This is a genomic window from Pseudooceanicola batsensis HTCC2597, assembly GCF_000152725.1.
Classification (GTDB): Bacteria; Pseudomonadota; Alphaproteobacteria; order Rhodobacterales; family Rhodobacteraceae; genus Pseudooceanicola; species Pseudooceanicola batsensis.
Genome location: NZ_CH724131.1, coordinates 786,729 through 902,071, shown reverse-complemented (window position 1 = coordinate 902,071; position 115,343 = coordinate 786,729). Strand labels below are relative to the sequence as shown.

Annotated in this window: 75 protein-coding genes and 5 tRNA genes (1 of these 80 only partly in view); 50 read left to right on the top strand and 30 right to left on the bottom strand. The window is 66.9% G+C overall.

The annotated features are described in order from the left end of the window. On the bottom strand, window positions 1–397 hold the 5' portion of the coding sequence (locus tag OB2597_RS08335; RefSeq protein WP_009805101.1) for an HAD-IIB family hydrolase. It extends 386 nt beyond the left edge of the window; only the first 397 of its 783 coding nucleotides appear in the window; it begins with the start codon at window positions 395–397; the stop codon falls past the left edge of the window. 46 nt (window positions 398–443) lie between these two features. Here OB2597_RS08335 and OB2597_RS08330 point away from each other — a divergent pair. Further along, window positions 444–519: transfer RNA gene (locus OB2597_RS08330), tRNA-Val, on the top strand. A gap of 20 nt (window positions 520–539) precedes the next feature. Here the strand turns inward: OB2597_RS08330 and OB2597_RS08325 are convergent. After that, window positions 540–1,772 carry a lytic murein transglycosylase gene (locus OB2597_RS08325; protein WP_009805100.1) on the bottom strand — a complete coding sequence of 411 codons (1,233 nt, stop codon included), beginning with the start codon at window positions 1,770–1,772 and terminating at the stop codon, window positions 540–542. Between the two features lie 150 nt (window positions 1,773–1,922). Between OB2597_RS08325 and OB2597_RS08320 the strand changes: the two genes are divergently transcribed. Together OB2597_RS08320 and OB2597_RS08315 are read left to right on the top strand one after the other, a co-directional pair. Further along, window positions 1,923–1,999 (top strand) — tRNA-Asp (locus tag OB2597_RS08320). 117 nt (window positions 2,000–2,116) lie between these two features. Further along, window positions 2,117–2,193: transfer RNA gene (locus tag OB2597_RS08315), tRNA-Asp, on the top strand. Window positions 2,194–2,222: 29 nt separating this feature from the next. Here OB2597_RS08315 and OB2597_RS08310 read toward each other — a convergent pair. Beyond that, complete coding sequence (locus OB2597_RS08310; protein WP_009805099.1) at window positions 2,223–2,978, bottom strand: hypothetical protein; 756 nt, start codon at window positions 2,976–2,978, stop codon at window positions 2,223–2,225. 97 nt (window positions 2,979–3,075) lie between these two features. Here OB2597_RS08310 and OB2597_RS08305 point away from each other — a divergent pair, with 97 nt between their 5' ends. Next, window positions 3,076–3,954 carry a glycosyltransferase family 2 protein gene (locus tag OB2597_RS08305; RefSeq protein WP_009805098.1) on the top strand — a complete coding sequence of 293 codons (879 nt, stop codon included), beginning with the start codon at window positions 3,076–3,078 and terminating at the stop codon, window positions 3,952–3,954. Between the two features lie 3 nt (window positions 3,955–3,957). Here the strand turns inward: OB2597_RS08305 and OB2597_RS08300 are convergent, their stop codons facing one another. The 3 genes from OB2597_RS08300 to OB2597_RS08290 all read right to left on the bottom strand — a co-directional run bounded on the left by OB2597_RS08300 (window position 3,958) and on the right by OB2597_RS08290 (window position 7,509). Beyond that, entirely contained in the window at window positions 3,958–4,812 is an 855-nt protein-coding gene (locus OB2597_RS08300; protein ID WP_009805097.1) for an alpha/beta fold hydrolase, read from the bottom strand. Continuing rightward, window positions 4,809–6,179 (bottom strand): M20/M25/M40 family metallo-hydrolase, encoded by a 1,371-nt coding sequence (locus tag OB2597_RS08295; RefSeq protein WP_009805096.1) that lies wholly within the window; start codon window positions 6,177–6,179, stop codon window positions 4,809–4,811. The genes OB2597_RS08300 and OB2597_RS08295 overlap by 4 nt, the downstream gene beginning before the upstream one ends. Before the next feature lie 610 nt (window positions 6,180–6,789). Continuing rightward, a complete protein-coding gene (locus tag OB2597_RS08290; RefSeq protein ID WP_009805095.1) occupies window positions 6,790–7,509 on the bottom strand; it encodes an endonuclease/exonuclease/phosphatase family protein in 720 nt (239 codons plus the stop codon). Between the two features lie 38 nt (window positions 7,510–7,547). Between OB2597_RS08290 and OB2597_RS08285 the strand changes: the two genes are divergently transcribed. Both OB2597_RS08285 and OB2597_RS08280 read left to right on the top strand, forming a co-directional pair. Next, window positions 7,548–8,183 (top strand): hypothetical protein, encoded by a 636-nt coding sequence (locus tag OB2597_RS08285; RefSeq protein ID WP_009805094.1) that lies wholly within the window; start codon window positions 7,548–7,550, stop codon window positions 8,181–8,183. 39 nt (window positions 8,184–8,222) lie between these two features. Next, complete coding sequence (locus tag OB2597_RS08280) at window positions 8,223–9,146, top strand: DMT family transporter (RefSeq protein ID WP_050759269.1); 924 nt, start codon at window positions 8,223–8,225, stop codon at window positions 9,144–9,146. A gap of 45 nt (window positions 9,147–9,191) precedes the next feature. On the opposite strand, the gene OB2597_RS08275 is transcribed toward OB2597_RS08280, so the two are convergent. The 3 genes from OB2597_RS08275 to OB2597_RS08265 are packed head-to-tail and all read right to left on the bottom strand — an operon-like array spanning window position 9,192 to window position 12,020. Further along, window positions 9,192–10,598 carry a protein adenylyltransferase SelO gene (locus OB2597_RS08275; RefSeq protein ID WP_009805092.1) on the bottom strand — a complete coding sequence of 469 codons (1,407 nt, stop codon included), beginning with the start codon at window positions 10,596–10,598 and terminating at the stop codon, window positions 9,192–9,194. Between the two features lie 40 nt (window positions 10,599–10,638). Further along, the gene (locus OB2597_RS08270) at window positions 10,639–11,085 is read right to left on the bottom strand and encodes a GNAT family N-acetyltransferase (protein ID WP_009805091.1); all 447 of its coding nucleotides are present in this window, start codon (window positions 11,083–11,085) and stop codon (window positions 10,639–10,641) included. Next, the gene (locus OB2597_RS08265; protein ID WP_009805090.1) at window positions 11,082–12,020 is read right to left on the bottom strand and encodes a nucleoside hydrolase; all 939 of its coding nucleotides are present in this window, start codon (window positions 12,018–12,020) and stop codon (window positions 11,082–11,084) included. The genes OB2597_RS08270 and OB2597_RS08265 overlap by 4 nt, the downstream gene beginning before the upstream one ends. Window positions 12,021–12,065: 45 nt before the next feature. On the opposite strand from OB2597_RS08265, the gene OB2597_RS08260 reads away from it, so the two are divergent. Then, the gene (locus tag OB2597_RS08260; protein WP_148234698.1) at window positions 12,066–13,007 is read left to right on the top strand and encodes a hypothetical protein; all 942 of its coding nucleotides are present in this window, start codon (window positions 12,066–12,068) and stop codon (window positions 13,005–13,007) included. Between the two features lie 32 nt (window positions 13,008–13,039). Here the strand turns inward: OB2597_RS08260 and OB2597_RS08255 are convergent, their stop codons facing one another. Both OB2597_RS08255 and mazG read right to left on the bottom strand, forming a co-directional pair. Next, window positions 13,040–14,050: a Fe(3+) ABC transporter substrate-binding protein gene (locus tag OB2597_RS08255; protein ID WP_009805088.1), complete on the bottom strand. Its 1,011-nt coding sequence runs from the start codon at window positions 14,048–14,050 to the stop codon at window positions 13,040–13,042. Between the two features lie 72 nt (window positions 14,051–14,122). After that, window positions 14,123–14,953, bottom strand: coding sequence for a nucleoside triphosphate pyrophosphohydrolase (mazG, locus tag OB2597_RS08250; protein ID WP_009805087.1), 831 nt, complete (start codon window positions 14,951–14,953; stop codon window positions 14,123–14,125). A 126-nt stretch (window positions 14,954–15,079) separates the two neighbouring features. On the opposite strand from mazG, the gene speB reads away from it, so the two are divergent. From speB to OB2597_RS08195, 11 genes are all read left to right on the top strand, one after another. Next, window positions 15,080–16,042: an agmatinase gene (speB, locus tag OB2597_RS08245; protein ID WP_009805086.1), complete on the top strand. Its 963-nt coding sequence runs from the start codon at window positions 15,080–15,082 to the stop codon at window positions 16,040–16,042. 219 nt (window positions 16,043–16,261) lie between these two features. Beyond that, window positions 16,262–16,552: a preprotein translocase subunit YajC gene (yajC, locus tag OB2597_RS08240; protein WP_009805085.1), complete on the top strand. Its 291-nt coding sequence runs from the start codon at window positions 16,262–16,264 to the stop codon at window positions 16,550–16,552. 24 nt (window positions 16,553–16,576) lie between these two features. Next, the gene (secD, locus tag OB2597_RS08235; RefSeq protein ID WP_009805084.1) at window positions 16,577–18,208 is read left to right on the top strand and encodes a protein translocase subunit SecD; all 1,632 of its coding nucleotides are present in this window, start codon (window positions 16,577–16,579) and stop codon (window positions 18,206–18,208) included. A 1-nt stretch (window position 18,209) separates the two neighbouring features. Further along, complete coding sequence (gene secF / locus OB2597_RS08230; RefSeq protein ID WP_009805083.1) at window positions 18,210–19,178, top strand: protein translocase subunit SecF; 969 nt, start codon at window positions 18,210–18,212, stop codon at window positions 19,176–19,178. Then, window positions 19,171–19,923, top strand: a complete 753-nt coding sequence (locus OB2597_RS08225; protein ID WP_009805082.1) for a sulfite exporter TauE/SafE family protein — start codon at window positions 19,171–19,173, stop codon at window positions 19,921–19,923. Before secF ends, OB2597_RS08225 begins: the two co-directional genes overlap by 8 nt. Before the next feature lie 11 nt (window positions 19,924–19,934). After that, window positions 19,935–20,288 carry an Mth938-like domain-containing protein gene (locus OB2597_RS08220; protein WP_009805081.1) on the top strand — a complete coding sequence of 118 codons (354 nt, stop codon included), beginning with the start codon at window positions 19,935–19,937 and terminating at the stop codon, window positions 20,286–20,288. 230 nt (window positions 20,289–20,518) lie between these two features. Then, window positions 20,519–21,136, top strand: coding sequence for a heme ABC exporter ATP-binding protein CcmA (gene ccmA, locus OB2597_RS08215; protein ID WP_009805080.1), 618 nt, complete (start codon window positions 20,519–20,521; stop codon window positions 21,134–21,136). Next, entirely contained in the window at window positions 21,133–21,789 is a 657-nt protein-coding gene (gene ccmB / locus OB2597_RS08210) for a heme exporter protein CcmB (RefSeq protein ID WP_009805079.1), read from the top strand. Before ccmA ends, ccmB begins: the two co-directional genes overlap by 4 nt. 40 nt (window positions 21,790–21,829) lie before the next feature. After that, on the top strand, window positions 21,830–22,561 hold the full coding sequence (locus OB2597_RS08205; RefSeq protein WP_009805078.1) for a heme ABC transporter permease: 732 nt from the start codon (window positions 21,830–21,832) through the stop codon (window positions 22,559–22,561). Next, complete coding sequence (ccmD, locus tag OB2597_RS08200; protein ID WP_040609216.1) at window positions 22,558–22,713, top strand: heme exporter protein CcmD; 156 nt, start codon at window positions 22,558–22,560, stop codon at window positions 22,711–22,713. The genes OB2597_RS08205 and ccmD overlap by 4 nt, the downstream gene beginning before the upstream one ends. Continuing rightward, a complete protein-coding gene (locus OB2597_RS08195; RefSeq protein WP_148234697.1) occupies window positions 22,706–23,245 on the top strand; it encodes a DsbE family thiol:disulfide interchange protein in 540 nt (179 codons plus the stop codon). Before ccmD ends, OB2597_RS08195 begins: the two co-directional genes overlap by 8 nt. Before the next feature lie 337 nt (window positions 23,246–23,582). On the opposite strand, the gene acnA is transcribed toward OB2597_RS08195, so the two are convergent. After that, window positions 23,583–26,360, bottom strand: a complete 2,778-nt coding sequence (gene acnA, locus OB2597_RS08190) for an aconitate hydratase AcnA (protein WP_009805075.1) — start codon at window positions 26,358–26,360, stop codon at window positions 23,583–23,585. A 214-nt stretch (window positions 26,361–26,574) separates the two neighbouring features. On the opposite strand from acnA, the gene OB2597_RS08185 reads away from it, so the two are divergent. Continuing rightward, window positions 26,575–27,288 carry a DUF1223 domain-containing protein gene (locus tag OB2597_RS08185; protein ID WP_040609215.1) on the top strand — a complete coding sequence of 238 codons (714 nt, stop codon included), beginning with the start codon at window positions 26,575–26,577 and terminating at the stop codon, window positions 27,286–27,288. Here OB2597_RS08185 and OB2597_RS08180 read toward each other — a convergent pair. The 3 genes from OB2597_RS08180 to purB all read right to left on the bottom strand — a co-directional run bounded on the left by OB2597_RS08180 (window position 27,285) and on the right by purB (window position 30,556). After that, window positions 27,285–28,199, bottom strand: coding sequence for a lysophospholipid acyltransferase family protein (locus tag OB2597_RS08180; RefSeq protein ID WP_009805073.1), 915 nt, complete (start codon window positions 28,197–28,199; stop codon window positions 27,285–27,287). The two genes, OB2597_RS08185 and OB2597_RS08180, sit on opposite strands and share 4 nt — an antisense overlap. Before the next feature lie 9 nt (window positions 28,200–28,208). Beyond that, window positions 28,209–29,108, bottom strand: a complete 900-nt coding sequence (locus OB2597_RS08175) for a DMT family transporter (RefSeq protein WP_009805072.1) — start codon at window positions 29,106–29,108, stop codon at window positions 28,209–28,211. Window positions 29,109–29,248: 140 nt separating this feature from the next. Then, window positions 29,249–30,556, bottom strand: coding sequence for an adenylosuccinate lyase (gene purB, locus OB2597_RS08170; RefSeq protein WP_009805071.1), 1,308 nt, complete (start codon window positions 30,554–30,556; stop codon window positions 29,249–29,251). Window positions 30,557–30,652: 96 nt separating this feature from the next. Here purB and OB2597_RS08165 point away from each other — a divergent pair, with 96 nt between their 5' ends. Both OB2597_RS08165 and OB2597_RS08160 read left to right on the top strand, forming a co-directional pair. Then, window positions 30,653–31,069, top strand: coding sequence for a DUF6314 family protein (locus OB2597_RS08165; RefSeq protein ID WP_009805070.1), 417 nt, complete (start codon window positions 30,653–30,655; stop codon window positions 31,067–31,069). Between the two features lie 136 nt (window positions 31,070–31,205). After that, complete coding sequence (locus tag OB2597_RS08160) at window positions 31,206–31,811, top strand: biotin transporter BioY (protein WP_009805069.1); 606 nt, start codon at window positions 31,206–31,208, stop codon at window positions 31,809–31,811. Window positions 31,812–32,037: 226 nt separating this feature from the next. Here OB2597_RS08160 and OB2597_RS08155 read toward each other — a convergent pair whose 3' ends face one another. Genes OB2597_RS08155 through OB2597_RS22255 form a run of 4 tightly spaced genes read right to left on the bottom strand, consistent with a single transcriptional unit; the run spans window position 32,038 to window position 36,073 of the window. Continuing rightward, window positions 32,038–33,360, bottom strand: coding sequence for an HlyC/CorC family transporter (locus OB2597_RS08155; RefSeq protein ID WP_009805068.1), 1,323 nt, complete (start codon window positions 33,358–33,360; stop codon window positions 32,038–32,040). A 49-nt stretch (window positions 33,361–33,409) separates the two neighbouring features. Beyond that, window positions 33,410–34,357: a site-specific tyrosine recombinase XerD gene (locus OB2597_RS08150; protein WP_009805067.1), complete on the bottom strand. Its 948-nt coding sequence runs from the start codon at window positions 34,355–34,357 to the stop codon at window positions 33,410–33,412. Beyond that, complete coding sequence (locus tag OB2597_RS08145; RefSeq protein ID WP_009805066.1) at window positions 34,354–35,934, bottom strand: hypothetical protein; 1,581 nt, start codon at window positions 35,932–35,934, stop codon at window positions 34,354–34,356. Before OB2597_RS08145 ends, OB2597_RS08150 begins: the two co-directional genes overlap by 4 nt. Continuing rightward, window positions 35,924–36,073: a hypothetical protein gene (locus tag OB2597_RS22255; protein WP_009805065.1), complete on the bottom strand. Its 150-nt coding sequence runs from the start codon at window positions 36,071–36,073 to the stop codon at window positions 35,924–35,926. The genes OB2597_RS08145 and OB2597_RS22255 overlap by 11 nt, the downstream gene beginning before the upstream one ends. A gap of 143 nt (window positions 36,074–36,216) precedes the next feature. Here OB2597_RS22255 and OB2597_RS08140 point away from each other — a divergent pair, with 143 nt between their 5' ends. The 13 genes from OB2597_RS08140 (at window position 36,217) to OB2597_RS08080 (ending at window position 51,395) form a co-directional block, all read left to right on the top strand. After that, window positions 36,217–36,762, top strand: coding sequence for a shikimate kinase (locus OB2597_RS08140; RefSeq protein ID WP_009805064.1), 546 nt, complete (start codon window positions 36,217–36,219; stop codon window positions 36,760–36,762). Continuing rightward, window positions 36,759–37,874, top strand: a complete 1,116-nt coding sequence (aroB, locus tag OB2597_RS08135; protein WP_009805063.1) for a 3-dehydroquinate synthase — start codon at window positions 36,759–36,761, stop codon at window positions 37,872–37,874. The genes OB2597_RS08140 and aroB overlap by 4 nt, the downstream gene beginning before the upstream one ends. Window positions 37,875–38,327: 453 nt before the next feature. Then, window positions 38,328–38,747 (top strand): universal stress protein, encoded by a 420-nt coding sequence (locus tag OB2597_RS08130; RefSeq protein ID WP_009805062.1) that lies wholly within the window; start codon window positions 38,328–38,330, stop codon window positions 38,745–38,747. A gap of 39 nt (window positions 38,748–38,786) precedes the next feature. After that, window positions 38,787–40,436, top strand: a complete 1,650-nt coding sequence (locus OB2597_RS08125; RefSeq protein WP_009805061.1) for a BCCT family transporter — start codon at window positions 38,787–38,789, stop codon at window positions 40,434–40,436. 126 nt (window positions 40,437–40,562) lie between these two features. Further along, window positions 40,563–41,981, top strand: a complete 1,419-nt coding sequence (locus OB2597_RS08120) for a cryptochrome/photolyase family protein (RefSeq protein ID WP_009805060.1) — start codon at window positions 40,563–40,565, stop codon at window positions 41,979–41,981. Window positions 41,982–42,080: 99 nt separating this feature from the next. Then, window positions 42,081–43,289: an SAM-dependent methyltransferase gene (locus tag OB2597_RS08115; RefSeq protein ID WP_009805059.1), complete on the top strand. Its 1,209-nt coding sequence runs from the start codon at window positions 42,081–42,083 to the stop codon at window positions 43,287–43,289. Between the two features lie 46 nt (window positions 43,290–43,335). Beyond that, window positions 43,336–43,794 carry a TrgA family protein gene (locus OB2597_RS08110; protein WP_009805058.1) on the top strand — a complete coding sequence of 153 codons (459 nt, stop codon included), beginning with the start codon at window positions 43,336–43,338 and terminating at the stop codon, window positions 43,792–43,794. Beyond that, window positions 43,779–44,906 carry an NUDIX domain-containing protein gene (locus OB2597_RS08105; protein ID WP_009805057.1) on the top strand — a complete coding sequence of 376 codons (1,128 nt, stop codon included), beginning with the start codon at window positions 43,779–43,781 and terminating at the stop codon, window positions 44,904–44,906. The genes OB2597_RS08110 and OB2597_RS08105 overlap by 16 nt, the downstream gene beginning before the upstream one ends. 54 nt (window positions 44,907–44,960) lie before the next feature. Then, window positions 44,961–45,992: a cysteine synthase A gene (locus OB2597_RS08100; RefSeq protein WP_009805056.1), complete on the top strand. Its 1,032-nt coding sequence runs from the start codon at window positions 44,961–44,963 to the stop codon at window positions 45,990–45,992. Then, the gene (locus tag OB2597_RS08095) at window positions 45,989–48,424 is read left to right on the top strand and encodes a DUF3772 domain-containing protein (protein ID WP_009805055.1); all 2,436 of its coding nucleotides are present in this window, start codon (window positions 45,989–45,991) and stop codon (window positions 48,422–48,424) included. The genes OB2597_RS08100 and OB2597_RS08095 overlap by 4 nt, the downstream gene beginning before the upstream one ends. A 213-nt stretch (window positions 48,425–48,637) precedes the next feature. After that, window positions 48,638–49,288 carry a DUF1236 domain-containing protein gene (locus OB2597_RS08090; RefSeq protein ID WP_009805054.1) on the top strand — a complete coding sequence of 217 codons (651 nt, stop codon included), beginning with the start codon at window positions 48,638–48,640 and terminating at the stop codon, window positions 49,286–49,288. Window positions 49,289–49,564: 276 nt separating this feature from the next. After that, window positions 49,565–49,654 (top strand) — tRNA-Ser (locus OB2597_RS08085). Between the two features lie 298 nt (window positions 49,655–49,952). After that, entirely contained in the window at window positions 49,953–51,395 is a 1,443-nt protein-coding gene (locus tag OB2597_RS08080) for an oligosaccharide flippase family protein (RefSeq protein ID WP_009805053.1), read from the top strand. 18 nt (window positions 51,396–51,413) lie between these two features. Here the strand turns inward: OB2597_RS08080 and OB2597_RS08075 are convergent, their stop codons facing one another. The 4 genes from OB2597_RS08075 to OB2597_RS08060 are packed head-to-tail and all read right to left on the bottom strand — an operon-like array spanning window position 51,414 to window position 55,585. Next, on the bottom strand, window positions 51,414–52,199 hold the full coding sequence (locus tag OB2597_RS08075) for a glycosyltransferase family 2 protein (protein WP_009805052.1): 786 nt from the start codon (window positions 52,197–52,199) through the stop codon (window positions 51,414–51,416). Continuing rightward, window positions 52,200–53,279 (bottom strand): glycosyltransferase, encoded by a 1,080-nt coding sequence (locus OB2597_RS08070; RefSeq protein ID WP_202944577.1) that lies wholly within the window; start codon window positions 53,277–53,279, stop codon window positions 52,200–52,202. A gap of 17 nt (window positions 53,280–53,296) precedes the next feature. Then, window positions 53,297–54,325 carry a glycosyltransferase family 2 protein gene (locus OB2597_RS08065; protein WP_009805050.1) on the bottom strand — a complete coding sequence of 343 codons (1,029 nt, stop codon included), beginning with the start codon at window positions 54,323–54,325 and terminating at the stop codon, window positions 53,297–53,299. 3 nt (window positions 54,326–54,328) lie between these two features. Then, window positions 54,329–55,585, bottom strand: coding sequence for a glycosyltransferase (locus OB2597_RS08060; protein WP_009805049.1), 1,257 nt, complete (start codon window positions 55,583–55,585; stop codon window positions 54,329–54,331). 38 nt (window positions 55,586–55,623) lie between these two features. On the opposite strand from OB2597_RS08060, the gene OB2597_RS20910 reads away from it, so the two are divergent. The 3 genes from OB2597_RS20910 to OB2597_RS20905 are packed head-to-tail and all read left to right on the top strand — an operon-like array spanning window position 55,624 to window position 58,504. Next, on the top strand, window positions 55,624–56,625 hold the full coding sequence (locus tag OB2597_RS20910; RefSeq protein ID WP_009805048.1) for a glycosyltransferase family 2 protein: 1,002 nt from the start codon (window positions 55,624–55,626) through the stop codon (window positions 56,623–56,625). After that, window positions 56,622–57,491, top strand: a complete 870-nt coding sequence (locus tag OB2597_RS08050) for a glycosyltransferase family 2 protein (protein ID WP_009805047.1) — start codon at window positions 56,622–56,624, stop codon at window positions 57,489–57,491. Before OB2597_RS20910 ends, OB2597_RS08050 begins: the two co-directional genes overlap by 4 nt. Further along, window positions 57,491–58,504 (top strand): glycosyltransferase, encoded by a 1,014-nt coding sequence (locus tag OB2597_RS20905; protein WP_050759223.1) that lies wholly within the window; start codon window positions 57,491–57,493, stop codon window positions 58,502–58,504. The genes OB2597_RS08050 and OB2597_RS20905 overlap by 1 nt, the downstream gene beginning before the upstream one ends. Here the strand turns inward: OB2597_RS20905 and OB2597_RS08040 are convergent. Then, window positions 58,446–59,945: an NAD(P)/FAD-dependent oxidoreductase gene (locus tag OB2597_RS08040; RefSeq protein ID WP_040609213.1), complete on the bottom strand. Its 1,500-nt coding sequence runs from the start codon at window positions 59,943–59,945 to the stop codon at window positions 58,446–58,448. The genes OB2597_RS20905 and OB2597_RS08040 overlap by 59 nt on opposite strands. Window positions 59,946–60,231: 286 nt before the next feature. Between OB2597_RS08040 and OB2597_RS08035 the strand changes: the two genes are divergently transcribed. From OB2597_RS08035 to OB2597_RS08015, 5 genes are all read left to right on the top strand, one after another. Continuing rightward, window positions 60,232–61,674, top strand: a complete 1,443-nt coding sequence (locus tag OB2597_RS08035) for a hypothetical protein (protein WP_009805044.1) — start codon at window positions 60,232–60,234, stop codon at window positions 61,672–61,674. Window positions 61,675–62,343: 669 nt separating this feature from the next. Beyond that, the gene (locus OB2597_RS08030; RefSeq protein WP_009805043.1) at window positions 62,344–63,951 is read left to right on the top strand and encodes an ABC transporter substrate-binding protein; all 1,608 of its coding nucleotides are present in this window, start codon (window positions 62,344–62,346) and stop codon (window positions 63,949–63,951) included. A gap of 137 nt (window positions 63,952–64,088) precedes the next feature. Continuing rightward, entirely contained in the window at window positions 64,089–65,045 is a 957-nt protein-coding gene (locus OB2597_RS08025; RefSeq protein WP_040609212.1) for an ABC transporter permease, read from the top strand. Window positions 65,046–65,057: 12 nt separating this feature from the next. Continuing rightward, a complete protein-coding gene (locus OB2597_RS08020; RefSeq protein ID WP_009805041.1) occupies window positions 65,058–66,122 on the top strand; it encodes an ABC transporter permease in 1,065 nt (354 codons plus the stop codon). Between the two features lie 2 nt (window positions 66,123–66,124). Then, window positions 66,125–67,801, top strand: a complete 1,677-nt coding sequence (locus OB2597_RS08015; protein ID WP_009805040.1) for an ABC transporter ATP-binding protein — start codon at window positions 66,125–66,127, stop codon at window positions 67,799–67,801. Window positions 67,802–67,892: 91 nt separating this feature from the next. Here the strand turns inward: OB2597_RS08015 and OB2597_RS22640 are convergent, their stop codons facing one another. Further along, entirely contained in the window at window positions 67,893–68,015 is a 123-nt protein-coding gene (locus tag OB2597_RS22640; protein ID WP_009805039.1) for a hypothetical protein, read from the bottom strand. A 509-nt stretch (window positions 68,016–68,524) separates the two neighbouring features. On the opposite strand from OB2597_RS22640, the gene OB2597_RS21635 reads away from it, so the two are divergent. Beyond that, the gene (locus tag OB2597_RS21635) at window positions 68,525–97,231 is read left to right on the top strand and encodes a tandem-95 repeat protein (protein ID WP_009805038.1); all 28,707 of its coding nucleotides are present in this window, start codon (window positions 68,525–68,527) and stop codon (window positions 97,229–97,231) included. A 19-nt stretch (window positions 97,232–97,250) separates the two neighbouring features. Here OB2597_RS21635 and OB2597_RS08005 read toward each other — a convergent pair whose 3' ends face one another. Beyond that, window positions 97,251–97,964, bottom strand: coding sequence for a DUF6445 family protein (locus OB2597_RS08005; protein ID WP_009805037.1), 714 nt, complete (start codon window positions 97,962–97,964; stop codon window positions 97,251–97,253). An 80-nt stretch (window positions 97,965–98,044) separates the two neighbouring features. Here OB2597_RS08005 and OB2597_RS08000 point away from each other — a divergent pair, with 80 nt between their 5' ends. Further along, on the top strand, window positions 98,045–99,577 hold the full coding sequence (locus tag OB2597_RS08000) for a tryptophan halogenase family protein (protein ID WP_238529708.1): 1,533 nt from the start codon (window positions 98,045–98,047) through the stop codon (window positions 99,575–99,577). 1 nt (window position 99,578) lies between these two features. Here OB2597_RS08000 and OB2597_RS07995 read toward each other — a convergent pair whose 3' ends face one another. After that, window positions 99,579–100,238: a toxin-activating lysine-acyltransferase gene (locus tag OB2597_RS07995; protein ID WP_009805035.1), complete on the bottom strand. Its 660-nt coding sequence runs from the start codon at window positions 100,236–100,238 to the stop codon at window positions 99,579–99,581. Between the two features lie 401 nt (window positions 100,239–100,639). On the opposite strand from OB2597_RS07995, the gene OB2597_RS07990 reads away from it, so the two are divergent. After that, window positions 100,640–101,650: a LacI family DNA-binding transcriptional regulator gene (locus OB2597_RS07990; RefSeq protein WP_040609204.1), complete on the top strand. Its 1,011-nt coding sequence runs from the start codon at window positions 100,640–100,642 to the stop codon at window positions 101,648–101,650. 52 nt (window positions 101,651–101,702) lie between these two features. On the opposite strand, the gene OB2597_RS07985 is transcribed toward OB2597_RS07990, so the two are convergent. The 3 genes from OB2597_RS07985 to OB2597_RS07975 form a co-directional block, all read right to left on the bottom strand. Next, window positions 101,703–102,563 (bottom strand): MaoC/PaaZ C-terminal domain-containing protein, encoded by an 861-nt coding sequence (locus OB2597_RS07985; protein WP_009805033.1) that lies wholly within the window; start codon window positions 102,561–102,563, stop codon window positions 101,703–101,705. A gap of 230 nt (window positions 102,564–102,793) precedes the next feature. Further along, complete coding sequence (locus OB2597_RS07980) at window positions 102,794–103,255, bottom strand: disulfide bond formation protein B (RefSeq protein WP_009805032.1); 462 nt, start codon at window positions 103,253–103,255, stop codon at window positions 102,794–102,796. After that, window positions 103,252–103,827, bottom strand: coding sequence for a YqaA family protein (locus tag OB2597_RS07975; RefSeq protein ID WP_009805031.1), 576 nt, complete (start codon window positions 103,825–103,827; stop codon window positions 103,252–103,254). The genes OB2597_RS07980 and OB2597_RS07975 overlap by 4 nt, the downstream gene beginning before the upstream one ends. A gap of 131 nt (window positions 103,828–103,958) precedes the next feature. Here OB2597_RS07975 and OB2597_RS07970 point away from each other — a divergent pair. From OB2597_RS07970 to OB2597_RS22490, 5 genes are all read left to right on the top strand, one after another. After that, window positions 103,959–104,044 (top strand) — tRNA-Leu (locus OB2597_RS07970). Between the two features lie 412 nt (window positions 104,045–104,456). After that, window positions 104,457–105,293 (top strand): non-homologous end joining protein Ku, encoded by an 837-nt coding sequence (ku, locus tag OB2597_RS07965; protein WP_009805030.1) that lies wholly within the window; start codon window positions 104,457–104,459, stop codon window positions 105,291–105,293. Then, complete coding sequence (gene ligD / locus OB2597_RS07960) at window positions 105,290–107,728, top strand: DNA ligase D (protein ID WP_009805029.1); 2,439 nt, start codon at window positions 105,290–105,292, stop codon at window positions 107,726–107,728. The genes ku and ligD overlap by 4 nt, the downstream gene beginning before the upstream one ends. Window positions 107,729–107,768: 40 nt before the next feature. Next, window positions 107,769–108,695 (top strand): CAP domain-containing protein, encoded by a 927-nt coding sequence (locus tag OB2597_RS20900; protein WP_050759222.1) that lies wholly within the window; start codon window positions 107,769–107,771, stop codon window positions 108,693–108,695. Between the two features lie 746 nt (window positions 108,696–109,441). Beyond that, a partial coding sequence (locus tag OB2597_RS22490; RefSeq protein WP_084658657.1) for an Ig-like domain-containing protein occupies window positions 109,442–115,343 on the top strand: 5,902 nt, incomplete at its 3' end.

Sequence of the window (115,343 nt, the reverse complement as noted above, 5' to 3'; positions counted from 1 at the left end):
TGCGGGCGAGGGTGGCGGAGGCGGCGGGGAGGCCGGTGATCTCGGCGACCTGGACGTCGGTCATGTCGCCGAAGCCGCGGAAGCGCGCCCGAAGGTTGGGCGGCAGGCCCTCCAGCGCCTCGCGCAGGCGGGCATAGTCGTCGCCGGCGGCATCGGCATCGGCGTGGGGCTCGAGTATGCCCGCACCGTTCTCGATGATGGCCGGGCAGTGCTGCAGGCGCATCTCGGCGCGCAGCGGCGCGATTTCGGCGGCGGTCTTGGACGAGGCGAGAACCACCGGGATCCCCTGCGCGCGCAGGCGCGACAGGGCGGGCAGGGCGGCGGCCCAGCCATAATCGTGGTGGTCCAGCAGCGTGCCGTCGAGATCGCTGAAGACGATATACGCGGGGTCGGTCATATGCCTCTTGCGGGGGGACCCGTGCGTTTGCTAAGGCGACCCGCACGGGTGATTAGCTCAGTTGGTAGAGCGCTTCGTTTACACCGAAGATGTCGGGAGTTCGAGTCTCTCATCACCCACCATCCCTTGCATCGCGGTGTGATCATTTCAAGGCGGCGGCCATCGACGGGGTCGGGAAGCAGGTGGCGCGACGGCCGGTGTTCTCCTGCCAGCGGCCGATGGCGCGGCGGGTGCGGAAACCGGGCAGGCCGTCGATGCCGCCGGTATCGAGGCCCATCCGTTCCAGGGCGCGCTGGATGGTGGCGATGTCGGAACGGGTCATCCGGCCGACGGCGCCCCAGGGGGCGTCGAAGTCGCCCGAGCCGAAGGCGATGCGGTCGCCGACATGGCCCACGAAGAGCGCGTAGAGGTCGCTCATGTTGTAGTCCTTCAGCACGTAGAAATTCGGCGTCACGAGGAAGGCCGGGCCGTGGCGGCCGGCGGGCATCAGCAGATAGCCCTCGCCGGCCCGTTCGTGCCCGGGAAAGGGGCGGCCCGAGACGCGGCGGATGCCGAGGGCCTCCCATTCTGCGATCGGGCGGCCCCGGTCGGGGCCTTCCCGCGCGCAGGAGACGGAGGCGGGGACCGTGACCTCGAATCCCCAGTCCCGGCCGGAGACCCAGCCGTGCCGCGCGAGGTAGTTCGCGATCGAGGCGATGGTGTCCGCCTCGGACCGCCAGATGTCGGCATGGCCGTCGCCGTTTCCGTCCGCGGCGTATTTCATGAAACTGCTGGGCATGAACTGCGGCTGGCCGAGCGCGCCGGCCGCGCTGGTCTTCATCGCGGCGCTCGGGGCGTGGCCGGCCTGGGCGATCTGCAGGGCGGCGATGAGTTCATCGGTGAAATAGGCGGCGCGCCTTCCCATGAAGCCGAGGGTGCCGAGCGTCCGAAAGGCGTCATGCGGGATCGCCGCGCGGCCATACCCGCTCTCGCGGCCCCAGATCGCCAGGATGATGCGGCCGGGCACGCCGGTGGCGCGTTCGGCGCGGGTCAGGGCGGCGGCGTGCCGGCGGGCCATCTGCCGGCCGACCGAGGTCGCGCCATCGAGAGCGCCGCGGCGGAAATACCGGGCGGGCGCGCCGAATTCCGACTGGCGCTGAAGCGTCGGCACGTCCGCGTCGCTGCCCGGCGGGCGCAGGTCGGGCAGGGACCAGTCCAGCCGGGTGGAGGCGAAGGCGCGGTCGAACGTGGCGCGGCTGACCGCACGGGCGCGGGCGCGCGGCCAGACGGTGGTTTCCAGCCAGGCGCGGAACTGCGTCTCCACCTCGGCGCGGGATTGCGAGAGCGCCCCGGCGGGGGTCAGCATCAACACGAAAAGCAGCAGGCGCAGGAGCATCGGGCCTCCGGTCGGGCAGGGTCGGGCACAGGATAGCGCGGGGGATGCGGGGATGGCCACAGGGCGCCCCGGCGGGATCGGCGGTTGCGGCGGGTTTTCCCGCTTGACGCGGTCGCGTCCTGATCCTAAGAGGTCCGCCACGGCAGCCGCGCGGTTGTAGCTCAGTTGGTTAGAGTGCCGGCCTGTCACGCCGGAGGTCGCGGGTTCGAGCCCCGTCAACCGCGCCACTGCCCTGAACAGGCGTCCCTTCGGGGGCGCCTTTGTTTTTGCGCGGCCAGCGGGCGCCGGAGGGACGATTTCCCACTTGACGGCCCGGAGGGCATGGCCTATCCCGCCCCTCACGCGCGGTTGTAGCTCAGTTGGTTAGAGTGCCGGCCTGTCACGCCGGAGGTCGCGGGTTCGAGCCCCGTCAACCGCGCCATTCACCCCCTCGCAGATCACCTTGTCGCGTCAGTAGACGTAGCCCAGCCGCGCCTCCAGGGCGTCGTCGAGCTGGGCGCGCAGGAATTCGAGATCGCGGTCCGACATCGCCCCGGGCGTCTCGGGGCGCGGCGTCGGGCCGGTCGAGGGATTGAAGCGGTTGCCGAGGCGGGCGCGGACCTCTTTCAGCTTCCCCTGTCTTTTCAGTTCGAACCTGTCCGCCAGCCAGTTCAGCGCGGCCTCGGGGTCGGCCAGCACCGCCTCCATCCGCATGATGGCCACGTCTCCGCCGCGCTCCAGCATGGAGAGGTGCGACTCGAGCTTGGCGCGGCGCAGCGCGAAGAGGTTGGAAAAGGGGCGGCCGGTCAGCGGGTGCCGGTCGAACTGCAACTCGGCGCCGACGGCGTCGAGCTCGGGGTGGATCGTCTCGAAATCGCTGATCCGGTCGACCCTGGCCCGCCAGGTCGCGCGGATGAAATCGGAAAAGCTCAGGTGCTGCATCAGGGGATGCGCATGCCAGGGCCGCTTGTGCATCGACAGCGCCCAGTCGCGGGCGTCGCGGATGCAGACCACGGTCAGCAGGTTGTCGGGCACCGCCAGCATCCGGGGAAATCCGTGCTTCCACCCGAGCGCCTCGGTCCGGAAGATGTCGATGTTGGAGTCGATCAGCTTGCGCAGGATGTTCGTCCCCGAGCCGCGTTCGCCGATCACCTGGTACATGGCGGGCGGGACAGCGCGGACCCGAAGGGCATGGCGTCCGGTTTCGGCAAAACTGTCGGGGAGCATGGCGTCCTCGGTTGCGGTCCGTCCCGTTTTACGATTCTCCTGTGGCGGGAAACAAGCGGACATTCCCCCAAGGGGCGACCGAGACAGAGGCTTATCCATGCAATCCACCGCCTGCGCGATCACCATGGTGCGCGACGATCTCTTCTTCCTGCGGATCTGGCTGGACTACTACGGGCGGATGCTGGGGCCCGCGAACTGCTATGTCGTCAATCACGGCCGGGGCGAGGGTGTCGCGACCATGGCGCGCAAGGCCAATGTCATCGGGATCCCGGGCGAGCATCACCGGAACTTCGATGCCAAGCGCTGGCGGCTGCTGAACGGGCTGGTCGCGGGGCTGCGGTCCTATTACGACCACGTGATCGTCGGCGACGTGGACGAGATCGTCGCGGTCGATCCGCAGACCGGCAAGAACCTTCTGCAATTCCTGTCCGGGCGCCGGGCGAACCGGGTGTTCACGCCCCTCGGCCTCGAGGTGATCCACCGGATCGACCGCGAGGCGGACCCGGTGAGCGACCGCGTGCTGGGGCCGCGTCGGCATGTCCGGCTGGCGCCGCATTATTCGAAACCCTGTGTCGTCTCGACCGCGACCAAGATCGCGCGGGGCGGGCATTACACCCAGTACGACACGCTCAACGCGCCGGACAATCTCTACCTCTTCCACCTGAAATTCTGCGACTTCCCCGCCTATGCCGAGGCGATGGACCGGCGCAACGCGGTGACCGAGGCGGTCGGCGTCGAGAGCGTCTCGGAGGCGGCGATCGGACGGCACTGGTTTGCCGAGGCGCGGGGGGACGACCGGGCGCTCTTCGAGGCCTTCGCCGATCTGCCCATGGCCGAAGGGTTCGACATGAAACCCTATCGCCGGGAGATGGCCGAGAGCTTCGGACCCCGCGGCGATACGGGCTTCTACGAATTCGACCGGGTGGAGCGCGACCTGCAGTTCGTCCTGCCCGAGCGGTTCACGGGGCTCTTCTGACGCTCAGGCGGCGTGATCGGCGATGAAGCCTTGCAGCGCATCCGCGGTCGCGTCGGGCGCGGTGTCGGGAAAGAAATGCCCGCCGGGGATCGGCGTGGCGCGGGGCGTGCCCTCGCAGCGGTCGGCCCATGTCGCGGGCACGTCGTACTGTCGCCCCATGACCCCGTCGGCGCCCCACAGGACATGGGTCGGGCAGAGGATGCGGCGGTCGAGGTCGGCGGCGTCGAGATCGACATCCAGGGTGGCGCCGGCGCGATAGTCGTTGCACATGCCGCGGATCGTGTCAGGATCGCGCCAGGCCGTGCGGTAGAGCTCAAGCTGACCGGCATCGAAATCGCCCGCATCCGCCGCGCCCCAACCCATCAGGCAGCCGTCGAAAAAGGCGTCCGGGTCGGCGCCGATCATACGTTCCGGCATCGGTTCGGGCTGGGCGAGGAAGAACCAGTGGTAATAGGCCAGCGCCGTCTCGCGCCGCAGCCGGGTCAGCAGCAGGTGCGTCGGGATGATGTCGAGAAGCTGGAGTGTGGCGATCCGGTCCCCGTGGTCCAGCGCCATGCGATGCGCGGTGCGGCCGCCCCGGTCATGACCGAGGTGGGTCATGAGCGCGGCCATGTCGTTGCCCATCTCGCGGAACGTGTAGTCTGCCACCCCGTCCGGTTTCGAACTCTCGCCGTAGCCGCGCAGGTCGGCGGCGACGACCCGGTGCTCGCGGGCCAGCGCCGCACCGATCCGGGACCAGAGCGCGCGGGTCTGCGGGAAGCCGTGCAACAGCAGCACCGGCGCGCCGTCTCCGCCGGCGGACCAGGCGATCCGCTGACCGTTGACCGGGGCGGTGCCGCTGTCGAAGCCCGGGATCATGTCAGGGCGTCGAGGATGCGCGCCCAGCTCCGGATGCCGTGGTGGAAGGACGAGAGGTCGTATTTCTCGTTCGGGGAATGGATCTGGTCATCGTCCTTGCCGAAGCCGATCAGCATCGCGTCGGTATCCAGAATGGTCTTGAAATAGCCCGCGATCGGGATCGACCCGCCGCAGCCGATATAGGCGGCCGGGTTGGGCCATTCGTCGGACAGGGCCTTGCGCGCGGCCTCGAAGGCGGGATTGTCGATCTCCATCTGGCCGGCGGGGCTGGCGCCGTGGCCGTGGAACTCGACCTCGCAATCCTCGGGAAGCTGGGAACTGACATAGTCGCGGAAGCTTTCGCGGATGGCGTGCGGGTCCTGTTGCCCGACGAGGCGGAAGCTGATCTTGGCGCTGGCCTTCGAGGGCAGGACCGTCTTGAACCCGTCGCCGGTATAGCCGCCCTGGATGCCGTTGACCTCGCAGGTGGGGCGGGACCAGATCATCTCGAGCGGGGTGCGGTCCTGTTCCCCGGCCGGAACGGAGAGCCCGACATCGCCCAGGAAGGCGGCATGGTCGAAGTTCAGCCCCTGCCACTGCGCGCGCATCTCGTCCGAGAGCTCGGGCACGCCGTCGTAAAAGCCCGGCACGGTGATGCGGCCGGTCTCGTCATGCAGGCCGGCGATGATGTTCGACAGCACCCGGATCGGGTTCATCGCGGGGCCGCCGTACATGCCGGAATGCAGGTCCTTGGTGGCGGCGGTGATCGTCACCTCCTCGCCCAGCAGGCCGCGCAGCATGGTGACGATGGCGGGGGTCTTCGCGTCGAAGAGGCCGGTGTCGCAGATCAGCGCGATGTCGGTCTTCAGTTCGTCGGCGTTCTCTTTCATGAAGGGGATCAGCGAGGGCGAGCCGCTTTCCTCCTCGCCCTCGAGGAAGAATGTGATCCTGCAGGGCAGCTGGCCGTTCTCGGCGATCCAGGCACGGCAGGCCTCGATGAAGGTCATGAGCTGACCCTTGTCGTCGCAGGCGCCGCGGCCGCGGATGACCTTGCCCTCGGGCGTGTCCTCGACCTGCGGGTCGAAGGGGTCGCGGTCCCATAGCTCGAGCGGATCCACCGGCTGCACGTCGTAGTGACCGTAGAAGAGCAGATGCGGGCCGCCGTCGCCGATGTGACCGACCACCATGGGATGGCCTGTAGTGGGGCGCTTTTCGGCGGTGGCGCCAAGAGAGGCCAGATCCTCGACGAGCCAATCGGCGGCGCGGTCGCAATCGGCCTTGTAGGCCGGATCGGTCGAGATCGAGGGGATTCGCAGCAGGTCGCGCAGGCGGTCGGTCGCGGCGTCGAGATCGGTGTCGATGCGGGAGAGGACGGCGTCGAGTGTCATGGATGGCTCCTGTTCTTTCGGTGGAGCCTATCAGCGGGCGGGTCGGTGTCCAGTGCGCGCGTCGGCCGGGGCGAGGAGCGGACGGGCGCCATGGTCCTGTCGCACCGGAGGTGTGCGATCAACGGGAAAGAGGGGGCGCTGCCCCCTGTCGCACCGGAGGTGCGCGATCAAGGGGAAAGAGGGGGCGCTGCTCCCTGTCGCACCGGAGGTGCGCGATCAAGGGGAAAGAGGGGGCGCTGCCCCCTCTTGAGCCTGCGGCTCAATTCACCCCCGGGATATTTTCCGGACCAAAGAAGGGGGGGGCGGCCGGGATGGGGCCCTGCCGTCGCGTGCTGGGCCGTCTGTGTTCTTCATATTGTGGGCTGTCGGGAGCCGGGCGGTTTCGGCGCAGGGGGGGCGGTCCTCGCAGAATGAGCGTTTCTCTTTTTTTTGGAGAACGGTCTGAACCTGTCGCATGGACCGGCGGGCGGAGCCGGTTCGGGCGGTGGGCGTCGGGTCTCCGGGATCGTGGTCGGCGGCGAGGGTGGGGTGGCCGAAGGTTTCTCGAGCCAAGGCGAGGACCGGGCGGCGATGCGTGCGCGGGGGCGCTCGGCCGGCGTCGTGCCTCGGGTCAGCACTCCTGTCCGCCGGTGAGGGTGAGCAAGAGGGGCAGGTGATCGGAGGCGATGCGGGCCGGTTGGGCGAGGTGGACCCGGGGCGGGTGCAGGGCCCGGAGGTCGCGTGAGAGGGCGAAGCGGTCGAGCGCCCCGACCGGGCGCAGGGCCGGGTAGCTGGGCGGGCTGTCGAGGAAGTCGAGCCCGTCGAGCACGTGGTCGAGCACGGCGATCCTGCCCCATTCGTTGATGTCGCCGGCCAGCAGCGTGGGCATCCGGGGGCGCCGTTCGAGATGGGTGGCGACGGCGTGGAGCTGCCCGAGCCGGTCACGGCGGCGCAGGCCGAGGTGGACGCCGATGATCCGGAGGGGGCCGATCGCGGTGGCCAGTTCGGCCTCGATCGCGCCGCGGGGCTCGAGGCCGGGCAGGTGGACCCGGTCGATCCTGTCGGCCTCGATGCCGGGGCGGACGAGCATCGCATTGCCGTGCCAGCCGACCGAGGAGCCGCCCGGGCCGAGCCGGCCGAAGGGCAGCACCGTCCATCCCGCCGCCTCGGCCATTTCGCGCGGGAGAGCGGCGGGCCGGGGCGGGAGGCGCTTGTCGACCTCCTGCAGCACCGCGATCTCGGCCCCGGTGTCGCGCAGCACCTCGAGACTGCGGCCCGGGTCGCGGCGAAAGTCCATGCCGACGCATTTCTGCAGGTTCCAGGTTGCGATGGTGAGCGAAGGCGTTTTCATTGGGCAAGGATTCAGTCCCGCGAGAGGAATGTCACCCCGTGTTCCGCGACCAGAGCCTTTTGACGCGCCTGATCTGGCTGGCGCTGATCTTTGCGGCGGCAGAGGCGCTGATCACCTGGCGTCTGTCGCTGGCCTTCATCGCGCTCGCCACGCTGGCGCTGTCGCTGGTGCCGGTGCTGATCGCCAGATGGGCCGAGATCCGGGTGCCGCCGAGCTTCATGCTCGCCGTGGTGGCCTTTGTCGGGGGCACGATCTTTCTGGGCGAGGTCTTCGATTTCTACTACCGGTTCTGGTGGTGGGACATTGCCATGCACGGCGGATCGGCCATCGGCTTCGGACTGATCGGTTTCGTCCTCGTCTTCATGATGTTCCAGGGCGACCGGTTCGCGGCGCCGCCCTCGGCCATCGCCTTTTTCGCCTATTGCTTCGCCCTGGCCATCGGGGCGATGTGGGAGGTGTTCGAATTCGCCATGGACCAGTCCTTCGGATTCAACATGCAGAAATCGGGCCTGAGGGACACGATGAGCGACCTGATCGTGGACATGGCGGGCGCGCTGGTCGGCGCGGGGGTGGGCTATGCCTACCTGCGGGGCCGTGCGCTCGGCGGGCTGACGGGGATGATCGACGAATTCGTTGCGCGCAATCCCCGGTTCTTCCGAAAGCGGCGCAAATAGCGATTGACGCCGGCGTATGGCGGGCATGGGATGCGCGCCATGAGAAAAGACCATCTCGATCCGGCGGGATTCGCCGCGCTTGTGCTGTTCACCACCGTCCTCGCGGGCAATCAGATCGTCATGAAGCTGACCAACGCCGGCCTGTCGCCGATCTTCCAGGCGGGTCTCCGGTCGCTCCTGGCCTGCCTCGTGGTCCTGGCCTGGGTGCGGGTGCGGGGACTCGGCCTCGGGCCGTTCAGGCGGAATTTCTGGCCGGGGCTCGCGCTGGGGCTGTTCTTCTCGATCGAATTCGCCGCGCTCTACACTGCGCTGGACATGACGAGCGTCTCGCGGGCCTCGATCATCTTCTACACGATGCCCATGCACCTGAGCCTGGCGGCGCATTTCCTGATCCCAGGGGAACGGCTGACGCCGCAGAAGGTGGCCGGTCTCGTCTGTGCCTTCGCGGGGGTCGTGATCGTGCTGGCGGACCGCTCAGGCGGCGAGGCGAGCCTGCTGGGAGACGTGCTTGCGCTGGTCGGGGCCCTGGGCTGGGCGGCCATCGCGCTGACGGTGCGGATCACCCGGATATCCGAGGCGCCGCCCGAGGCGCAGCAGATATGGCAGCTGTCGGTCTCGGCGGTGGTCTTTCTGGCCATTGCGCCGCTGTTCGGCCCGGTGCTGCGGGATCCCGGACCGGAGCACATCTGGCTGATGGCCTACCAGGTGCTGCTGGTGGCGAGCCTGGGGTTTCTCGCCTGGTTCTATCTGCTCAAGCGCTACCCGGCCGCGACCGTGGCGAGCTTTTCCTTCCTGACGCCGGTCCTGGCGGTGTTCATGGGCTGGGCGCTGCTGGACGAGACGCTGCGCTGGTCCGTGCTGCTGTCGCTGACCCTGGTCTCGGTCGGGATCGTGCTGATCAACCGCAAGCCGCGCGCCCGGGGGAACGGGCGGGCGCGCGCGGCGGCGACGCCGCCGACGTGAGGCCATTTCGCCCGGTCGCTCCGGATCGGTGCTGGATGAGAAACGTCAGGTGCCACAGAAGGTTGCGGTGACAACCTGATCCTGCGTGGGAGGTTTGGTGAAGGAGGTGTCCGCGGGCGCCTGGTAGGGCGTGGCCAGGGTGGACATCAACCGTTCGAACGGGTCCAGGTCGCCCGCAACCGCGGATTGTATCATCTCTTCTACCAGGTGGTTGCGGGGGATGACCGCCGGATTGCTGCGCGCCATGAGATCCGGCGCACCGGGTTCGTCGGCAAGCCGGTCGTGCCAGCGTGCGGTCCAGTCGAGGAAGGCCGCGCGGTCGGCGATCTGGTCGCGGGCGTCATCCGTGAGCAGGGCGCGGAAGGTATTCGTGAAATCCGAGCCGCCCGCCTGCATCAGCGACAGCAGTTCCTCGATCAGGGCGTGGTCCTCGGCTCGCGGCCGGGCGATGCCGATCTTGGCGGCGAATGCCCGGAGCCGGTCGGCCTCGATCAGGTCGGGCATGGCGTGGACGGCGTCGGTGAAGGGGGCGATGGCGGCATCGGGATCGGGCATGAGCGGCAGCAGCGCGGAGGCGAGTTTGGCCATGTTCCAGGGCAGGACTTTGGACTGATTGTCAAAGGCATAGCGGCCGTATTGATCAATCGAGCTGAAGACGGTTTGCGGATGATAGCCATCCATGAAGGCGCAGGGGCCGTAGTCGATCGTCTCGCCGCTGATGCTGGTGTTGTCGGTGTTCATCACGCCGTGGATGAAGCCGATGCCCAGCCACTGCGCGACCAGCGACGATTGCCGCCGGATCACCCCGTTCAGGAAGGCCAGCGGGTCGGACGCGGCCGGGTCGTGGCGTTCGACGGCATAGTCGAACAGCGCCTGGAGCGACTCGGTGTCGCCGCGCGCCGCGAAATACTCGAAATGGCCGACCCGCAGATGGCTTGTCGCGACGCGTGTCAGGATCGCGCCGGGCAGGCGGGTCTCTCTCTGGATCGTCTCGCCGGTGGAGACGGCGGCCAGCGCGCGTGTGGTGGGGATGCCGAGCGCATGCATCGCCTCGCTCACCACGTATTCGCGCAGGACGGGCCCCAGCCAGGCGCGGCCGTCGCCGGCGCGGGAATAGGGCGTGAGGCCCGAGCCCTTGAGCTGGATGTCGCGGCGCGTGCCGGCGCGGTCGACCACCTCGCCCAGCAGCAGTGCGCGCCCGTCGCCGAGCGACGGCGAAAAGCCGCCGAACTGGTGTCCGGCATAGGCCTGGGCGAGCGGCTCGGCCCCCCGGGGCAGCGCGTTTCCGGCGAAGGCGGCAGGGTCGGGCGTGCCCGCGATGCCCAGCTCATCCGCGAGGGCGGCGTTCCAGGCGAGCAGCGCGGGCGCCTTGACCGGTGTCGGATCGACACGCGAGTAGAGCGCCGCGGGCAGTCGGACATAGCTGTTGTCGAAGGGGATATGCAGGGTCATGGACCACAGATAGGGCCCCCGGGGCCGGTGATCCAGTGGCTCAGAACAGCCGCGTCATCAGCGTGTACCGATCGCGCGGGGCGAAGCCCTGCCGGCGATAGAGCGACATGACCTTTTCGTCGGTGCGGTCGACCTCGAGATGGAGCGCGCGCAGCCCGCTGTCGGCCAGGGTCTTGGGCAGCGTCTCCATGACCTCGGTGGCAATGCCGCGGCCCCGGACGCCGGGACGGATGTAGATCTCGTCGAGGAACCCGTCCATGCCGCCGAACTCGACCGACCAGCCGAAGGAGATGATGACATAGCCGATCGGGGCCCGCGTCGGGCCGATGATCCAGACGGCACCGTAGGGCGAGCCTTCGAGCAGGGGCGTCAGGGCGCGTTCCCGGTGGTCCTCGGACAGGTCGAGCCCGTACTCGGCGTGAAAGGCGCCGACCAGCGGCATCAGTTTCGACAGATCGTCGACAGAGGCGAGATGCAGGGCGGTCACAGGCGGGCCAGCCGTTCGGTCAGCAGATCGAAATAGCCCTGCGCGTCGAGGCCGCCCATGAAGAGCGCGTTCTTCGGCCGGTCGGTCACGCCCCACCAGTCGGCCACGGTCATGCCCATCGTCAGCTCGGACTGCGTCTCGATCTCGACATTGACGTGGCGGCCGGAGAAGAGCTCGGGCCGGATCAGATAGGCGGTGACGCAGGGATCGTGGAGCGGCGCGCCGTCCGAGCCGTATTTCTCCTTGTCGAAACGTTCGAAGAAGTCGGTCATCTCGGCCACGGCGATCCCGACCCGGCTGCCGATGGCGCGGAAGGAGTCGTTCCTGTCGGGTGTGACCAGCGCCTTGTGCGTCACGTCGAGCGGCATGACCACGAGGGGCACACCGGCCGCGAAGACCTCGCTCGCGGCGGCGGGGTCCACGTAGATGTTGAATTCGGCGGTCGGGGTGATGTTGCCCACCTCGAAATAGGCCCCGCCCATCAGGACGATTTCCTGCACCCTTTCAACGATGTCGGGCGCGCGCCGGAAGGCGGTGGCGATATTCGTCAGCGGCCCCAGCGGGCACAGCGTCACGGTGCCGGCCGGCTCGGTGCGCAGCGTGTCGATGATGAAGTCGACCGCGTGCCCGTCCTGCAGCGGCATGGTCGGGTCGGGCAGTTCCGGGCCGTTCAGCCCGGTCTGGCCGTGCACATGCTCGGCCGTGACGAGCGCGCGGTCCAGCGGGCGGTCGCAGCCGGCGAAGACCTTCGTCTCGGGCTTGCGGGCCAGTTCGCAGATGATCCGGGCATTCTTCGCCGTCAGCTCCAGGGGCACGTTGCCGGCGACGGCGGTGATGCCCAGGATCTCGATCTCGGCGGGGCTGGCGAGGGCCAGCAGGATGGCCACGGCATCGTCCTGGCCGGGGTCGGTGTCGATGATGATGCGGCGCGGCATGGCTCCCCCTGTTCGCTGGCCGGAATGTGGCGCGGGGCGCGGCCAATGTCCATGGGCCGGGACGGATTGCGCCGCGACGGGAACCGGACCATGGTGCGGGTCATGGCCGAGGCGGGCATCTACATACATGCGGGGGCGCACCGGACGGGGACATCCTCGTTCCAGCTGTTCCTGTCGGCGAATGCCGCGCGGATCCGGGCCATGGGCCACGACCTGGCCTATCCGGCGCGCGACGGCATTCCGGGCGGGCGGCTGCGGCTGCGCCTTCCGGGGTTGGGGACGGGCGGTCGGCGGCGGGACGAGCTGCGCGCCTTCCTGACCGAAGAGATGGCGGTGCATTCGACGGCGCCCGACCGGCCGCTGATCCTGAGCGAAGAGAACATCCCCGGCCGCATGATGCATTTCTACGGCGGAGCGTTCTATCCGGCGATCCGGCGGCGGCTCCGGCTGCTGCGTTCGGTGCTGCCGGGGCCGGTCCGGCGGCTGGTCTACGTGATCCGGCCCTACGACGCCCTTTTCGTCTCGGCCTTCCGCAAGCGGTCCGAGGACAATCCGGTCGATCCCTTCGACACGATCAAGCCGGCGCTGCTGGGGATGGAGGAGGGCTGGCCGCACGTCGTCTCGGCGCTGCGGGACGTTCTGGCGCCGGAGGAGCTGGTGGTGCGGAGCTATGACCGGCGGGGCGACGATGCCGACCTGCTGCGCCGCCTCGTGCCGGACCTGCCGGAAGGGGGATGGCAGATGCCGGAGCGGCGTCTGAACGTCTCGGCGACCGATGCGGCGCTTTTTGCCCTGCAAGGGGTCTATGCGGCCGGCGGCACGCTGGACCGCGCGGGCTGGCAGGCGGTCGTGTCGGATCATTCCGGGGACCGCGCGGATCGCGGCTATGCGCGGTTCACGAAAGAGGAACGGGCGCTGCTGCGCGCCCGTTACGATGACCATCTGGCCGAACTGGGATCCATGGACGGGATCGTCCTGGAGACCTGACCGCGCGTCCCGCGACGGTCAGGCCGGCTGCCTCAGCCGTCGAAATCGACCGACTGGATCAGTTCCAGAGCCTTCGGGCGCAGCGCCGCAAGCTCCATCAGGTTGACGTTGTCGGGGGTGAAGCTGCCCCATCCCTGCACCAGCTCGGTCGGTGCCGAGTTCGGCGCGATGGGATATTCGTAATTCGCCTCGGCATAGATCTCCTGCGCCTTGGGCGACGTCAGGAATTCCATCATGCGGATGGCGTTTTCCTTGTTCGGCGCGGCCTTGGTCAGGGCGATGCCCGAGATGTTCACGTGGGCGCCGCCATTCTCGAACGTCGGAAAGACGATGCGCACCGAATCGGCCCAGGCCTGCTGTTCCGGATCCTCGAGCATCTTGCCCATGTAGTAGGTGTTGCCGATCGAGATGTCGCATTCGCCGGACCAGATCGCCTTGACCTGCGCGCGGTCGTTGCCCTGGGGCTTGCGGGCGAGGTTGCTCTTCACGCCTTCCAGCCACTCCCTGGTGGCCTCCTCGCCGTGGTGGTGCAGGTAGGCGGAGACCAGGGCGACGTTGTAGGCATGGGTGCCCGAGCGGGTGCAGATGCGGCCCTCCCACTTCGGATCGGCGAGATCCTCGTAGGTCGTGACCTCGCCTTCGGCGACGCGGTCTTTCGAGGCATAGACGATCCGCGCGCGGGTGGTCAGGCCCCACCAGTGGCCGTCGGGATCGTGATAGGCATCGGGCACGTTGGCCTCGAGCGTCTCGGTCTCGACCGGCTGGGTCAGCCCGGCGTTCACCACTGCGGCCAGGCGCGAGATGTCGACGGTGAGCACCAGATCGGCGGGGGAGCGGTCGCCCTCGGCCTGCAGACGCTCGACCATGCCCTTGTCGAGATGGGCGACATTGACCTGGATGCCGGTTTCCTCGGTGAAGGCCTCGGTCAGCGGCGCCAGCAGCTCCGGCTGGCGGTAGGAGTAGAGATTCACCTCCTGCGCGGCGACGGGCATGGCCAGAAGGGCGATGCCGCCGGCAAGGGCGGATGAACGGATGGACAGCATGATATACCTCCCGAATGGACGTTGATCTCGCCGTGCTTAAATCCGAGTATTTTGGTCAGGTCAATAACCGATTCATTCGGTCAGTTTTTCGGCGCGCTTCGCCGCGTCCCACAGGGCGTCCATCTCCTCGAGCGTGCTGTCAGCGGGGGTCCGGCCCCGTTCGGCCAGCGCCGCCTCGATGCTGGCGAAGCGGCGGGTGAACTTCGCATTGGCCCCGCGCAGGGCCGCTTCGGGATCGACGCCGAGATGGCGCGACAGATTCGCCATGACGAAGAGCAGATCGCCCATCTCCTCCTGGATCTCGGCCGGGCCCAGTTCGTCCCGGGCCTCGACCAGTTCCGCCGCTTCTTCTTGGATCTTGGCCAGGACCTGATCCGTGGCGGGCCAGTCGAACCCGACCCGGGCGGCGCGTTTCTGAAGTTTCAGCGCCCGCAGCAGGGCCGGCAGGCCGATGGCCACGTCGTCCAGCACGCCGGTCGCGCCCCGGGCCGCGCGCTCGGTGGCCTTGACGGTCTCCCAGTCGCGGGTCTGCTGCTCGGCCGACTTGTCGCGGCTTTCGTCCCCGAAGACATGCGGGTGACGGTCGATCATTTTCCGCGCAACTTCGTCCGCCACGTCAGAAAAGTTGAAATGCCCTTCTTCCTCAGCCATTTGCGCGTGGAAAACGACCTGAAGCAGGAGGTCGCCCAATTCGCCGCGCAACTCGGTCATGGCGCCGCGCTCGATGGCGTCTGCGACCTCGTAGGCCTCCTCGATCGTGTAGGGGGCAATGGTGGCGTAGGTCTGCTCCACATCCCAGGGGCACCCGGTCTCGGGGTCGCGCAGGCGGCGCATGATGGCAAGGAGCCGCTCCATCCCCGGCGGCACGTCGTGGATCGGGTCGCTGTTCCTGTCGCGGGGCATTGCAGCCTCTCCGTGTTTGGGATTTGCTGCCAAGGTGACCATCGGGCCGGCCGGAGTCCAGAGAGGCCGTGGTGCCGCGCCGGGCGGCCGGAGGTCGGCGGGTATCGAAGCAAGAGGGAGAGCGGGATGGCGCTGGAAGACGCCGGGAGGCAGATCGATCACGCGGTGACGCGAGAGGACCCGCGGGGTCTGAGCCATGAGAACGCCTTTGCGGGGGCGACCTCGTTCCTGCGGCGGAGATACACCAAGGACCTGAGCGGTTTCGACCTTGCGGTGACGGGGGTGCCCTTCGACCAGGCGGTGACCAACCGGACGGGGGCACGGTTCGGACCGCGCGCGATCCGCGAAGCCTCGACCCTGCAGCCCTACGATCCGCCCTATGGCTGGGGATTCGATCCGCTGAGCGAATTCGCCATCGCGGATTACGGCGACCTGGCCTTCGATTACGCCAAGGTGTGGGAGTTTCCGGACGCGCTGCAGGCCCATGTGGCGGGGATGCTGGAGGCGGACGTGGGCACGGTGGTGCTGGGGGGCGACCATTTCGTGACCCTGCCGGTACTGAAGGCGCATGTCGAGCGGCACGGGCCCCTGGCGCTGATCCAGTTCGACGCGCATTCCGACACCTGGGCGGATGACGACATGGCGCGGATCGACCACGGCACCTTTGTCTACAAGGCCGCGAAACTGGGGCTGATCGACGTGGACCGGTCGGTCCAGATCGGGATCCGCACGGTCTGCGAGGACCACTGCGGCATCCATGTGATCGACGCGCCCGAGGTGCACCGGACCGGGCCGGCAGCGGTGGCGGAGCGGATCCGCGAGATCGTCGGCGAGGCGCCGGCCTATCTGACCTTCGACATCGACTGCCTCGACCCCGCCTTCGCGCCGGGAACCGGCACGCCGGTCTGGGGCGGGCTGTCCTCGGGACAGGCGGCGGCGATCCTGCGCGGAATCGCGGGCGTGCGGCTGACCGGGGGCGACGTGGTCGAGGTCTCGCCGCCCTTCGATCACGGCGGGATCACGGCCGTGGCGGGGGCGCATGTGGCGATGGAGATCCTCTGCCTCTGGGGCTGGACGCGGCGCCGGTGATCCGGTTGCGCGCCTGCGGCGCACGCCATGTCCGCGATTTTCCGGGGCCGGAAAACCGCATGGGCCTCCGGCGGGGATATTTGCGGGACCAAAGAAGCCGGGGCCGGGACAGGGGGCCGTGCCCGTGTGACGCGGCGCGCGCACTTGCATTCCCCACGTGCCGACCATAGGTTCCGCCAAAATCCGCGGGACGCCCGCCAGACAAGAAGGAAATTCCCCATGGAAGGTGGCGCGATCGCCCAGTTTCTCCCGCTCATCCTGATCTTCGCGATCATGTATTTCCTGTTGATCCGGCCGCAGCAGAAGAAGCTGAAGGATCACCAGAAGATGGTCGAGGCCGTGCGCCGGGGCGACCTGGTGGTGACCCAGGGCGGCATCATCGGCAAGGTGGTCAAGGTGCGCGACGACGGCGAGATCGAGGTGGAGATCGCCGAGGGCGTCAAGGTGCGCGTGATCAAGGCGACCCTGGCGGACGTGAAGTCCAAGACGGAACCGGCCGAGGCCAGCTGAACCGCACGGTGAAGGGGCCGCATCATGCTGCAGATCGAGCTGTGGAAACGTATCCTGATCTGGGGCACGGTGGCGCTTGGCCTTCTGCTTGCGCTGCCCAATGCCTTCTACAACAGGGTCGAGAGCTATAACGACGCGGTGGCGGTCGGCGCACCGGCCGAGGGCTGGGTCGACTGGCTGCCGTCGGGTCTGGTCAATCTCGGCCTCGACCTGCGCGGCGGGGCACACCTGCTGGCCGAGGTCCGGGTCGGGGATGTCTACGAGACGCGGATGAAGGGCCTCTGGCCCGAGGTGCGGAACCGGCTGCGCGCGGCGCGGGACACCGTCGGCACGATCCGGCTGCAGCAGGGCCCGGCCGACGAGCTGCGGGTCCGCATCTCGAACCCCGAGGCCATCGGCGAGGCGGAGCGCATCGTCGAGGAGATCGCCCGCCCCGTGGTCAGCCTGACCGGCGCCGGGCAATCCGACATAGAGGTCACCTCGGAGGGCGACGTGCTGATCGTGCGCCTGTCGGAGGCCGAGCGGCTTGCGACGGACGACCGCACGGTGCGCCAGTCCCTCGAGATCATCCGGAGGCGGATCGACGAGGTCGGCACGCGCGAGCCGACGATCCAGCGTCAGGGAACCGACCGCATCCTGATCCAGGTGCCCGGCGTCGGATCGGCGGCCGAGCTCAAGGAGATCATCGGCACCACGGCGCAGCTGACCTTCCAGCCGGTGGTCCGGCGGACGACCGACGACCAGACCGTGGCGGGGCCGGGGAACGAGCTGCTGCCCGCGATGGACGAGGAGGGCACCTTCTACGTGCTCGAGGACACGCCGGTGGTGAGCGGCGAGGAACTGGTGGATGCCCAGCCCTCGTTCGATCAGAACGGGATGCCGGCGGTGAACTTCCGCTTCAATCCCTCGGGCGCCCGGAAATTCGGCGACTACACCGCCAACAACATCGGCAATCCCTTTGCCATCGTGCTCGACAACGAGGTGATCAGCGCCCCGGTGATCCAGAGCCATATCGCGGGCGGGTCGGGGATCATCACCGGGAATTTCACGGTGGAGGAATCGACCAACCTGGCCGTCCTGCTCAGGGCGGGCGCGCTGCCGGCGGGGCTGGATTTCCTCGAGGAACGGACCATCGGCCCCGAACTCGGCGCGGATTCCATCGAAGCCGGGCGCATCGCCTCGGTGGTGGCGCTGGCGGCGGTCCTGTTCTTCATGGTCGCGTCCTACGGGCTGTTCGGCGTCTTCGCGAACATCGCCCTGCTGGTGAACATCGCGCTGGTCTTCGGCCTGCTGAGCCTGATCGGCGGCACGCTGACCCTGCCGGGCATCGCGGGGATCGTCCTGACCATCGGCATGGCGGTGGATGCCAACGTGCTGGTCTTCGAACGTATCCGCGAGGAACAGAAGGACCGGCGCGGCCCCGCGCGGGCGATCGAGCTGGGCTATGAAAAGGCGCTGTCGGCGATCCTGGACGCCAATATCACCACCTTCATTACCGCGCTCATCCTGTATGTCATGGGGTCGGGGCCGGTGCGGGGCTTTGCCATCACGCTGGGGCTGGGGATCCTGACCTCGGTCTTCACGGCCTTCTTCGTCACGCGCCTGCTGGTGGTGATCTGGTTCGACCGCCGCCGCCCGAAAACGCTGGAGCTTTGAGATGCGCCTGAAACTGGTTCCCGACGAGACCAAGATCGATTTCTTCCGGCGCAGCCGTCTGTTCGTGCTGCTGTCGGCGCTGCTGATCGTCGCCTCGGTCGGGGCGACGCTGGTGATGGGGCTGAACTTCGGCATCGATTTCCGCGGCGGGACGACGATCCGCACCGAAAGCGCGCAGCCGGTGGATATCGGCGCCTATCGCGACGCCATCGGCGACCTGGGACTGGGCGACATCACGATCACCGAGGTCTTCGATCCGACCTTCGGCGCGGATCAGAACGTCGCGATGGTCCGCATCCAGGCGCAGGAGGGCGAGGAATCGGTCTCGGCGCAGGTGGTGGCGGATGTCGAGGCGGCGCTGCAGGGGGTCGTGCCGGACATTCGCTTCGTGTCGGTCGAATCCGTGGGGCCCAAGGTCTCGGGCGAGCTGATCCAGACCGCCGTCATCGCCGTGGTCCTCGCCATCATGGCAGTGCTCTTCTACATCTGGCTGCGCTTCGAATGGCAGTTCGCCGTCGGCGCCGTCGCGGCGCTGGTGCATGACATCGTGCTGACCATCGGCGTGTTCTCGGTCTTCCAGATCCGGTTCGACCTCGCCATCATCGCGGCGCTGCTGACCATCGTCGGCTATTCGCTGAACGACACGGTGGTGGTCTTCGACCGGGTGCGCGAGAACCTTCGGAAATTCAAGCAGATGCCGCTGAAGGACCTGCTGAACGTCTCGATCAACGAAACGCTCAGCCGGACGGTGATGACCTCGGGCACCACCCTGATCGCGCTGATCGCGCTGATCGTGCTGGGCGGCGACGTGATCCGCGGCTTCGTCTTCGCGATGACCTGGGGCATCATCGTCGGCACCTATTCCTCGGTCTTCATCGCCTCGGCCATCCTGCTGCGGCTCGGGGTCAAGCGCGACTGGTCCAAGCCCACGGACACGACGGGCAACCAGTTCGCCAATATCGATGCCTGACTGGCTGCCCGAAGGCGTGAGCGCTTTCGGGCTGGTTGTCCTGCTGGCGACGGTGACCGTCTCCGGCGTGGTGTACGGCTTTGCCGGCTTCGGCGCCGCGCTGATCTTCGTGCCGGTGGCGGCGCGGGTGGTGCCGCTGGAGGTGGCGATCGCGGCGTTCAACATCTCGGCCGTCTCCTCGCTCGTCACGGTGGTGCCGCGCGCCTGGCGCGAGGTCGACCGGCCCGCGACGGTGCTTCAGATCGCGCTGGCCGGGCTGACGGCATCGCTCGGGATATGGGTGCTGCGGGTGATGGACGTCACCGTGCTGAGGTGGGCCGTGACGGGGGTGGTCGCGCTGACCCTTCTGGCGCTCGTCTCGGGGTGGCGGTACAGGGCCGTGCCGACCCTGGGCACGCGGGGACTGGTGGGGCTGGGGTCGGGCTTCGTGGGCGGGGCCACGGGCCTGCTGGGGCCGGTGGTGGTGGTCTTCCAGCTGGCCGGCCGGGAGAGCGCGGCCCGCAGCCGGGCGACGACCCTGGTGTTCCTCACGGTGACCAGCGTCCTGCTGCTGCCGCTGATGGCGGCGCAGGGGCTCGTCACCTGGGCGGTGATCCCGCTCGGACTGATCATGCTGGTGCCCTACGGGCTGGGTACCTGGCTCGGCCATTTGCTCTTCCGGCCCGACTCTGAAAGGCTCTATCGGGGCACGGCCTATCTTCTGATCGCGGCGGCCGTGATCATGGGCCTGCCGCTGTTCGACTGAAGGGACCGGGGATGCAACTGAACGAGATCGACTATGGCCAGGCACGACCGATCGACGGCTACGGGCCCGGGTTTTTCCGCATCGGGGGAGAGGTGCACGAGGCGCCGCTGATCGTCACGGCCGACCGCGTTGTGCCCTGGGGCGGGTTCGGCGACCCGGAGGCGGCCGGGGCGCTGGCCGGCCAGATCGACGTGCTCTTCGTGGGGACGGGGGCCGAGATGGGCCCCGTGCCGCCCGCCTTCCGCCAGGCGCTCGACGCGGCCGGGATCGGGGTGGAGCCGATGGCCAGTCCCGCCGCCTGCCGGACCTACAACGTGCTGCTCAGCGAAGGCCGGCGCGTAGCCGCCGCGCTGCTGCCGGTCTGAGGCCACCCGCCCCCTGCTTCTTTGGTCCGGCAAGTATCCCGGGGGTGAATTGGCCCGGCACGGGCCAAGAGGGGGCTGGCCCCCTTCCGGACCGGTCCGCATCCGATATCCGGCGAGGGGGCTTCGCCCCCGCCGCCCGTGCCGGGCGCCTCCCCCAGGATATTTCCGGGACCAAAGAAGCGCATGACATCGCGCTTTCCGGAGGTCGGGAAATGAGCTAGGGCGATGGGATGGTTCTGAAGGTCGTCGATCTGGGCGTGGCCCGCGGAGGCGTTCCCGTGCTGGAAGGCGTGAACTTCGCCGCGGCACCGGGCGAGGCGGTCGTGCTGACCGGTCCGAACGGTGTGGGCAAGACGACCCTGCTGCGGACCCTGGCCGGACTGCAGCCCCCCTATTCGGGCCGGATCATCCTTCCGGATGCCGAGGCCATCGCCTATGCCGGGCATGCCGACGGGATCAAGGCGGTGCTGAGCGTGAATGAGAACCTGAGGTTCTGGGCGCGGGTGCACGGGCAGGCGGATATCGCCGACGCCGTGGCTCGGTTCGGCTTGGGAGAGCTGGCCGCGCGGCGGGCGGGCGGGCTTTCGGCAGGTCAGAAGCGGCGGCTGGGGCTGGCCCGGCTGGCGGTGACCGGCCGGCCGATCTGGGTGCTGGACGAACCGACCGTCTCGCTCGACAAGCAGTCCGTCGATCTCTTCGGAGCGGCCGTCCGGGCGCATCTGGCCTCGGGCGGCACGGCCGTGTTCGCCAGTCATATCGACATGGGATTCGATGTCCGGGTGGTGGACCTGACGCCATTCCGCGCGCGGGCCACCGTTTCGCGCGATTACGACGAGGTCTTTCTGTGATCGCGCTCTTCATCCGCGATGTCCGGCTGGCCGTGCGGGCCGGGGGCGGCTTCGGCCTGGGCCTCGCCTTCTTCCTGATCGTCGTCGTGCTGGTGCCCTTTGCCCTGGGGCCCGAAACGGCGCTTCTGTCGCGGATCGCGCCGGGCGTGCTCTGGATCGGGGCCCTGCTGGCCTGCCTGCTGTCGCTCGACCGCATCTTCGCGCTGGATTTCGAGGACGGGACGCTGGATCTGATCGCGACCTCGCCGCTGCCGCTCGAGGGGGTCTGCGCGGCCAAGGCTTTGGCGCACTGGGTGACCACGGGTCTGCCGCTGGTCGTCGCCGCCCCGGTGCTGGGGGTGCTGCTGTCGCTGCCGGCAGCGGGCTATCCGTGGCTTGTCGTCTCGCTTCTCGTGGGCACGCCGGCGCTGTCGGTCATCGGCACCTTCGGCGCGGCCCTGACCGTCGGGATCAAGCGGGGCGGCCTGCTGCTGTCGCTGCTGGTCCTGCCGCTTTATGTGCCGACCCTGATCTTCGGGGCCGAGGTGGCGCGGGCCGGGGCCGGGGATCTCGCGGTCGAGACGCCGCTGGTGCTGCTGGCGGCCGTGACCTGCGTCACCATCGCGCTGTTGCCCTTCGCCAGCGCGGCTGTTCTAAGGATGAACCTGCGGTAATGTGAATGGCGCCCCGGCCGGGGTCGGGGTAGGGAAGCGCATGGCGTCGATCTGGGAATATGCCAATCCGAAGAAGTTCACCGCCACGGCCGAGCGGCTGCTGCCGGTGCTCGCGGTGCTGGCGGTCGTGGCGCTGGCCACGGGGCTGATCTGGGGGTTCTTCTTCACGCCGGACGATTACCGGCAGGGATCGACCGTCAAGATCATCTACCTGCACGTGCCCTCGGCGCTGATGGCGATCAACACATGGCTCATGATGCTGGCGGCCTCGCTGATCTGGCTGATCCGGCGGCACCATGTCTCGGCGCTGGCGGCGCGGGCGGCGGCGCCGGTCGGGGCGGTGATGACGGTGATCGCGCTGTTGACCGGGGCGATCTGGGGGCAGCCGATGTGGGGCACGTGGTGGGCCTGGGATCCGCGGCTGACCTCGTTCCTGATCCTCTTCCTGTTCTACCTCGGCTATATCGCGCTGTGGTCGGCCATCGAGAATGACGACACGGCCGCCGACCTGACTTCGGTCCTGTGCATCGTGGGCTCTGTCTTCGCGCTGCTCAGCCGCTATGCGGTCAACTTCTGGAACCAGGGACTGCACCAGGGCGCGTCGCTGAGCCTGGACAAGGAGAAGAACGTCGCGGACGTGTTCTATCATCCGCTGCTGCTGTGCATCGCGGGGTTCGTCCTGCTGTTCGTCGCGCTGGTGCTGCTGCGGACGGTGACGGAGATCCGGGCGCGGCGGACCCGGGCGCTGCTGGCGCGGGAGAGGATGGCATGATGCCGGAACTTGGGAAATACGCAGGCGCGGTGCTGAGCTCCTACGGCGTGTCGCTGCTGCTGCTGGCGGGGCTGGTGGCGGTCAGTGTCTGGCGGTCGCGCCGGACCGCCCGCGCCTTGCGCGAGGTCGAGGAACGGGTGAGGAATGGCTAGGATATCCCTGCTGATGACAGTGCCGCCGGTGATCTTCGCCGGGCTGGCCGCGGCATTCTACGTGGGCTTGCAACGGGAAGACCCGGATCAGCTTCCGTCCGCGCTGGAGGGGCGGCAGGCGCCGGCGGTGGAGATGACGGCGCTCGGCGATCTGCCGGGCTTCGACGACGGATCGCTGCGCGACGGAGAGGTCAAGCTGGTGAACTTCTGGGCCTCGTGGTGCGCACCCTGCCGGGTCGAGCATCCCAGCCTGACGCAGCTGGCCGAAGAGGGGATCACCGTGCTGGGGGTCAACTACAAGGACGACCCCGAAAAGGCGCTCGGATTCCTGCGGGAGCTGGGCAATCCCTATGCGGGCGTCGGCGCCGATGCCCAGGGGCGCATGGCGCTGAACTGGGGGCTCTACGGCGTGCCCGAGACCTACGTGATCGACGGTCGGGGGAACATCGTGCTGCGGTTCGCCGGGCCGGTGACGCAGCGTGTCATCGAGAGCCGGATCCGGCCGGCGCTGGAGAAGGCGCGGGCGGAGTAGACGGCGTCTGCGGGACGGTTCCGCGGATTTCGTGTCGCCGGTTCAAGGGACGGTCGGGAGATCCTCGGGTCAAGCCCGAGGATGACCTGCGTCTGGACGAGGAGACGGTGGAGACGTGGAGCGGCGTCATCCCCGGACCTGATCCGAGAATGTCGTGACGAAGGTGCCCGCATCGGCCGGGGAGCCCTGGGGCTAGGCCCGAGGATGACGGATGACATCGCGGAGGACGGTCGGGATGCCCTCGGGGCGACCGGGCACGACCGCGTACCGGCCCTAGGGCTACGCACGAAAAAAAGGGCCCCGTGAGGGGCCCTTTCATCATCTGTTTCGGGTGCGATCAGGAGGCCTGCGCCAGGTCCCGCAGGACGTAGTGCAGGACGCCGCCGTGTTCGACGTATTCCTTCTCGATCGCGGTGTCGATCCGGCACTTCAGGGTGATCTCCTTCGTCGAGCCGTCGCCCATGGTGATGGTGCAGGGCACCTCCTGCAGCGGCTTGATCGTGTCGAGACCGGAGATCGACACCGTCTCGTCCCCCTTCAGGCCGAGCGACTTGCGGGTGTCGCCGCCGGTGAACTCGAAGGGGATGACGCCCATGCCGACGAGGTTCGAGCGGTGGATCCGTTCGAAATTCTCGGCGATGACCGCCTTGACCCCGAGCAGCGCGGTGCCCTTGGCCGCCCAGTCGCGTGAGGACCCGGCGCCGTATTGTTCGCCGCCGAAGATCACCAGCGGGGTGCCCTGGTCCTGGTAGGCCATGGCCGCATCGTAGATCGAGGTCTGGTCGCCGTCCGGGCCCAGGGTATAGCCGCCCTCGACCCCGTCCAGCATCTCGTTGCGGATGCGGATGTTGGCGAAGGTGCCGCGCATCATCACCTCGTGGTTGCCGCGGCGCGATCCGTACGAGTTGAATTCGCGCACGGGAACCTGGTGGTCCGTCAGGTACTTGCCGGCCGGAGTTGTTTCCTTGAACGAACCCGCCGGAGAGATGTGGTCGGTGGTGACCATGTCGCCCAGGATCGCCAGGATCTTGGCGCCCTCGATGTTCGAGATGGTGCCGGGGGTCTTGGACATGCCCTGGAAATAGGGTGGGTTCTGGACGTAGGTCGACGAGGCCGGCCAGTCATAGGTCTCGCTGTCCGTCGTGTCGACCGAGCGCCATTTCTCGTCGCCCTCGAAGACATCGGCATATTTCGACTGGAAAGCCTCCTTGGTCACGGTTTTCTCGACCAGGTCGGCGATTTCCTTCTGCGAGGGCCAGATGTCCTTGAGGTAGACGTCGTTGCCGTCCTGGTCCTGACCGAGCGGGCTTTTCGCGATATCGACGTTCATGTCGCCGACCAGCGCGTAGGCCACCACCAGCGGCGGCGAGGCGAGGTAGTTGGCGCGCACGTCGGGGCTGATCCGGCCCTCGAAGTTGCGGTTGCCCGAGAGGACCGAGACGCCGACGAGGTCGTTGTCGTTGATGCATTCGCTGATCGGCGCGGCCAGCGGGCCGGAGTTGCCGATGCAGGTGGTGCAGCCGTAGCCGACGAGGTTGAAGCCGATCGCGTCGAGATCGTCCTGAAGCCCGGCGGCCTCGAGATAATGCGAGACGACCTGCGACCCGGGGGCGAGCGAGGTCTTGACCCAGGGCTTCCGGGTCAGGCCCTTCTCGCGCGCCTTCTTGGCCACGAGGCCCGCGCCGATCATCACGTAGGGGTTCGAGGTGTTGGTGCAGGAGGTGATCGAAGAGATCACGATCGAGCCGTCGTGCAGCTGGTGCGTGGAGCCGTCCTCGTCCCTGTACCAGGCGCGCTTGTGGTGCCCCTCGTTGCCGGGGATTTCGCGCGGTTCGGGTGCGCCGCCTTCACCTTCCCACCGGGCCTCGGTGCTGGCGCTGGCATCCTTGCCTTCGCGCAAGCCCTTGATGTACTTGCCGAATTCCGACGCCGCCTTGTCCAGCGCGATGTAATCCTGAGGCCGTTTCGGGCCCGAGATGGCCGGCACGATGGTCCCCATGTCGAGCGAAAGGGTGTCGGTGTAGACCGGCTCGTAATCCGGACCGCGCCAGAACCCGTTCTCCTTGGCGTAGGCCTCGACCAGGGCGACGGTCTCTTCGCCGCGGCCGGTCTGGGTGAGATAGCGCAGGGTCTCGGCATCGATGGGGAAAAAGCCGCAGGTGGCGCCGTATTCGGGGGCCATGTTGGCAATGGTCGCCCGGTCGGCCAGCGGCAGCTTGTCCAGCCCGTCGCCGTAGAATTCCACGAACTTGCCGACCACGCCCTTTTCGCGCAGCATCTCGACGACCTTGAGCACGAGGTCGGTGCCGGTGGTGCCCTCGACCATGGCGCCGGTCAGCTTGAAGCCGACCACCTCGGGCAGCAGCATCGAGATGGGCTGACCCAGCATCGCGGCCTCGGCCTCGATCCCGCCGACGCCCCAGCCCAGCACGGCGAGCCCGTTGATCATGGTGGTGTGGCTGTCGGTGCCGACGAGCGTGTCGGGATAGGCGACCTCTTCGCCGTTCTGATCCTTGTCGGTCCAGACGGCCTTGGCGAGGTATTCCAGGTTCACCTGGTGGCAGATGCCGGTCCCCGGGGGCACGACGCGGAAATTCTCGAAGGCGCCCTGGCCCCATTTCAGGAACTGGTAGCGTTCGAAGTTCCGCTCGTATTCGCGGTCGACGTTCATCTGGAAGGCGCGGGGGTTGCCGAATTCGTCGATCATGACCGAGTGGTCGATGACCAGATCGACCGGGTTCAGCGGGTTGATCTTCTGGACGTCGCCGCCCAGCCCCTTGATGCCGTCGCGCATGGCGGCAAGATCGACGACCGCGGGAACGCCGGTAAAGTCCTGCATCAGCACGCGGGCCGGACGATAGGCGATCTCGACCGGGTTCCTGCCACCCTTCTTGCCCCAGTCCGAGAAGGCCTTGATGTCGTCGGTCGTGACGGTCTTGCCGTCCTCGAACCGCAGCATGTTCTCGAGCACCACCTTGAGCGCGGCGGGCAGGCCGGAGAAGTCGCCCAGACCGGCCTCTTCGGCGGCGGGGATGGAATAATAGGCATAGCTCGACGATCCGACCTTGAGCGTGCGACGCGTCTTGGCCGTGTCCTGTCCGACGGTGATGGGCATGGTGGCTCCCTTCCAATGAAATGAGGGTCGTAGCTGGCCTGCTTCTGCCCCATTGCCGGCCACGGATCAAGAGGGCGCGGGCGGTTATGTGTACCATTGTATACTTTCTCGGAAGAAATGCGCCGCCGGTCGCCGAAGTTCTCGAAACCTTGATTGGTTGTTTCAGCGCGCATTGACTACCAAGATGCACAGCAAATGGGGACATGAGGATCGGATGATCGGCAGGATAGGAATAGCAGCGCTGATTTTGTTGGGGTTCGCGACCGATCCCCGGCCGGCCCGGTCGCAGGAGGATACGCCCGTCGTGGTCGAGCTCTATACCTCGCAGGGCTGTTCCTCCTGCCCGCCGGCGGATGCGTTCTTGTCCGTGCTCGCGCCGCGCGAGGATGTCATCGCGCTCGGTCTCCATGTGGATTACTGGGACTATATCGGCTGGAAGGACGTCTTCGGATCGCCCGAATTCTCGGCACGTCAGAAAGCCTATGCCAAGGCCGCGGGGCGACGGTCCGTCTATACGCCGCAGATGATCATCGGCGGCGAGGCGGATGTGGTGGGCAATCACCCAATGGACGTGACCGACCTCATCGACTCCTACCGCGACCGTCCGGTGCGCGTGCATCTGACGCTCGAGCGGCGCGGTCCGGACCGGGTCGGGATCGACGCGGAGGCGGTCGACCGGATCGCGGGGCCGCTGCTCGTCCAGATCGTGCGGTATGTCCCCGAAGCGCAGGTCGAGATCCAGCGCGGCGAGAATGCGGGGCACAAGCTTTCATATTCCAACATCGTCACCGACTGGGATCTGCTGGCGGAATGGGATGCGCAGGAGCCCTACAAGGCCGAGATCGAGGTGCCGGGCGACAAGCCCGTCGTGGTGCTGATCCAGCAGGCGGGCCCGGGGCCCATCGAGGCGGCCGCCCGGTTGCGTTAACCGGTCCGGGCGTCCGGTCCCGCGGGCCCGGGCTTCCACCGGCGGTGGAGCCAGAGCCACTGGCCCGGATTGTCGCGAACGCGCCGTTCGAGCGAGTCGTTCAGGGCCTGTCCGACCTCTTCCGGCGACGTGTGGGGGATCGGCTCTTCGAAGACGACGCGGAAGGACAGGCCGTCGGGTTGCCGGATGGCATAGGCCGGAACGATCAGCGCGTCGAGCTTCATGGCGATTTCGGGAATCGACAGCGCGGTATAGGCGGTGCGCCCGAAAAAGGTCAGGGGCGCGCCGTGGCCGAAGTGCTGGTCGTTCAGGATCGCCACGAAGCGGCCCTTGCGCACGTATTTCATCATCTCGGCCAGGCCGCGGCGGCCGCGCGGAAAGAGCGGTCGCGCGACGGTGGTCATGGCCTCGACGTAGTGCCGGTTGAAATAGACGTTGTTGAGCGGGCGGTAGAGGGCGCCGATCTCGCCGAATTCCATGGCGACGAGGCTTCTGGCCGCGTCGTAATTGCCGAAATGGCCGGAGAGGAAGAAGATCGGCCGCCCCTCGGCATGCGCCTCTTTCACCACGGCCCAGCCAGGGCCTTCGGGCGTCACCTGGCGCACCCGGGCCTTCAGGTCGTCGCCCGAGTACATCTCGATCAGGGCACGGCCGGCGTTGTCGGGCACGGCGCGGACCAGGCGTTCGACCTCGTCGCCGGGCAGGTCCGGCCAGGCATGGGCGAGGTTGGTGCGGATCCGGCGCCGCCACCCGGCCAGCGGCGCCACGATCCGCGAGACGAGCCATCCGGCCAGGGGGACGCGGCGTTCGTAGGGCAGGGCCAGCGCGAGGCGGAGCATCCCTTCCAGGACGAAGTTCATCAGGAACTGCCCGATGCGTCGTGGCAGGGGGAGGTCTTTCGGCTCCATCATGTGACCTCGTCAGTGTCCTTCATCGGCCTTGGCCCGCGCCAGGGCGGGGGCCGCGCGGGTTTCTCGGTGCCAGACATAAAGCCCGGCGGCGACCACCACAACTGCACCGACAATGGTCCAGAAATCCGGGAACTCGTCGAAGAAGAGCAGGCCCCAGAGCGTGGCGAAGATCAGCCCGGAATAGGCGAAGGGGGCTAGCATGGCGGCCTCGCCGCCGGCCAGGGCGCGGATCAGGAACAGCTGCCCCAAGGTGGCGACGACCGAAAGGACGAGCATCAGCGCGATCGTCGTGCAGTCGGGGGTGTGCCAGTTGAAGATGGCGATCCCGGTCATCACGACCGATCCGAAGAGCGCCGCATAGAGCAGCGAGGTCCAGGGATCCTCGCGATGGCCGACGAAGCGGGTGGCCAGGGAATAGGCCGAATAGAAGACGGCCGCCATGAGCGGAAAGATGGCCGCCCACGAAAAGACGCCGCTGCCGGGTCGGATGATGATCATCGCGCCGACCAGCGCCGCGGCGATCCCCAGGATGCGGCGTGGTCCCAGCTTTTCCCCGAGAAAGACCGCCGCGCCAAGGGTGATGAGCACCGGGTTGATGTCCATGAGAGCGGTGGTCTCGGCGAGCCCCAGAAAGGTGAGGCCGGTGAAGAAGGACGCCGTCGCCCCGAGCAGGAAGATGGACCGCAGAACCTGCAATTTCGGAAACTCGGTCCGGGCGACGCTGCGCAGGCGCGGTGCCACCAGGATCAGCACCAGCGTCATCTGGCCCGTATACCGCGCCCAGAGGGCCATGACCGGGCTGGACTGCATCGAAATCGCCTTGGCCGCCGCGTCCATGGCAGTGAAGCAGAAGATGGCGCCGATCATCAGAAGGATCGCGCGGTTGGTCTGGCTGAGTCGGCCCCACATGATTCAGGCCTTCCCCGGCGCTATGGTCTGGAACATGGCCCAAGCCATATGGGCGTCACGCGGGCATGTCCATAGGCCGGGAACGGGCGGCCCGGGCCCTCTCGCCGGGGCCGGGCCCGCCGACTGGGCGAGAGCCGCGCTCAACCCTCGCCGAAGACCCGGGCGAAAATCGTGTCCACGTGCTTGGTGTGATAGCCCAGGTCGAACTTCTCGTTGATCTCGTCTTCTGAAAGCGCCGCGCGCACCTCCTCGTCCGCCAGCAATTCCTCGCGGAAGTCGGTGCGCTGGTCCCAGACCTTCATCGCGTTGCGCTGGACGAGGCGATAGGCGTCCTCCCGGCTGACACCGGCCTGCGTCAGCGCCAGCAGAACCCGCTGCGACATGACGAGGCCGGGAAACTTGTTCATGTTGTCCAGCATGTGCTGCGGATAGACCAGCAGCTTCTCGATCACGCCGGTCAACCGGGCGAGGGCGAAATCAAGCGTGATCGTGGTGTCGGGTCCGATGTTCCGCTCGACCGAGGAATGCGAGATGTCGCGCTCGTGCCAGAGGGCCACATTCTCCATCGCCGGGATCACCGCCATGCGGACGAGACGGGCGAGACCGGTGAGATTCTCGGTCAGCACCGGGTTCTTCTTGTGCGGCATCGCGGACGAGCCCTTCTGCCCCATCGAGAAGAATTCCGCCGCTTCCAGCACCTCGGTCCGCTGCATGTGACGGATCTCGGTGGCGACGTTCTCGATGCTGCTGGCGATGACGCCGAGCGTGGCGAAGAAGGCGGCGTGCCGGTCGCGCGGGATGACCTGCGTGCTGATCGGTTCGGGCACGAGGCCGAGCTTGTCGCAGACATGTTCCTCGACCGCCGGGTCGATGTTGGCGAAGGTGCCGACCGCGCCGGAGATCGCGCCGGTCGCGATCTCGGCCCGCGCATCGCGCATGCGGCTGAGGTTGCGGTCCATCTCGGCATAGAAACGGGCGAAGGTCAGTCCCATGGTGGTGGGCTCGGCGTGGATGCCGTGGGACCGGCCGATGCGCACCGTGTCCTTGTGCTCGTAGGCGCGTGTCTTCAGCGCCGCGAGCAGCCCTTCGATGTCCTTGATGAGGATATCCGCGGCGCGGGTCAGCTGCACGTTGAAGCAGGTGTCCAGCACGTCGGACGAGGTCATGCCCTGATGGACGAACCGCGCCTCGTCGGATCCGACATGTTCGGCGAGGTGGGTGAGAAAGGCGATGACGTCGTGCTTGGTCTCGCGCTCGATCTCGTCGATGCGGTCCACGTCGAACTCCACGTCCTTCGCCTTCCAGACGGCCTCGGCGTTCTCGCGCGGGATGACGCCGAGATCGGCCATGGCATCGCAGGCATGGGCCTCGATCTCGTACCAGATGCGGAACTTGGTCTCGGGGGACCAGATCGCGACCATGTCGGGGCGGGAATAGCGGGGGATCATCGGGCGCTCCTGTTGGACCGGGTTGCGCGCGTCTTAACGCCGGGGCATCAGGGGGACAAGACGGAGAAGGGGGCGGCCCGGTGTCGCGGAGGAGCAATGCGGCTGAGCGACTTCGAAGGGCGGTGGCGGATGAGTCGCACCGTGCGAAACACCATCGGGCCGGATGCGACCTTCGAGGGCCTGTCGGTCTTCGCGCCCGACCCGGGCGGGCTGATCCTCACCGAAACCGGCGAAATGCGGATCGAGGGGCAGGGCCCCATGCGGGCGAGCCGGCGGTACCTGTGGCGCGAAACGGCGACGGGTCTCGAGGTCTTCTTCGAGGACGGCCGGTTCTTTCATCGCGTGGCCGGGGGGGACGCGCCCGGCACGCGGCATCATTGCGCTCCCGACATCTACGAGGTCGCCTATGATTTCAGCCAATGGCCCCTGTGGTCGACCGCCTGGCGCGTGACGGGCCCGCGCAAGGATTACGGGATGGTCGCGCGCTATGCCCCGGTGACAGGTCCGACTTAGCGGATTTGCAAACGGGTGCGGTTTGCGAAATCCGACTTTGCAACTTCGAACGGAGCGCCCTCCGTCTCCGCTTGCGATTCCGCGACCCTTGGGGCATCACGGGGGCAACGACAGTTCGACGGGAACGGAGGAAAACATGTCCCAGGCATCGACGGCACGCGTCCTGACCGAGGCGTTCGGTCCGACCGAAGGCGCGGCCCTGCGTCTGAAACAGGCGGCACTAGTCGTCGCGGGCATCGCCCTGCTGGCGGTCTGCGCGAAGATCAAGCTCCCGGTACCGGGTTCGCCGGTCGCGGTCGGCATGGGCACCTTCGCCGTGCTGGGCATCGGCGCCGCCTACGGCGCGAAACTCGGCCTCACCACGATCATGGGCTACATGCTGATCGGCCTGCTCGGCTTCGACATCTTCCAGTCCTCCACGGCCGAGCTGAACGGGGTCGACTACATGATGGGTTCGACCGGCGGCTATCTGCTGGGCTATGTCTTGGCGACCGTCCTGCTTGGTGCGCTCGCACAGCGCGGCTGGGACCGGTCGGTGCTCTGGATGGCGCTGGCGATGCTGCTCGGCAACATCCTGCTCTACATTCCCGGCCTGGGCTGGCTGGGCATGCTCTACGGCTGGGACAAGCCGATCCTGGAGTGGGGGCTTACTCCCTTCATCATCGGCGATCTGCTGAAACTCGCCCTGGCCGCGCTGATCCTGCCGGCGGCATGGAAACTGATCGGCCGCGCCCGCGGCTGACCGGCACATTCGGTCCGAATGACTTGAGGCGCGTCCCGCGGGGCGCGCCTTTTGCATGCCGAGGGACCGGGGCTCTGCCCCGGACCCCGGGATATTTTCCGGACCAAAGAAGCAGGGGCGACCATCTCTTCTTTGGTCTTTGAAGTATCCCGGGGTGAGGCCCGCGAGGGCCGAGGGGCAGAGCCCCTCAACCGAGCATGCAATGCGCCGCAGGCGCGCGATCGGATCAGGCGGCCATCAGGGGGCGGATCTTTAGTCGGGTGATCCGGTTGTCCTTGCGGGCCAGCACTTCGAAGCGGAAGCCGTGAAAGGAAAAGACCTGGCCGGTGCTGGGAATGGTCTGAGCCTCGTGGATGACGAGGCCGGCGATCGTGTTGGCCTCTTCGTCCGGCAGGTTCCAGTCCATCGCGCGGTTGAGGTCGCGGATCGTCATGGCGCCGTCGACGATGAACTGGCCGTCGTCCGTGCGGCGCAGGTCGTGGTCCGCCGCGGGGTCGAATTCGTCGGTTATCTCGCCGACGATCTCCTCGAGGATGTCCTCGAGCGTCAGCAGCCCGCGCAGCGCGCCGTATTCGTCGACCACCAGCGCGAAGTGGGTCCTCTGGCTGAGGAACTGGCGCATCTGTTCGTCCAGCGTCGTCGTCTCGGGGACGAAGTAGGGCTTCATCATCACGTCGGTGATCTTGAAGGCGGCGAAGGCCTCGACCAGCGAGCGGTCGGTTTCGACGGACATGCTGTGGATCGCGCGCAGGAGGTCCTTGGCATGGACGATGCCGATGATGTTCTCGGGGTCGCCGCGATAGACCGGCAGGCGGGTGTGATTGGACTGCAGGCTTTGCGAGAGGATGTCCTCGACCGGGCTGTCGGCGTCGATCATCTCGATCCGGCTGCGGTGGAGCATGATTTCCTCGACGAAGCGGTCGGAGAGGTCGAGCGCGCCCAGGATGCGGTCGCGGTCCTCCTTTTCCACGACGCCTTCGGAATGGCCCAGCTGGAGCGCGCCGGCGATTTCCTCGCGCACGGCAAGGATGTGGCTGTCGGGGTCGGCGCGCACGCCGAAGACGCGCAGGACCGCGCGGACCAGCACCCGGATGGCCGAGACCAGCGGCGCGAAGACGGTGACGACGAACTGGATCGGGCCCGAGACGCCGGCGGCGGCCTTCTCGGCATTGGTGATGGCGTAGGTCTTGGGCAGCACCTCGGCGAAGATCAGCACGAGCGCCGTCATCACGAGCGTCGCCAGCGCGACGCCGCTGTCACCGAAGAGACGGGTGAAGAGCGCCGTCGCGAGCGAGGTCGACAGGATGTTCACCAGGTTGTTGCCCAGAAGGACCGAGCCGATGAGTTTCTCGTTGTCCTCGGTGATCACGAGGGCGCGCTGCGCGCCGCGCGACCCCTTGTCGGCCTGCGCCCGCAGCTTGCCGCGCGAAGCGGCGGTGAGCGCGGTTTCCGAGCCCGAGAAGAAGCCCGACAGCACGAGCAGAAGCAGGATGGCGCCCCCTGTCAGCCAGAAGGCGGAGTCATAGGCGGTGGTCAGCGGTTCGGTCATGGTGCCCCCGGAGCTAGAACCTGCCTTATGCGATCCGTCGCCCGCGGGATCAAGCCGGGTCGGAGGCGGCGCGATTCAGCGGGTGGTGGGTTTCCACCAGCTCCCGCAGCCGATGTTCCAGCACGTGGGTGTAGATCTCCGTCGTCGCCAGGTCGGCATGACCCAGGAGGGTCTGGATCGCACGCAGGTCGGCGCCGTTCTCGAGCAGATGCGTGGCGAAGGCGTGGCGCAGGGTGTGCGGCGTGACCTTGGCGGGCGAGACCCCGGCGGCGAGGGCGATCTCCTTGATCAGGATGTAGAACCTGTGCCGTGTCAGGTGCCCTTCGGCCGAGCGCGAGGGAAAGAGCGCACGCGAGGGGCGGGCACCGCGGGGCAGGGCCTCGTCCCGGGCCTCGCGGGCGGCGAGCCAGGCGGCCAGTGCCTCGCGCGCGGGGGGCGAGAGGGGGACCATGCGTTCCTTGCCGCCCTTGCCACGGATCAGCAGCATCCGGGGATCGCCCCTGGCCGCGGCAAGGGGGAGAGAGACGAGTTCCGTGACCCGCATCCCCGTGGCGTAGAGCAGTTCCATCAGGCAGGTGTTGCGCAGGCGGTCGCTCTCGTTCCGTCCCTTGGTGCGGGCGGCGTCGAGCAGGGCGCCCACCTCGTCCGTGGTCAGTGTCCTGGGGAGTTTCCTGCTGCGCCCGGGGCCGCGGATCTCGATGGCGGGGTTGTCGGAGCGCCAGCCCTCTTCGAAGGCGAAGCGGAAGAGCTGCCGGATCGCGGAGAGGCGCCGCGCCCGCGTGGCCTGCGACAGGCCCTGGGCGTCGCAGTCGGTCAGATAGGCCTCGACATCCGCGCGGGTGGCGCTGTCGATGGCGTGGTGTTGCCGCTCCAGCCAGCCGGCGAAATCCTTGAGGTCGCGCCCGTAGGCGAGCAGCGTGTTGCGCGAGGCGCCGGCCTCGGCGGCCTGGGCCTCGAGGAACGACGAGATCCAGCGGTGCGCGGCGGACCCGGTCACCGGAGGCGGTCCAGGATCATCAGTTGCAGGGCCGTGCGGCGGGCGGTGTCCTCGAGCCCGACCGCGCGCAGCGTGGCCAGGGCGGGGGCGATGTCCTTGGTGGCGCCCTCGGCCGCCCGCGACACATGGCTCATGGCCTCGAGGATCGCCTCGCCGAGCTTTTCCCCGCGCAAGGCGAGGCGGATGCTGTCGGGAATCGCGCCGGTGCCGGAGAAGCCTCGCTGGATCGCGCGGGCGGTGGCGTCGGGCGCCGAGGCCGAGGACGGGTCGCCGCCGGCGACCGCGGCGAGGAAGGTCTCGCGCGGGCCGACCGGGGAAAGCGCGGCGGCGTGGGTCTCGTAATCCGGGCTCAGCATGGCGATTTCGAAGACCAGCCGGGCCGCGGCCCCGGTCGGAGCGGCCTTGGTCAGCTCTGCGCTCCACAGCCGTGCGAAGGGCACCTCGAGTTCCGCGTCACGGATGGCTTTCCAGGCCGGCGGCAGCGCGGCGGAAATCGCGTCGCTCGCGCCGGAGCGGATGGCTGCGTCGAGGTCCTGCACGGCCTCGACACGGTCCCACACGGCGCCCGAGGCCGCGGGCTTGCGGTCGGTGTAGACGCCGAGCAGCCGGTTCTCGGCCAGCGCACCGGTGCGTGTCAGGCGTTCCGCGGCCTCGATCTCGGCCCGCCAGCCCGAGAGGCCGCGCAGGTCGGCCATGGCATAGGCGCGGGGCAGGCCCGTCGCGGGGAGCGGATGCCCGATGGCTTCGGCAAGGCGGAACGACAGCGGGGTTATGGTGGCCGGCGGCGGCATCTGCGGCGTGGCTTCGGCCAGGTCGGGATCGAGGTAGAGGCGCATCAGGCTTTCCTCGGCCGCCGGCATCATCTCGAGCGCGGCGGCGCTGCCGACCGTGAGGGCCGCCAGGTCCCACTGACCCTGGCTGGCGCGGCAGAAGGCCAGTGCGGGCAGCGACGGCGCCAGGGCGGGGCGGTCGCGCATTTCCTGGCAGACGCGGTGTTCGTTGCCCGTCAGCAGGGCGAGGTCGAACCAGCGGGAGAACAGCGCCGGCGCGGTCTCGGGCGCGGCGCGTTCGGTCAGCGACAGGGCGGGTTCGACCGCGCCCAGTTCGATCAGCGCGTCGATCCGCGCCAGCAGGAAGGACAGGCCGCCCCGATCCTGCCGGGGGGGCTCGGCTTCGGTCAGCAGCAGCGAATAGAGCAGCGACTGCATGGCCGGAAGGCCGGTCACGTCCAGGCGTTCGAGCTTGCCGGTCAGGGTGGCGGACTGCGAATTTTCCCAGATCGTCACCGGCAGCCCGGTGACGGAGCGGGGCAGCAGCCCGACCGCGCCGGCCTGCGGCGCATCGAGCGGTCGGGTCTCGACCTGGGGCGTGGTGACGCTGTCGGCGACCGGCGGTTCGGCGATGTTCGGTGTCGTGGTGGTGTCGCCGTCCGGCTGCGCGCCCAGTCCGGCGAGGCCGTCCTGCCGGTCCAGCCAGTCTATCGCGGAAATCGGCTCGCGCGCCGGAGCGGTGCCGGCGGTCAGTGCCAGCGTCGCGGCCAGGCAAAATCGGTGGATAATTGCCGAGCTAGTTCGCATCCAACACCACGGGTTCCCGAATCTCCACCTTGGGGGGCGTGAAATCCACGCCGAAGTAGGGGCCGATGTAGGCATAGCCGGTCAGCCCGATAGCGCCGAGAATAATCAACACGATCAGCCATTTGATGATCCGAAACATGTTCGAGCTGCCTCTGTCTGCCTGCCTTTTTCGAGGAATATAACTGGCCTTTTGCCCAAGATCACGTCATTCAACCGTGAACCGGGAAAAGAAACGGCGAATGCCGGGGCCGGACAACGGGACCGGGCAACGGGACGGGGCGCATGGGCTGGGTGCTGAAGAAGACCATCGTGATGGTCGGCATGATGGGCGCGGGCAAGACTGCCGTGGGGCGGGCCCTCGCCGCCGAGCTCGGGGTGCCGTTCCTCGATTCCGACCACGAGATCGAGGCGGCGGCGAACATGTCCATCGCCGAGATCTTCGACCGTGACGGCGAGGCGTTCTTCCGGGCGCGCGAGACCGAGGTGATCCAGCGTCTTCTCGAAAGCGCGCCCTGCGTGCTGTCCACCGGCGGCGGCGCCTATCTGGCGGAGCGGAACCGTGGGTTGATCTCGGACAAGGGGTTGGCGGTCTGGCTGAACGCCGATCTCGAACTGCTCTGGAACCGGGTTCGGCACCGCGACACCCGGCCGCTTCTCCGGACGCCGGACCCCAGGGGCACGTTGCGCGATCTCTATCTGGCGCGCGTGCCGTTCTACGAACAGGCCGATGTAAGCGTGCCGGCGGAACAGGGCCTGTCGGTGCAGGACATGGCCGAGCGCGTGGCCCGGGCCGTTTCGGCGCGGCCGGATGTATTGGAGGCGACATGACCGAAACGGTGCAGGTGGACCTTGGCGCGCGCAGCTATGCCATTCATATCGGCGAGGGGCTTCTGAGCGATGCCGGAGATTACATCGGGCCCATGCTGTCCCGCCCGCGCGTCGCGATCCTGACCGACGAAACCGTCGCCGGAACGCACCTGGCGGCCTTCGAGGCGGGGCTGGCCGCCGAGGGGATCGAAACCGCGGCCCTGGCGCTGCCGGCGGGCGAGGCCACCAAGGGATGGGAGCAGTTCTCGCGCGCCGTGGAATGGCTGCTCGAGCAGAGGGTCGAACGCCGCGACGTCGTGGTGGCGCTCGGCGGCGGCGTCATCGGGGACCTTGCCGGCTTTGCCGCCGCCGTGCTGCGGCGCGGGGTGCGGTTCGTTCAGGTCCCCACCACGTTGCTCGCGCAGGTCGACAGCTCGGTCGGCGGCAAGACCGGGATCAACGCGCCGCAGGGAAAGAACCTGATCGGCGCCTTCCACCAGCCCAGCCTCGTTCTGGCGGACATCGACGCGCTGGCGACCCTGCCGGCCCGCGATTTCCTGGCTGGTTACGGCGAGGTGGTGAAATACGGCCTTCTGGGGGATGCCGATTTCTTTCACTGGCTCGAGGACAACGGCCAGGCGCTTGCCCGGGGGGACACGGCGGCCCGCATTCACGCGGTGCGCCGGTCCTGCGAGATGAAGGCCGCCATTGTGGCCCGGGACGAGACGGAGCAGGGCGACCGGGCGCTGCTGAACCTCGGGCACACCTTCTGTCACGCGCTCGAACGGGCGACGGGATATTCCGACCGGCTGCTGCATGGTGAGGGCGTCGCGATCGGCTGTGCGCTGGCCTTCGAGCTCTCGTCGCGTCTGGAGCTCTGCCCGCAGGAGGACCCCTCGCGGGTCAGGGCCCACCTCGCCGCGATGGGGATGAAGACGGATCTCGCGGACATTCCCGGCGATCTACCCCCGGCCGAGGCGCTCTATGATCTGATGGGCCAGGACAAGAAGGTGATGGACGGTCAGATCCGTTTCGTGCTGGCCAGGGGGATCGGGCGTGCCTTCGTGACGGCCGATGCGCCACGGGAAAAGGTGGTTGCCCTTCTGGATGAAGCTTTGTCCGCAAGGCGTTAGAAAGGCAACACATTCCAAAGTGGTCTGGGAGCCTTCCGGCGCGCCGGGGAGGCTTTCCGCGACAGTGGACAAGGTTCCGAACCCCTTGCGCCAGGGTCCGTCGCACCTATTTCCCCGGTTCATGCGCATGTGCTGCTTCGTCCCGCGTGGAAAAACCAACGGTTCCCGAGGGCCTCTGAAGAAATAGTGGCGTCTGTACAGTAACTTGGGTGACGCTGTGCAGCGCTGATAACCCGTTCGCAACTCTTTCGTGGTGTGGGGCCGTTCGCGGAAAGCGGCATGCCCAATGTCGCATTTGCACATTTTTTCGCCGTCGATGCCTGTAGTTAAGGGCCGTTTCCGGTTACGCTGTTCCAATGGGTTGAACGGCCGAGTGTGGTTCGACCTGTCTTGCCCGATCGTGCAGCCGGACGCAGAGCCGGGACCGGGCGCAAGGAACGGAAGGGAATCAGCATGTTCAAAAAGATCATGGTCCCGGTGGACCTGGCCCATGCCGACCGGCTGGAGAAGGCCCTGGCCTGTGCCGGCGCCCTGGCCAGCCAGTTCGGTGCCGAGACGATCTATGTCGGCGTTTCCGCGGCCGCGCCCAGTTCGGTCGCGCATACGCCCGAGGAATTCGCGCAGAAGCTCAGCGCCTTCGCGAAGGAACAGGCGCAACGGCACGGGATCACGACCGGCGCGCACGCCATGACGAGCCATGACCCGGCGACCGATCTCGATCCTACGCTGATGAAGGCGGTGGACGAGACCGGGGCCGATCTGGTCGTGATGGCGAGCCATGTGCCCAACATCGCCGATTACGTGTGGCCGTCGAACGGCGGCACGCTCGCCAGCCATGCCAAGGCTTCGGTACTCGTGGTGCGTGACAGTTGATCGGGCCGAGACCCGAAAAAAGGTAATAGGGATAACACTATGACAGAAACTTCTGATGAGACGGGTCAAGGGATACCGGCGCCGGAAGGCGCATCGGACCTGATCGACACCGATTACGAGATCGGTCAGGACAACATCGACGGCAATGTCGGCCCCTTCGGCTTCGACATCCACAACCCGGTCTTCCTGATCTCGGGCCTCGCCATCGTGGCCTTCGTGTTCTACACGCTGGCGCTTCCGGATCAGGCGGGCGCGGTCTTTTCGTGGCTGTTCAGCGCAGTGACCAAGGGCTTCGACTGGTTCTTTCTCGGGGCGGCCAACCTCTTCGTCATCTTCTGCCTGCTGCTGATCGTGACGCCGCTCGGCTCGGTCAGGCTGGGCGGGGCCGATGCGACGCCGGACTATTCCTACATCGGCTGGTTCGCCATGCTGTTCGCGGCCGGCATGGGCATCGGCCTGATGTTCTACGGCGTCTCGGAACCGATGAGCCACTTCTCCTCGGCCATGGGCGGCACGGCCGTCGAAGGCGGCGCGCGGACCGACTGGGCGCCGCTCGGCGCGGCCGGCGGCAACGAACAGGAGGCGATCCGCCTGGGCATGGCGGCGACGATCTTCCACTGGGGGCTGCACCCCTGGGCGATCTATGCCGTGGTGGCGCTGGCGCTCGCGCTCTTCACCTACAACAAGGGTCTGCCGCTGACGATCCGTTCGGCCTTCTACCCGCTGCTGGGCGAACGCGTCTGGGGCTGGTGGGGCCATCTCATCGACACGCTGGCGGTCTTCGCGACGCTCTTCGGGCTGGCCACCTCGCTCGGCTTCGGGGCGACGCAGGCGAATGCCGGCCTGAACGAGTTGTTCGGCGTGCCGGTCGGTGCCACCACCGAGGTGATCCTGATCTCGGCGATCACGGCCATCGCCCTGATCTCGGTGGTGCGGGGCCTCGACGGCGGGGTCAAGGTGCTGTCCGAGCTCAACATGGGGCTGGCGGCGCTGCTGCTGCTTTTCGTGCTGTTCGTCGGACCGACCGTCGCGATCCTGACGGGCTTCGTCGATTACCTCGTGGCCTACGTGCAGTACCTGCCCGCGCTCTCCAATCCGGTCGGGCGCGAGGACGTGAACTTCAGCCAGGGCTGGACCTCGTTCTACTGGGCCTGGTGGATCTCCTGGTCACCGTTCGTCGGCATGTTCATCGCCCGCGTCTCGCGCGGCCGCTCGGTGCGGGAATTCGTGATCTGCGTTCTGCTGATCCCGAGCCTCGTCTGCGTGCTGTGGATGTCCGTCTTCGGCGGCACCGCGATCCAGCAGGTGGTCCAGGACGGCTATACCGCCGCGCAGGACGCGCCGCTGGAGCTGAAGCTCTTCAAGATGCTCGAGCAACTGCCGCTGGCGGGGATCACCTCGCTCGTCGGGATCATCCTGGTGATCGTGTTCTTCGTGACCTCGTCGGACTCCGGTTCGCTGGTGATCGACACGATCACGGCGGGCGGCAAGGTCGATGCCCCCGTGCCGCAGCGGGTCTTCTGGTGCATCTTCGAGGGCGCCGTGGCCATCGTGCTTCTGCTTTCGGCCGGCGGTCTCGCGTCGCTGCAATCCATGGTCATCTCGACGGGGCTGCCGTTCACGGTCGTCCTGCTGATCATGTGCTACGCGATCTACAAGGGACTTGCCGCGGAACGTCAGAAACGGTGAGGCCGTCCCGCCGGGGCGGTGACGGAACCGCGCCCGGCGGCGAAGCAGGCGTAGGAGGGGGCTCAGGCCCCCTTCTTTTTTTGATCGGGGCTTGATCCGGCGGAGCGTCACCTGCGTAATCCGCTCATGCCACGCGAGACCTTTCCGACACTCCTCTGGTTCCGCCGCGACCTGCGGCTGAGCGACCATCCGGCGCTGACGCAGGCGGCGGCGCGTGGACCGGTCATTCCCGTCTTCATCCATGACGACAGCGTGGCGGGGCTGGGCGCGGCCCCGAAATGGCGGCTGGGCGAGGGGCTGGCCGTGTTCCGCGATGCGCTGGCGGAGAGGGGGGCGCGGCTGATCCTGCGGCGCGGCCCCGCGCGCGAGGTTCTGGAGCGCCTGATCGACGAGACCGGAGCCACGGCCGTCTACTGGACGCGCGCCTACGACCCCGACGCGATCGAGCGCGACAGCCGGGTCAAGGCGGCGCTTGCCGACCGCGGGACCGAGGCCTGCAGCTTTCCCGGCCACCTGATCTTTGAGCCCTGGGAGGTCGAGACCCAGCAGGGCAAGATGTATCAGGTCTATTCGCCCTACTGGCGTGCGGTGAAGGATCGCGAGGTGGACCGGCCCCTCAGGGCGCCCGACCTGTCCGCGCCATCCAAATGGCCCGACAGCGAGGCGCTGGAGGACTGGCACCTCGGGGCGGGGATGAATCGCGGGGCCGCCATCGTCGCGCGGCACTGCACGCCGGGCGAGGGCGCGGCGCAGTCCCGTCTGGGGGCCTTCTCGGCGCAGCGGCTGGAGGACTACAAGGAACGGCGGGACATGCCCGCCGAGGATGCGACCTCGGATATGTCCCAGTACCTGACGCTGGGCGAGATCTCGCCGCGTCAGCTCTGGCATGCCGCGCTGCGGGGCGAGGCGGAGGGCAAATCGGGGGCCGAGCATTTCCGCAAGGAGGTGGTCTGGCGCGAATTCGCCTATCACCTGATGTATCACACGCCCCGCCTTCTCGACGAGAACTGGCGCGAGGGGTGGGAGGCCTTCTGCTGGTCGGAAGAGGACAGCGAGGCCGTCCGGCGGTGGAAGCAGGGGCGCACCGGCGTGCGGTTCGTCGATGCGGCAATGCGCGAGATGTACGTGACGGGCCGGATGCACAACCGGTCGCGGATGGTCGTGGCCTCGTATCTGACCAAGCATATGCTGGTGCATTGGCGGATCGGTCAGAAATGGTTCCAAGACTGCCTGATCGACTGGGATCCCGCCTCGAATTCGATGGGCTGGCAATGGGTTGCCGGGTGCGGGCCCGATGCGTCGCCGTATTTCCGGGTGTTCAACCCGGATACGCAGCTCGAGAAGTTCGACCGCGACGGCCGGTACGTCGCGCGCTGGCTGGCGGAATGCAGCCGTAGCCCCTCGGACACGGCGCTGAGCTATTTCGATGCGATTCCCGAAAGCTGGGGCCTGTCGCCGGAGGATGACTACCCGGAGCCCGTCGTCGATCTGAAAGAGGGGCGGCGCCGGGCGCTGGCCGCCTATGAAGACATCAAGGGCGATTGAGCGGGGGGGCGGACCCCTTGAGTTAACAAAGCGTTAATCAAATGACTTGCCCGAAACGTCTGACTGGGTAAAATTTCTTCTGAAAACGGGAGTTTCGGCATGATCAGGACGGATACGAAAGGCGAAAAGGGGCTGCCGCGGTATTTCCCAAGCGTGTTCGACGTGGCGGCGCGGATGCCGGTCGGACGGCTGGATTTCCGGATGCCCGACGGCCGGGTCTTCCGGGCCGAGGGCGCGCGCCCCGGGCCGGTGGCGGAACTGCATGTGCACAACCCCGAGACCTTCTCTCGGCTCGTGCGCGAAGGCGACCTGGGATTCTGCGACGCCTATCTCGAGGGATGGTGGAGTTCGCCGGACCTGCAGGCCTTTCTCGACCTGCTGCACGCGGGCAACGACGAACTCTACGACGGGTTTCCCGGCATGTCCTTCGTCCGGGCCTATGAACGCCTGCGCCACTGGATGAATTCCAACACCCGCAAGCAGGCGCGCAAGAACATCTCCTACCACTACGATCTGGGCAACGACTTCTACCGGCTCTGGCTGGACGATACGATGACCTATTCCTCGGCGCTCTTCCGGACGGGACAGGAAAGCCTCGAGGCGGCACAGACGGCCAAGTACAAGTCGATGGTCGATCAGATGGGCGTTCAGCCGGGCGACCACGTGCTCGAGATCGGATGCGGCTGGGGCGGGTTCGCCGAATATGCCGCGAAGGAGCGCGGCTTGCGCGTGACCGGATTGACGATCAGCAAGGAGCAGCTGAACTATGCCCGGCAGCGCATTGATAATGCCGGCCTTTCGGGGCAAGTTGATCTGAAGCTTCAGGATTACCGGGACGAGCGTGGCACCTATGACGGCGTCGCCAGCATCGAGATGTTCGAGGCGGTCGGCGAACGCTATTGGCCGGTATACTTCGGATCGGTGCGCGACCGGCTGCGCCCGGGCCGCTGCGCCACGCTGCAGATCATCACGCTGCAGGACAAGAGGTGGGAGACCTACCGCAGGGGGGTGGATTTCATCCAGAAGTACATCTTCCCCGGCGGCATGCTGCCCAGCCCGACCGTCCTGCGCAGCGAGATCGAGAGGGCCGGGCTGACGGTCAAGCGGTCGATCGAGTTCGGCCCCAGCTACAGCCAGACGCTGCGCCGCTGGCACGACACGTTCAACGACAAGTGGGACCGGATCGCGGACATGGGTTTCGACGACCGGTTCAAGCGGATGTGGAATTTCTATCTGACCTCTTGCGCGGCGGCGTTCGAGGGCGGTAACTGTGACGTCACGCAAATAACCATAACGCGACCTGCCTGATCCCGGAGTCGAGCACCGGGGCGGCGCCTGAGAAGGAGAATCGCGCATGCCTACGGCCGCCCGGATCGTCGCCGCCGTCTGTATCGCCTTCGTGGCCTGGGTGGTCAGCGGCCTCGTGAAGCAGGCCCTGGCCGACGAGATCCCCGATTTCGGAAACTTCGTCATCTTCACGGTCATCGTCGCCGCGCTCTGCGGCTGGACGATCCTCGGACGCAGGGCCGACCGCGGACGGCTGGGAATGCTGAACGCCATCGGCGTCGGGCTGACCGCGATGGCCATGACGGTCTTCTGGGTGCTTCTGGCGAATGCCACGCTCGAGTCCTTCCAGATCGGCATGGAACGCCGGTTCCATGACCCGATGAAGGTGATCTACGGCATCTACCCGGTCGCTGTGCGCTATGGTCAGGTGTTGCTGGAAACCACCATCCTGACCTGGCTCGTGGCGGGCGGGGCAATCTCGGGCATCCTCTCTCATTCCGCGGGGCAGCAGTGGCCGGGTCGCTGAGCGTCTTCCTGTTCGGCACGCTGCGGCATCAGCCGCTTCTCGAGATCGTGTCGGGCGGGGCTCCGCGCCAGCAACCCGCCAGCCTTCCGGGATGGCGCGTCGCGGCGGTGGCGGGGCAGGTCTATCCGGTGCTCGTGGCAGAGGCGCAGGGCGTGGCCGAGGGATCGTTGGTCGAGCTGTCGCAGGATGAACTGGACCGCTTGGTCCACTACGAGGACGCCTTCGGTTACGCCCCCCGCGTCGTGGACGTGCTGACCGACCGCGGCCGGCAACGGGCGCAGGTGTTCCGGCCCGTGCACGAAGAGGCCGGAACGCCGGCGGGCGACTGGTCGCTGGAGGACTGGGCCGCCCGGGCGGGAGCGCGCGCCTGCCACGCGGCGCGGGAGATCATGCGGTACAGGGGCAGCTATTCCGGCGAGGCGCTGCGTTTTCGCCGGCCGCAGATCGAGGCGCGGGCGCAGAGCCGGGTGGCGGCCATGCAGGCCCCGCGGCCGCAGGTCGGGTGGGACTGCCCGTCGGACCGGGTCGAGGTGGCCGGGCGATCGGTGGATCACGCCGGCTATTTCGTCGCCGAGACCGTCCGCCTGCGGCATCCGCGCTTCGGCGGCGGGGTGTCCGACGAAATCTCGCGCGAGGTCTTCGTCGCGGCCGAGGCCAGCATCGTCCTGCCCTACGATCCTGTGCGCGATCGTATTCTTCTGGTGGAACAGTTCCGGATGGGGCCCTGGCGGCGCGGCGCCGCCTATCCCTGGATGCTCGAGCCGGTGGCGGGGCGTGTCGATGCGGGCGAAACCCCCGAAGAGGCCGCGCGCCGGGAAGCGGAAGAAGAAGCCGGTCTGACCCTGCACGACCTGCGCCCGATCGGGGCAGGCTATCCCACGCCCGGCTATTCGACCGAGTATTTTCACATCTATCTCGGCCTCTGCGACCTGCCGGACGGCATCGCCGGCCATTTCGGGGAAGCCGGAGAGAACGAGGACATCCGGACTCATGTTCTGGAATGGCCGCAGGCCGAGGATCTTTTGTTTCGCGGCGAAGCCGATAACATGCCTCTTGTCCTCGCCCTGACGTGGCTTCTGCGCGAACGGTCCGGATTGCGCCGCTCGGCTTGAGTTGGCCCGTGCGGCCCGTTAGATCTTGCGGGCGAGATGTGAAAGGAAACGGCTATGCTTGTCGCGCAGGATCTGGCCCATGCGGTCGGCAACACCCCGATGATCAAACTGCGCAAGGTGAGTGAGGCCACGGGCTGCACCATCCTCGGCAAGGCCGAATTCCTCAATCCCGGCCAGTCGGTCAAGGACCGCGCCGCGCTGTGGATCATCCAGGACGCGATCGAGAAGGGGCTGCTGGAACCCGGCGGCACCATCGTCGAGGGGACGGCGGGCAACACCGGGATCGGGCTGGCCCTCGTCGGCGCGTCGATGGGGTTCAGGACGGTGATCGTCATTCCCGAGACGCAGAGCCAGGAAAAGAAGGAAATGATCCGCCTGGCGGGCGCGGAACTCGTTCAGGTGCCGGCGGTGCCCTACAAGAATCCCAACAACTACGTGCGCTATTCCGAACGGCTGGCGGCGGAACTGGCCAAGACCGAACAGCATGGCGCCATCTGGGCCAATCAGTTCGACAATGTCGCGAACCGGCAGGCGCATATCGAATCGACCGGCCCCGAGGTCTGGGAACAGACCGGCGGCAAGGTCGACGGCTTTGTCGCCGCGGTCGGCTCCGGCGGCACGCTGGCCGGCGTGGGCATGGCGCTTCAGCCCAAGGGCGTGAAGATGGCGCTGGCCGATCCCATGGGCTCGGGCGTCTATTCGCTCTACAAGGACGGTGAATCCAGGCCCGAGGGCGGGTCGATCACCGAAGGTATCGGGCAGGGGCGAATCACGAAGAACCTCGAAGGGTTCCGACCCGACATGCTCTACCAGATCCCCGATGACGAGGCGCTGCCCTATGTCTTCGACCTGCTGGCCGAAGAGGGGCTCTGCGTGGGCGGGTCCTCGGGCATCAACATCGCGGGCGCCGTCCGGATGGCGCGCGAGATGGGCCCGGGCCATACCATCGTCACCGTGCTCTGCGACTACGGGACCCGCTATCAGTCGAAACTGTTCAACCCGGATTTCCTGAAGGAGAAGGGTCTTCCCGTGCCCGACTGGCTGACCGAGGCGCCGCGCTCCATCCCCGGCGTGTTCACCGAGTGACCGCGCTCCTGCGCCAGATCGCGGCCCGGGTTCTGCTGGCGGCCACTCTGCTGGTGGCGTTTGCGGCTGGGGCGCTGGCGCAGGACGGTCCGGATTTCGCCGCCTGGGACGCCGTGGCCACCCGCGCGGAAGAGGCGATCGAAAGCCGCGAAGTCTCGGAGGATGTCTTCGAGTCGCTGCGGCAGGAGCTTACCGACTGGCGACAGGTCTTCCAGGAGGCGCGGACCCGCAACGAGGCGGCGATCGACGCCGTGCAGGCCCAGATCGAGGCGCTCGGACCCAAGCCGGAAGAGGGCGAGGAGCCGGCCGAAACCGCCGAACAGCGCGAGATCCTGAATACCCGGCTCAATGAATTGCGGGCGCCGGTACAGCGGGCCGAGGTGGCTTTCAGCCGGGCCGATGCGCTGATCGCCCAGATCGACCGGATCCTGCGCGAGCGACAGGCCGACCGGCTGCTCCGGATCGGTCCGACGCCGCTGAATCCGGTGATCTGGCCCCGTGCGGTCGAGGCGCTGGTCGAATTCTTCCGGCACACGGCGCAGGACATCAGCGCGAACTGGAACAATCCCGCGCGTATCGCGGATTTCCGACAGAACCTGCCCAAGACGGTGCTGCTGCTGACCCTGGCGCTGATCCTCACGCTGCGCGGTCGGGACTGGGTGGAACGGCTGGTCGCCCGGCTGCAGGACCAGGGCAGGACGGCCGAGCGGTGGCTGACGGGATTCGTCATCTCGCTCGGGCAGATCCTGCTGCCTGTGCTGGGTCTTCTGCTGCTGGCGGTGGCGGGGATCTCGACGGAGATGCTGGGGGATCGTGGGGATCTTCTGATGGCGACCCTCCCGGCCGCCGGGTTCCAGTTCTTCGCGGCGCGCTGGCTGGGCGGCCGGCTGTTTCCCCGCACCGAAACGCATGAGCCGCTGCTGTCGCTGGATTCGGCGCAGCGGACCGAGGGGCGGTTTCACGCCTCGATCCTCGGGCTCGTGCTGTTCCTGGCCTTGCCGATCCGGCGCATCCAGGATTTCGTCGGCTGGTCGCCCGAGATCTTCAACGTCCTGACCTTTCCCCTGCTGGTGGTGGCGGGGCTGGCGCTGCTGCGCCTCGGCCAGCTTTTGCTGCGGCGCGCGCCGCCCGAGACCGAGGGCTCTTCGGAGCCGGAGTTCCGGCAGCGGCTTGTCTCGCTGCTGTCCCGGATCACGATGGGGATCGCGGTCCTCGGCCCCGTCCTCGCCGCCATCGGGTATTTCAACGCCGGCGAAGCGCTGGTCTATCCGACGATCTCGAGCCTGATGCTCCTGTCGCTGATCGTCGTGCTGCAGCGGCTGGTCGACGAGGTCTACATCCTGTTCTCGCGCAACCGCGAGGGGGTGCGCGAAGCGCTGACGCCGGTGCTGGCCGGGTTCGCCCTTGCCATCGTCTCGATCCCTCTCTTCGCGCTGATCTGGGGCGCCCGGGTGACGGATCTGACCGAGCTCTGGAATCGGTTCCTGGCCGGGTTCACCGTCGGCGAGACGCGGATCAGTCCGACTGATTTCCTGACCTTCGTCGTGGTCTTCATCATCGGCTACGCCGCGACCCGCCTGCTGCAGAGCGCGCTGCGGTCATCGGTGCTGCCCAAGACGCAGCTCGACATGGGCGGACAGAACGCCGTGGCTTCGGGGATCGGATATGTCGGCATCTTCGCCGCGGCGCTGATCGCGATCACCAGCGCCGGGCTTGATCTGTCGGCGCTGGCCTATGTCGCGGGGGCGCTTTCGGTCGGCATCGGCTTCGGGCTTCAGAACATCGTGTCGAACTTCGTCTCCGGCATCATTCTGCTGATCGAGCGCCCGGTGGCGACGGGTGACTGGATCGAGGTGGGGGGGCAGATGGGCTTTGTCCGTGACATCTCGGTCCGGTCGACGCGGATCGAGACCTTCGACCGGACCGACGTGATCGTGCCCAATGCCGATCTGATCTCGGGGACGGTGACCAACTGGACCCGGGGCAACCTGGTGGGGCGGCTGATCGTGCCCGTCGGGGTGGCCTATGGCACGGATACCCGCAGGGTCGAGAAAATCCTTCAGGAGGTCGCCGAGGCCCAGCCGATGGTCCTGCTCAACCCGCCGCCATACGTCTATTTCAAGGGGTTCGGTGCGGACAGCCTGGATTTCGAGGTCCGGGCCATCCTTCGGGACATCAACGCGATCCTGGTTGTGCAGACCGAGATGAACCACCAGATCACCGAACGTTTCAGGGACGAGGGGATCGAAATTCCCTTCGCACAGCGCGATATCTGGCTGCGCAACCCCGAGACCCTCCGCTCAGCGCCGCCGGGCCCTCTCGCGCCCGCGGGGCCCGGGGCAGGTGACCCACAGGACCCCGCGGCCGGTGCGGCACAGCTGCACCCGGACGATCTGCCGGGTCATGACGGCGAGGGCGAGGGCGACCGGTAGCGGCGTGGCCGGTCCCGGGCTTCGGAGACCTCGGAAACGGGTCTTCCCGGCCGCCCCGTTCACGAAAAGGCGTTTTGACAGCGAATCCTTGCCGGCGCCCGGCGAAGGCGTCGGAACATGTGCGGCGGTGCGCGTGTTTCGCCCTCCGGATATCGGCGGGTCTTCCGTCGATGCGGCGCCTTCGGGCGCCAGGAAAGAAGGAGGAACGTAATCATGTATACCAAGATTGCCGGACTGAGCGCCGCTGCGGCGCTGACCGCGACCAGCGCTCTCGCCCTGACGGACGCGACGGCGACGACGGACCTGAACCTGCGCGATCTGCCGGATCCGCGGGGCGAGATCCTCGACGTCATCCCCGGAGAGGCCATGGTCAGCGTGCAGCAGTGCGTCGAAGGCGGCGCATGGTGCAAGGTGGATTACGACGGGACGGTCGGCTGGGCCTACAGCCCCTACCTGACCGCCTCGCTGGAAAGCGAACCGACCGTGGTCTACCAGAACTTCAACCGGCTTGATGTCGAGACCGTCGATGTGAACGAAGACGACCGCGAACGCGCGGCGGCCATCGGCGGGCTTGGAGCCGGCGCTCTGGCCATGTCGGCCGTTGGCGGCCCCGCAGCGGTGGCCGGCGCAGCGGCTGTCGGCGCCATCGCGGGTGCCGAGTCCGTTCCGGAAGAGACGATGACCTACGTGACCGCCAATCCGGTCGATCCGGTCTATGTCGACGGTGAAGTCGTCGTCGGCGCCGGCATCCCGCAGCAGGTCGAACTTACCGCGGTGCCGGACAGCGACTATCGCTACGTCTACCTGAACGGCAATCCGGTGGTCGTGGATGCCGATCGCAACATCGTGCGCGTGATCCGGTAAGGATCGCGCCTGACGCGACTTTCGACCCGCCCCGGATGGGGCGGGTCTTTTCGTGCGGGGGGGGCAAGGCCCTGAAGGGACCGGCCCGTGCCCAAGGTCGCGCCAGCTTGCCAAGCCCGTCGCTTTCAGATGGTGCGGCGGCTCGTCCGTGGTCTCCCACGTCTCTTGTGCGACCGGATGTTCCGGAGAGGGTTTTGACAGATTTTTGTCGTCCTGCGCCCCGGCGGCGCACATTCCGGTTGAACCCCCGGTTATGCATTGTGTAAGAGCGGCCTCGGAGAGGTGGCCGAGTGGTCGAAGGCGCACGCCTGGAAAGTGTGTAGGCGGGAAACCGTCTCGAGGGTTCGAATCCCTTCCTCTCCGCCACTTGACCCCGCGAAAGCGTTCTCCCGATCCGGCTGCGGCAGATTTGTTCGCCGCAGGGGCCAATGAATCTGAAGTCAGTCCCATGGCCTGGGTTCCGGAAGGCATCCGACGGGACGCCGGAGAATTCAGCCCTCGTAGAGCCGAGATCCCACGCCGCATCGCAGTGCATTCGATCGGGTCCGACGAATGTCCCGGACCCGACGGTTGGCCGATATACGGATTTTAGCTTGCCGTGGCAGGGGGGCAGGTCCAGTTAGAGAGGTCATGATCCTCGGCTAACCTCTGGGCAGGGAACTGCATGAGCCTCCGCGTCGCCTTCGCGCATACCATCGCCGCGCGCGCCGTTTCCGTTGCGGTCATGGCGGTCGGTTTCGCCGTGCTCAGCCGGCTTCTGCCGCCTGAGGCTTTCGGTCATTTCGCAGTGGCCCTGGCGATCTACGGGCTGGCGCAAGTCGTCGTATCCTTCGGCCTGCGTCCGAAGATCATCAGCCGGGGGGACGATCACAGCGCGGACGAGATCGCCGCTGCCGCGGGCCTGTCGCTTCTCATCGGGGCCGTCCTGTGCGGGCTGGGGCTTGCGACGGCCGCGACCATGGGGGGGCGGCTGATCCCGGCCCCGCTGGCGGCGGCGCTGGTGCCGGTGTCGTTGGCCCTTCTGGTCGAGCCGTTCGCGCTGGGTCCCGAGGCGCGGTTGCAGCGGGAGTTGCGCTTCGGGCTGATTTCGGTCGGGTCGGTGCTGGGCGTGACCGTCGACGCGGCGGTCGGCATCGGCCTGGCGTATGCGGGGTTCGGTGCGGCAGCGCTGGCGGGTGGCATCCTCGCGTCTCGGGTCGCCGTGGCGCTGCTTCTGATCCTGTGCGCCGACCCTGCGCTGCAAGCTCGTCCGCGCTTGCGCGCCGGCGTCGCGGCCTGGGGCCGGCTGCGTGTCTGGGGGCAACGGATGACGTTGATGGAGAACCTGCCGCAGCTCTCGAAACTGGCAATGATCGGCGGGCTGTCGGCTTTTCAAGGGGCGGCGGGTCTCGGTATATTCGATCGCGCGCAAACTATTCACAGGATACTCGACAAGGCGCTGCTGGACGGGATCAAGCCGGTGGTCCTGCCGGCTTTCAGCGGCGCGCTGCGCAAGGGTGCGGAGCCGCGACAGCTCTACCGCGCCAAGCTCGACTACCTGTCCGTCCTGTGCTGGCCGTCCTTCGCCCTGATCGCGCTCCTTGCCGAGGATCTCGTGGCGGTGCTGCTTGGCGCCGGCTGGGACGAGGCGGTGCCGATCGTGCGCATCCTGGCGTTGATGGGGATCGCGTTGCCGGCCACCAAGATGAGCCAGAACCTGTTCATCGCCCTGGGCGAAGCTGACGCGTTTTTGCGCATCGAGGTCACGCGTGAGGCGATCCGCGTGCCACTCGCCCTGGCCGGCGCGCTGGTGTCACTGGAGGCTTTCGCGTTCGCCTACGTCGCGGGGAATTGGCTGAAGGCCATTGGCACGACACGACACCTGCACCGGATCACCGGTGGTCCCGATGGAGGATACGCCCTGATCGCCTGGCGTGCGGCAGGGGCAAGCTTGGCCGCACTCGTGGGTCCCGTGGCATTGCATTTCCTTGCCGATCTGTCTTCGGCCGCGACACTGGCCCTGTCCCTATTCTTGGCGACGGCCGGCTGGCTGGCGGGGGTGGGCCTTCTGCGTCATCCGATCGTCGATGAGTTGCGCAACGCCGTGCGGCGTGTGCGTGGCGCATGAGGGGCCGGGCCGATTTGGTCAGCGCGACGTCTTGGCTTCGCCGCTGATACGCGCTGTCATTTCAGCGTGGTTGCTTTCGAAAGCGTCCCTGCGTGCAGGGTTGTCGAAGAGCCGACCATGCTTGCGGCGGATGTAATCCACGCTCTGCTCGCGCCTTTCGGGGTCAGTGGTGATCCTGCGGTGCTCTCCGCGGTTGAGCCAATAGACAGGCAGGCGATGGCCCACGACGGGGGCCTCGGCGGTCAGCCGGAAGAACAGTTCGCTGGTGACCCGGGACCGAAGGGCCGTGTCGAAGCCTCCGACCCGACGGAGAAGAGCCACAGGCAGGGCCGCAGCCTGTTTCGTGGCGAAGCTCCGGCCCGCGGGCTTCGCATCGAGCCCCCAGATCACGCCACGCCCTGTCGTTGGCGGAGTGCGTCGCGCCCGGGGGAGGCGTCCCGGCGGCCCGACCAGCAGGCTCCCCGCGACGATCGTATCGGGATCGGCAGCATCGGACAGCCACCGTTTCCAAGCCAATGCCGCCCAAGGCAGAAGCTTGTCATCGTCATCGAGAAAGGCAATGTGGCTTGTTCGCGCGGCCTCTATTGCGGAATTGCGTGCCGCTGACACACCGCGATTGGATTCGTGCAGGATGAGGCGCACGTCGGCGGGCACATGCCTCAGGCGGAGAGGGGGGTCGGAACAATCGTCCACAACGATCACCTTGTCGATCGCCCGCTGGCGCACCACGCTGCGCAGGGCGCTGGCGAGCCTGTCCGGTCTGTTATAGCTGGTGATCGCCAGTGTGAGCGTGGGACGAGCCATCTATTCCGCGACATGGCGCGCAGACTGCGTTTCGATCTCGAATGGCCAGAGGTCGGTAAGCCTGTGCAGATGGGTGCGGATGTCGGACTTCATCGCATGGCGGAATCCCGCTTCGCGCATCTCATCGGACGGCGGCTGGGAAACGATCGGCACCACCTCGCGGATGTCGTCGTAAAGGATGGCTGCGTCCCCGACATATTCGCGCAGATCCGGGCGCAGGTTGGGCATGCAGACACCGCAGCCCGATGCCTGGGCTTCGGCAACGGCCATCGGCCAGCCGACTGTCTTCAGGCGGAAGTCTCCGGTGTAGACGAGCCAGTCATGGCGCTTGTACTGGGCGGGCATCTCGCCCGGCTCGACCATGTCGTGGAACGCGACAGGGGCGTCCATGCGCTCGGCGTCCCGCCGGATGTCGTCCTGTTTGTATCCCAGCGGATAGAGCGTGAAGCGTGTCTCGGGAACAAGCTTCGACAACTTCAGGAAATCGCCCATCTTCTTTTTCGGAATCGCGGCCCCGGTGTTCATCACGCCCCGTCCGTTGGGGGACCGGTCGTGAAACGCCTCGACCTTTACGCAGGGAAAGCAATCGACGATCTTCCCGGCCGGAACGCCGGCCTCTTCGAGCAAGGGTCTGGCGTACGGAAAGGCCAGCACCCCGAGGCAGTCGTCGCGCGACAACAGAGGCAGAGCGCTGCGAATGCCCTCTGCCTTGCGGACGGAATTGTCCTTGCCCCGCACCAGCCGCCGAAGTCGTTCCTTGAGCGGTACCGGCGAGAGAGCCACCACGTCGAAGGAATGGGACCGGATCGTGAAGGGCACGCCAAGACGCCTGGCGAGCTCGGCCGTGAACTCCACTTGATTGAGATAGTGGGCATGGATGACGTCCGGCTGGAAATTGCGGGCGACCCGTTCGGCCTCGTCGAGCGACGACACCTGAGTAAAGTCCCGGTGGTCTTTGTACGGCCGGTCGGCCGGTTTCCTCGAGACGATCGCGACATCGGCGAATTTCTCCACCTCCTCGATCTCGGTCTTCACATAGGTTTGGGAAATCTGCGGGTAGCCGCGCAGCACGAAGAGCACGCGGGGGCGATGTAGGCTCATTCGGTTATCCTTCTCGACCGGCGGTCATCGAGTGCCACCAGCACGTTGTTGATCAGCCGCTCCGGGAACATCGAGGCGCGCGCGGCCTTCCTCGTCAACCAGTCGGAGCGGTTCAGCCCCGGCACCATGCGATAGAGCGGCACGAGAATGCCCTGGTTGCGGCGCATGGCATAGATGCCCTTCTTGCCTTGCACATAGCCGGGATCAGGGCGCAGCTTCCACTTCGCGATGAAGTGCTCCAGGCTGCGTACCCCATGGGCGTTGGACCAGCGCAGCGCGAAGAACGGCCAGTCTGCCGTTTCCATGGGGCGGGCGCGACAGGGGAAGACGTAGGTGATCACCGAAGAGGGTTCGAACCAGACCGACCCGCCGGCCTGCTTCACCGTCATGCAGAAATCGATGTGTTCCTTGGTGGAGAGCATCTTCTCGTCTAGGCCGCCGACCTTCTCGAAGGTCGAACGGCGCACCAGGGCGCAGTGGAATTCGGACATGCCGGTTTCCGTGCGCTCAAGTCGGTCCTGCCAGTCGGCGACCTTCTCGGCGTGGCCGTGCATCACCTCTTCGAACTGGCGGCCCTGTTCCGGATCGTTCGCGAAGAAGCCGGCCATGTCGCCGCCAGCGGCATAGTCGCCGCCCGCGTGATGGATCTCGGTGTGGGCGGGCAGGCCCTGGCAGGTCAGGGGGGCGACAACATCGGCCTGTGTCTCGTCGGCGCAGGCGATCAGCCGGTCCAGCCAGCCCTCGGTATAAAGCACATCGTTGTCGACGAAAACGATATAGTCCGTGTCCACCGCCGCCGCGCCGATGTTGCGCGCCTGGTTCGGGGTCAGGAACCGTTCGCGCCGCAGGAGCGTGATCTCGCCTGCGTCGGCCCGTTCCTTCAGATAGTGCGCCGTCTTGGCGGGCGACTTGCCGTCCACATAGACGATCGGCACCCCCGGTGTGTGCGCGCGGAGGTCTTCGAGCGACTCCTGCGTCATGCCGAAGCGTTCGCGTTGGGTGACGACGATGGTGGCTCTGGCCATGGGTCAGCTCTCTTCGCCTGGGATTGCATCATGTCCGACCGCCCGTGCATAGGCAGCGAGCGTACGTTCAAGGATAATTCGCGGCGCGTAGTTTTCCAGAACCTTTCGGCGACCGGCCCGGCCGAGTTCCTCCCAATGACCCGGTTCGTCGGCGAATTCACCGATCGCGCGCGCTATCGCGGCAGGGTCGCGCTCGGGCACGAGCCGCCCGTTTACGCCGTCGATCACCAGTTCGGGAATGCCGCCGTGGTCAGTGGCCACCACCGGCATGCCGGTGGCCATCTGTTCCTTGAGCGTGTTGACCGGTGCATCCTGGTCGCCGGTGCTGGCCGTGACCGAGGGGGCAAGGCCGATATCTGCCCGGTGGAGCGCCTCGAGAACCTGTGGGCGGCTCGCCGCCCCGTGGAATGTCACGCGGTCGGCGACCCCTGCGCGGGCGGCGCGGGCCGCGAGATCGTCGCGTTCGGGCCCGTCCCCCAGGATGTCGAGCGTGACCTCGCGCCCCTGTGCAGCCAGCAGGCCGACCGCCTCGACCGCGTCGGCGAAGCCCTTCTTCTCGACCAGCCGGCCCACTGCCACCAGACGCAGGGGGCGGCCTTCGAACGGCGGGCGCGGTGTCGCGGGCGGGGTGAAGAAATCGGTGTCGCAGGGGGAACCGACGACGACGATCCTGTCAGGCGGGCAGCCGAGCCCGATTGCCACCTGCCGGAAATGCTCGCAATTCGCGATGAACAGATCGGCACGCGCAAAAAGGCTGTCATAGACGCGAGGTCCGTGTGACCGGACGTGTTTGGAGATGTCGTAGCCACGCACATGCACGACAAGTCCGCGCGGACGTAGCGCGCCGATGTCGATCTGGCGGAGCACATCCAGGCCGAGGGTCGCGAACTGGGCATGGACGACGTCGTAGGGCGAAGCGTTCTCGAACAGGCGCATCTGGCGGAACGTGCCGCCCCAGCGGCGCGGGGCGCCGAGATCCACGCGCAGTTTCGATGGATTGGCCAGCCCATGCAGGATGGCGCCCGTCCGATCAAGCGGAGGCGGCATCCGGACCAATGCCTCGGTCGCGGCGAGACGGCCCAGATCGGCGACCGAATCCGGGCCTGCGCCGTGGAGTGGCAGAAGCTCGAGGGCTCCGACGTGGTCGCGCAGTGCAAGGGCCAGTTCGTAGACGAAGGACTCGGAGACGACCGGAAAGGTGGAGGTCACCAGCCCGACCCGGAGAGTGTGCGCGATTGACATGGCGTGCGAGACAGCCATCTGATCCTTTCGAGAGAGGCAAACGCAAGATCGGCCCCATGTTGCATGAAGAGAGTAGCGTCGCAAAAGGCGCCGGCAATCATAGCGCCCCGCTGGTTTCGGTGGTCATGCCGATCTACGACGCGGCGCCATTCCTGAATGCGGCCCTGGATTCGGTTCGCGTTCAGGACTGGCCCGATCTGGAGCTGATCGCCGTGAACGACGGATCGACCGACGGATCGGGGGACATCCTTCAGGCCGCGGCCGCCGACTGGGTCGGCCCCGGTCGCCGGCTGGTCGTGCTGGAACAGCAGAATGCAGGGGCTGCGGCGGCGCGCAATGCGGGTGTGGCACGGGCACAAGGGGATATCCTGGCGCTTTTCGACAGCGACGACATTTACCATCCGTCCCTCGTCTCGCGGCTTGTCGCCGCGCTCGGCGGCGAGGCGATCATGTCTTTTGCCATGTACCGCTACATCGACGAAACCGGACGCCATACTGGCACCGAGACCGCTCCCGGCGCCGAGGCACTGCAGCTGCGCGAACTGTTGCGCAACAACTGGGTCCATGCCCCGGTCTTCTCCCGAGAAGCGTGGGACCTGGCGGGGCCTTTGGACGAAACGCTGCGGGCGCATATCGATCTCGATTTCTTTGCCCGTCTCGTGAAGCGCCGCCCCGGTGCAATCCGTCTCGTGCCGGATGCTTTGTCCGACTACCGGCGCAGATCCGGACAGATCACCGGCGACTGGCGACGGATGCGGCGGGCCTGGCTGCATGTCCACCGCAAGCTGCGTCGCGACGGCCTTCGGCTGTCGCCGGCGGAACTGCGCAGGATACACGCGGGTCTGCGCATCTACTGGGCCTCGCTGGCCTATCAATCGGGCGACTACGCGACGGCACGGCGGCTGACGGCAAGGGCCTGGCGCGGCGATCCCGCCGGGCTTCTGCGCGAGGCGCATCCGCGCACGCTTGCCCTGGCTTGCGTGACAAGTCTTTTGCCGGATGGCCTTCACCACGCGATCCGCGATCTCTACCGCGCACGCACCACGGAAACCGCATGACCGGCGCCATCGTCATCCCCAGTTACAACCGTCCACGACAGCTGGCAGCATGCCTCGAGACCCTGGCGAAGCTCGAGGGCGGCCCATGGCGGGTGATCGTGGTCGATGACGGGAGCCCCGAACCGCTGGCGCCGGTCTGTGCAGCGGCCCCGATCGAAATCGAATGCATCCGGCAGAAGAATGCAGGACCGGCAGCCGCGCGCAATGCGGGCGTCGCGGCGGCCGATGGCGCCGATACGATCCTGTTCACCGACGACGACTGCCATCCTCGTCCGGACTGGGCGCGCCGCATGGTGGCCGCGCAGGACGGTGTGCCGATGCGTCTGGTGGGCGGCCGCGTGGTCAACGCGGTCACGGGCAATCTCTACTCCGCCGCGGCACAGTCGATTCAGAGCTACGTCTACGAGGCTTTCGGTGATTTCTCGGGCCCGTTCGCCTTCTTCTCCACGAACAACCTTGCCTGCCGGCGCGTCGATTTCGAGGCGGCTGGCGGCTTTGACACGAAGTTCCGCTTCGCATCGGAAGACCGGGACTTCTCTCGTCGATGGCGCGATGGCGGCGGAGAGATGTCGCATGTCCCGGATGCGGTGGTCGACCATCATCACCGCATGGGGCTGCGCGGGTTCTGGCGGCAGAACTGGTCTTACGGCCGGGGAGCGCGACGTTTCCACACCAAGCTCGCGGCAGGGGGCGGACCGGAGGTGTCGCTTGCGTCCCGCGATTTCTACGTCGGGCTGTTGTTTCATCCGCTGCGGCGGCCGTCTCCGCGCGCAGCGGCGATCACCGGGTTGATCTGTGCGGCACAGGCCCTGCAACTCGGGGGTTACCTGTCCGAGCGCCGGGCGGAGCGTCGGGCCAAGCCGTGATGGATATGGACGTGGTGATCCCGGCGCATTCCGCAGCGCGCACGCTCCCCGCTTGCATCGACGGGGTCGTAGCGGCGGGGTTCGCGCCTCATGCGATCATCGTGGCCGACGATCGCTCCCGGGACGAGACGGCGCAGATCGCGCGGCAGCGCGGGGCGCGGGTTGTCCAGAGCGCCGGGCCGGGTGCGGCGGCGGCCCGGAACTCGGGGGTCTCCGCGGGACAGGCTTCCGTGATCCTGTTCGTCGATGCCGACGTGGTGCTGCATGCGGGCGGGCGGGAGCGGATCGAGCGATTTTTCGAGACGCATCCCGATCATGCCGCGCTGATCGGCAGCTATGACGACGCGCCACCGGCGCCGGGCGCGCTCAGCCGCATCCGCAATCTGCTGCATCATCACACGCACCAGCGGGCCGGCGGCGACGTCACCAGTTTCTGGGGCGGGATCGGAGCCATACGCCGCGCGGACTTCGTCGCCGGTGGAGGTTTCCCCCCCGGTCACTTGCTTGAGGATGTCGCGCTCGGGGTCACGCTGGCGCGTGCCGGTCGGCGGGTCCGGCTGGACCCGGATCTGCAGGGTGCGCATCTCAAGCGGTGGACGCTACGGTCCATGGCGCGCGCCGATCTGATCTACCGGGCCTTGCCCTGGTCGCGCATGCTGCTCGATCCCGAGGCAAAGGACGCTGCGACGGTGCTGAGCGCCAACCGGGACGGCAAGGTCTCGGTCGTGCTCTCCGGGGGTGCCGGTCTCGGGGTGATCATGCTGCCCCTGATGCCGATGGCTGGCGGCGCGATCGCCCTGGCGGGCCTCGCTGCGCTCGCGATGCAGAACCGCGGCTTTCTGTGCCTCGTGCGGCGTCGCCTCGGGGGAAAGGCTGCGCTTCAGGCTCCGTTGGTCCTTTGGGTGCATTTCTGCTGCGCCGGGGCGGGATACGCGATCGCCTGGCTCGAACGCCTCATGCAGATTCCCAAAGTTCGCGCTCTTTCGCCTCGGTCGCGGCACCCGTCCGATTGATCTTCTTCGTGTCCGGGCGCATGAAATCCTCGTGGTAGGAGCGTTCGGTATTCACGTCCCAAAGGTCGTGGCCCGCGCCAAAAACGTTTTCGGCCGCCTTCATTGCCGACAGCATGGAATGATCCTGGTTGTTGTAGCGGTGCATGCCGTTGCGCCCGACGGTCTCGAAATTTTCCAGCGTTCGGATCCAGTCGGCAATGGTATCGACCGCATCCTTGTAGTGCTGGTCGTAGACCGGATAGGCCTTCGGCTGGCGGATTATGAAGGAGTCGATCACGGTGCTGGCGTCGGCCAGGCCCAGCTGTTCGAGTTCACCGGCGGCGAGCGCCGCCAGATCGGCGTCGCTCATCTCCCACAGGTCGTCACCGCGGTTGCAGAAAAATTCCATGCCGATCGATGCGGTCGTTCGGTCGGAAAGCATCTCCGGGGACCAGGCCCTGAAGTTCTGGATGCGGCCTACCCGGACCTCGGGCGCGTGCACGTAGATCCAGTTGTCGGGAAATGGATCCGGGTGATCGAGCACCAGCGTCACGATCAGGAAGTCGCGGTACCGCAGCTTGTTCGCCGCCTCGATCACGTGCGGAGGGGGCGGTGGATCGAAGGCGGCCACCATGGTATCGAGCGCCAGAGAGCTGATGACGTGGTCCGCCGTCTCGTGGCGGGTTTCACCCTCCGTCGTCACTTCGACGCCGGTGACGCGGTTGCCGTCGCGGAGGATCCGGCCGACCGTGGTGTCCAGGTGGACCGTGCCGCCGTCCTGTTCCACGCGCGCGGCGGTCTTCTCCCACATCATGCCGGGGCCGAGCCGCGGATACTTGAATTCCTCGATCAGGCTCGCGGTATCGTTGGCGCCGGATATGGCGTTCCACACAGCCTTTGACAGCGACAGGTTCTTTATGCGTTGCGCGGCCCAGTCGGCACGGATGCTCTTGGGCGAGATACCCCAGACCTTTTCGGTGTAGGACCGGAAGAAATGCATGTACAGCCGCCCGCCGAACCGGTTGATCACCCATTGCTCGAAGCTGTCTTCATTTTTCGAGGGAAAGACCTGCCATTTGCCGTAGCTGAGCATGATCCGCACGGCCTCGTAGACGCCGATATTGTTGAGCGCGTTGAAGAGCTTCAGCGGATAGGAATAGAACCGGCCCCGATAATAGATGCGGCTTTGACGCGGACGGGTCAGGAAATCGTCGCCAAGGATGTCTTCCCACATCGCCTGGACTTCGGCTTCCTTTGTGAAGAAACGGTGCCCGCCGATATCGAACCTGTAGCCATTCTTGCTTTCCGTGCGGCTGATGCCGCCCACGATGTGATCGGCTTCGAAAACCACGGGCCGCACCGCGCGATCGGGTGTGGAAAGCTTCTGCAGGGCATGAGCGGCCGTCAGTCCGGCCGGGCCGCCACCGAGAACTAGCGCAGTTTTCTGGGGGGAAGGTTTCATGCAAATGCTCCACGGAGGGTCCGCCAGAGAAGGTCGGCCAACCTGATCCGTTACTATTTTTTTGTCCGACGTAGTCATTGTTCCGGACACAAGTTAGGGCGGCGGGGCGCGACGACAATTCGCGATCGCATGCGAAGCCCGCGACATGCCTTCCGCCGGGGCAGAAACGGACCTCGGGCCGCTCTCGCCGGACACGAGGCTCACCTTGTCGGCGCCGCGAACCGATGCCAGAGTGCGCACCAATGCGCTCCGCTCCCCTGTCGGGCCGAAAGCCAAGGAGATACCCGTGCCACCCACCCCCACGGATGCGCCGCTTTTCGGCTGGCGCGGATTGGCGCTGGCGGCGGTCCTGTCGCTGGTTCTGTGCTGGCCGATGCTGCTCACCGGGCAGCTGTTCGTTTTCCCGGACACGAGCAGCTACGTCCGCGGCGGGGCTGTCATATGGGAGGTTCTGCGCGACATCGTTGGGGAGGTGTTCGCTGACGCTCCCGCATCGCCCGGCGAAGGAGAAGGCGAAGGCGGCGGCAACACACCCACTGGCCTGACCGTGAACGATCGCGGTTCGCCCGTCGTGGGGCGGTCTTTCACGTACTCCGCCGCCGCCTATCTGGCCCAGGCCGCCGGCGGACCGCTCGCCATTGCCTGGCTTCAGGGCGTGGTGATCCTCCTGATGGTCTTTGCCCTGATCGGGCGGGAAGCTCTGGCCCGGCCCGTCCTGCTCGCCGCCGGGTTCGCTGTGCTGGCCCTGCTGACCGCCTGGCCCTGGTACACGGTCTATCTGATGCCGGACGGGTTCGCGGCGGTCGTGGTGATCTACGCCATGCTCGTTGCCGGACGTTTCCAGGCGCTCGGGTGGCGACAGATCGCCGTCGCGACCGGACTGGCGGCCTTCGCGGTCTCGACCCACTATGGCTATATGCCGCTGTCGGTCGTCGCGATAGGGGCGGCCCTGTGCTGGCGCCTGCTGGCCGGCGGGCTGCGGGCGACGACGGTCGCCGTGGCACTGGTGCCGGTGCTCGCCGCGCCGCTGGCCAACCTGGGGGCGAGCGCGGCAGTTCTGGAAGAGGCCAGCGTCACGCCGCGCCGCCTGCCGATCCTGCTGGCACGCTCGATCCAGGACGGCCCGGCGCAATGGTACCTCGAAGATGTCTGTCCCGAGGCGGACCTGACCTTCTGCAGGGCCTTCGGAAAGGACGTGCCCACCGACATCCGCGCCTTCCTGTGGGACGAGGGCGGTGTGAGTTCCCTGACGCCCGAACAGATGAACGGGATCCGCGCGGAGGAGGCAGAGATCCTGATGCGGGCATTCCTCGCCTATCCGGTCGAACAGACGGCGTCGCTGTTGGGCAATCTGGCAAGGCAGACGGTGATGGTCGGGACCGGCAACATCGCGGTGACGGACGGGATGACAGAAGGCTGGGCCTGGACCCAGGCGGAGCCGGAGACCCTGGGGCGTTTTCTTCTTCGCCAGGCGGACCCGGTCGTTTCGGCATCCGTCTTGATCGGCGCGGCGCTGCTTCTGGTGGTACTGCTCTCCGGGCGGCTCGATCGATCTCAACGGGGCATGATCGTCGCACTGGCGGCCGGCTATCTCGGCAATGCCGCGATCTTCGGCGGGCTGTCGGCCCCGGTGGACCGGTATCAGGCGCGGATCGCCTGGCTGGTGCCCCTCCTTGCGCTGGTCCTTTTCTGCACGCTCGCGGGCGCACGGCGGCGCGGCGCAGATTGACGCGCACCTGGGCCGTGCGGACCCTCCCGTATCGGAGCGTTCATTGGGTTGAGCGGCGGCCGAGATGCTCGTGGCGAAAGGCGGGAGGGTGCTGCCCCGCTGTCATCGCGCCCCCCAGGTATCGGTGAGGCGATAGCCCCTCGGACAGGGGTCGTCCGGGTCGAGCATGTGTTGATGCCCGGCGGGGGAGGGATACCGCCGACGATGACGTCTCCGACTTCTCCCTCGGCATGAGCCGATATGACGTGAACGCTCTTGCTGCTGCGCATTCCGCCCTCTTATCCGGGCGGCGCGGTGGCGGGCCCGGCATCCACCGATCCGCACTATGGCACCGGGTTGCGATCGCCCGAAGGGGCGGCGGGCCGGCCCGGTCGCCCCCTCCCGCGGTCGGGACGGCGGGCTGCCGGGCGCGGCCTCGTTCGTTCGACCACCCGGGGCCGCGGCGGGACGTCCGGGTCAAGCCGGAATTCCGGATCGGCGGTCTTTTGCACGGTTTCCCCCACGCGACCGTGAAAATCCTTTCGCATAAGGGGGTTCAAGAAGCGGCCAGTTCGTGGTTTGATCAAAAAGTGTCGGTTTTGTCCCAATGCATGTCGCTGGCGGGTACAAGACTGGGGAAACCAGCCGAGTCTGCAGGCAATGGCGGACCGCTGACGATAGGGAGTTATCATGACCAAAAAGAATCAACAGCTCATCGACCGCATCGCGGATGAGGCCCGCAAGGGCCGCATCTCGCGGCGCGAGTTCATGAATTATTCGCTGATGGCCGGTCTCACGGCCACCACCGCGACCGGCCTCTGGACTACCAAGGCGGCGGCGCAGCCGAAGAGCGGCGGCCATTTCCGCTGGGGTTTGCATGACGGCAACAGCGCCGACACCCACGATCCTGGCACCTACCTGTCGCGCCAGCAGATCTATCTGGCGCATACGCACCGCTCCTACCTGACGATGATCAACGGCGACGGGTCGCTGGGCCCCGATCTCGCGACCTCGTGGGAGGCCAGCGAGGACGCGTCCGAATGGACCTTCGAGCTGAACCCGAACGCAAGCTTCCACAGCGGCCGGCCGGTGACCGCCACCGATGTCATCGCCTCGTTCAACCATCACCGCGGGGACGACACGACCTCGGCGGCCAAGGCATTGTTGACCGATGTGACCGAGATCACCGCCGACGGCGACCACACGGTGACCTTCACCCTGTCGCGCGGCAACGCCGACCTCGGCTGGCTGATGACCGACTACCACCTGGCGATCTGCCCCGCGAATGAGGACGGCACGATCGACTGGCAGTCGGGCGACGGCTCGGGCCCCTACAAGATCGACAACATCGACTGGGGCGTGCAGATCTCGCTGTCGCGCCACGACGGATGGCATGGCGAAGGCGCGTATTTCGACAGTGTCGACATCATCACGCTGAACGATCCGAACGCGCGTCAGACCGCCCTGGTGACCGGCGACGTCGATGCCGTGTCGCTGATCGAGCTCAAGACCATGGCCCTGCTGCAGCGGGACCCGAACATCGTGATCCACAACATCCCCTCGGCGGGCGCGATCACCCTCCCGATGCACTGCGACACCGCGCCGTTCGACGACGTCAACGTGCGCAACGCGCTGAAGCTGGCGATCAACCGCGACGAGATCATCGAGAAGATCACGTTCGGCGCGGCGACCAAGGGCAACGATTTTCACCATTCGCCCGCGCAGCCCTATTTCCCGGAAGGGATCGAGCAGCGTGAATACGATCCCGACCAGGCGCGCTCGCTGCTCAAGAAGGCCGGGGCCGAGGGGCTGTCGGTCAACATCTCGACCGCGGACAGCCTTTTCTCGGGCGCGGTCGACCTGGCGGTGCTCTTCCAGGAACAGGCCAAGGCGGCCGGCATCAACATCAACGTGGTGCGCGAACCGAACGACGGCTACTATTCCGAGGTCTGGCTGAAGAAGCCGTTCCAGATGGTGTCCTGGGGCGCGCGTCCGACGCCGGACGTGATGTACACGCTGGCCTACAAGGACGACGCCGCCTGGAACGAGAGCCGCTGGCAGAACGAGCGGTTCAACGAACTGCTGCTGATGGCCAAGTCCGAACTGGATCAGGAGCGCCGGGCCGAAATGTACCGCGAGATGGCGATCCTGGCCAAGGACGACGGCGGCACGATCATCCCGTTCTTCAACAACTTCGTCTATGCCAACCGGGCCAATGTCGGCACGCCCGAGGAGCTGGCGGCGAGCTGGGAGAACGACGGCGCCCGCGCTGCGAGCCGCTGGTGGTTCACGGACTGACGCGGTCAGAAGATCAAAGGCCCCGGAGAAACTCCGGGGCCTTTTCCGACGGAGGACCACGCAAGAGCGCCTGAAGATGCGCCCCGGTCCGCCAGAACGATCCGGCACCAGAACCGGGCCAGACAACGGGGACACACATGGGTGACATAGCCTCACTTATCTTAAAGAGACTTGGTCTCGGGCTGATCACGTTGCTGATCATCTCGATCATCATCTTCTTCATGGTCGAACTCCTTCCCGGCGACATCGCGCAGGCGGTGCTGGGACAGGGCGCGACCGAGGAAAACCTGGCCGCGCTGCGCGAGCAGATGGGGCTGAACGATCCCGCGATCTTGCGGTACTTTCAATGGCTGGGCGGCGCCCTGACCGGAGACTTCGGGGAATCCGTCGTGACCGGGGAACGGGTCAGCGCCGTCATCTCGGACCGTTTCGTCAACACGCTCTTCCTTGCGGCCTATGCCGCCGTGATCGCGGTTCCCTTTGCCATCACGCTCGGCGTGATCGTCGCGCTGCTGCGCAACACGCTCTTCGACCGGGTGGCCAACGTGCTGACCCTGACCTCGATCTCGAGCCCCGAGTTCTTCCTGGGCTACATCCTGATCCTCTATCTCGCCGTCAAGGCGCAGATGTTCCCGGCCATCGCCAGCCTCAGCGGTGACCTCAGCCTCGGGGAACTGCTGAACCGGACGTTCCTGCCCGCGCTGACGCTGGTCCTGGTCGTCACCGCGCACATGATGCGCATGACGCGGGCGGCGATCATCAACCTGCTGGCCTCGCCCTATATCGAGATGGCGCGGCTCAAGGGCACGCCGCCGTGGAAGGTCATCGTGCGGCACGCGCTGCCGAACGCTTGGGCGCCCATCATCAACGTGGTGGCGCTGAACCTGGCCTACCTGATCACCGGCGTGGTGCTGGTCGAGGTTGTCTTCGTCTATCCGGGGATCGGTCAGTCGCTGGTCGACGCTGTGTCCAAGAGGGATTTCCCCGTCGTTCAGGCCTGCTGCCTGATCTTCGCGGCGACCTTCATCCTGCTCAACCTTGCAGCCGACGTTGGTGCGATCCTCACCAATCCGCGCCTGCGGCATCCGAAATAAGGGGGCGGGACCATGGGACTTTTCGTCATACTCTACTTCGCCTTCCTGATCATCGCGTCCTGCCTCGCGGCCTTCTACGAAAAGCGCGGCGTGTTCATGATGCTCTTTTCGCTGACGCTGGTGTCCTTCATCCTGGGCATCGTCGGCGGGGCGGGGGCCTTGCGCTTCATCGCCATCGCGGCGGCGGTGCTGGCCTTCGCGGCCGGCATCTCCTACGCGTTCAAGGAATTCCTGGTGATCATCGCCCCCAGGAACACCTCGAAGGAGCTGAAGACCGCGCCGCTGACCGCCGCCTTCGGGATGTTCGTGATCTTCACCTATGCCATCGCGGGCATCTTCGCCCCCTGGATCGCGCCGCACGGCGAGAGCGAGGTGATCTCCTCGGCCTTCGCACCGGCGGATGCGAACATGCTGCTGGGCGCCGACCAGCTGGGGCGCGACATGTTCAGCCGCATCATCTACGGCGCGCGGAACACCGTGGGGCTCGCGCTGCTGGCGACGCTGGCGGCCTTCCTGATGGGCGCGCTCGCGGGGCTTCTCGCGGCGGTCAAGGGCGGCTGGTTCGACCAGTTCATGGGCCGCTTCGCGGATGTGATCATGTCGATCCCCTCGCTGATCTTCGCGCTGCTGATGCTGTCGATCTTCGGACCGCAGATCGGGGTGATCATCGTCGCGGTGGCCATCATCTACGCGCCGCGCGTCTTCCGCCTGACACGGGCGGTCGCGGGCAACGTGGTGGTGATGGACTATATCGAGGCGGCCAAGCTGCGCGGGGAAGGGGACTGGTACCTGATCCGCAAGGAGATCCTGCCGAATTCGACCGCACCGCTGGTGGCGGAATTCGGGCTCGAGTTCTGCTTCGTCTTCCTGCTCGTCGCCGGCCTGTCGTTCCTCGGCCTCGGCATCCAGCCGCCCACGGCGGACTGGGGGTCCATGGTGCGCGAGAACGCGACGCTGATCTCGTTCGGTGACATCACCCCGCTCATCCCCGCAGCCGCCATCGCGCTGTTGACCGTCGCGGTCAACTTCGTCGTCGACTGGATGCTGTGGCGGTCCTCCGGCCTGAAGGAGCAATAATCATGACCGATACTTCCGCAATCGCCCCCGGGCTGAAAAAGCAGGTCCTTCTGGAGATCAAGGACCTGAAGATCGAAGGGTATACCGGCGAGACCTGGGTGCCCATCATCAAGGGCGTGGACCTCACCCTGCACCGGGGCGAGGTCATGGGCCTGATCGGTGAATCCGGGGCCGGCAAGTCCACGATCGGCGCCGCCGCCATGGGCTATGCCCGGGACGGCACCCGGATCGTCGAAGGGTCGTCGATCGAATTCGACGGGATCGAGCTGACCACCTCGACCGAGGCCGACAAGCGCGCGCTGCGCGGATCGCGCATCGCCTATGTCGCGCAATCGGCGGCGGCCTCGTTCAACCCGGCGCACAAGCTGATCGACCAGCATACCGAGGCGCCGCTGCAATACCGCATCCAGAAGCGGGTCGAGGCGCAGGAGGACGCGATCCAGCTCTATGAACGGCTGCGTCTGCCCAACCCCGAAGAGATCGGCTTTCGCTATCCGCACCAGGTGTCGGGCGGTCAGCTGCAGCGGGCGATGACGGCGATGGCCATGTCCTGCCGTCCCGACCTCATCATCTTCGACGAACCGACCACGGCGCTGGACGTGACCACGCAGATCGAGGTGCTGGCCGCGATCCGCGACATCGTGGACCAGTTCAACACCGCGGCGATCTACATCACCCACGATCTCGCCGTGGTGGCGCAGATGGCCGACACGATCAAGGTGCTGCTGAAGGGCGAAGAGGTCGAGGAGGCGCCGACCGAAGAGATGCTGAAATCGCCCAAGGAGGACTACACCAAGTCCCTCTGGGCGGTGCGCAGTTTCGAGCGGCCGCAGAAGGAGCGGCCGAAGAACGCAACGCCTCTGATCTCGGTGCAGAATGTCGATGCCTCCTATACCGGCGGGGCGAAGGTTCTGGATGACGTGTCCTTCGATATCCACGAGGGGATGACCGTCGCGGTGGTGGGCGAGTCCGGGTCGGGCAAGTCGACGACCGCGCGGGTGATCACCGGGCTGCTGCCGCCGTCGAACGGGCAGGTCCTGTTCAAGGGCGAGCCGCTGCCGCCCAAGTACACCGACCGGACCAAGGATCAGCTGCGGCAGGCGCAGATGATCTATCAGATGGCGGATACGGCGCTGAACCCCAAGGTTCGCATCTCCGAGATCATCGGCCGACCGGCGCAGTTCTACTCCGGGCTGAAGGGCACCGCGCTCAAGAGCCGGGTGGACGAACTGCTCGACCTGATCGAACTGGAGCCGTCGAAATACTATGACCGCTTTCCGCCGGAACTGTCGGGCGGACAAAAGCAGCGGATCGGTATCGCCCGGGCGCTGGCGGCCGAGCCGTCGTTCATCATCTGCGACGAGGTGACATCGGCGCTCGACCAGCTGGTGGCCGAGGGGATCCTCAAGCTGCTCGACCGGCTGCAGAAGGAGCTGAACCTGGCCTACATGTTCATCACCCACGACCTCGCCACGGTGCGCGCCATAGCCGACGAGGTGGTGGTGATGCAGCACGGCAAGGTGGTCGAACAGGGGCCCAAGACCGAGATGTTCACTCCGCCGCACCATCCCTATACCGACCTGCTGCTCAGCTCGGTTCCCGAGATGGATCCGAACTGGCTGACCACGCTTCTGGAAGAGCGCGGGGTCGACAACGTCGGAGAGTCCGCGAACGTCTGACCGCGGCAATGAAAAAGGACCAGTCGCCGTATAGCGACTGGTCCTACCCGTTACCGTGCATTGTATTCTCTCGTCTGCTTGTCCGACGCCGTCAGACGATGGCCATAGCCGTCGCCCCCATGGTGCCCAGGATGACAATGTAGACGAGAAGCAGCGCCGGGAACGTGGCTCCGCGCGCGCGATATTCACGGATCATGTCGTCGCGTGTCAGCATCTCGCCCTCCTGATGGTTGCTGGTTGCAATCGCACGAGGCGACCGCCGCCCCGTGAATCGCAGATAATCCGTTTGCACGAGTCGATCAATCCGGGAAATGCAACGCGATTCAGGCTGCGGGAGGCGTCTGCGAGGCCTCCGCGCGATCGGTGTGAAAAAGCGACAAATCGAGGTCGGTTCGCGGCGTTCGCTTCGAAAAACCGGTCATTTCGCGGCAAGAATCCGCGAACCGCAGACAAGACATGAACACACTGCATAGCGGATTTGTTTTCATAGTATACCTTAATGCCGCCGCTGCCAGCGCCCGTGGGAGAGCGCGCGCGCCCCAATTCTTTTGACAGGGCAAAATTTCCGCCGCTAAACTTGTGATCAAGGGGAGCGGCGTCAGTCATTTTCACTGCTGGCAAACCTTCCCGTACCCGGGGGCGGATCGCCGCGCTGTTTGAAATTAATTTGTCTTTTCCGCAATTTGCGCGGAAATCCATTGTTGATATTGGGGTTTTCCGATCATGGCATTAAGCAGAGATCTGTACCTCGCGATTCTGTCGCTGGACGTCTACAACCGCGATTATGACGATGTCGTGCGGCTCGAAGGGGCGCAGATCGGCGCGGCAACACTCCTTCCCCGGGACGGATACGATCTAGACGGCGCGATCTATAGCGACTGGCAGGACAGCGGATTTTACGCGCTGGCCTACGATACCAGTCAGATCGAGTCGATCGGCGACGGCGTGGTCATCTCGTACCGCGGCACGAACCCCAGTCTCGACGGCGATTTCTTCAACTCTCCGCTCTGGCTGGATGTGAGCAACGGCTGGACGGCCGGCGGCGGGTGGCCGGGCGGCGAAGACGGCCAGGCCTCGCTCGCGCTGGACTTCTACAACCTTGTCAGCGCCGACGAGGGGCTGCTGGATTTCGGCGAGATCACCACCACGGGCCATTCGCTCGGGGGCGGTCTGGCGGGGCTGGTGGCGACGGCCTACGGCGAAGAGGGCGTGATCTTCGACCACATGACCTACGAGATCGTGTCGGGTGTCCTCTGGGCGCTGGCCGAGGTCAGCGAAGATTATCGGAACCGGTATTTCGGCGGTGTCATGCCGCCGCCGTTCGAAGGGGCCAGCATCGACGCCTATTCGACCACCGGAGAGGTGCTGGCGGCGCTGCGGACGGCCTTTTTCAGCGATTACGAACCGATCGACAGCCACGGCGGCCTGCGGGACCCGGTGACGCTGCATTCCATGCCGCTGCTGATCAACCTGATCTGGGCGCGGGACGAGGGCCGGACCGACTGGCAGACCGTGGGCAAGCAGCTCTGGAACGCGTACTTCGATGCCCAGATCGCCGCGACGATCCCGGACATCGAGAGCTTCAAGGGGGATCTGGGCAGCGATGCGGTCACCATGGCTTCGGCCATCGCCTATTCCGCGCTGGACGAGGGCGAACGGCCCTTCGGCGATACCGGCATCTGGTCGATGTTCGACGACGCCGACGAACTGGGTGCGGTCATCGCGGGCAACCCCTCGGATTTCTTCGAAAAGTTCATCGAATTCAGTCCCTCCATCGGGCTGAGCGGGGTGACGCTCTTCCGGGACGTGAAACAGGCGCTGGCCGATTTCGTCGTCCAGTACGCCGCGGCGCTGTCGGTTCAGGATATCGAGGGCAACGAGAGCGCCAGGGAGGGCGTTCTGACCCGTTCCGACGACGGCAACATCCTGGCCTTCGACGCGTCGGAAGCGCTCTGGAAAGACCAGCTCGGGCTGGACGAAAAGCTCGACCCGATCAACATCGTCAATTTCCGCGACGCGTTCTTTGCCCAGACGGACGAGAACTGGTTCGACACGCTGTTGCGCTGGACCGGCCTTGCCTCGCCCACGGATGTCGCCATGGGGGGCTGGGGGGCCGATACGCCCGAGATCTTCGACCGCTTCCACATGCGTGCGCGTGCCGACGCGACGTCCTTCTACATGCCCGAACGGGTGCTGGGGCCGGCCTCGGGCAGCGGCAACTCGGCCTCGGTCGATGTCTTCGTCGGCGCCGGTGTGGACGAGAGCATCTACGGCACCCTCGGCAACGACTTGATCTTCGGCTCGGGCGGGGGCGACTATATCGAAAGCGGCGACGGCGACGACGTGGTCAACGCCGGGACCGGCGACGACACGATGGCGGGTGGCGACGGCCGCAACCTGATCATCGGCGGCGATGGCGACGACGAGGTGCTCTACAACCTCGGGAGCAGCGGTGTCGACCTGACGATCACGCTCTCTCCGGACATCGCCGGCGAGGGGTTCGGGCTGTTCGACCAGCTGACCGTGCAGCTGCGGGTCGAGGGGACCGACTCTCAGGGGAACACCGTCGAGGACCTGGTCTTCAACACCGAAGAGATGACGCTGACGGACAAGGCCGACAACGTCGTCATCAGCAAGGAGAACCTGCTCGACCTCTTCCGCACCTCGATCACGATCGACCTGGGCGAGGAAACCGATTCGAACGCGCGCGACACGCTCTCCTTCGATCAGCGTGACCTGTCGTTCTTCGGCCAGCAGGGCGTCTTCTACCGCAACGGCGATGTGCAGGTGACATTCCCGCATCTGACCCTGGGGTATCAGGCGACCAACTTCCTGGGCGCCGCGCAACCGCTGAGCGTGGCCGCGCTCCTGGCGGTCGAAGACCTGCTCGTCCCCGACGACAAGGTGTCCTTCACCGGCGTCGACAATGTCACCCTGACCGATCTCGACGACCGTTTCTCGATCACCAGCGACGACGAGGGCAGCCATTCCGGGAACGGCGACATCAAGGGCATGGGCGGTATCGATGTCATCTACATCAGCGAGGTGCCGGACGGGGACCTTTCCGTAGATGGCGGAGACGACAACGACATCATCATCGTCACGGGCGGCCAGGCGGTGCGGACGGCCGGCGGCGCCGGGCGCGACCTGATCATCAACACCACGCCGGGCGGCGAGCTTTACGGCGACACGTTCAGCGGAACCCAGGAAACCGAGGGCGGCGGCATCGGCGGCTTCGGCGACGATGACGGCGGCGACAATGCCGATCATTTCTGGTTCGCGCCCGATACCACCATCATGGATCCGCAGAAGAACGACATCCTGTCGTTCTACGGCGTGCCGCTGACCGGCGGCGACGCGAGCGGAACGTCGGTCTCGTTCGCCGTCGGCGCGATCACCGGCAGCAAGGAGGCGCTGGATGCGGTCGCCACGGGCTTCACCTATTTCGCGCTGATCAACACCGCCGCGACCGCCGGGCTGATGCGAACGTTCTTCGACACCTGGCTGCCCAACATCGCCTATATCGCCACTAAGAACGAAGAGACCGGCGAAGCGGTGATGGTCATCGCCAACATGACCGATCTGCTGTTCCGCATCGCCACGGGCCAGAGCATCGCCGACAGCATCGACCTTGGCGACGGAGATGTCGGCTTTACCGGATTCCAGACCATCCGCGACTTCACCTTCGATACCGCGGACACGTTCAGCGGGCCGTGGTGGGAGGATCTGGGCGGCTTCCAGAGCGCCGAGAAAAGCGCCGCGAACGAGACCGGCGACTTCGGGATGCTGTTCAACTTCCCCAACGTCTTCTCGACCATCATGGGCGGGATCGGCCAGGTGGCCGACCAGATCATCAAGGCGACGCCGGCCGTCAACTTCCTCTTCGAAGCCTATGACGCGCTGATGCTGGCCGATGCGGCCCACTGGCTTGCGGGCGCCGCGACGCGTCTGGCCAAGAACAGCCTCTGGGCGGCGGGGGCCGATCCGCTGGTCATCGACCTCGACGGCGACGGGATCGAGACCGTGTCCGTGGAAGTGGCGCAGGTCTATTTCGACTTCGACCTCGATCTCTTCGCGGAACTGTCCGGCTGGCTCGACGGCGACGACGGGTTCCTGGTCCACGACAGGAACAACAACGACCGGATCGACGACATATCCGAGATGTTCGGCAACCAGTTCGAAGGCGGCTATGCCGAGCTGGCGAAATGGGATCAGGTCGCGAACGGCGGCGACGGGGACGGCAGGATAACCGCGGCTGACCTGAACTGGGTCGAGCTGCAGATCTGGCGCGATCTCGATACAGACGGCGCGACGGACGCAGGCGAGCTTTTCTCGCTGGACGAGCTGGGCATCGTGTCGATCGACCTGGCCAACGATCCGCTGGATCTGCGGACGCCGCAGGGTGCCGATCTGCTGGCCACGGGCTTTGTCGAATTCGACGACGGCTCGACCGTGCGGATGTTCGAGGCGATCTTCGAATCGCTCGAGTCCTACACGGTCTATGCCGGCGAATCCGGCCGGGCGCCCTGGCAGCAGGACCTCGATATCGACAGCCGCGGCTACGGCTCGATGACCGATCTCAGCGTGGCCATGGCCAACGACATCCTGCTGGGCCAGATCGTGGCCGAGGCCGCGGCCTCGATGACCGAGCCGGATTACTTCAAGATCCGCGAACAGGCCGGCCCGGCGCTGAGCTACTGGGGCCAGACGCTCGAGACCACGCGCGAGCTGATTCCGGTGCTGCTGCACGAGGATGCCGAGGGCAAGATCAGCCTGGCGGATCGCGCGGTCTATCTCGAGGACGACCTGGGGGGCTACTGGACGCTGGCAAGCGGCGATCCGGTGCTGGACGGCGCGGGCCAGGTGATCGACCGCGCGACGATCGAGGATATCCTCGCGCAGGCCACCGCCTCCGGCGAAACCTGGCAGGTCGAGCAGGCATGGTCGCCCGCGACCCGCGGGGACGCGGTCGAACACCGCGAGAACGCGCCCTACCTGATGCGCATCGTCGAGGGCCGGGCGGTGATCGACGACTTCGGCATCCAGAACGCCGACGGCAGCTGGCGCCTGGCCAGCGGTCGCGAGATCACCGATGCGGGCGGGGCGGCCATCGCGTCGCCGACCATCGACGACATCCTGGCGCTGGAGCGCGATACGGGCCAGGAATGGCGGCTGGAAGAGATCGGCCACAATCCCTTTGCCAAGGTCGAGGTCGAGGAGATCGGGGTCCGGGTCATCGACGGCATCACGGTCGATTACACGGTCGAGGTCACCGACCAGGACGGCACGTTCTTCGTCTGGGCCCGCAATCTCGACCGGGCGCTCGAGCTGCAGTTCAAGACCGGGGATTCCCGCGAGTTCGCGCTGCGCAACTACGAGGTCGATTTCGACACGCTGGACGAGGTGAATTCCTCGGACGACAGCCTGCACAGGGTCGAGATCCTGACGCCGGGACAGTTCCATTTCGCCACCAGCCTCGCCGGGATCGAATTCCGGGAAGAGATGCTGTCGGCGACGCTCGACAACGACACCGGGCTGATCGATTACAAGGTTGTCGAGGGCGGCAGCTATTCCACCTCGGTCGATACCTACGACTCCGTCATCACGCCGATGATCGATCTCGTCGAGATTTCGATGCAGCAGTATTTCCTCGCCAGCCGCCGCTTCGCGGTCCGGCTGGCGGTTCAGGACGGGCTGAAACCCTTTTTCGAGGGGATGGAATACGATGCCGAGGAAGACGTCTATCGCCCCACGACCGACCGCGAGCTTGCGCCGGTCTTCGAGGCGATCTTCGCCGCCGCGCCCGAAAGCAACGAAGATGACGCGGTCGTCGATTACCTGACCCAGTGGCAGGCGATCCTGTCGCTGATCTATCCCGATTACGTCCCTCGCGACAAAAAGTACTTCTTCGATCAGGGGGTGAGCCTCGACCAGCCGTTCGTGATGCAGATGATCCTGGCGGCCTACGAGGAAACGCCGATCGACCTGGACATCCGCGCCATCGCGAACGCCTTCGCGGTGGACGAGCGGCGGATCGTCACGCACGAGGAGACGGATACCGAAGTGCGCGGGCACGACGGGACGAACTTCTACTACATCACCGGCGGCGATCAGACGGTCATCGGCAGCTACGACGCCGACACGCAGGCATTCGACGACTCCAACCAGGTGGATGTCTACTTCATCGGCAAGGATGCCGGCGACGACATCATCTACGACCGCGACATCGGCGATCATGACCAGCTGCGCTTCACCTCGCTCCGCTCGGACGAGGTCAGGGCCGTCCGCGACGGCGAGGATCTGATCCTCTTCTACAACGACGGCGCGAACTTCGTCCGGCTGAACGAACAGTTCCTGGGCGAGCGGAACATCATCCTGACCAACGGCGACCGCGTCCAGACGGGCGTCGAAGAGATCGTCTTCGCCGACGGCGTGGTCTGGGATCGCTATCGCATGTCCTTCGCGGTGGTTGACTTCGAACGCGCCGATGCGGACGAGGTCGATGCCTATTACGGCTCGGGCTCGGGCGATATCCTGCTGGGCGGTCTGAACAACGACTATCTCAGCGGCGGCGCGGGCGGCGATACCTACATCTTCCGTCCCGGCGACGGCAACGACGTGATCGACGATCTGGGCAACTTCTCGTTCGGGCCGGTGCAGGCGGGCATGGATTTCCTGATGTTCCGCGGGGACATCACCCAGGACACGGTGCGGCTGACCCGTGACGGCGCGTCCGAGAACCTGCTGATCACGGTGCTGGACCAGGACGGCAACCCGACCGGCGACAGCGTGGAACTGGTCGGCCAGTTCGGCGGCGTGCGGCTCAACCTCGGGGCGTTCAGCGAAGCGATCGGCGCGGATGACGGCCTGGATTTCGTCGCGCCGAACCTGATCGAGAAGATCATCTTCGAGAAGGGCACGACGCTCGATTACGTCGATATCGTCGACCGGGTCATCAAGAACGCCAAGACGGACGGCGACGATGCCATCTACGGCATGCTGAACGACAACACGCTGGACGGCGGCGCGGGCGACGACTTCCTGACCGGCAAGCAAGGGTTCGACACCTACATCTTCGGACGCGGCTACGGCAGCGATGTCGTGCTGGACGCCGATTTCGGTTCGTCGCTGTTCGGGCCCAAGGACGACCTGATGACGTTCACCGACGACTTGCGGTGGACGGATTTCGACTATCTGCGCGACGGCAGCGGCGACACGCTGACGATGCGGATCACCGGCACCGAAGACGAGGTGATCTTTACCGATTTCCTCGACGAGATCCTGCTGGTCGGCTACATCAACCTGATCGAGGAGTTCGAGTTCGCGGACGGCACGGTCTGGAACTATCTGAAGCTGCTGCAGCACTATGTCGACATCGCCAGGACAGAGGGCGACGACATCATCTACGGGTTCGAGACGATCAACGACCGGATCGACGGCGGCCTGGGCGATGACCGGCTGGAAGGGCAGAGCGCCAGCGACACCTACGTCTTCGCGGCGGGCTACGGCACGGATACGGTCTTCGATACCTCGGGCAGCGAGACGATCGAATTCACCGGCATCCTGTCGACCGAGGTGGAATTCTCGCGGACCGCGCTGGACCTGATCATTTCGCTCGCCGGCACCGACGACAGGATCATCCTCGAGAACCAGTATGTCCGCGAACACCGGCAGACCCATGCGAACGAGTTCTTCCAGTTCGCCGACCGCACGCTCGACTACACCGATTTCAACCCCGAGGACATCGACCTCGTCGGCACGAACGCGGCCGAGACGATCACCGGTTCGAACTTTTCCGAGACGCTTGACGGCCGGGGCGGCGACGACCTGCTGATCGGCAACGACGGCGGCGACATCTACCTCTTCGACGTGGGCTATGATCAGGACGTGATCGAGGATACCCGCGTTCGCGCCTCCTGGCACGACCGCGAGGACATCATCGTGCCGGTCGACGATATCGTCCGTTTCGGTGACGACATCACCCAGGAGAACGTTGTCTTCACCAAGGACGGCAACGACCTCGTCATTTCGGTTCTGGAACGGACCGACACGCTGCGGATCCGCAACCAGTTCCTGGATCTCGACAACGGGGTCGAGCGGTTCGAATTCGCCGACGGCGGGTTCCTCCTGATCTCGGATGTCGAGGAAGACCTCCAGATCGAGGGCGGCAACCGCGGCGACAACCTGATCGAGGGCAATCCGGACAATCCCAACTCGCTCGACGGGCGCCAGGGCGACGACACGCTCGTCGGGGGAACCGCGGCCGATATCTACGCTTTCGGCGCGGATTACGACTTTGACCGGATCGTCGAGCGGACGGACGCCGAGGGTGTGATCGACCTTGTGCAGTTCGGCGCCTCGGTCACGCGCGACGCGTTGCGGATCACGCGCGACGGCGACGACCTGATCATCGACCTCGGAAACGGATCGGACGTTCTGACGATCGTCGGCGGCCTCGGATCGACGCGGGTCGAACAGTTCCGGTTTGGCGACGGCAGCACGCTGAGCCTGGACGAGATCATCGACCGGATGCTCACGGGGACCGAGGCGGACGAACAGCTTGTCGGTCTCGACAACCGCGACGACGTGATCGCCGGCGGTGCGGGCTCCGACGCGATGCTGGGCGGCGATGGCGACGACAGCTATCGCTTCGGCTATGGCGACGACAGCGACAGCATCTTCGACAGTTCGGGGTTCGACCGGGTGGTCTTCGGGGCCGGGATCACGGCGGAAACCATCAGTTTCACCAATGTCGACGGCGACCTGCTGATCCGCCTTGCCGCAACCGACGAGCGGCTGGTCATCCTGGGCGGCTACAGCGCCAACCCGGTCGAGATCTTCGAATTCGAAGACGGGACCGAGCTCGGCATCGCCGAGATCCGCGCCATGATCCGCGCGGAAGAGAGCTCGGCCTCGCAGGACATCCTGCGCACCGCTGATTTCGAGGACGGGGTGCCGCTGGCGGCCGGGCAGGGCAACGACCTGAACATCCTCTCCGAGGGCGGTCAGGTGATCTTCCGGCTCGGCGACGGGATGGACCGGTTCGAAATGGCGCCGGGCGCCGGCAGCGCCGCCATCGTGCTGCCCGACCTGACGAGCAGCGCCGCCGTGGTGCGGGCCGCCGACGGATCAAGCGACGATCTGATCGTCTCGTTCCCGGCCAGCGGGGACCAGCTCGAGATCGCGGGCGCGCTCGGTGCCGGTGCCGTGCCGTCCCTGCATTTCGCCGATGGTGTCATCTGGGGCGCGGCCGAGCTGGTTCAGGCCTCGGTCAATGCGCAGACCAGCGCCGGATCGGATGCGGTACGGGGCAGCGATCTGGCCGACGTGATCGACGGCGGGCTGGGAGACGACCTGCTGCAGGGGGCGCGGGGCGACGATTCCTACATGTTCGCGCGCGGCGACGGGCAGGACGTGATCGAGGACGAGCACGGCACCGATACGCTCTATCTTGCCGGCTACCGGCCCGAGGACGTGCGGGTCGAGCGCCTGGCCTCGGACCGTGACGACCTCTTGATGACCTTCGTGGCCGAGAACGACGCGATCATCATCCGCAACGCGGTGATCGATTTCGTCGAGTTCACCGACGGCACGATCTGGTCGCGTGACGTTCTGCTGGACCTCGCCAATGCCATCGGAAGCGACGCCGACGACTTCCTGCTGGGCACCAACGGGGCCGAGATCTATCGCCCCGGCTTCGGCAACGACGTGATCTTCGACGGCTTCGGCGAGGACGTCTATACCTTCTCGCGCGGGGACGGGCAGGACCGGATCGTCGCGCGCGATCACGTGGACGGCTATGGCAAGATCCTGTTCGGCAGCGACATCGCGCCGGGCGACGTGACCGCCAAGCGCGATGCCGACGGCAACATCATCCTGATGATCGAAGGCACCGACGACCGGCTGACGCTTGTCGATCCGGTCGACGATCCCGACGCCATCGTGGGCACGGTTGAATACAGCGACGGCACCTCGTTCAGCCTGGCGCAGATCGCGCGCGGGATCCCCGGGACCGACGGCGACGATCACATCATCATCGGCTCGGGGCCACTGGCGCCGGGGGCCGAACCCGGCACCGACGTCTTCGGCCGCGAAGGCAACGACTGGCTGGAAACCGGGCGCGGCGCGGACGTGGTCCATGGCGGGCTGGGGAACGAGCTGTTGCAGGGCCACAGCGGCGGCGACACCTATTTCTTCGGACTCGGCGACGGGCAGGACACGATCGCGGATATCGAGCGGGAAACCGACGGGATCATCGACCGCATCCGTTTCGAGGCCGGGATCCTGCCTGACGACATCGAATTCCTGAGCGTCGGGCCGCGGGACCTGGTCATCGGCATCGCCGGCACCGGGGACCGGATCACCATTCGCGACATGTTCGCCAATGTCGGCCGCGATTCCGCGATCGAACGCTTCGTCTTTGCCGACGGCACGACCTGGGAGCTGGACGAGATCCTCGCGCGGGCGACCACGGGCGATGCGAGCAGCGAAACGATCGATCTGGGAACGATCTATCGCGCGGATGCCACGGTTTCGGGCGGGGCCGGGGACGACGTCCTGCTGGGCGGGCGCGGCGACACGGAATACCGGTTCGACCCGGGCGACGGGCGCGACGAGATCTCCGAGGCGCAGGATTGGAACGGATCGAGCGACACGGTGCGTTTCGGCGCCGGGATCCTCGCGGCCGAGGTGGTGGCCACCCGGCAGGACGACGACCTTCTGCTGCGGTTCACCGGCAGCCAGGACCAGTTGCTGATCCGCAACCAGTTCCGGAGCAGCTGGGACCCGGTCGAAAGCTTCGTTTTCGCCGACGGCCTCACGCTGACGGCGCAAGAGATGGCCGCCACGGTGGTGACCGAGGAAACGGCGCAGCGCCTGCTGCATCCGTCGGTACCGGGGGCGACCCCGTTCGCAGATCCGCTCTTCTCGCGCGCGGCAGCCGGGGAGGATATTGGAGACGAACCCGGCGGCGGCACCGGAGAGGGCGGCACCGGCACCGCGAACCTGCCGCGCACGCTCATCGCGCAGGACGGCACCGTCGATCTCTTCGAGTTCTTCGTGCCCGAGGTGGACGACAATGCGGCGCTGATCACCATCATCGGGTTCGAGACCGGCGACCTGGGGGACAAGCTGGACATCCGGCTCGCCTCGGGTCTCGCAGGCGAGGTCGTCGCCCGGCAGGAGGGCGCGGACACCTATGTCTTCTTCGTCGATGACGGAGAACACGATCTCGATGCCGCGCGGCGCCTGATCCGGCTGGAAGAGGTCGATGTGAACGACCTGACGCTGGGCAATTTCAACGGCGCGCCCTTCGCATCGGCGGCGCCGCAGGTGATCACCGGCGACGGCACCGCCGAAGAGCTGACCGGCGGCTGGGGCGATGACGAGGTAAATGGCGGCGGGGGCGACGATCTGCTCCGGGGCTTGCAGGGCAACGATTTCCTGCGCGGCGGCAACGACAACGACACCTACCGGTTCGACACCGGTTTTGGCCAAGACATCGTTTCGGACAACGGCTGGTCGAACAACTCCGTCGCCGATGTGGTCGAATTCGGGCCGGGGTTCGATCCGCAGGACATGCGGGTGACGGCGGATGCCGACGATATCCACATCTCGTTCGAAGGGCTGGATGATCGTCTGACGCTCGAGAACACGATCAACAACGCGAATTACCGGATCGAGCTCCTGCGGTTCGACGACGGCACCGAGTTCACCCATGCCCAGCTTGTCGCGATGATCTGGGCGGCAAGCGACGCCGACCAGATCATCCACGGCGGATACGAGGCCGAGACCCTCGACGGCGGCGGCGGCAACGACACGATCCAGAGCCGCAACGGGGATGACACGCTCACAGGCGGGACAGGCAACGACGTCCTGAGCGGGATGAACGACAACGACACCTACCGGTTCGAGCTCGGGTTCGGTCAGGACGTGGTTTCGGACAACGGCTGGTCGAACAACTCGGGCGCGGATGTGATCGAGTTCGGACCGGGCATCGACCCGGCGGATCTCATCGCGCGGGCCACGGCGAACGACCTGATCCTGACCTTCGCGGGCAGCGAGGACCGGATCCGGATCGAGAACACGATCAACAACGCCGACTACCGCATCGAGTCGCTGGTCTTCGACGACGGCACCGTGCTGACCCACGCCGACCTGGTGGCCATGGCCTGGGCGCCGACCGACGAGGATCAGCGTATCGATGCGGGCTACGCGGCCGAAGCGCTGAACGGCGGCGGAGGCCAGGACAGTCTGTACGGCAAGGACGGAGAGGACACGCTGACCGGCGGCACGGGCAGCGACTTCCTCCGGGGCGGCAACCAGAGCGACACCTACCATTTCGAGGCCGGCTTCGGTCAAGACATCGTTTCGGACAACGGCTGGTCGAACAACTCGGGCGCGGATGTGATCACCTTCGGGCCGGGGATCGACCCGGCGGATCTCGTCGTTCGGGCCACGGCGAACGACCTGATCCTGACCTTCGCGGGCAGCGAGGACCGGATCCGGATCGAGAACACGATCAACAATGCCGACTACCGCATCGAGTCGCTGGTCTTCGACGACGGCACCGTGCTCACCCACGCCGACCTGGTGGCCATGGCCTGGGCGCCGACCGACGAGGATCAGCGCACGGACGCCGGCTTCTCGGCCGAAGCGATCGAGGGCGGCGGCGGGTCGGACAGCCTCTATGGCCGCGATGGCGAGGACACACTGACCGGCGGCACGGGCAACGACTTCCTCCGGGGCGGCAACCAGAGCGACACCTACCATTTCGAGGCCGGCTTCGGTCAGGACATCGTCTCGGACAACGGCTGGTCGAACAACTCGGGCACGGATGTCATCACCTTCGGGCCGGGGATCGCGCTCGAGGATATCGTGGTGCGGGCCACGGCAAGCGACCTGATCATCTCGATCAGCGGCACCGAGGACCGGATCCGCATCGAGAATGGCGTCAGCAACGCGGATTACTGGATCGAGACGCTGCTCTTCGACGACGGCCGCACGCTGATCCGCGCGGATCTCGTCGCGATGGCCTGGGCGCCGCGCGATACCGACCAGCGGATCGACACCGCCTTCGCGGCCGAGGCCGTGGACGGCGGCGCGGGCAACGACACGATTCATACCAACGACGGCGAGGACACGCTGACCGGCGGTTTCGGCAACGACTTCCTCCGGGGCGGCAACCAGAGCGACACCTACCATTTCGAGGCCGGCTTCGGTCAGGACATCGTCTCGGACAACGGCTGGTCGAACAATTCGGGCGCGGATGTCATCACCTTCGGCGCGGGGATCGCGCTGGAAGACGTGCGGGTGCAGGCCACGGCGTCGGATCTCATCATCTCGATCGCAGGGACGCAGGACCGGATCCGGATCGAGAACACGGTCGGCAACGCGAACTACCGGATCGAGTCGCTTCTCTTCGACGACGGGCGCAGCCTGACACATGCCGATCTGCTCGCCATGGCGGGCGGTCCCGCCGTTCCGGGCGTGACGCAGGCGGGGCTCTCGGTCGGGGAAACCATCACCGGCGGCAGCGGAGACGATTCCCTCGACGGTCAGGGGGGCGGCGACGAGATCTCGGGCGCGGGCGGCAACGACACCATCCTCGGTGGGCTCGGCGGTGACACGATGGCCGGCGGCGCGGGTGATGACGCCCTCTTCGGCGGCTCCGGCGACGACGTCTACGAATTCGCCTCGGGCGACGGGGTGGACGTGATCACCGACGCGCTCGGCGCTGACCGGATCGCGATCGGCGCGGGTATCGATCCGGCCGATATCGTCGTGTCGCAGCGCGGCGGCACCGATATCATCCTTCAGGTCTCGAATTCCGGCGACCGCATCGAGATGATCGGCGCCATGTCGGGCGCGAACGCCCGGATCGAAGAGGTCGCCTTTGCCGACGGCACCGTCTGGTCCCATGCCGATCTGCTGGCAGTCCTGACCGACGGCACGGCGGCGGCGCAGACCATCGTTGGGCTGGACGGCGACGACGTGCTGGACGGGCAGGGCGGGGATGATTCCGTCCTTGGGCTGCAGGGCGACGACGAGATCGTCGGCGGCACGGGGTCGGACATGCTCTTCGGGGGCAGCGGCGACGACACGCTCGACGGCGGGACGGGCGGCGATCTGCTCGCCGGAGAGGCGGGCAACGACGTCTACGACTTCGCCCCGGGCGACGGATCCGACACGGTCACCGACAGCCAGGGCGTCGACGGCCTGAGTTTCGGAGCGGGCATCGCGCCGGGCGACGTGCGGGTGGTGCAGCAGGGCGAGGACCTGGTTCTGCGGATCGCGGGCGGCGAGGACCGGGTGGTCTTGCAGGACGTGCTCTCGTCGGCGTCGCGCGAGATCGAGACGGTCGCCTTCGATGACGGGACGGTCTGGACCCATGCCCAGCTTGTCGCGATGGCGGAGATGGCCGATGGCCCGCACGAGACGATCACCGGGACGACCGGCGCCGACACGATCGCGGCCGGGACGGGGGACGACTCGGTCTCGGGGCTCGCTGGCGCGGACGAGATCGATGGCGGCGCAGGCTCCGACACGATCGCCGGCGGCACGGGCAACGATACGATCACCGGCGGCGCGGGGGCGGATGCCCTGACGGATACCGGCGGCAACGAACTGTATCATTTCGCGACGGGCGACGGGCCCGACAGCATCACCGACACCTCGGGAACGGATGCGATCCAGCTCGGCGTCGGCATTGCCGAGACGGATGTCGAAATCCGGCAGGATGCGGGCGGCACCGACCTGATCCTCCGCATCGCCGGGACCGAGGACCGCATCCACCTTGTGGGCGCGCTGAGCAACCCCGACAACGCCATCGAGGAACTGCGCTTCGACAGTGGCGCGGTCTGGAGCTTTGCGCAGATGCTTGCGGCCTCGCAGGCCGCGAGCGATGCGCCGGATGCTATCTTCGGCACCGGGATCTCCGACAGCCTGTCCGGCGGGACGGGGGATGACGCCATCGACGGCCGCTCGGGCGACGACGAGCTTTCGGGCGGCGCCGGGGCCGATACGGTCACCGGAGGCGACGGCAACGATACGCTCGATGGCGGGACGGGGCCGGACCTGTTGCTGGGCGGCGCCGGGGACGACAGCTATTTGCTCGACATCGGCTTTGGCCAGTCGACGATCGACGACGCCAGCGGCACGGACCGGGTCGAATTCGGTACGGGCGTTCTGGCTACGGATGTCTCGGTCAGGAAGACGGCCGAGGGGTTTGAGCTGCGGATCGGCCAGACCGAGGACCGGCTGACCCTTCGGGATGCGGCTTCGGGCGCGGGCGTGATCGAGACGGTCGCCTTTGCGGACGGCACCGAATGGGACGCGGCCGAGCTTCTGCGGAGGGCCACCAGCGGAACGCCGGGGCCGGATTCCCATGTCGGCACGGATGGCGCGGACGAGTTGATCGGCCTTGCGGGCGACGACACGCTCGAGGGGCTGGCGGGCGCGGATCTGCTGGACGGCGGGGCCGACGACGACATGCTGAGCGGCGGCGCCGATGCGGATGAAATGCGCGGCGGTGCCGGCAACGACCTGCTGGTCGGGGGCACGGGCGGTGATCTCTACGTCTTCCGGGCGGGCGACGGCGTCGACACGATCGACGATCAGGGCGACGCCACGGCGGATACGCTGCGGATCGAGGGCTATGCGCTCGACGATGTCCGTTTCAGCCAGACCGGCGCGGACGGCGCGGATCTGACCATCCGTTTCGATGCCAGCAGCGACCGGATCGTGGTGACCGGCGCCTTCGCCGGCGATGATGCCGCCACCATCGAAGAGGTGGTGATCGCCGACAGCCTCGCCACGCTGACGCTGGCGGACATCGAGGCGCGGGTGCGGCCCGACGTGGGTGCGGATGGCGACACGGTCTATGGCGACGCGGACGCGAACACGCTGAACGGCACCTCTCTCGGCGACTATTTCGAAGGCGGCGCGGGGGCCGACACCATGTCCGGCGGCTCGGGCGACGATATATTCGGCGACATCGTCGCCGATGACGCCGTCGACAGCATGACGGGCGGCGAGGGGCGCGACACCTACCGTTTCCTGCCGGTCAACCCGGTTGCGGCGGACATCGCCGAGGACGTGATCACCGATTTCACGCCGGGCGATGACGGCGACATCATCCGCCTCGTGTCGAGCACGCCCAATCCCTTCGCCTCGGGCCGGGTGCAGATCCTGCAGGACGGGGCCGACACGATCCTCCGGGTCAACGACGGCGAAGGCGCCGGGCGGTCGGTGTTGCGGCTGGAAGGCGTCGATGCGGGGCTGCTGACGGCGGCGAATTTCGGCGGCGTGTCGATCGAGACCGAAAGCACGACGATCACCGATGACGAGAGCGCCTCGCTTATCGCAGGCGGTCCCCTGGGCGACGTGATCCTAGGCAATGGCGGGGCCGACACGATCGACGGGTTCGGCGGCGCCGATTCCATCGCGGGCGGTGCCGATGGTGACCTGATCCGGGGCGGCTTCGGCAACGACCACCTGGCGGGACAGGAAGGCAACGACGACATCTTCGGCGGCGCGGGCAACGACATCCTCTCCGGCGGGGCCGGTGACGACACCCTGACCGGCGGGTCGGACGAGGCCGAGTTCTCGGGTCACGACATTTTCCACGGCGGACTGGGCGACGACGCGCTGTCCGGCGGCGCGCAGAACGACATCTATCTCTTCGGCGCCAATGACGGGCGCGACACCGTCACCGACACGGGCGGCACCGACCTGATCGAATTCGATGCGGATGTGGCGCCCGGGGACGTCTCGGTTGTCCGGATCGGCGACGACCTGGAGTTGCGGGTCGCGGGCGGAACGACGCGGGTCCTGATCACCGGGGCCGTGGCCGATCCGGTCGGCACGGATATCGAGGCCATCGCCTTCGACGACGGCACCACCTGGGACCGCGCGGCGCTGCTGGCCAGGGCCATGGAGGCGACCGAGGGCGACGACATGCTCGTGGTCCTCGTCGGGGACACGCTGAACGGGCTGGGCGGCAACGACACGCTCACCGGGAACGACGCGGCCAACACGATCGCGGGGTCGGGCGGCGACGACCTGCTGCGCGGTCAGGGGGGCGACGACGTCTACGAGTTCGGGCTGGGCGACGGACAGGACGTCATCGAGGATGGCGCGGGCGACAACGCGGTCGTGCTGGGCGCCGGGATCACCCCCGAGGACGTGCGCCTCGTGCGGGGCAAGGCGACCGTCATGCTCGAGATCGTCGGCACGGGCGACCGGATCGACCTCGGCTGGGCACCCGATCCGGCCATGGCCATCCGCGAGGTGCGTTTCGCATCCGGTGAGGTCTGGACGGCGCAGACGCTGGTCGACATGGCGCTGGCCGGAACCGCGGGCGACGACGTTATCCACGGGTCCGACGGGGCGGAAACCGTCGCGGGCGGCGATGGCGACGACCGGCTCATCACCCATGACGGCGCCGACGATCTGAGCGGCGGCGCGGGCGTCGATCTGCTGGAAGGCGGCGACGGGGACGATACCTATCGCTTCGGCCTGGGCGACGATCAGGACCGGGTGAGCGACACGGGCGGCAATGCCGACACGATCGTTCTGGGCGCCGGCATCGCGCCCGGCGATGTGCGCGTCGCGCAGAGCAGCGACGGCAGCGCGATCATCCTCGTGGTCGGCACCGACGGCGACCGGCTGCGGATCGAGGATGCGCTCGGCGACGGCAAGGTCGAGACCGTGCAGTTCGAGGATGGCACCGTCTGGACCGTCGCGGACCTGCTGGCGCAGGTGCCCACGGGGCTGGACGATTACATCTATGGCGACGAATTCGACAACCCGATCGAGGGCGGTCCGGGCGACGACCGCACCTCGGGCGGGGCCGGCAATGATACCTATCGGTTCTCGGCGGGCGACGGGCGCGACATCATCCGTGACGGCGCGACGTCCCCCGCCGATCAACTTGTCATCGCGGGCTATGCCGCGTCCCAGATCCGGTTTACCCGGCTGGGCACGGACAGCACCGACATCGCGGTTCAGTTCACCGGCAGCGATGACCAGATCATCATCTCGGACGGCATCAGCCTAGCCGGGCGCGGCATCGAACAGATCGTGCTGGAAGACGAGGGCACGGTCTTCACCATCCCGGACATCGTCGCGCGGCTGGTGGATGACCAGGCGGGCGAAGGCGACGACACGATCTTCGGCTCGGACGGCGACGACGACCTCGCGGGCGGGACGGGCAACGACCTGATCGTCGGGGGCGACGGGGACGACACCTATCGCTATGCCAGCGGCGACGGGGACGACCGGATCGACGCGCTCGGCCGCGGTGACAGCCGGCTGATCCTGTCGGATTACGCCGTGGACGACGTCGTCTCGGCCCTGCGCGGCGGGCCGCAGAGCCTCGATCTCGTGCTGACACTGCCCGGGGTGGACGACCGGATCGTGCTGATCGACGCGCTCGGCGCGGTCAACGGCAGCCCCGGAAGCCTCTTGATCGAATTCTCGGACGGAACGGTCTGGGATCGCGCGGCGATGCGCGCGCGGACCCTCGAGGACGTGCAGGGCGCGGGCGATGACAACCTGTGGGGCTTCGACGGCGCCGACGTGGTCCATTTCTCCGAGGGCGACGATTTCGCCGCCGGCGGGTCGGGCGCGGACCGCTATGTCTTCGGGGTCGGCGACGGCAACGACTGGATCGACGACGACGGACTGTCCTCCAGCGAGACCGACATCGTCGAGCTGATCGGCTTCAGCGCCGACGACGCGACCGTCAGCCGCCTGTTCCGGGGCAGCGACACGGTGCTGATGCAGTTCGCCGGCAACGAGACCGACAGCCTGACCATCATCGACGCGCTGGCGCCGGATGCGCGCGGCATCGAACAATACATCTTCGAGGGCGGCGAGGTCTGGACCCGCGATACGATCCTCGACCTGCTCGGCAACAGCGCGCCGACGGCCAATGACGACGGCTTCTTCTCGGTTACGACCGGGGCCGAACTCGTCATCTCGCTCGCCGATGTGCTGCGCAACGACTTCGACGCCGACAACGATCCGCTGCGCGTGGTCGAGGTCGACGGCAGCCCGGACGGCAGCGCGTATCTCGATGGCGAGGGCAACCTGCGTTTCACCGCCGAGGACGGGTTCACCGGCGCGACGACGATCAGCTATCGCATCACCGACGACCGCAACGCCTTTGCCGAGGCCGAGATCAACGTCAACGTCCGCCCTGTCGCTCAGGCGCTGGACGACACAGGGTTCGCCGTGGCCGAGGACGACTTCCTGACCATCCGGGTCGAACGGCTGCTGTCCAACGACGTGGACGGCGACCGGATGATCGTGGGGCAGGTGTTCGACGCGGTGAACGGGACCGTCTCGCTGTCGAGCGACGGCAACATCGGCTTTACCCCGGATGCGGATTACGTGGGCCCGGCGCAGTTCACCTATGCGGCCAACACGCCGGAGGGCGGACGGGCCGAGGCGATCGTCCATATCGACGTCACGCCGGTCAACGACGCGCCCGAGGCGCGGGCGGACCGCGGCTTCGTCACCGACGAGGGCGCGCCGCTGATCATCAACCCGGCGGCGCTGACGGGCAACGATCTCGACATCGACGGCGATCTGCTCTCGGTCGGCTCCGTCACCTCGTCGGGCGACCTGTTCGTGTCGATAAACGCGGCCGGCAACATCGAGATCACGCCGCGCGACGATTTCTTCGGCGAGGCCAGCTTTGGCTACACGGCGACCGATCCGGACGGCCTGACCTCGTCTTCGACGGTGACGATCACGGTGAACCCGGTCAACGACGAGCCCGAGGCGGTGGACGACCGGTTCGAACTGACCCAGCAGGGCGATCCGATCCTCGAAGACAACCCGATCGTCATCAGCCTGGCGCGGCTGATCGCCAACGACATCGAGAAGGACGGCGACGACCTGACCCTGATCGACGTGCGCAGCACCGTGGGCGGCAAGGCGACGCTGCTGGACAATCAGACTGTCCTGTTCGAGCCCGCGGCGAATTTCAACGGCGAGGCGAGCTTCGAATATGTCGTGGACGACGGGCAGGGCGCGACGGACTCCGCCCGGGCGACCATCGTCTACCAGGCGGTGAACGACCGGCCGAACGCGCGCAACGACCACTATGGCGACGACGCCTTAGTCAACGTGCTGCGGGGCCGCCAGAACGAGGTTCTGACGATCCCGATCATCGAGCTGCTCAAGAACGACTACGATGTCGAGGGCTTCGCGGTCACCTTCGAGAACGCCACGGGCGGCGTGAACGGCGATCTGGTCGTCGAGAACGGCAATGTCATCTTCACCCCGGACGAGGATTTCTACGGCGAGGCGACCTTCGGCTATTCGATCACCGATCCCGAGGGCGCGGTCGATGGCGGGTTCGTCACGATGTATTTCGAGGCGACCGGCAGCGCACCGCCGCAGGCCATCCGCGACCAGATCTTCGTGGCGGAGGATATCCCCACGGTCATCCGTCTCGAAACCCTGCTGGGCAACGACACCGACGTGGACGCCGAGGACGCGCTACAGATCATCGGCTGGCGGCACCTGAACGGGCTCCCCGATGCGTTCAAGTTCGGCTTCGACGCGGTCGGTCCGGTCAATGGCACGCTCGAGCTCAATGCCGACGGCGATCTGCTCTACACGCCCTTCATCGACGCCAACTTCTCGTCCGGCTTCGTCTACCTGCTGACCGACAATGCCGACGGCACGGCCGAGGGCTTTGTCGATATCGTCATCATCCCGTCGAACGACGACCCCACGATCACCGACGATCCGGGTTTCGTCACCCCGTTCGAGGTGCCGCTGGTCATCCGCGCGGCGGATCTGGTCTTCAACGACTTCGACATCGAACAGGCCGACCACGATCTGGACGGCACGCGCGACGACGACCTGGACGATCCCGACCGCGCCCGGCCGACCTTCGTCGGCGTGGACCGGATCCTCGATCCGGTGGAACTGGCGCAGGGCAACTACGTCGATGTGGGCAGCTTCGAGATCGTCACCTTCCGCGGCGAGGATTTCCTCGTCGCGCGGTTCGAGGACGGGTTCTCGGGCGACGTGATCATCGAATACCGCATCGCGGACGAAGAAGGGCTGGAGGATACCGGTTATGCCTTTGCTACCGTTGCGGATTTCTACGGTCGGGAACTGACCGGCACACCATTGATCGACTATATCGAGGGCAACGCGCTTGACGAGACGATCCACGGCTATCGCCGCGACGACTGGGTCGTCGCGCTGGCCGGGGACGACACGATCCAAACCGGAGACGGCAACGACCTGATCGAGGCCGGCTCCGGCGACGACGTGATCGACGGCGGCGACGGCGGCGACGACATTCGCGGCGGCGAAGGCTTCGACATGGTGCGCTTTGCCGGGTCGAACACCGGCGTGCGCGCCGATCTCGCGACGCTGATCGGGCAGGGCGGTTACGCGCAGGGCGATCTCTATGTCTCGATCGAAGGGTTCGAGGGCACCGAATTCGGCGACACGCTCGGCGGCGATGCGGCGGACAACCTGCTGCGCGGCCTGGACGGCAATGACGAGATCGAAGGTCGCGGTGGTGTCGACACCATCGAGGGCGGTTCCGGCGACGATCTGCTCGACGGCGGCGCGGGCGGCGACAGCATCGACGGCGGCGCGGGCGACGACACGGCCACCTACTTCGGCTCGGACGCCGCGGTGCGGATCTCGCTGGCCGATGGCACGGCGTCCGGCGGCTGGGCCGAGGGCGACACCCTGTCCGGCGTCGAGAACCTGATCGGGTCGGAACTGGACGACGATCTGGAAGGCGACAGCGGCGCCAACGCGCTCTTCGGCAACCGCGGCGCAGATGTGCTGACGGGCGGTTCCGGCGACGACCTGCTGAACGGCGGGCGCGGTGCCGACATGCTGTTCGGCGGCGACGGCGTGGACACGGCCGATTACACGCTCTCGGTCGAGGGGATCACCATCGACCTCGCGGCCGGCACGGCCGCGGGCGGCGACGCCGAGGGCGATGTCTTCGACAGTATCGAGATCATCCAGGCCAGCTATCACGACGACGATCTGCGCGGCGATGCGAATGACAACCGGTTCCGCGGCAGCCGCGGCGAGGATTACATCGACGGGCGCGGCGGGTTCGACACGGCGGATTACGCCCGCGCGGACGAGGCTGTCGCCGTTGACCTGTCGCTTGGTCAGGGCACGGCGGGCGAGGCACAGGGCGACACGCTGATCAGCATCGAAAAGCTGATCGGCTCGATCCACGAGGATACCTTCACCGGCAGCGCCGGCGACGACGTGTTCGACGGCGGCTTCGGCAACGACCTGCTGCGCGGGGAGGCGGGGTCCGACAGCTATCTCTTCGGTCTCGACAGTTCCGAGGACGTGATCGAGGAACAGGGCGATGCGTCGGATATCGACCGCCTGGTCCTGAACGCCGGGATCGAGACCAAGGACGTCTCGCTCATCCGGCAGGGCGATACGCTCTTCGTCGAGTTCGAACGCGACGACGGCTTCCTGATCGACACGGTCACGGTCACCGATCACTTCCTCGGACGCGAGACGGGGATCGAGGAAATCGTCTTTGGCGACGGCACGGTCTGGGATCGCGACGCGATCGAGGATCGGCTGCGCGAGGGCCGGTTCAACGCGGTCGACGACCTCGTGCGACTTGGCGTCGAGGACGAACTGCTCGTCATCGATCCGGCCGACCTGATCGCGAACGACGCCGAGGCGGGGATCGAGGATCTCGTGTTCCTCTCCGTGCAGAACGCCCAGTTCGGCACGGTGAGCCTGAACGACGACGGGATGATCGAATTCCTCGGCGCGCAGGACCATTTCGGCGATGCGTTCTTTGCCTACACGGTCCGGGATCCGCTTGGCCGGGAATCCACCGCGCGGGTCGAGGTCAATCTCTCGCCGGTGAACGACGCGCCGGTCGCCAACGACGATCCGCTGGTCTACGGGATCGAGGACGTGCCGCTGCGCATCCGGATCGAGAACCTGCTGGCCAACGATTACGACGTGGACGGCGATGCCGAGATGGAGGGGCTGCGCATCGTCTCGGCCCAGCCCTTGGTCAACGTCGAGGGCGAGGGGCTGCGCCCCTACCTCAAGCGACCCGAGTATGACGGCGAGGCCACGGACGCGACCTGGAAGATCGACGGCCAGTACATCGAATTCCTGTCACGGCCGGATCACTTCGGCTTCGCCGGCTTCCGCTATGTCCTGTCCGACAAGGACGGGGCGACCGACACGGCGGATGTGGAGATCTATTTCGCGCCGGTGAACGACGCTCCGCGGATCAGGGATCGCGCGGAATCCGCCAAGCTGGAAGAGGTGACCGAATTCACCGTCGATCAGCTGATGTCCAAGGTCTACGACATCGAGGGCGACACCTTCGAATTCGTCGGTCTGCATATCGGCGCCGACGGCAATGCCTCGCGGAACGGGTCCGAGACCTTCGACGCCGAGGCGGGCATCATCTACTACACGCCCGCACAGCTGGGCGAGGCGGCGATCTCCTTTGACGTGATCGACGCGCGCGGTGCCGAGGCGACACTGGAATTCAACATCGAGGTGCGTCCGCAAAACCTCGCTCCCCGGGCGCGGGACGACCGTGGCATCCGGGCGCTGGAAGACGAGATCATCCTGATCGACCCGCAGGTCCTGCTGGCCAACGACGGCGATCCGGACGGCGATCCGGTCTTCTTCCAGGAGGTCTATCGCTTTGCCGAGAACGGAAAGGTGCGGGTGACGGACGACGGCATGATCGAATTCGCCGTCCGGCCGAACTACAACGGCACGGCCAGCTTCGAATACACGATCAACGACGGGCGTGGCCTGACCGACACCGCGACCGCCTATATCACCGTCCTGCCGCGCAACAGCGGGCCCGAACTGCGCAACGACCTGGTCACCGGTCTCGAGGACGGGCCGCAATACGTGATCCCGGCCGAGGCCTTCGGCAACGATCTGGATGTCGACGGCGACGTGATCTTCTTCCAGTCGACGGAGCTGCTGGGTGCCTTCGTCACCAGGTTCCTCTCGCCCGATTACACGGTCGAGGCCAAGTCGCTGAACAACGGCGACCTGCCCGCCTGGCTCTTCTTCGATGCCGACAGCCTGACCTTCTCGGGCACCTTACCGGCGGACGAGGAAGGCGAGGTCGAGATCGCGGTCTTCGTCACCGATCCGTCCAATGGCGCGGTGCATCCGTTCCGCTTCTTCTTCGATGCCGAGGATGCGGGGGACCTGGCGGCGGGCCTTTCGGTCGAGGACGCGGTGATGGGCGGTTTCGAACTGCGCGCGCCGTTCGAATGGTCGATGGAGGGTGCGACCGACGATGTCGCGACCTTCGACATCGCGCAGGGCAGTTTCGCGGCGCAGGCCATCGGCGGCCGCCCGCTGCCCTACTGGCTGGCCTTCGACGCGGAAACACGGTCGCTGGTCCATAGCGGCTTCGAGCCGGACGAAGACGAGGATCCGGCACGGATCCAGATCGTCTTCACGCCCGAAGGGCTGCCCGCGCTGGCAGAGAACGTCCATCGCTCGACCGATCGCGGCTTCACGCTGGAATTCGTGATCGACCCGACGCAGTCGCTGGACGCGATCAACGCGATCCTCGCCGGGGATACGACCCTAGAGGATCTCGGTCTCTTCGGCCTCGACCTCTCGGCTGCGCAGTCTCTCGAAGTGACGCGCGAAAGCGGGGCGCCGCTGAACAGCTGGCTGAACTTCGACGCCGAGACGCTGACCTTCTCGGGTATGCCGCCCTCGGAATACGTGGGTGCGGTGCCCGTGCGGATCGATGTCGAGGGGTCGGGCGACCTGCCGACCATGTCGATCATCACCGAGGTCGTGGTGGACGAGACCTTCGAGGTCGTGCCGGAAAGCGACGAATACATCACGATCTCGGACTTCCCCGAGCGGATCAACGTCCATACGCCCAACGACTACAACGGCTCGCTCGCCTTCACCTATCACGCCAACGACGAAAAGGGCGGCGAGTCCGGGGACCCGGCGATCATCGTCTTCAACGTCACGCCCGAGCGCGAACTGCCGGTGGCGGGCGATGATCTGGTCGGGCTGTTCGAGAACGGGCAGGTGACCTTCTCCGTGACCGGGCTTCTGGCGAACGACCGCGACGACGATGGCGACACGCTGCGCGTGGCCGGCTTCGCGGAACCGGCGAACGGGTCGATCAGCGTCACCCTCGGCGTGGTCGAGGCGGACGCGCCTGCCAGCCTGACACCACTCTCCGGCGGCAGCTGGAGCGCGACGTTGGCCGACGGGACCGACCTGCCGGACTGGATCGCGATAGACCCCGCGACCGGCGCGATGACGGCCACGGTGCCGCTGGACGTGCTGGGCACGTTCGAGGTCCTCTTCATCAACAGCGACGGCACGACCAGCCAGTCCGAGACCCGCAGCTTCACCTTCGACGGCAATGCGGACGCGACCGTCACCTATGTCCCCGATCCCGGATTCGCGGGCGAGGACCCGCTGGTCTACACGCTGACGGATTTCACCGACGGCACCTCGGAAGGCACTGTCGTGCTCGACGTGGCGAGCCTGCTGGACCCGCCGGTCGCGGTGACGGACGAGGTCAGCGTGCTCGAGGACGGCACCCTGACCCTGACCCCCGCCGACCTGACGGCCAACGACTATGACGTGGACGGCGATCCGATCCGCTTCCTCGACGTGCTCGAGCCGTTCAACGGCACGGTGCGCTTCGACGGCGCGGACATCGTCTTTACCCCGACGCCGGACTTCGACGGCAAGGCCGGCTTCTCCTACCGGGTGACCGACGACAATCACGGCGAAAGCACCGGGCTTGTCAGTGTCACCGTGATCAGCACCAACACCGCGCCCGAGGCGGTGACCGACGTGTTCCAGGCGGTCGAGGACACGCCCTACGAGTTCACCATCGAAGACCTGCTGGCCAACGACACCGACCTCGACGGAGACGCAATCAGCTTTGTCTCGATCCAGTCCGAGATCGGCGACGCGCGGATCATCGAGCTGCCGGACGGGCGCTACCAGTTCGTGCCGGACGAGAACATCAACGGCACCCGCAGCTTCAGCTATTCGATCACCGATGGCCGCCTCACCGACCGGGGCACCGTCACCTTCGACATCGAAGCGGTGAACGACGCGCCGATCGCGAACCAGGACGGGCATTTCCTGGGCAACCAGGACGAACCCTTCGTGATCGACTTTGCCGACCTGCTGTTCAACGACCGCGATGTCGAGGGCGACGGATTCCGGATCGTCGATGTCTTCGACGGCGACAACGGGACGGTGGTGCGCGATGGCGACACGGCGGTCTTTACCGGGCGCCAGGGCTATTTCGGCGACGGCGGCTTCCACTACCGCGTCACCGACGATCACGGCGCGAGCAGCACGGGTTATGCGACCGTGCTGGTGCTGCCCCAGTTCGACGTGCCGGTCGCGGTCTCGGATGCCGGGATCGAAATGCTCGAGGACAGCTATGTCGAAATCGATCCGGCGGATCTGATGGCGAACGACGACATCCCGCTCGGCTCCGAGGTGACGTTCCTCGGGCTGACCGGGCCGGGTGTGACCGAACTCGAGAACGGGTTCTACCGTGTCACCGCCGCGCCCGATTTCTTCGGCGAACTGGTGCTGCGCTATGCGTTGACCAACGAGACCGGGTTCGAGGTGCCGACGACGGTGACCATCGACGTGCTGCCGGTCAGCGATGCGCCGGTGGCCGTGGACGACAGCCTCGTCGTCAAGGAGGACCAGTCGCTGACGATCTTTGTCACCGCGCTGACCGAGAACGACTACGACGTGGACCGCGATGCCATCGAACTGACCCGCATCCTCGATACCGTCGGCGTCGCGGTGGAGCTGACCGAGGATGGCCAGGTGATCGTGACGCCGGATGTCGATTTCACCGGGATAGGCGGCTTCGACTACGAACTGCGGGATTCGACCGGGATCACCACCACGGCCCATGTCCGGGTCAAGAGCGAGGCGGTGAACGACGCGCCCGAGATCGCCCCGATCGAGGTGCTCGAGGGAACCGAGGACACGGCTTTTTCGATCACGCTGCCTGCCGGCGTTGTGAGCGATGCCGATGGCGACGCCCTGCTGATCGAACTGCGCGGCCCGGACGGCGCGGCGCTGCCCGCCTGGATCGAATTCGACCCCGAGACGCTGACCTTGACCGGCACGCCGCCGCAGGACTTCAACGGCGACGTGCTGCTGGAACTCTCGGCGTCGGATGCACGGGAAGAGACCCTGGCCGAGGTCACTCTAAACATCGCGCCGGTGAACGACGCGCCGGTGCCGGGCGTGGTCGCGGCGACGGTGTCGGAAGATGACGATCCGCTCGAGATCGACCTGCTGGCGGGCGCGACGGACATCGAGGGCGACGCACTGAGCGTGCTGGATGCGACGGCCGTCGCTTCGGACGGGCGGGTGCTGAACGGCGTGGTGTCTTTCTCGGGCGCGACGGCCCTGCTGGTGCCCGGCGCCTTCGGCGGCCTGGAGGCCGGTGAGAGCGTGACGATCGAGATCGGCTATCTCGTCTTCGACGGGGACCTGGCGTCCGAGGCTTCGGCGACACTCGTCGTCGAGGGGGCCAACGACCTGCCCGGCTTCGAGGCGGGACAGAGTTTCTCGGTTGCCGAGAACACTGTCGAGGTCGGCACGGTTCAGGCCTACGATCCCGACGGCGAGGCGCTCAGCTTCAGCTTCCAGGCGGGCGGGGCGGATAACGACCTGTTCGTGATCGACGCCGAAACGGGGGCGCTGTCGTTCAAGGCCGCGCCGGACTACGAGGCGCCCGCGGGCGCGGACAATACCTACGAGCTGCGGCTGGGGGTCTCGGACGGTGTCGAGGTCGACATCCAGAGCTTCACGGTCAGCGTGACGGACGAGGACGAGACCGACCCCGACAACACGCCGCCCGTGGTCACCGGCGAAAGCGCCGAGACGGCCGAGGACACCCGGCTCGACCTTGCCGTCGCGGACCTGCTGGCCAACGACAGCGACGCGGACGGCGACGATCTGACGATCACGGCCGTCTCGGCGCTCAACGGCCAGGTCTCGCTCGGTCAGCCCTTTAGCGGAACCGGGGACATGGGCTTCTATGTCAGCTACACCCCGGGCGCGAACTACCACGGGCCCGACACCATCACCTACACGGTCAGCGACGGCCGGGGCGGGCAGATCGAGGGCGAGATCGCCGTGACCGTGACGCCGGAGAATGACGATCCGGTCGCGGTGGACGACACCGGCTATGTCACCAGCGAAGATACGCCCCTCGTGCTGACGGGGCTGCTGGACAACGACAGCGATGCCGATGGCGACGCGCTGACGCTGGCTCCGGTCAGCTCGAACCTGACGCTCCAGGGGGGCGAACTGGTATTCACGCCCGCGGCCGACGCCACGGGGACCGTGCTCGCGGTCTATTCGGTCTCGGATGGAAACGGCGGGACGGACACCGCCACGGTCGAGATCGAGGTGTTGCCGGTGAACGATCTGCCGGAGGTGACGGATGCGGCGCTCTCGACCGACGAGGACGTGCCCGGGGTCATCGACCTGCTTCCCTACATCACCGATGTCGACAGCACCGGGTTCACCTTTGCTGTCAAGGCGGGCGAGGAGCCGCAGCACGGGCAGGTGACCCTGTCGGCCGAGGGGGCGCTCACCTACACGCCGGCCGCGGACTTCGCGGGGCTCGACAGCCTCGTCTTAACGGTGGACGATGGCGGCGGCGTTGCGGTCGAAGCCACGCTGTCCATCACCGTCGAGCCGGTCAACGACGCCCCGCAGGTCTCCGCCGCGGGGCCGTTCGAGGTGGACGAGAACAGCCGAGAGGTCGGCACCATCGCCGCCACGGACGCCGAGGGCGACACCCTCACCTACGGGATCGCGGCCGGCAAGGACGGTGCGCTGTTCGAGATCGACGCGACAAATGGGGCGCTGTTCTTCGTCGTCGCGCCGGATTACGAGGCACCGGGCGGCATCGCCGGCGACAACAGCTATCTGCTGGACGTCACCGTCTCGGACGGGACCGAATCCGTGACGACCGAGGTGGAGGTCAATGTACTGGACCTCTCCGAAGGCGGTGAGCCGAACGTGATCGTGGATACGCCGGGCGTCCGCGACTATCTGCTCGGCACGGCGGGAAGCGATGTCTTCGTCTTCGGCGGCGGTTTCGGCGAAATGGCGCGCGGCATGGGCGGGGCGGACACCTACGACATGACCGCCACGTTGGCCAACGGGGCGCGTGACGCGACGCGGATATTCGACTGGAGCGCCGATGACACCCTGACGGGCATCACCCTGGCCGATGTGAACCTCTCGGCCGTGCGCGAGCTTCCGACGGCGGTGCTCTTTGCCTACGGGCCGGACAACGACATGCTCACGATCACGGGCGAGGTGTCGGGCGGCGTGGCCTCGCTCTTCGATCCGCTGTGATGGGCGCGTGCGGCGGGGATCACCCGTCGCGCGGCAGGTAATCCACAAAGAAGTTCGCGGTAAGCCGACCCCAGGCCGGGTCTTCGGACAGAAGGGCGGCGTCCTCGACGATGCCGCTGTGCAGGGTGAAACTGCGATAGACGGCGATCCGGTTGAACCGCGCCTCGACAAAGCCGGTGCGCTCGTAGCCGGGCGTGCGTTCACCCGGATAGCGATCCTCCTCGCCGAGCGCGGCAAGGTCGCGCCGGCGCGCGTCGAGGTACCGGACCCTTTCGTCGGGGCCGATCTGTTCGAAGCCCGTCGAACTCTGGCGGAAGAACGCGGTGCCGCCGAAGGCGGGGGCGCAGAGGTAGTGCAGAATGGCCACCCGCCCGGGTCTCGCGATGTCGATATGCGGGATGCGCTGAAGCCCCTGGAGCGTGGACGGCTTCTGCGTGACGAGCGAGAAGGCGCATTCGAACCGGTCGAGCCTTTGCGGCGTGTCGAAGAGGTGCTGCCGGATCACCGGGTCGATGCGCCGGAGTATCGTCCGTACATAGTCCTCCGGCAACCCGGCACGGCGACCGGGGTATCCGCCCGGCGGCAGTTCGTTCCAGGAGGTTTCTCGGCACGCGGCGGCGACGAGGCGGTCGGGGTCGGTCAGGACGTCGTCGATGACGAGGACCGGTTCGCCCGATCGGCCGACCGGCATGACCCGGATCCCGGGCGCGCGATTCGCGGTATAGTCCGACATGGCGGAAGTCTGATACAGCCTGTCGCGGAAAGCGAGGTCTTGGCTCTGGCGGTTCCTCGCGGGTGTGCTAGCCTGAAGCCATGGAAAACGCTGGTCAAAAGCCGATGCGCGTGGTGATCGCGGGGGGCGGCACCGCGGGCTGGATGGCTGCGGCGGCCCTTGCGAAGTATTTCGGCGGGACCGTCGCCATCACGCTGGTCGAATCCGACGAGATCGGCACCGTCGGCGTGGGCGAGGCGACCATCCCGCAGATCCGCCTCTTCAACAGCGGGCTCGGCATCGACGAGCGGGAATTCCTGCGCGAGACCAACGGCACGATCAAGCTGGGGATCGAGTTCGTGGACTGGAGGCGTCGGGGCGAGCGCTATTTCCACGGCTTCGGCGAGGTCGGGCGCGCCATAGGGCTCGTGCCGTTCCATCACTACTGGCTGCGTTACGCGGGCGAGGGCGGAGAGCTGCCCCTCGAGGAGTTCAGCCCGAATGCCGTCGCGGCGCGCGAGGGGCGGTTCGGCCCGGGGGCCGGCGTGGCCGGGGCGCGGCTTCCGGCCTCGGCCTATCATTTCGACGCCACGCTCTATGCGCGGTTCCTGCGCCGCTACGCCGAGGCGCGCGGCGTCACCCGGCGCGAAGGCAAGGTGCTGTCCTGCACCCGGAACGGCGGAACGGGGTTCATCGAGGCTCTGGAGATGGAGAAGGGGGACCGGATCGCGGGCGATCTCTTCATCGACTGCACCGGGTTCCGGGCGCTGCTGATCGGCGAGACGCTGGGCATCGACTACGAGGACTGGTCGCACTGGCTGCCCTGCGACCGCGCCTTTGCGCTGCCCTCGGAAGGTCGCGGGCGGCTCGACCCGTTCACGCGTTCCACCGCGCGCGGGGCCGGCTGGCAATGGGAGATCCCGTTGCAACACCGGACCGGCAACGGCCACGTCTTTGCCAGCGCCTTCACGGACGAGCAGGCGGCTCTCGCCACCCTGACCGGAACGCTTCCGGGCAAGGCGCTGGCCGAGCCCCGGCTGCTCCGGTTCGCGACCGGAAAACGCCGGCGTATGTGGCACGGGAACTGCGTGGCGCTCGGGCTGTCCAGCGGGTTCCTGGAACCTCTGGAATCGACGTCCATCCACCTGATTCAGGCGGGGATCGCACGGCTTCTGGCCTTGTTCCCGGACCGGTCCTGCGACCCTGCGCTGGTGGAGGAGTTCAACCGCCAGCTCGACTTCGAATACGAGGCCATCCGCGATTTCCTGATCCTGCACTACCACGCCACCGACCGGGAGGACACGGAGTTCTGGCGGTACTGCCGGACCATGGCCATCCCCGAGAGCCTGTCGGACAAGATGGAGCTCTTCCGCGCCTCGGGACGGATCGTCCGCTTCAATACCGAGCTCTTCGACGTTCCCAGCTGGCTGCAGGTCATGTGGGGGCAGGGGCTGCGGCCGCGGACATATCATCCGATGGTGGATGCCGCGCCCGACGCCGATCTGACCCGGTATATCGCGATGAACGCCGGCGAGGTGCGCCAGCAGGTCGACACGCTGGACCTGCACGAGACCTATATTGCACGCGTCGCCCGCGCGGGCCGCGACACGGCCGCGCCCGCCGGGGGCGGCTAGATCATTCCGTGCTGGCCGCCTCGGCCCCGGTTTCCGCCTCGGCATCGGTTTCCGAGGCCTTGCGCGCGCCCATCTTCTCGAGCACGTCGGCATCCACCAGCCGGGTGATCAGCGGGTGGAGGTGAAGCTCGCCGTCCTTCACGACCTGTCGGAAATTCGCGATGACGGTGGTGATGGTCGACCGGTTGGGGGCGATCACGTCGAGCAGCCAGTTGATGTTGCCGCTGTTCCATTCGTCGCTCTTCAGGCGGACGGGGAAGACGCCGTTGGCGATCTGCTCGCGGATACGGGCGTCGACTTCTTCCGAGACGCTGGCCCAGATGGCGAAACCGGCCATGTCGGCCTCGCCGCTCTGGTCCTTCTTGCCGGGATAGGCGATGGCGATCCGGTCCTGAAGCATCGGGTCGAGCACGATGTGCTGGAGATCGGCCAGCATCTGCGCGCGGTAGCGCGGCACCATCATCATCACCATGACGATCTTGCCGAAGTTCTCGCGCAGGGTGGTGCGCAACTCGGCGATCTTGCGGGCCACCTCGGGGTCCAGCTGCGGCGCGTCCTCGGCCGGGGCGGCGGCCTTCTGCTTGACGCCGTTGGCCGGTTTCCCGGCGGCCGTCGCGTTGCCGTTTCTGGCCTCTGCGGAGTTGTTCTTGGCTGTGGTCATCGGTCACTCGTCTGAAAATGTCTGTTCTATCAATGTATCGAAGACGGAACGGCCATGGGTGCTGCATGCGGGCCGTTTCCGCACTCGCAGGGCGAGCAAACCCCGCCTCCGGCAGTCCTGTCAATAGCTCTGACAAGCGTGGAAACCGAAAGGCGGAAGGGCCGGGATTGTCCACGCTGCGACGGAGCGGGACGGGGCCGGGCGCTCACAATCGGGGCCTGCGGACCGGATTGATGATCCGGGGCGGGCGGCATTGCGGTTGCACGACCGTTTCGAACGGCGTGCGCGGACCTGGGTCACGATCCGCCCGGTCCGGTGTGGCTTTTGCGTTTTGTTGACCGTTTACAGGATCTTCTCGGCTCTTGATGGCTATGCTAGGGTGCCGAAAACGGGGTGATCAGGTGTCCGGCAGTAAAATCACGATTCGCGATGTGGCCCGCCAGGCCGGAGTTTCGGTGGGAACCGCCAGCCGGGCGATGAATGAAGCGCCCGGCGTGATGGAACAGACGCGCGAGGCGGTGCAACGCGCGGCGCGCGAGTTGGGGTATCAGCCGAACGCCGCGGCGCGGGCGCTGCGATCGCGGTCGTCTCGGCTGATCGGCTGCCTTTTCTCTGACCTCGAGAACCCGCTCTACACGCGGCTCTTCAATTCGCTCCAGGACCGGCTCGCGGACGAAGGGTTCGTGACGCTGATCACGGCCAGCGCCGGCAAGCTCGACCGGGAGAAGCAGGCGATCTCGATCTTCGCCGAACGCGGCATGGACGCCATCGTCATCGCCCCCGGACACCAGCAGGATCCCGAGATCGTGCAGCTGCTGGAAAAGTTCCCCGCACCGATCTTCGTGCTGGACCGGGATATCCCGATCCAGGCCGACCGGCTGGTCTTCGATCATTTCGCGGCGATGGACCTGGCGGTCGGCCATCTCGCGAAGCTCGGGCACAGGTCGATCCTGCCGGTCTTCTCGCATCAGAACACGCGGCCCGGGCTGATGCGTCATGCCGCCTTCGATGCCGCGATGCGCGGCGCGGGGCTCACCCCGGGCGCGCGGGTCGAGCCTGAGACACCGAACACCCCCGTCTTCCGCGAGGTGCAGGCGGCGCTGTCCTGTGACGACCGGCCGACGGCGATGATCGTGCAGGGGACGCATGTCCTTCCCTCGACCCTGAACGCGCTGGCCAACCTCCGCCTGCGGGTGCCCGAGGACATTTCGCTCATCGCGGTCGGGGACAGCGCCCTGGCCGAGGAACACGTGCCGCCGATCACGGCGCTGCGGCTCGACCGGTCGGCGCTGGTCGAAGAGATAACCGCCCGGGTCCTGGCCCGGATACGGGGGCAGGCGACAGAGGTTTCCGAGAAGGTTCTTGGGTATCAGCTGATGGAGCGCGCCTCTTGCAGGCGTTCAATTGCGTGATGTAACCATCTGACGTCTATGGTGATCTGTTCAACGCGACAGGGTCCGCCGGTCACGCCAACTCCGTCACGCCGTTGCTGACGCAGATCACGCCGCGCTTGGCGATACGGCCCTGGAACCGCACTGTCCGCCCCTCGCGCCAGAGGTCCACGGTAATCGTCTCTCCGGGATAGACAGGCGCGGAAAACCGCGCGGCATGGCGCCGGATGGCGGCCGGATCCCAGTCGGCGAAGGTTTGCAGCACCGCGCGGCAGGTGATTCCGTAGGTGCACATGCCGTGCAGGATCGGCGCTTTGAAACCGGCTCTTGCAGCGAATTCCGGATCGGAATGCAGCGGGTTGCGGTCGCCCGAGAGGCGGTAGAGCAGGGCCTGTCCGGGCCGGACCGGGATGTCGACGGACATGCCGGGGCTGCGCTCGGGCACGGCGGGGGTTTCCGGCTGGCCCGTGGCCGGGCCGCCGAAATTGCCGTCGCCGCGCGCGAACGTGGTGCCCTGAAGGGTGTAGAGCGGTTCTCCGGACTGATCCGTCACCTCGGTCTCGCGGACGAGGATCGCGCCCTTGTCGCCCTTGTCCCAGGCCCCGACCCAGCGGCTGGCGGCGGTCACGGTGGCGCTGACGGGCAGGGGCTTGTGGAATGTGATGTCGCGCTGCGCGTCCACCACCATGACCCGGTTCAGATCCAGCGCGGGCGGGCGGGCCTCCCAGGTCGCGACCGAGGCGAAGGTCGGCACCACCCTGAGCGCGGGCTCGCGCGGGGTGATCCAACCCTCGTTGACGAAGGCCAGCTCTGTCTCGTTCAGAGGATCCTCGCCCATGCCGATGCCGAGGGCGTAAAGCATGACCTCGCGGTCGCCCCAGCTGGCGGTGACGGGGTCGGCGCGCAGTTCGGTCAGGTTCTCGGGTATCGCCATGTCAGCATCCGTGCGGTTGCGCGAAACAATCGGCTTGCCTCGCGGTGGTTTCGTGGCGCACGGCCGGTGTCCCGGAGACCGGCCGCGCAGGTGCCGCCGTCAGGCCGGGGAGCCGGGCGCGGCAGCCCGATCTCCCCTTGTCTCGGGCGCTGGTCCCATCCTGCCCGCGGGAAACGTTTCCAGCAAGGGGCGGGGACGCGAACCGGGGATGCGGAGACCGATCACGGCGCTCAGGCCGTGCGGGCCGCACGGATCCAGATCAGGGCCAGCCCGAGGGCGATGACGGCGTTCCAGGAGGCCATCGAGAGGCCGGCCATCGACCAGGCCACCTCGTCGCAGCGGATGAGGGGGGCGTTGATCACCTTCTCGAAGAAGGCATCGGCCGAAAGGTCGCCCGGGTCGGAGGCCGTGCAGGTGGAGGGCCCCTCCCAATAGCCGAGTTCGACGCCGGTGTGGTAGAGGCCGATCCCCGCGGTGGAGAGGGCCGCCAGGGCGCCCAGCCAGGCCAGTGCGCGCGACCCCAGGGCCAGCGCGGCGACGCCGATCGGGACGGCGGCGGCATGGGGCCAGCGCTGCCAGAGGCAGAGCTTGCACGGGGCCAGATCGCCCAGGTGCTGGAAACCGAAGGCGCCGAGCAGCAGGGCGAGCGATCCTCCGGCGGCGATCAGGACGAGAAGGCGGAACTGGGTCATAGGTACCGTATCAGGAGGAATCCCCCCAGCAGCGCAATGAAAAACAGCGTGAGGACAAGGCCGAGGCGCTTTTCGATGAAGCCGCGGATCGGCGCCCCGAAGTGCCACAGAAGCCCGGCGACGATGAAGAAACGCAGCCCGCGGGCGATGACCGAGGTGATCATGAAGGTGACCAGGGACATCCCGGTCCAGCCCGCCATGATGGTGATCACCTTGTAGGGAAAGGGCGTGATGCCGGCGCCGAGCACGGCCCAGAACCCCGCATCGACGAACCGGTCGTTGAAGGCCTCCATCGCTTCGCCCTTGCCCATGGCCATGAGGATCGGCTCGCCCAGGGTCTCGTAGGCGAGCGCGCCGATGGCGTAGCCCAGCAACCCGCCCAGGACCGAGGCCGCCATGGCGACGCCCGCGATCAGCCAGGCGCGCGAGGGGCGGGCGATGATCATCGGGATCATCAAAAGATCGGGGGGAATGGGAAAGAACGACGCCTCGGCAAAGGACACCAGCGCCAGCACCCAGAGGGCGTTGTGGTGGTCCGCCATCCTGAGCGTCCAGTCATAGAGCTTGCGCATCCGGCGGGTTCCTGTCCTTCGCGAGATGCAAGAAACATGATGGCCGGGCCGGGTCAAGCATCGCATTCCGCTGGACCTGCCGCCCCGGTTTCAGTAGAGATGCGAACCGGCGGTGCGCCGCCCTCCCGGATGCCCAAGTGGCGGAATGGTAGACGCAGGGGATTCAAAATCCCCCGGCTTAACGGCCTTGTCGGTTCGAGTCCGACCTTGGGTACCAGCATCCCGGACAGCGGCGCGGACATCCTGCCTGCGCCCCTGGTCGTCGCCGCGTGATCATGCACGGTTTGCCGGCAATCCCCGGCAGCCCCCCTCCGCGGACCATATCAGCCCTCGGGCCTCGCGGGACGCCGTGCCGCCACCTCGAAGCCCCTGATGCGTTGCCGACGCGTGCCTGACACTTCCGCACGGTGCCCGCGCCGGTCTGCATGATCGCGCTTTTCCGCCGTTCTCTGGGCGGTCTCTGCCCGCGCCACGATGCCCGCCAGGTGCGGGAAAGGATGGGGACCGAAACGCCCCACGTGCCACCCCTTGCATGGGCCGTTTTGAAACAATTTGCCGCGCCAAGGGTTTGGCAACCAGTGGGCGGCAACGATCCGCCTCTGTCCCTGGTCCCGAGAACGGAGGCACTCATGGCATCGCGCGCGATCTGGAAAGGCCAGCTGAGGCTTTCGCTCGTCTCGATCCCGATCGAAATCCATTCGGCCCGGAATTCGGGCTCCAGGGTGTCGTTCAGGCAGATCCACGGCCCCTCGGGCAAGCCCGTGCACTACCAGAAGGTCGTGCAGGGGGTCGGCCCGGTCGAGAACGAAGAGATCCTGAAGGGGTACGAGACCGACGACGGCGATTATATCCTGCTGGAAAAGGACGAGATCGACGCGATCCGGCTGGAGACCAAGAAGACCTTCGAGCTGGTCCAGTTCGTCGATGCCACCGAAATCGCCCCGATATGGTTCGACCGGCCCTATTACGTGGTGCCGACGGACGAACTGGCCGAGGATGCCTATCGGGTCGTCCGGGACGCCCTGCGCAAGAGCGGGAAGGCCGGGCTGGGCCAGTTGACGATGCGCGGCAAGGAATATCTTTGCGCGATCCGCCCCTGCGGCGACGGGCTGCTGATGGAGACGCTGCATTACGAGCAGGACATCCGGAGCGCCGATCCGCTGTTTTCGGGGATCGAGGACGATGCCGCGGACGAGGAGCTGCTGGATGTGGCGACCCAGCTGATCGAGAAGAAGACCGCGCCCTTCGACGCCTCGGCCTTCGAGGATCACTATGCCGCCGCATTGCGCGACCTGATCGACCGCAAGATGAAATCCAAGAAGACCCCGCGCGCCAGTGTCGGTGACAGGGAAGGCCGGCCCGAGGCCGAGAATGTCGTCGACCTGATGGACGCGCTCAAGAAAAGCCTCAAGGACAGCAAGGGCAAATCGACCCGGTCCAGCCGGTCGAGGAAAAAGGCGTCATGAACACGCTCGACCGTTACCGCGAGAAACGCGACTTCAGCATCACGCCCGAGCCGCGCGCCGAACTGGTCGAGGCGGGGGGCGACCGGCTGTCCTTCGTGGTGCAGAAACACGACGCGAGCCGTCTCCACTACGATTTCCGCCTGGAATGGGAGGGGGTGCTGTTGTCCTGGGCCGTGACCAAGGGCCCCTCGGCCGACCCCTCGGAAAAGCGGCTGGCGGTGCGGACCGAAGATCACCCGGTGGCCTACGGCGCGTTCGAGGGCACGATCCCGGAAAAGGAATACGGCGGCGGGACGGTGATGCTCTGGGATACCGGCTGGTGGGAGCCGCTGGACGATCCCGGCGAGGGCCTGAAGAAAGGCAAGCTGAACTTTCGCCTGCACGGGGCGCGGATGAAGGGTGGTTGGACGCTCGTGCGCATGCGGGGACGCAAGAAGGAGACGCGCGAGAACTGGCTGCTGATCAAGCAGCGCGATGATTTCGCAGGACGCAGCGCGGATGCATTGACCAACAGGCACCGCACCAGCGTGACCACCGGCCGCGCTATGCGCGCCATCGCCGCGGACAAGCCGGCGGTGAAGCCCGAGAGGCACGCCAAGCCCCGCCCGCGCTTTCGCAAGGTGCAGCTGGCGACGCTGAAGGACGCGCCGCCCGAGGGCGAGAACTGGCAGCACGAGGCGAAATTCGACGGCTACCGCTGCCTGATCGCCATCGGCAAGGGCGGCGTGCGGCTCTATACCCGGAACGGCAAGGACTGGTCCGACCGGTTCGCCGCGCTGTGCGAACCGGCCGCCGCGCTCGACTGCGACGCCGCCCTGATCGACGGTGAGGTGATCGCGGGCAGTGGCGGCGGCGACTTCTCGACGCTGCAAAAGGCGCTGAAGGCGGGCGATCCGCTGACCTTCTACGCCTTCGACTGCCTGCACCTCGACGGCAAGGATCTGACCGACGATCCGCTGACCGACCGGCGCGCGGCGCTCGAGACGCTGTTCGAAGGCCAGCCGCCGCGCGGGCCGATCCGCCTCAGCCCGGTGCTCGAAGGGGATGCGGCGGCGGCGCTCGATGCGATGTGCGAGGCGGGGGGCGAGGGCATCGTCTCGAAACGGCTGGACGCGCCCTATCGCGGCGCGCGCAGCTGCAGCTGGATCAAGGCGAAATGCGTGCGCCGGGCGGAATTCGTCGTGGGCGGGTGGTCGCCATCCGACAAGAGGGGGCGGTCGTTCTCGTCTCTGCTGCTCGGAAGTTACGAGAACGGGCGGTTCATCTACCGCGGCCGCGTCGGCGCCGGTTTCGATCAGGACGACATGGACGAGCTGAGCGGCGCGATGAAGCGCCTCGCCCGCAAGACGGCCCCCTTCGACGAGGATCTGCCCTCGGAGATGAAAGGGGCGACATGGGTGACGCCGAAGCTCGTGGTAGAGGTGGAATATACCGAATTCACGGGCGAAGGGCGGATCCGCCACGGCGTCTACAAGGGGCGCCGCGAAGACAAGGAGGCCGGAGAGGTGAGTGCCGGAACGGAAGCCCGTGCCGAGGGCGGCGACGACACGGTCGAGGGGGTTCGCATCTCGAGCGCCGGGCGCGTCGTCTATCCCGACGCCGGCCTGACCAAGGGCGAGGTGGCGCAGCATTATGCCCGGGTGGGAGAGCGGATGCTGACCCATGCCGGCGACCGCCCGCTGTCGCTACTGCGCTGCCCCGAAGGGATCGCGGGCGAGTGCTTTTTCCAGAAACACGCGGGCAAGGGGTTTCCCGATGCCATCGGGACGCTGCCGATCGAGGAAAAGGACGGCGAGACGGAGGACTACATGTACGTCACCACGCCCGCCGGTCTGGTGGGCGCAGCGCAGATGGGAACGCTCGAGTTCCACATATGGGGATCGAGGCGCGACAGGATCGAACGCCCGGACCGGTTGGTGTTCGACATCGACCCGGACGAGGGGCTGGACTTTGCCGAGATCCGGCGCGCGGCGAGCGAGATCCGCCAAGGCCTTGACGCCTGCGGCCTGCCTTCGGTGCCCATGGTGACGGGCGGCAAGGGCATCCATGTCATCGTCCCGCTGCGGCGCATCTCGGGCTGGGACACGGTGAAGTTCTTCGCCCGCACCTTCGCCACGATCATGGCCGAACGCGACCCCGACCGCTATGTCGCCACCATGTCCAAGGCGCGGCGCAAGGGCCGGGTCTTCATCGACTGGCTGCGCAACGAACGTGGGGCGACGGCCGTCGCGCCCTATTCGCTGCGCGCGCGCAAGAGCGCGGCGGTCGCGGTGCCGGTGACCTGGGACGAACTCGATACCCTGGACCGGGCTGACGGCTTCGGCGTCGCGGACATGGAGGACCGTCTTTCCCGCGACTGCCCGCTGGACGCGGTGGATGCCAAGGGCATCGGCGATACCGTCGTCTCGGCGCTCGAGGACTGGTCCCGGGGGTAACGTCGTCTCAGGAAGGCGCGCCGCAGCAAAGGAACCGCCAATGTCGCATTCAGCATTCATTCCCCGCAGCCTTATGATCGGAGCGATTTTCGGCGCGCTGGCGGTTCCGGGCGTTGCGCAGGATGCGGATCTCGACACCCTCCGGTCCCGGGCGCTGGAACTTGTCAACGCCGACCGGGACGAGCAGGGCCTCCCGGCGCTGAGCCGGGGCGAGACGCTCGACCGGTCGGCGCAGGCCCATGCCGAGGACATGCTGCGCCGCGACTTCTACGCCCATACGGGCCCGGACGGAAACGGGCCGAGAGACCGGTTTCTGACCGCCGGCGGCAGCGAATGGGAACTGGTGGCCGAGAACATCGCCCGCTGCCGAGGCTGCGGGGATCTGTCCCGCGAACGGATCGAGGCCTTCCAGGAGGGCTGGATGAACAGCCCGGAACATCGCGCGAATATCCTGCGCGAGGGGCTGACGCGGTTTGGTTTCGGTGCGGCGGCCGGCGAGGACGAGATCTTCGCCGTCCAGACCTTCGCCGGACCGGGAATGTCCCGCGGGAAGTCCTCTGAACCCGCAGGCGAGGGGGCAATCACCGATCTTGCCGTCGCGGCGATCAATGCGGCGCGGGACGACAACGGCGTCGCGCCACTCGAACCCAATGCCGCGCTGACCGAGGGCGCCCGGTCGCTGGTGCCCGAGGACCTCGGAAGCTTCACGCTCGAGGGCATGGACGGCCTGCGGTCCGCCCTCCCGGCAGAGGGGCCGCGTTGGCGCGCCGTGCAGGCGGTCGCGGCGGCCTGCGGCGGCTGCGGCGCGCGGATCACCGAGGGCGATGTCGAGGGGTTCGTGTCGGACTGGCTCGCGGGATCCCGCGCCGCGCAGCTCCTGCGTGAGGAAATGACGGACGCCGGAATGGTGGTGCGGATGAACGGCGCAGGGCGAAAGGTGGCGCTGCTCCTGCTCGGGGCGCGCTGAGCGCGACGCCCGGGTCTTCCTTGTGGACACGCGATGCGGCTGCTCCTGGCGTTGGCCAAATTCCTGTCGATTCCCTTAATGATTCGCCGGATTCACTGGGTTTTCGCCATAATCGCGGAACCAATATCGTCAGGAGCCCCGGAATTGATGCAGCCCAAGCGACAAGTTGGGACGGTCAGAGGGCGGATTGTGCCCGCAATAGGGCGGAAATCGGTCTGCCTCGCCTGTTTCCGTATCGTAAACCTTGGCACCCCCTCCGGTTGAGCGCCGCATCGGGCAAAAGGTTAAGAAAACCCTTAAATTGCTGGTTCCGAGCCAGGCGCGGCACTCGGGTCCGGGAAACAATCGGGTGCGGATGCCGGGCAAGAGGGCGTTCAATCCGGGTGAAAATGGGGCGGCACAAGCGCGGTCCAACATCAATTTTTCGATGTTTTTCCCTTTGTTCGACTTGTTTGGAGGATTAAAACCGATCGTGCCCGACTGGGGGCGCAAGACAGATGGCCATGGGGCGGCCAACGCAATGTCATGCATCCGGAAGGATGTGTAGCTCGCATGTCGGGACCGGTCGCACAACGACCGGGACGGCCGCCGTCTGCCGTGTGAACCGTGACCGGTTCCCGGGGGTGTCCGTCTGCACGGTACTACCGGAACATGGCGCAGGAATTTGACTTGACGGTGTCGCGGGACGCGCACCGGCCGCAATGCCGCAGGGCCGACCGGCTTCGATGGCTTGAGAGGGTGACACTATGACTGGTTTGTACTTCTGGGACTGGCTCAAGAACGATCACGACACCTCCGGCTCGGGCTCGGACAGCTCCGACAACCGCGACGGCTATGTGGACGGGACATCCGGCGACGACGTGATCGGCTCCGGTTACGCCGATTCCGACGGGGACCGGATCGACGCCGGTGACGCGCTCCTGCCCGGCGAGACGGGGGATCAGGACATCGTGCGCGCCGGGGCGGGCAACGACCGGGTCGACGGCGGCAAGGACGACGACCTCATCCTGGGCGACGTGGGCAAGGGCGGGACGGTGACCGGCGCGGGCGACGATACCCTCCGGGGCGGATCCGGCGACGACGTGATCCACGGCAACGGCGGCGACGACAGCATCGAGGGCGAGACCGGCAACGACACGCTCTATGGCAATGCGGGCCACGACCATGTCGAGGGCGGCAAGGGCGACGACGTGATCCATGGCGACACGGACGCGGATGGCGGCCACGGCGGCGGAGGTTCGGGCGAACGCGAGAGCTTTGAATGGGACAAGGCGCCCGATCCGAACGGCAAAGGCCATATCGACAACCAGGACGACCTGTCCGGCGGCTTCACGCAGAACACCGGGTCGGTCGACGTGACCTTCTCGGTCAAGTCCACGAAGGAATGCCCGGACACCAACTTTGAGACCGACAAGCAGAAGGTCCATTCGATCACCACCGACGGCACCGGCGCGGACCGCTATTCCTCGATGGCGTCGCGGACCAATTCCGACGATGAAAGCGCGACCTACCAGTGGGGCTTTTCCTCGGCTGTCGGAAATGTGTCGTTCCGGATCAACGACATCGACGCGGACTCCAAGGTCACCATCAAGGCCTATGACGCGCAGGGCCACCTCGTGGACATCGACGTCAGGGCCGAACACGGCACTCACCTGACGCTGAAGGACAAGGACGCCGCCGGCGGCAAGGAGGTGATCAGCCACCACAAGGACGACACGGGGCCGGACACCGATCCCGATCACTCGGTCCTCGTGAATATCGCCGGGCCGATTACCCGGCTCGAGATCACGCATGAACAGGACGGCGACGACACTTCGGAAATCAACGTCACCGACATCTACTTCGACGCCCTGGACGACGGCGGCCATGGCGGTGGCGGCGATGCCGGGGCGGGCGACGACACGCTGCTGGGCGGGTCCGGCGACGACACGATCTACGGCAACGGCGGCGACGACGAGATCGAGGGCGGCAAGGGCGCAGACCTGATCTATGGCGACGATGCCGAGGACCCCTCGGGCACCGGCACCGAAGGCCCGCGCGAGAGCTTCAACTGGCAGGGCTATGACGACGCCGCCGCCGATTCCTCGATCACGCAGGACACCGGGTCGGTCAGCGTCACCTACAGCCGGATCAAGGATACCGGCTCGCACAAGTCGACGGTGGACGACACGACCGAGCTGAACACCTCCGGGATCGACACCGGCGGCGAAACCATCGACGGCAACAGCGCCCTGCGGTCCGAGACGAAGGGCAAGGGCAACGAGGGCGACTTCCAGTGGGAGTTCTCGGAGGCCGTCACCAATGTCGAGTTCAACATCAACGATCTGGACACCGACGGCGTCGTGACGGTCCGGGCCTTCGACGCGGACGGACAGCCGATCGAGGTGCAGCTTGCGGGCGGCTCCGGCATGAGCCTCTACGACACCGACAGCGTCGACGGCCACGACCAGGCGCGAAGCAACATCGGCGACCTCGACGAGGACTCGGAGGCCAACAACCTTCAGGTGACGATTCCCGGCCCGGTGTCGAAGATCGTCGTCGAGCATACGCAGGATGGCGGCACCAACTCCGGCATCTGGATCACCGACCTCTATTTCAACGCGCCGGGCACGACCGGCGGCGACGGCATGAACGGCGAGGGCGGGGACGACACGCTTGCGGGCGGCGAAGGGGCCGACACGGTCTTCGGCGAGGGCGGCAACGACACGTTCAAGGTCGCCAGCGCGGCCGAGGGTGCGGGCGACGCGATCACCGGCGGCAACGGCCCGGACCAGGCCAAAGACGAGGACGTCCTCGACCTGCGCGGGGCGGGCAAGGTCACCATCGACCGAAGCGCCGACGACAGCGATGCGGGCGCCTACAAGGGGACGGTCACCTTCTCCGACGGCTCGACCCTGGCCTTCAGCCAGATCGAGAGTTTCCTGACCGATCCGCAGGATACCGATCCCGAGGCGATGGACGACACCGTCACCACCGACGAGGACACGGCCGTCACCATCGACGTGCTGGCCAACGACAGTGACCCCGACGGCGACACGCTGACGATCTCCGGCGTCTCGGACCCGGCGAATGGCACGGCCGAGATCGTCGGGGGCCAGATCGTCTATACCCCGGATCCGGATTTCAACGGCACCGACACGCTGACCTACACGGTCGATGACGGTACCGGGAATACCGACACCGCCACGGTGACCGTGACGGTCAATCCGGTGAACGACGCCCCCGTGGCGGCGGATGACAGCGACACCACCGAAGAGGACACCGCCGTCACCATCGACGTGCTGGGCAACGACACGGACGTGGACGGCGACACCCTCTCGATCCAGTCGGTCGGCACGCCGGCCAACGGCACGGCGCAGATCGTGGGCGGGCAGATCGTCTATACGCCGGAGGCCGGGTTCACCGGGGACGACACGTTCGAATACACCGTCAGCGACGGCAACGGCGGCACCGACACCGCGACGGTCACCGTTTCGGTCACCGATGGCGGCGGCGGTGGCAACCAGCCGCCCGTGGCCGTGGACGACATGGTCACCACGCCCGAGGACGAGACGCTGACCATCGATCCGCTGGCCAACGACACCGATCCCGACGGCGACGCTCTGAGCCTGGTAGGCACGCCCGTGTCGGATGCGGGCGGCACGGTCACGGTCAACGCGGACGGGACGATCGACTACACCCCGCCGCAGGATTTCAACGGCACCGACACGATCACCTACACGGTGACCGACCCCGACGGCGCGACCGACACCGGCACGATCACTGTCGAGGTGACACCGGTGAACGACGCCCCCGTGGCGGCGGATGACAGCGACACCACCGAAGAGGACACCGCCGTCACCATCGACGTGCTGGGCAACGACACGGACGTGGACGGCGATACCCTGTCGATCCAGTCGGTCGGCACGCCGGCCAACGGCACGGCGCAGATCGTGGGCGGGCAGATCGTCTATACGCCGGAGGCCGGGTTCACCGGGGACGACACGTTCGAATACACCGTCAGCGACGGCAACGGCGGCACCGACACCGCGACGGTCACCGTCTCGGTCACCGATGGCGGGGGCGGCGGCAACCAGCCGCCGGTGGCCGTGGACGACATGGGCACCACGCCCGAGGACGAGACGCTGACCATCGATCCGCTGGCCAACGACACCGATCCCGACGGCGACGCGCTGAGCCTGGTGGGCACGCCCGTGTCGGATGCCGGCGGCACGGTCACGGTCAACGCGGACGGGACGATCGACTACACCCCGCCGCAGGACTTCAACGGCACCGACACGATCACCTACACGGTGACCGATCCCGACGGCGCGACCGATACCGGCACGATCACCGTCGAGGTGACGCCGGTGAACGACGCCCCCGTGGCGGCGGATGACAGCGACACCACCGAAGAGGACACCGCCGTCACCATCGACGTGCTGGGCAACGACACGGACGTGGACGGCGATACCCTGTCGATCCAGTCGGTCGGCACGCCGGCCAACGGCACGGCGCAGATCGTGGGCGGGCAGATCGTCTATACGCCGGAGGCCGGGTTCGAGGGCACGGACACGTTCGAGTACACGGTCACCGATCCCGACGGGTTGACCGATACGGCGACCGTGACGGTCACCGTGGGCGACGGCATCAAGCCCGACGGCATCGTCGAGGGGACCTCTGGCGATGACGTGATCGACGACGACTACGAGGGCGATCCCGAGGGCGACAAGGTCGACAACGACGACGCGCTCGATCCGACCAGCGGCGACGACGACATCATCGAGGCCTATAGCGGCGACGATACCGTCATCGCGGGCTCCGGCGACGACACGGTCGATGGCGGACCGGGCGACGACTCGATCACCGGCAATTCGGGCGACGATTCGATCACCAGCGGGCCGGACGGCCTGCCGGATGTCGAAATTTTCCCCGGCACGCCCGTCGACAGCGATCCGTTCGACGACCGGGACACCGTCCATGGCAATACCGGCAACGACACGATCGTGACCGGCGACGACCGCGATGTGATCTATGGCGGCTCGGGCGAGGATGTGATCAACCCCGGCATCGACAATGACACCGTCTACGGCGGCAAGGGCGACGACGAGATCATCGACCCCCAGGGCGCGGACTACATCGAGGGCAATTCCGGCGACGACACGATCATCGCGGGGATCGACACCTTCTCGGATTACGAAGGGGACGATCCGAACCTGCCGAACCCGCTCTATCCGGGCGTGCTGAGCGATCCCAACACCACCGACGGCAAGGACACCGTCCTCGGCGGCCAGGGCAACGATCTGATCAAGACCGGCGATGATGCCGACACGATCATCGGCGGCTCGGGCGACGACACGCTGCACGGCGGGATCGACGACGACTATATCGAGGGCAACCGGGGCGACGACGAGATCATCGGCGGCCACGGCTCCGACACGATCTACGGCGGCTCGGGCGACGACAGGATCAACTCGGGCGACAGTTCGCTCCTCTGGGGGCAGGAGCCCGACGCCACCGACCTCGTGCCCGAGAACGGCCGGGACCTGGTCTACGGCGGGGCCGGCAACGACACGATCGAGGGCCAGGACGACGACGACACCATCCATGGTGGCACCGGGTTCGACATGATCGACGGCGGGATCGACGATGACGAGCTCTACGGCGAAAGCGGCAACGACACCGTTCTCGGCGGCCAGGGCGACGACACAATCGGCGGCGGCACCGGGCGCGACAGCCTGGAGGGCAACTCGGGCGACGACGTCATCACCGCGGGCCAGGACCACGATACCGTCACGGGCGGTGCAGGGGACGACGATCTCTCGGGCAACGCCGGCGACGACAGCCTGGTCGGCGGGTCGGGCGACGACACGATCGACGGGGGCGGCCAGAACGACACCATAACCGGTGGCGACGGCGCCGACACGATGTTCGGCGGCAACGACCGCGACGTCTTCCTCGGCTCGACCGTGGGTGACGACATCGACGGCGGCTCGGGCGGGGACGATTACGACATCCTCGACCTGCGCGGCTCGGCGCCGACGGGCGGCCGGATCAACGTGATCTACGACGACAACCCCGAGAACGGGACCGTCGAGTTCTACGATGCCGACGACAAGCTCGTGGGGACCTCGGAGTTCGAGGAGATCGAGAAGGTCATCCCCTGCTTCACGCCGGGCACCCTGATCGCCACCCCGCGCGGCGAGGTCGCGGTCGAGACCCTGCGCGAAGGCGACCGGGTGATCACACGGGACAACGGCATCCAGGAGATCCGCTGGTTCGGGCACAAGGACCTGTCGGGCCGCGAGCTTCTGCAGAAGGAGCACCTCAAGCCGGTGCTGATCCAGAAGGGATCGCTGGGCTACGGGCTTCCGGAACGCGACATGCTGGTATCGCCCAACCACCGGGTGCTGGTGAACAACGACAAGACCGCCCTCTATTTCGAGGAGCGCGAGGTCCTGGTCGCGGCCAAGCACCTGACTGGCCTGGCGGGCGTGAGCCGGGTGGATACCATGAAGACCGCGTATATCCACTTCATGTTCGATCAGCACGAGGTGATCCTGTCGGACGGCTCCTGGACAGAAAGCTTCCAGCCGGGGCATCAGACGCTGGACGGGCTGGGCAATGCGCAGCGCCAGGAAATCCTCGAGCTCTTCCCGGAACTCGGCA

Coding starts and splice junctions, on each gene's coding strand:
- OB2597_RS08325 (WP_009805100.1), bottom strand. CDS start 1,772: ATGCTCCTGCGCCTGCTGCTTTTCGTGTTGATGCTGACCCCCGCCGGG.
- OB2597_RS08310 (WP_009805099.1), bottom strand. CDS start 2,978: ATGCTCCCCGACAGTTTTGCCGAAACCGGACGCCATGCCCTTCGGGTC.
- OB2597_RS08305 (WP_009805098.1), top strand. CDS start 3,076: ATGCAATCCACCGCCTGCGCGATCACCATGGTGCGCGACGATCTCTTC.
- OB2597_RS08300 (WP_009805097.1), bottom strand. CDS start 4,812: ATGATCCCGGGCTTCGACAGCGGCACCGCCCCGGTCAACGGTCAGCGG.
- OB2597_RS08295 (WP_009805096.1), bottom strand. CDS start 6,179: ATGACACTCGACGCCGTCCTCTCCCGCATCGACACCGATCTCGACGCC.
- OB2597_RS08290 (WP_009805095.1), bottom strand. CDS start 7,509: ATGAAAACGCCTTCGCTCACCATCGCAACCTGGAACCTGCAGAAATGC.
- OB2597_RS08280 (WP_050759269.1), top strand. CDS start 8,223: ATGAGAAAAGACCATCTCGATCCGGCGGGATTCGCCGCGCTTGTGCTG.
- OB2597_RS08275 (WP_009805092.1), bottom strand. CDS start 10,598: ATGACCCTGCATATCCCCTTCGACAACAGCTATGTCCGACTGCCCGCG.
- OB2597_RS08265 (WP_009805090.1), bottom strand. CDS start 12,020: ATGCCGCGCCGCATCATCATCGACACCGACCCCGGCCAGGACGATGCC.
- OB2597_RS08260 (WP_148234698.1), top strand. CDS start 12,066: ATGTCCATGGGCCGGGACGGATTGCGCCGCGACGGGAACCGGACCATG.
- OB2597_RS08255 (WP_009805088.1), bottom strand. CDS start 14,050: ATGCTGTCCATCCGTTCATCCGCCCTTGCCGGCGGCATCGCCCTTCTG.
- mazG (WP_009805087.1), bottom strand. CDS start 14,953: ATGCCCCGCGACAGGAACAGCGACCCGATCCACGACGTGCCGCCGGGG.
- speB (WP_009805086.1), top strand. CDS start 15,080: ATGGCGCTGGAAGACGCCGGGAGGCAGATCGATCACGCGGTGACGCGA.
- yajC (WP_009805085.1), top strand. CDS start 16,262: ATGGAAGGTGGCGCGATCGCCCAGTTTCTCCCGCTCATCCTGATCTTC.
- secD (WP_009805084.1), top strand. CDS start 16,577: ATGCTGCAGATCGAGCTGTGGAAACGTATCCTGATCTGGGGCACGGTG.
- secF (WP_009805083.1), top strand. CDS start 18,210: ATGCGCCTGAAACTGGTTCCCGACGAGACCAAGATCGATTTCTTCCGG.
- OB2597_RS08225 (WP_009805082.1), top strand. CDS start 19,171: ATGCCTGACTGGCTGCCCGAAGGCGTGAGCGCTTTCGGGCTGGTTGTC.
- OB2597_RS08220 (WP_009805081.1), top strand. CDS start 19,935: ATGCAACTGAACGAGATCGACTATGGCCAGGCACGACCGATCGACGGC.
- ccmA (WP_009805080.1), top strand. CDS start 20,519: ATGGTTCTGAAGGTCGTCGATCTGGGCGTGGCCCGCGGAGGCGTTCCC.
- OB2597_RS08205 (WP_009805078.1), top strand. CDS start 21,830: ATGGCGTCGATCTGGGAATATGCCAATCCGAAGAAGTTCACCGCCACG.
- ccmD (WP_040609216.1), top strand. CDS start 22,558: ATGATGCCGGAACTTGGGAAATACGCAGGCGCGGTGCTGAGCTCCTAC.
- OB2597_RS08195 (WP_148234697.1), top strand. CDS start 22,706: ATGGCTAGGATATCCCTGCTGATGACAGTGCCGCCGGTGATCTTCGCC.
- acnA (WP_009805075.1), bottom strand. CDS start 26,360: ATGCCCATCACCGTCGGACAGGACACGGCCAAGACGCGTCGCACGCTC.
- OB2597_RS08185 (WP_040609215.1), top strand. CDS start 26,575: ATGATCGGCAGGATAGGAATAGCAGCGCTGATTTTGTTGGGGTTCGCG.
- OB2597_RS08180 (WP_009805073.1), bottom strand. CDS start 28,199: ATGATGGAGCCGAAAGACCTCCCCCTGCCACGACGCATCGGGCAGTTC.
- OB2597_RS08175 (WP_009805072.1), bottom strand. CDS start 29,108: ATGTGGGGCCGACTCAGCCAGACCAACCGCGCGATCCTTCTGATGATC.
- purB (WP_009805071.1), bottom strand. CDS start 30,556: ATGATCCCCCGCTATTCCCGCCCCGACATGGTCGCGATCTGGTCCCCC.
- OB2597_RS08165 (WP_009805070.1), top strand. CDS start 30,653: ATGCGGCTGAGCGACTTCGAAGGGCGGTGGCGGATGAGTCGCACCGTG.
- OB2597_RS08160 (WP_009805069.1), top strand. CDS start 31,206: ATGTCCCAGGCATCGACGGCACGCGTCCTGACCGAGGCGTTCGGTCCG.
- OB2597_RS08155 (WP_009805068.1), bottom strand. CDS start 33,360: ATGACCGAACCGCTGACCACCGCCTATGACTCCGCCTTCTGGCTGACA.
- OB2597_RS08145 (WP_009805066.1), bottom strand. CDS start 35,934: ATGCGAACTAGCTCGGCAATTATCCACCGATTTTGCCTGGCCGCGACG.
- OB2597_RS22255 (WP_009805065.1), bottom strand. CDS start 36,073: ATGTTTCGGATCATCAAATGGCTGATCGTGTTGATTATTCTCGGCGCT.
- OB2597_RS08140 (WP_009805064.1), top strand. CDS start 36,217: ATGGGCTGGGTGCTGAAGAAGACCATCGTGATGGTCGGCATGATGGGC.
- aroB (WP_009805063.1), top strand. CDS start 36,759: ATGACCGAAACGGTGCAGGTGGACCTTGGCGCGCGCAGCTATGCCATT.
- OB2597_RS08130 (WP_009805062.1), top strand. CDS start 38,328: ATGTTCAAAAAGATCATGGTCCCGGTGGACCTGGCCCATGCCGACCGG.
- OB2597_RS08125 (WP_009805061.1), top strand. CDS start 38,787: ATGACAGAAACTTCTGATGAGACGGGTCAAGGGATACCGGCGCCGGAA.
- OB2597_RS08120 (WP_009805060.1), top strand. CDS start 40,563: ATGCCACGCGAGACCTTTCCGACACTCCTCTGGTTCCGCCGCGACCTG.
- OB2597_RS08115 (WP_009805059.1), top strand. CDS start 42,081: ATGATCAGGACGGATACGAAAGGCGAAAAGGGGCTGCCGCGGTATTTC.
- OB2597_RS08110 (WP_009805058.1), top strand. CDS start 43,336: ATGCCTACGGCCGCCCGGATCGTCGCCGCCGTCTGTATCGCCTTCGTG.
- OB2597_RS08100 (WP_009805056.1), top strand. CDS start 44,961: ATGCTTGTCGCGCAGGATCTGGCCCATGCGGTCGGCAACACCCCGATG.
- OB2597_RS08090 (WP_009805054.1), top strand. CDS start 48,638: ATGTATACCAAGATTGCCGGACTGAGCGCCGCTGCGGCGCTGACCGCG.
- OB2597_RS08080 (WP_009805053.1), top strand. CDS start 49,953: ATGAGCCTCCGCGTCGCCTTCGCGCATACCATCGCCGCGCGCGCCGTT.
- OB2597_RS08075 (WP_009805052.1), bottom strand. CDS start 52,199: ATGGCTCGTCCCACGCTCACACTGGCGATCACCAGCTATAACAGACCG.
- OB2597_RS08065 (WP_009805050.1), bottom strand. CDS start 54,325: ATGGCCAGAGCCACCATCGTCGTCACCCAACGCGAACGCTTCGGCATG.
- OB2597_RS08060 (WP_009805049.1), bottom strand. CDS start 55,585: ATGGCTGTCTCGCACGCCATGTCAATCGCGCACACTCTCCGGGTCGGG.
- OB2597_RS20910 (WP_009805048.1), top strand. CDS start 55,624: ATGTTGCATGAAGAGAGTAGCGTCGCAAAAGGCGCCGGCAATCATAGC.
- OB2597_RS08050 (WP_009805047.1), top strand. CDS start 56,622: ATGACCGGCGCCATCGTCATCCCCAGTTACAACCGTCCACGACAGCTG.
- OB2597_RS20905 (WP_050759223.1), top strand. CDS start 57,491: ATGGATATGGACGTGGTGATCCCGGCGCATTCCGCAGCGCGCACGCTC.
- OB2597_RS08040 (WP_040609213.1), bottom strand. CDS start 59,945: ATGAAACCTTCCCCCCAGAAAACTGCGCTAGTTCTCGGTGGCGGCCCG.
- OB2597_RS08030 (WP_009805043.1), top strand. CDS start 62,344: ATGACCAAAAAGAATCAACAGCTCATCGACCGCATCGCGGATGAGGCC.
- OB2597_RS08025 (WP_040609212.1), top strand. CDS start 64,089: ATGGGTGACATAGCCTCACTTATCTTAAAGAGACTTGGTCTCGGGCTG.
- OB2597_RS08020 (WP_009805041.1), top strand. CDS start 65,058: ATGGGACTTTTCGTCATACTCTACTTCGCCTTCCTGATCATCGCGTCC.
- OB2597_RS08015 (WP_009805040.1), top strand. CDS start 66,125: ATGACCGATACTTCCGCAATCGCCCCCGGGCTGAAAAAGCAGGTCCTT.
- OB2597_RS22640 (WP_009805039.1), bottom strand. CDS start 68,015: ATGCTGACACGCGACGACATGATCCGTGAATATCGCGCGCGCGGAGCC.
- OB2597_RS21635 (WP_009805038.1), top strand. CDS start 68,525: ATGGCATTAAGCAGAGATCTGTACCTCGCGATTCTGTCGCTGGACGTC.
- OB2597_RS08005 (WP_009805037.1), bottom strand. CDS start 97,964: ATGTCGGACTATACCGCGAATCGCGCGCCCGGGATCCGGGTCATGCCG.
- OB2597_RS08000 (WP_238529708.1), top strand. CDS start 98,045: ATGGAAAACGCTGGTCAAAAGCCGATGCGCGTGGTGATCGCGGGGGGC.
- OB2597_RS07995 (WP_009805035.1), bottom strand. CDS start 100,238: ATGACCACAGCCAAGAACAACTCCGCAGAGGCCAGAAACGGCAACGCG.
- OB2597_RS07985 (WP_009805033.1), bottom strand. CDS start 102,563: ATGGCGATACCCGAGAACCTGACCGAACTGCGCGCCGACCCCGTCACC.
- OB2597_RS07980 (WP_009805032.1), bottom strand. CDS start 103,255: ATGACCCAGTTCCGCCTTCTCGTCCTGATCGCCGCCGGAGGATCGCTC.
- OB2597_RS07975 (WP_009805031.1), bottom strand. CDS start 103,827: ATGCGCAAGCTCTATGACTGGACGCTCAGGATGGCGGACCACCACAAC.
- ku (WP_009805030.1), top strand. CDS start 104,457: ATGGCATCGCGCGCGATCTGGAAAGGCCAGCTGAGGCTTTCGCTCGTC.
- ligD (WP_009805029.1), top strand. CDS start 105,290: ATGAACACGCTCGACCGTTACCGCGAGAAACGCGACTTCAGCATCACG.
- OB2597_RS20900 (WP_050759222.1), top strand. CDS start 107,769: ATGTCGCATTCAGCATTCATTCCCCGCAGCCTTATGATCGGAGCGATT.